Raw genomic sequence first — 113,233 nt, forward strand, 5'->3', positions numbered from 1 at the left:
GCGGGCCTCGCGCCAGCGCTCGAGCTCGGCGGGCAGCCCCCGCCGCAGGGCCATCCTGATGGCGCGCTCGATCGCGACCCAGCACATCAGCCGGGAGTAGACGAAGTTCTTGCGGCCGCCGCGGGTCTCCCAGATGCCCTCGTCCGGCCGATCCCAGTTCTCGCAGACCCAGTCGACGATCACGCACACCTGGTCCCATCGGTCGCTGGAGATGGGCCGTCCCCACTTGTCGTAGAGGTAGATGGAGTCGATGAGCGCTCCGTAGATGTCGAGTTGGAGCTGGTCGACGGCGCCGTTCCCGGTTCTGACCGGACCCGAGCCCTGGTATCCCTCGAGATGCCCGAGCTCACGTTCCGGCAGGTCCCGCCGTCCGTCGATGCCGTACATGATCTGCAGGGGGCCTACGGTGCCCGCGTCGCACAACGTGACGTTGGTGGCGAGGAAGTCGATGAAGGCCTCCGCTTCACTGACGAATCCCAGCCTGAGCAGCGAGTACACGCAGAACGCGGCATCGCGGATCCACACGTAGCGGTAGTCCCAGTTGCGCTCCCCGCCGATCCGCTCCGGCAGGCTGGTGGTGGGGGCGGCGACGATTCCCCCGGTCGGGGCGTAGGTGAGCAGCTTCAGCGTCAGGGCGGAACGGTGGACCATCTCCCGCCACCGGCCGCGATAGCGGGACGAGGACAACCAGTTCCGCCAGAACTTCACGGTCGCCGCGAACTGGTGCTCGGCCTCGGTGAGCGGACAGCCCTTCATCTCGACGTCTTCGCAGACACGGTCGAGCGCGAAGACGGCCGACTCGCCCTCGATGAGCTTGAACTCCGACCACACGTCCGTGCCGTCACTCTCCATGGGCACGCTGGTGGTCAGCGCGAGGCTGAGCGAGGGCGCCTCGAACACCGCCCGATGGCCGTCGACGGACAACGTGTGCGGCTCGGTGCCGTAGGCGAACCGGGGGGCGACCCGCGCCCGGAAGGGCAGCGAGCCCCGCACGCACAGGACGCGCCGGATCAGGCGGTGCCTGTCCACCTCGCGCGATTCGTCCTCGACGGGCATGAAGTCCTGGATCTCCCCCACCCCGTCGGGGGCGTAGAAGCGGGTGATCAGGACATTCGTGTCGGGGAAGTAGAACTGCTTCGTCCGTGACGGCACGCAGGCGGCCAGTTCGAACGACCCCCCGCGGTCGGCGTCGAGGATCGACCCGAACACGCTCGGGGCGTCGAAGCGCGGGCAGCAGTACCAGTCGATCGTGCCGTTGGTGCCGACCAGCGCCACAGTACGAAGGTCGCCGATCAGCCCGTGATCGGCGATGGGCAGGTAGCGGGAGCCCGTAGGTGGTCCGGATTGCGTCATATCGGCCCTCTTGTCACCGAATTCCTTTCACGCTATTGCGCGTGCGCGGTCCTCCAGGTCTGCCCCGGACCAAGCAGAGGCCAGCATTTCCCCAACCCGGACGCTCAGGCGCCGCCCGGCAGCACGGAGAGCGCACGACCGGCCGCCTCGCGGAGGGCGACGACACTGCGATGGAGGCCGGCTCGCTCGTCGGGCGTCATGGAGGGCTCGTACATCTGCTGCACCCCGCCGGCCCCCAGAACGCTGACCAGCGAGAGCGTGGTCTCGTACGGCGGGTAGTAGGCCGCCACCGGCAACACGGCCCGCTCGTCGCGCAACACCGCCTCGGCCAGGAGCGCGGACACGACGCCGATGCCGTACTGGCTGGCCCCGGTCCCTTCGATGATCGTGATGTTGGCGTAGCGGATGTCGTCCTCGATCTCCTGCCGCACCTGGTCGACCGGCTCTCCGCATCGGGCCAGCAGGTCGAGGACGGGAGCGCCGCCCACCGAAGCGGACGACCACAGGAGCACCTCCGAGGTCCCGTGCTCGCCCACCACCATGGCCTGGACGTCTCTGGGCCTGACCCGCAGACGATCGGCGAGGTGGACGCGGAAGCGCAGGCTGTCGATCAGCGTCCCGGTGGAAAAGACCCGGTCGTGCCCGGCCAGGCGCCGGGTGAGGACGGCCAGTGGGTCGGGCGGATCTGTCACCACCATCAGCACCGCCTCCGGCGCCGCGGCGACGACCTGGGGCACGATGTCGGCGTAGACCTCGGCGTTCGCCCCGATCAGCCGCAACCGGCCCTCAGGGTCGGAGCGGTCGGCGGCGCCTCCGGTCTTCTCGTTCAGGCCGGCCGTGATGATCACCATCGCGGCTCCGGCCAGATCTGTGTAGCCGCCCGCGCGTACCTCCACTGTCGGGGACAGCGGCGTCGCGTAACGCATGTCGGCCGCCACACCCGCCGCCCGCCGGGAGTCGAGGTCGATCAGAACGATCTCCCGGCACATCCCGCCCCGCTCGATCAGGGAGAGCGTCGTCGCGGCTCCGACCGCGCCCACCCCCACCACGCCGACCTTCACATCCCACCCCCGGATCCCCGACACCATCGGACGTGCCCGGCGAAGGGGAGGCCGGCCGCGGCGGGTCGGCAGATTTTGACCACCTCTGACATGCGGAAACCAGAAAATGGGACACTCGGATGAGAAAGGCGACAATACGGGAGGCAGGGGGCGCTGCCATGGCCAGACGCACGGTCGCCGACCAGTTCGTGGAGATCCTGCTCGCAGCCGGCGTCCGGCGAATGTACGGGGTCGTGGGGGACAGCCTCAACCCCGTCGTGGACGCGGTCCGCCGCCACGACGACATCCAATGGGTACACGTCCGCCACGAGGAGGCCGGCGCGTTCGCCGCGGGCGCGGAGGCCCAGCTCACCGGACGGCCTGCCGCGTGCGCCGGAAGCTGCGGCCCCGGCAACGTCCATCTGATCAACGGCCTCTACGACGCGCACCGCAGCATGGCCCCGGTGATCGCGCTCGCCGCCCAGGTGCCGAGCACCGAGATCGGCACCTCCTACTTCCAGGAGACCACCCCCTGCCTCTACTTCCGTGAGTGCAGCTACTACTGCGCGACGGTCTCACGCCCCGAGCAGATGCCACGGGTGGCCCAGACCGCGATCCAGGAGGCGATCGGCCGGGACGGCGTCGCCGTCGTCGTGCTGCCCGGCGACGTGGCCGACCAGCAGGCCACCGCAACCTACCTGGAGCATCCGTACCGTCTCGAACAGCAGCCGACCGCCCGGCCGTCGGACGCCGTGCTGGAGGAGTTGGCCGAGATGGTCGACCGGGCCAGGCGGATCACCCTGTTCTGCGGCCGCGGCGTCGCCGAGGCCCACGACGACGTGGTGGCCCTCGCCGCACGGCTCAAGGCCCCCATCGGATTCGCGCTCCGGGGTAAGGACTGGATCGCGTACGACAATCCGTACGAGGTGGGCATGTCGGGGCTGCTGGGCTACGGCGCCTGCTACGACGCGATGCACGAGTGCGACCTGCTGATCCTGCTGGGCACGGACTTCCCCTACGTGCAGTTCATGCCGTCCGAGCCGAAGGTCGTGCAGGTCGACGTCCGCAGGGAGCGTCTCGGCCGCCGGTCCAAGCTGGATCTCGGCGTGTGGGGCGACGCGGGGGAGACGGTCCGCGCGCTGCTTCCGCGGGTCGCGGAGAAGTCCGACTCCTCCTTCCTCGACCGGATGCTCCGCCGCCACGGGGAACTCGTCGGCCGGCTGCGGACGTACGCCGAGGAGGTGAGCGACCACCGTCCGATCCATCCGGAGCACGTGGCGTCCACACTCGACCGGTTCGCCACCGACGACGCCGTCTTCACCGTCGACACCGGCATGTCCACCGTCTGGGCCGCCCGCCTGATCAACGCGACCGGACGGCGGCGCCTGCTCGGCTCCTTCGTCCACGGCTCGATGGCGAACGCGCTGCCCCAGGCGATCGGCGCGCAGGTCGCGTATCCGGATCGGCAGGTCGTCGCCCTGTGCGGGGACGGCGGCTTCGCCATGACGATGGGCGACTTCCTCACCCTGCTGCAGTACGACCTGCCGGTGAAGGTGGTCATCTTCAACAACGGCTCCCTCGGCATGGTCGCCCTGGAGATGCTCGTCGCCGGCTATCCGCCGTACCAGACCGGGCTCAAGAACCCGGACTTCGCCGCCATGGCCCGCGCGGCGGGGGTGCAGGGCATCCGCATCGAGGACCCCGCCGACGTACGGCCGGGCCTGCGTGAGGCGTTGACGACCGAAGGGCCGGTCCTCGTCGACGTGCTCACCGATCCCAACGCCCTGTCGATGCCGCCCAAGATCAAGGGGGAGCAGGTCAGGGGGTTCGCGCTCGCGATGACGAGGCTGGTGCTGGCCGGGGAGGCCGACGAGGTCGTGAACATGGCGCGCAGCAACCTGCGCAACCTTCCCCGGCCCTGACCACGGGGCCGTCTCGACCGGCTGTTCCCGCTGCCGGGGCGCACCCCGGAAGCGGTGTCAGCCGAGGCGCGGGGCGATCTCGTCGAGCTCGGCGAGCGCCCGCTCGTCCGGGACCCACGAGCCGGCGGCGGCGTTCGCCTTGATCTGCTCGGGCTTCGTCGCACCCGCGATCACCGACGCCACCGCGGGCTGGGCGAGGAGGCCGCCGATCGCGACGTCGAGCAGACTGACGCCCTGTCGCTCGGCGAACGTCTCCAGCGCCTCGACGACGTCGAACCGGGCGTCGGTGAGGTACTCGGGGCGATCGGCCAGGCGGGTGCCCTCCGGCCTGTTCTGGTCGCGGCGGTACTTGCCGGTGAGCATGCCGTTGGCCAGGGGGAAGTACGGGAGCAGGCCGATGCCGTGATGGACCAGCGCGGGACTGAGCTCACGCTCCACGCCGCGGTTCAGGAGGCTGTACTCGTTCTGCGCGCTGATGAAGCGCTCGTGCCCTTCGGTGCGGGCGATCCACTCGGCCTCGGTCACCTGCCAGCCGGCGAAGTTCGAGGAGCCCACGTATCGCACCTTGCCCTCACGGACCAGGTCGGACAACGTCGAGAGCGTCTCCTCCAGCGGCGTCGACAGGTCCGGCCGGTGCAGCTGGTAGAGGTCGATCCAGTCGGTCTGCAGGCGGCGGAGCGACCGCTCGACGGCCTTCCTGATGTACCGCCGGGAGCCCCTGGCCCCCCAGTCCGGACCGTTGGCGCCGCCGGTGTCCCAACCGAACTTCGTGGCCAGCACCACCTCGTCGCGGCGCCCCTTCAGCACCTCGCCCAGGAGCGTTTCGGACTCGCCGTAGCTGTCGGCCGTGTCGATGAGGGTGACTCCGACCTCGAACGCGGCGTCTACGACCGCCCTCGTCGCGTCGAGGTCGATCCTGCGGCCGAAATTGTTGGCGCCGAGCCCGACGGCCGAGACTACGAGCCCCGAGTCCCCAAGCCGCCGGTAGGTCATGTCCGCCATGTCACTCTCTTTTCTTGAGTAATCCACACCACATGAGTCAGCGTCGTTCACGCCGGACCAATTCCACTACGGCGGCGATGTCGGCCTCGGCCCACCCCAGCTCCGCCGCCTCCTCGTAGATCCGTTCGACGAGATGGGCGAGCGGCAGCATGACTCCGTGCTGTTCTGAGACCTCACGGGCGAGCCGTACGTCCTTGGCTCCGAGCCGCGTGGTGAACCACCCCTCATGACCGCCGCCGACGATGTCGTCGAGCCGGTTGCGCAGGACGGGCGGCACGGTCGCCCAGGTGAAGAGCTGGTCGCGGATGGCCGCCATGTCGAAACCCGCGGCCTCCGCGGTGGCGACCACCTCGGACACCAGGACGACGTTCGCCATGAGCAGGTAGTTGTTGAGCAGTTTCAGGGTCACCGCGCATCCGGGATCTTCGCCGCAGTAGGACGAGGAGGCGAACACGTACCGCCAGATCGGCTCCAGCCGCTCGGCGGTGGCCTGGTCGCCGCCGAGCAGGACCCGGGCGTTTCCCAGTACGACGTCCAGCGGCCCGCCGAGAATGGGGGCGGCCACGAAGCGGCGCCGCGGCACGAGCTCGCGCAGCGCCCGCGAGGTGCCGGGGGAGACCGTGCTGGTGTCGGCTACCAGCAGGTCGTCCTCGTCCTGGGCGGTGTCGACGAGCCGCGCCGCGACGTCGCGGACGGCCCTGTCGTCGGAGAGGGACAACAGGACCGCGTCCGCCCCCTGCGCGGCCTCGGCCGGGGAGAACGCCTCAGTGGCCCCGTCCTGCACCACCTGCCCGGCCTGGCCCGGCGTACGGTTCCACACGGTGACGGAGAAGTGCTGAGAGAGCAGGCGCTGTGCGAGCGCCCGGCCCATCCGGCCCATACCCAGCACTGCTATCCGCATATGTGACCCCCTTTCCCAATTGTCGCTTTCCCTGCATCCAGGCGGACGGCAGGGTTGGACGTGCAGGAGGATGAGGCCCATGCGACCTCTGCGGCACAGCGTCCGAGCGATCCTCTTCGACGGCGACGAGATCGTCCTCTTCAAGCGGATCCGCCCGGGGCGAGCGCCGTACTGGATCACGCCCGGCGGTGGAGTCGAGCCGTCCGACGCCACTTTGGAGGCGACCCTCCGTCGCGAGCTCGACGAGGAGCTCGGCGCGACGGCCGGGCCTGCGCTGCGCGTGTTCACGATCGTCGAGCAGGACAGGCTGACGACGGTGTACGCCTGCCGGCTCGTGCACATGGACCTCAGCCGGCGCAGCGGACCCGAGTTCCTCGATCCCGAGAAGGGCGTCCACGAGATCGTCCGGGTCCGTCCGGAGAAGATGCGGGGGCTCGATCTGATCCCGCCTGAGCTGGCGGACTTCATCGCCGACGGCGCCGCGACGCTGCCCGCGCTCCTGGCCGCCGCCGAGGCCCCCGGCAGGTACCGGCCGATCGTGGACGTCCACCTTCTGCTCTTCGACGAGGAGGGACGGGTGCTGCTCGGCCGCCGGCAGGGCACGGGATACGCCGACGGCGAATGGCAGGTGATGCCGTCGGGACACCTCGAGGAGGATGAGTCGATCATCGGCGCGGCCGCCCGGGAGGCGGCGGAGGAGCTCGGGATCGAGGTGTCGGGCCTGACCGTCGCCCATGTGGTGCATCACCGCAATCCCGGCGGGACGGCCCGGGTCGGAATGTTCCTGACGGCCCGTACGGTGCACGGCACCCCGACGAACGCCGAGCCGCACAAGTGCGCGGAGCTCGCCTGGTTCCCGGTCGGCGACCTGCCGGAACGGACGGTCCCCTATGCGCGGGCCGGCATCGAGGCCGTCCGCGACTCGATCGGCTTCTCCCTGCACGGCTGGGAGCTCCCGACCATTCCGCAGCTCGAGGCCGAGGCCGTCCGAGCCGGCTTCGAGGAGCTGACCGTTTCCGTCATCGCGCATCGCGACGGTGACGTGCTCGTGGTGTCCGACGAGGAGACCGACCGGCTTCCGTCCATGGTCGCTCGGCACGGCCTGTGGGCGGCCGTTCACCGCCTGACGGGGTCCGATCAGGTGCGGTTCGTCGGCGCTGACGACTACGTCTCGGTCGACGGCAGGCCCGGACGGCGGTTCGTCTTCGCCGCCGCGCTGCCCGCCGGCACCTCTGCACTCGACTTCGCCACGGTTTCACGTGAATCAACGGCATCTCCAGTCACAGAGGCACCATCCGCGAGCGCGGGTTCCGAACCTCCGGCTCGGCAGCGTCTGCTGCCCGCGCGAGCCGTCGACGCGAGCCGGCTGCCGCACGCCGAGCGCGCGTTGATCGCTCGATGGCTTGGCGAGGAGTGACGAAGGTGGAACTGATCGCCCAGGGAAGGACCGCGGACGTCTACGCCCTCGACGACTCGCGCGTCTGACCCGCACATCACCGGGACGGAAGCGCAGAGGCTGCGGGCCATGGGGCCGCCGGTCCCGCCCGGCGGCCCTCCGGCCGCGGCCTGACCGGATCAGTGTGGAAAGCCGAGCACGACCGCATGCCGCCAGATCAGAGCGCGAAACGGCACGCGATCGCTTCAGGGCGCGAGGACGCGCGCGACCGCTTCCCGCAGTGACATCGCGGGACGGCCGAGCACCCGCGAAAGATCCTCCGTCCGGGTCTCCAGCGCACCGGCCCGGACCTGCGCGTGGAGCCAGGCGAGCGGGCCCGCGACGGCGTCCGGGGCCTCCCGGTAGGCGACGGCGGTGCCGGACACCTCGGTCAGGGTCGCGGCGAGTTGCGGGTGAGTCCACAACGGCCCGGTGAGGTCATAGGCGCGCCCCACGTGGCCGTCCTCCGTGAGCACGTTCGCGGCCGCCTCCGCCAGATCGGCGCGGAACGCGGTGTTGATTCCGCGGCCTCCGGTGGCGCCCGTCAGCTCTCCCGCCGCCACGGCGGCCCGCAGTCCCTCGTTGATGAACGCCTCGCCGTAGAACGGGTTCCGCAACAGCGTGTACGGCAGGCCGCTGTCCACGATCGCTCTCTCGGTGGCGTGGTGCGCCTCGGCGACGCCGGAATCGCTTGTGTCCGCGCCGAGGACGCTGGTGTAGGCGATCGCGCCCACGCCGGCGTCGCCGGCCGCCTTCACGGCGGCGAGATGCTGGGGGACACGGCGGGCCGGGTCCAGCTCAGGTGAGGAGATCAGCAACAGCCGATCGGCCCCCTCGAAGGCGTCCCGCAGGCTCGCCAGGTCGTCGTAGTCGCCGCGTCGCACCAGGATGCCGCGATCTGCCAGATCCGACGCACGACCGGGATCACGGACCGCCGCGACGATCCGGCCGGGGGAGACGCGAGCGAGAAGATGGCCGACGACCAGCCGGCCGAGTGCGCCCGAGGCCGCGGACACAACGATCATGGAGTCGTTCACGCGGCTCACCGTCGTACCGGCGAGGGGCCCGCGTCAACCGGATTTACGCCGCCCACGTGCGCCTGGAATTCTCGTGCACCGATCCCTGCGTTTCCGCCAGAGGGGTTCTGAATATTTCCCCGAACGGTTGATCCGCGGACGAGCGCCATGGACAAAGAACGGGTAATCATCTGCGCCGCAGACCATTCGGCGGGGGACCGGCGCCCGATCGGAGGGTATGCAGGAGCACGTTACCCATGTCCACGCCGACAAGGCGACCACCAGCGAATGACGTGAGAGGCAGGTGCGCGACAATGCGTCGTCATCGTGCGGGAAGTTCATCCGCCGGCGTGGTCGTCGCCGCACGGCTGTTGGCACTGACCACGGCCGCCCTCACGCTTTCCGGATTCGTCGCCACGCCACAGGCGAGCGCGAACGGAGGAAAGGCCCGCCAGGGGTCACGGGTGTCCTTCTTCCCGAACGAACACGGCCCGGTCTGGAACCACAACCACGGACGGCACAACCAGAACGCACCGGCCATCAACAGCCCGACCACCGTCACCGGCGTGCAGCAGGTATCGAGCGTCAGCGAGAACACCAACACCCAGTCCGGCTTCTGCAAGGCGGGGACCAAGTTCTGCAAGATCTCCCAGAAGCTCTTCTTCCGCCGCCGATGAAGGCGCCCATCGGGCTGGGACCGCATTCACCGGAGTGAATTGAATTTCCTGTCATTCTGCCGGCAATAATGCGGTAATAACGCGCGCATCCATCGCTGGAAACACGAGCGATCGCACGCCGCCACGTATGCTGACGACGGCTCCGGACGGCAGGAATTCCTGCCGGGACTCGGTCGATTCAGCGGGGGGACGATGATTTGCCAGCGGTACGGAAGGGCGTTCGGAAGAAAGACCGCCGCCGCGTACGTCGTCGCGGGTGTATCCGCCTCGGCTGTATTCATCGGCGCCACGGCGCCTTTTCCCGCGATCGCGGCGGCCAAAGACCCCCGGCCGGCGCAGAAGACACAGGACCCCGGCCCCGAGGTCATGTCCGCCAAGAGTGCGAACGAACTCAACGGCCGTCAGAACACGTCGACGACCACGACCTCGGGCGCCACGAGCGTGCAGAACGCGCTGTGCCGCAACGCCAGGATCTGCAACATCACCCAGAAAGTGGTCGTGATAGCCCCGACGCCGACGCCCATGCCGACGCCGACCGTGATCCCCGAGCCCGTGGTGACGCCCGAGCCGGTCGTCGTACTCGAGCCGGAGCCCGCTCCCGTCCTCGCCCCCGAGCCGGTAGAGCCGAGCGTGCTCAGCCTGGGATTGTTCCTCTACCTGTACGGCGGGACATGGTGACCTGACCCCGGCTTCTCCGGAAGACGGGACGGTCCCGGCAGCCCGTCCGATCAGGACGTGCCACCGGGACCTCAGAAAGGTTGCGGCGGGAGACGCGCGACGGTCAGACGCTCACGGCGGTCGGAACGCCGGCACGCCGGCCGAGGACACGGTCGGTCAGACCACCGAACAACAGGCCCAGCGTCCCCCACACCGTCAACTGGATGGCCAGGGAGGCCAGCCGGAAGCGCCACAACACGGTCGCCGAGAAGTCACCCGGAACCTCGTTCACCTCCGGCATCACCGCGTAGATGATCCCGATGATGACGGCGAAGACTCCCACGGCCGCCAGGGCGGCGTTCCAGCCACCGAGCCGCGGCGCCAGCCGACGGCCCGCGTACAGCGCGACCGCGGTCGTGAGCAGGCTCAGCAGGATCAGCGTGACGTACAGCGTGGTGCGGGACCCGATCGTGTCCTCGCTTCCCACCGCCGGCGGGTTGGGCGGGTACTTCAGGAACGGGACGACATAGATCACGGCGAAGCCGACCAGGGCCACCAGCGCCGCGGTCGTCCGAGGCCGGAAATCCCCGATGCGGCCGTGTGCGAAGGCGAACGCGATGGAGAACAGCCCGCCGAAGGCCACGCCGTACACGACGAGTGCGGTGATCAGGCCGAAGGTCTCCTGGACGGTCCGGCTGAACACCTCGTGCTCGTGCACCTCGCCGGTCGCGGCCGCCTTGGCCTCCTCGAACGAGATGGCCAGAGCGACCTGGGGTTCGCCGAGGAACCACGCGACGACGTAGGCGAGCGCGGCCGCGGCGAGCCCGACGAGCATGCCGCGGATCAGCAGAGTTCGCATCATGAGAGCGAGCCCGGCCTGTCAGTGGCAGGGGAAGCCGAGAAGGTGACGTCCGTCGTGGACGAATTCGTGCACGGTGCTGCCACTGATGATCGACGTGGCCCCCTGCTCGGCGCCGACGAAGTACAGCAGAGCCAGCCCGAGAACCGCGGCGAACACGGCCCAGGGAACGATCTCGCGAACCGGGATGCGGAGCGGAACGGTCTTGCCAGAAGGAACGGCGACGTTGGCCACGGTCTTCTCCTCTCGGGGTCACGCGCCCCGACGACGGAGGACAACGGGTCAGTCTTCTGACTCCCGAGCGCCGCTCCTCCTTGACCGTTTCCGCCTGTCACAACGGTGGCCACACGGGGGAGGGACTCTCTCGGTCACAGTGGCGGGACCGTCCTGGGATCGCACCAGGTTCCTGCGCACCGTTGCCTCAATGTTGATTTGTCCCCCAGAGACTCCCTCCCTCCTGCTTGTGACGTCAAGGCCAGTTTGAACATTGTTTTCCGGATCACACGGTCATCCATCCCCGGAGCCACCCTTCCGGCACGGTGACGGCGATGTAGTCTGATCGTCATGCATCGTCTGTCGTGTCCGAGTTGGTGGCGCTCCGCTTAGGAGCGGCCATCTCTCACGCACGACCCCGGGCCGTTCGGATGGACGGCCCTTCGTGTTTTCTGCCTGGACGAGCGGTCGCCGTCAGAACCGGCCGTGACCCGTCTCGCCTTCAGGAGAACCACATGACCATCGACCTCGATGTCGACCATTCGTCCCCATCTGACGGACTCTCCACAGTCCAGCGCCGCAGTGCCGTTCTGGAGGAGCTCGTCCACCGGGATCCCGGGCGGTTTCGCGTGCTCACCGGCGACCGCCCCACGGGCCGGCTGCACCTGGGGCACTACTTCGGCACCCTCCACAACCGGGTCCGCCTGCAGAACCTGGGCGTGGAGATGCTGGTGATCATCGCGGACTACCAGGTTCTGACCGATCGTGACGTCGCCGACCGCCTCACCGAACACGTCGAGGACCTGGTGCTCGATTACCTGGCGGTCGGCGTGGACCCGCAGCGGGCCACGATCTTCACCCACAGCGCGATTCCGGCGCTCAACCAGTTGCTCCTGCCGTTCCTCAGCCTGATCACGGTCGCCGAACTCGGCCGCAACCCCACCGTCAAGGAGGAGATCGCCCAGTCGCAGCAGTCGTCCGTCAGCGGACTCATGTTCACCTATCCGGCACACCAGGCCGCCGACATCCTGTTCTGCAAGGCCAACCTGGTGCCGGTGGGGCAGGACCAGTTGCCGCACCTCGAGGTCACGCGCACCATCGCCCGCCGTTTCAACAGCCGCTACGGCGGCGGCCTCGAGATCTTCCCTGAGCCCGACGCCCTGTTGTCGGCGGCTCCGCTGCTGCTGGGAACCGACGGCACCAAGATGAGCAAGAGCCGCGGCAACGCCATCGTCCTCGCATCGAGCGCCGACGAGACCGCCAGGTCGATACGCAGCGCGAAGACCGACTCCCACCGGCACATCAGCTACGAGCCCGCCACGCGGCCCGAGGTGTCCAGCCTGGTCCTTCTGGCCGCGCTGTGCCTCGGCCGCGATCCCCGCCAGGTCGCCGAGGACCTCGGCGGCAGGGGAGCGGCGGCGTTGAAGGAGACGGTGACCGAGGCGGTCAACGCCTACCTGGCTCCCATCCGGGAGCGCCGCGCCCTGTACGCCCAGGACCGCGGCCACATCCGGAAGGTGCTGCGTGACGGCAACGAACGGGCCGCGGCCATCGCGAACACGACCCTCACCGAAGTGAGGAGCACCATGAACGCCCTCTATTGAAGGAGACACCGGATGAGCCGTCCTCTCCTGCTCCTTGACGTGGACGGCCTTCTCCGCGGCCCAGCGCCCCTGCTCTCCCGAAATCCCGTACGACTTCGCGTGAGAGACGAAAAGGGGCCTGGGCTGCCATCCGGCGGTCACCCGAAGCCCCCTTCGGGAAACGGCTATCGCACCCTGTAAAGCATCGTGTCCGCGTCCTCGAACCGCTCGACGACGGTGAATCCTTCGTCGGCGTACAGCCTGGCCGCGTGGTTCGCCCGCTCGACGCTGAGCGAGATTCGCTCGATCCCCGATTCGCCCGCGACACGGACGAGTTCGCGCAGCAGCGCCCGCCCGACCCCGCGTCCGCGCCATTGCGCACGCACACCGATCGTCAGCTCGGGCACGTCGTCCGCCACATATCCGTAGCCGGGATCGTCGGCCGGCAGTCGTCGCAACCATGCCGCTCCGCATGGCCGCCCGTCCCCGCTGACCGCGACGACGCCGAGGTCGCCGGGTCGCGGCCAGCCCGCGACATAGTGCGCGAAGGCGGGATTGGACAGAACCTGTTCGCGCGATGAATCGCCCGTCGGCGACCAGTTCACCGCCTCCACCAACATGTCGATGAGAAAGTTCAGGTCAGCGGATTCAGCGGCACGAATGGCGTAGGGGGCCGGCACAAGGCCACCGTACCGACGTTCCACCCCCGCGGATCGACATCGGCAGACGCGTCGGGCCGCCCGACTGGTCGCCCGTTTCTCCACAGGTTGTGGACAAGAATGGAAGAGATATTCTCGACGATTCTCATCACGACTGGACTGGTCCAGTTCTGCGCCACCTTCCTGGGAGTGCCCGCAGCTCTGAAGGTTCGGGATCATCGACGCCGGAAGCGCGGCGAATCGTGCGCTCATGCGTTCAGCCGTCCTGGCCCGACGCGACGTCATGCGAAGCGAGGGCGGTCGGTGGACGCCGAAAGACAGATCGGCCACACTTGGTCCTCCCCAGAAAAGATGGAGGACCAAGTGGCGGGTCTCGGGTTGGCTGAGATCGTGATCGTCCTGGTGGTATGGGTCGTTCCCGCGGTGGCGTTCTTCTTCCTCATCTATTGGGCGATCCGGCTCGCGATCAGGCACGAGGGCAGGCGGGCGATGAGCGTACGCGAACCGCGGATCACGGACGTGCGAGACCTCTGAGTCCGCTGTTCCATGCCGGGCGCCCATTTGCTCGAGCAGGGCGGAGTCGTGCCGGCAACGGCATCCGACATGAGAAAAGCCGCTCTCCGATGATCGGAGAACGGCCGGTGAAGTGTGGTGGGGCTACCAGGACTTGAACCTGGGACCTCTTCCTTATCAGGGAAGCGCTCTAACCGTCTGAGCTATAGCCCCGCGTTTGCGGAAGGAACGTTACCGCATCCCGTATCAGGAGGCGAATCACGCCTGAACGAGGAAAAGCTTACCGTGTCCACACCGCTGCCGCGCCGTCCGGCGTCGCCTTCAGGCCGGCCCGGTGCGATTCGTACGGCTACCGCCCGCACAGAGGGCGGTAGCCGTACGGGTGGCTACTCGGCCTCGCTGAAGGTGACCTCGATGCCGCCGACGAACTCGGCGCACACGTTGTAGATCACCGCGCCGAGGGTGGACAGAGCGGTGATGAGCACGACGTTGATCGCGCCCAGCAGGCCCGCGTAGCCCAGGATGCGACCGGGGGCGAACCAGCTGCTGATGTCCAGGGTGCTCGCGGTCTTGGTGTCACCGGTGGTGAGCTGCGTGACGGCGTCCGTGATCGAGCTGAACACGCCGATCCCCGACAACACGCCGTACAGGATCGCCACCGCCACGAACAGGATGACGAAGCAGACGATCGAGATCACGAAGCTGAACTTCATGGCCGACCACGGCTCGATCCGCCGCAACACGAGGTGGGCCTTGCGGGGGCCCTTGGCGTCGGACTTCTTCCCCTTGCCCTTGGGCGTGACGATCGAGGCGTCCTTCGGCCGCTCGGCCATGCCGAAGGCGGACCCGCGAAGGGAGGCGTCCTGCGCCGGTCCGGCCGCCGCGGGAGCGACCGGCGAAGCGGCGGAGACAGGAGGCGGCGGAGACGGGGCTCCTGCCGCAGGGGTGACGCCGGGGCGGGAGCCGTCCCCAGGCGAAGGGGTCGGCCTCGGGAACGACGCCGTGGGGCCGGAGGACGCACTGGTCGCGGGCGGCATCGACGCCCCGGACCCGGGAGCGCCGCCCTTCGGCGCGGCTCCGGAGTCCGGCTTCCCACCGAACGGCTTGTCACCGCCGGGCCTGGACTTGCCGATCCCGGATCCCGGACCCGACGACGCGCCGGGCGTGGCCGACTCGTTCTTCACGGGCTTGGCCCCGGTGGACCCACCTGCCGGGCCGCCGCGCTCGGCAGGAGAGGCGGCGGACGGTGTCGCGAGGGAGGGCTTGGCGAAGGGCGCGGTCTGGTCGGGAGCGGGCTGACGGTCGGCCGCCGGCTTCTCGCCGTCCTTGGACGACTGCTTCTTCCACGGTTGGTCGGCCGCGGAGGTGCGGATGCGCACAGTCGCGTTGTCGGAGTCGGACTCGGACTTCCCAGCCGGAGTCACATCTTCTTTCTCGGACGCCACCTCGACGACGTTAGCGTCTTTGTCCACCCGCTCGGTAACGCCGTCCCTCATCGAGGACGACGCCGGGCGGGCTCCCGGCGATTTTTTTCTGGCCGCACCGGTCGCCCGCGCTCCGCCGCTATCACTCATGCGTCGTCTCCTGCCCCGTTTTCCTCGGTCTCCACTGACTCGAGCCCTGTCGGCTCGGTCTCGGCCGATTCGACGAACACCGACTCGGAATCCTCCGTGTTGGCGTCCAACGCCTCGGCGTTGCGGGCGAGGGCGACGACGCTGTCCCCATCAGCGAGGTTCATCAGGCGCACCCCCATGGTCTGGCGGCCCGATTGCTTGATCTCGCCCGCACTGGTCCGGATCACTCCACCGGCCGAAGTGATGGCGAAGACCTCGTCCTCGGGCCTCACCATGACGGCTCCAACCAGCTTGCCACGGGCGCTGACGATCTTCGCCGTCAACACCCCCTTGCCACCCCGCCCCTGCACGGGGTACTGGTCCGCGGGAGTGCGCTTCGCATATCCGCCCTCCGTCGCGATGAGCACGTCATCACCGTGGCTCACGACGTTCATCGCGAGGAGTTCGTCCCCGTCGAGGAACCGCATGCCGATGACACCGCTGGTAGCGCGGCCCATCGGTCGGAGAGCCTCGTCGCTGGCGGTGAATCGGATCGACTGCGCGTTCTTGGAAACGAGCAGCAGATCGTCCTCCTCCGACACGAGTCGTGCGGCGATCACCTCGTCATCTTCGCGCAAATTGATTGCGATAAGACCACCAGATCGGGGCGAATCATATTCGGAAAGTCTTGTCTTCTTGACGAGACCACTCCGGGTCGCCAACACCAGATACGGCGCGACCTCATAATCACGAAGATCGAGGATCTCCGCGACATGCTCGTCGGGCTGCATGGCGAGCAGGTTGGCCAGGTGCTGTCCCCGCGCGTCGCGGCCGGAATCCGGCAGTTCGTACGCCTTGACCCGGTAGACCCGGCCCTTGTTCGTGAAGGCCAGCACCCAGTGGTGGGTCGTGGTGACGAAGAAGTGCTCGACGATGTCGTCCTGGCGGAGCTGGGCGCCTCGGACTCCCTTGCCGCCGCGCTTCTGCGCCCGGTAGAGGTCGGTGTTGGTGCGCTTCGCGTAACCGCCACGGGTGATCGTGACGACCATGTCCTCTTCGGCGATCAGGTCCTCGATGGACATGTCGCCCTCGTAGGCGATGATCTCCGTCTTACGGTCGTCGCCGAATCGGGTGATGATCTCGCTGAGCTCGTCGGAGACGATCTGCCGCTGCCTGGGCTCGGAGGCCAGGATGTCGAGGTAGTCGGCGATCTGCGCCATCAGGCCGTCGTACTCGTCCTGGATCTGCTGCCGCTCGAGTGCGGCCAGCTTGCGCAGCTGCATGTCCAGGATGGCCTGCGCCTGGATCTGGTCGATCTCCAGCAGTTCCATCAGGCCGCCCTGCGCCTCGGCCGCCGACGGCGACCGCCGGATGAGGGCGATGACGTCGTCCATCCGGTCGAGGGCCTTGAGCAGTCCACGCAGGATGTGGGCCCGCTCCTCGGCCTTGCGGAGCAGGAACCGGGTCCGCCGGACGACGACCTCGATCTGGTGCTCGATGTAGTGCCTGACGAACTGGTCGAGACGCAGCGTCCGCGGCACGCCGTCCACCAGGGCGATCATGTTGGCGCCGAAGGTGGTCTGCAGCTGGGTGTGCTTGTAGAGGTTGTTGAGCACGACCTTGGCGACGGCGTCGCGCTTCAGCACGATCACCAGTCGCTGGCCGGTCCGGGAGGAGGTCTCGTCGCGGACGTCGGCGATGCCGGTGACCTTGCCGTCCTTGACCAGCTCGGCGATGGTGAGCGCGAGGTTGTCCGGGTTCACCTGGTACGGCAGGGCCGTGACGACCAGGCACTGCCGGCCCTTGGCGTCCTCCTCGACCTCGACGATCGCCCGCATCGTGATCGAGCCGCGCCCGGTGCGGTAGGCGTCGTCGATGCCGCGGCGGCCGACGATCAGGGCGCCGGTCGGGAAGTCGGGCCCCTTGACCCGCGCGATGAGCCCTTCGAGCAGTTCCTCGTCGGTCGCCGTGTGGTTCTCCAGCGCCCACTTGACGCCCTCGCCGACCTCGCGGAGGTTGTGCGGCGGGATGTTGGTCGCCATGCCGACCGCGATGCCGGCGGCACCGTTGACCAGGAGGTTCGGGAACCGCGACGGCAGGACGATCGGCTCCTGCGACCGCCCGTCGTAGTTGGGCTGGAAATCGACGGTGTCCTTGTCGATGTCCCGGAGCATCTCCATGGCGATCGGCGCCAGGCGGCACTCGGTGTACCGCATCGCGGCGGGCGGGTCGTTGCCCGGAGAGCCGAAGTTGCCCTGTCCGTCGACCAGGGGATAGCGCAGCGACCAGGGCTGCGCGAGCCGCACGACCGTGTCGTAGATCGAGGCGTCACCATGCGGGTGGTAGGACCCCATGACGTCACCGACGACACGCGAGCACTTGAAGTACCCGCGGTCGGGGCGGTAACCGCCGTCGAACATCGCGTACAGCACGCGCCGGTGCACAGGCTTGAGACCGTCCCGCACGTCCGGCAGCGCGCGGGACACGATGACCGACATCGCGTAGTCCATGTAGCTGCGCTGCATCTCGGACTGGATGTCGACCGGTTCGATCCGATCGGTGGGCGGTCCAGGCGGCGTGTTCACTTCCGTCACGGAAAAGTCCTTTTACTAGACGTCGAGGAAACGGACGTCACGGGCGTTGCGGATGATGAAGTTCCTGCGGGCTTCGACGTCCTCGCCCATCAGGACGCTGAACAACTCGTCCGCCTGTGCGGCGTCGTCCAGCGTGACCTGCAGGAGCACGCGGGTGTCCGGGTTCATCGTGGTGTCCCACAGCTGGGCGGGGTTCATCTCGCCCAGACCCTTGAAGCGCTGCACGCCGTCGTGGAGGCGCGGGTCGCGCCTGCCGCGCCCGATGCCGTCCTCGATGATCGCGTCGCGCTCCCGGTCGGAGTACGCGTAGGACGCGTCCTCTCCCTTGCGGTCCCACTTGATCTTGTAGAGCGGTGGCTGGGACAGGTAGACGTGGCCGGCCTCGATCAGCGGCCGCATGAACCGGAACAGCAGCGTCAGCAGCAGCGTGGTGATGTGCTGCCCGTCGACGTCGGCGTCCGCCATGAGGATCAGCTTGTGATAGCGCAGCTTCTGGATGTCGAACTCGTCGTGCACACCGGTGCCGAGGGCCGTGATCAGCGCCTGGACCTCGTTGTTCTTGAGGACCTTGTCGATCCGGGCCTTCTCGACGTTCAGGATCTTGCCGCGGATGGGCAGGATGGCCTGGAACTTGGGATCCCGGCCGCCCTTGGCCGAGCCGCCGGCGGAGTCACCCTCGACGATGTAGAGCTCGCACTTCTCGGGGTCCGACCACTGGCAGTCGGCCAGCTTGCCCGGAAGGCCGCTGCCGCTTTCCAGCAACGACTTGCGGCGGGTGAGGTCGCGGGCCTGGCGGGCCGCGATGCGGGCGCGGGACGCCTGCAGGGACTTGCTGATGATGTCCTTGGCCTCGCCGGGGTTGCGCTCGAACCAGTCGCGCAGGTGGTCGTTGCACGCCTTCTGCACGAACGACTTCGCCTCGGTGTTGCCGAGCTTGGTCTTGGTCTGCCCCTCGAACTGGGGGTCCGCCAGCTTCACCGAGATGATCGCGGCCAGGCCCTCGCGGACGTCGTCGCCGGTGAGGTTGTCGTCCTTGCCGTCCTTGAGGAACTTCTGCTCACGCGCGTAGCGGTTGACGATGGTCGTCAGCGCCGCGCGGAAGCCCTCCTCATGGGTGCCGCCCTCGGCGGTGTTGATCGTGTTGGCGAACGTGTAGATGGACTCGCTGTAGGAGGCGTTCCACTGCATCGCGATCTCGACCGAGATGCCGTCGCCGTGCTCCTCGAAGTCGACCACGGAGCTGTGGATCGGCTCCTTCTTGGAGTTGAGGTGAGAGACGAAGTCGGCCAGGCCGCCCTCGTAGTGGTACTTGACCTCGACGGGCTCGCCGTTGATGTGATCCGGCCGCTCGTCGCGGATGATCATCGCCAGGCCCTTGTTGAGGAAGGCCATCTCCTGGAACCGGCGCGTCAGCGTCTCGAAGTTCCAGACCGTCGTCTCGAAGATGGAGTCGTCCGCCCAGAACGTGGTGGTGGTGCCGGTCTCGTCGGTCGGCTCGCCCCTGGTCAGCGGGCCGGTCGGCTTGGAGTGGTCGTAGGACTGCCGCCAGTGGTAGCCGTCCCGCTTGATCTCCACATCCAGCTTGGTGGACAGCGCGTTGACGACCGCCGCGCCGACGCCGTGAAGGCCGCCGGAGACGGCGTACGACTTGCCGTCGAACTTGCCGCCGGCGTGCAGCGTCGTCATGACCAGCTCGACCGCCGGTCGCTTTTCCACAGGATGTTCACCGACGGGGATGCCGCGGCCGTTGTCCACGACCCGGACGCCGTTGTCGGCGAGCAGCGTGATCTCGATCGTGTCGCAGTATCCGGCCAGAGCCTCGTCGACCGAGTTGTCCACGATCTCGTAGACCAGGTGGTGAAGTCCGCGCTCGCCCGTGGAACCGATGTACATTCCCGGGCGCTTGCGGACCGCCTCGAGTCCTTCTAGAACGGTGATTGAGCTTGCGTCGTAGGACAAGTGCGAAATCCTCCTGCCAATGGACACGCGGCGGAGGTCGTCTCGCTCGGCCGCCCCTGCCGTGCCCGTCACCGTCGTGAATGCCCCGATGCGCCCACCCTGGGGGAAAACGACCCTCTGGGCCGGGGGGTGACGCAAACCGGACGTGTCCTTAAGTCCACATTCATTCTACCGGTCCTGGGGACCGCAGGGGGCATTGACGGGCGCTGTGATGCCCTGTCGCGTGTTGATCATGGTTTTGAACTACCCACACCCGAGACGGGGGTCGAAGCCTCTCACGCGATTTTGGGCCGGTTCGGGCTTTCTCCGGTGTCCTACGGCTCAGCTCCCGGGATCACCCGTAACTGTCCCCCGGGCCCTGACTCCCGTGGACCCGCAGGCCTCCCGTCGGCCGCGGTCCCACATTGGGCCCGTGCACTTTCACCCGCTTCACCGTGCCGTCGCCCAGCTCCTCGTTCAGCCTTCTGACCAGCGTAGACGCCAGAAGGCGGACCTGTGTGGCCCAGGCGGTCGAGTCCGCGGCCACCACGACCTCCCCGTCGGCGAAGGTCTCCGGAGTGGTGTGCCCGGCCAGTTCGGGCCCGACGATCTCCCGCCAGCGGCCGAAGACGCCGCCGACGGCGGCCGACTGCTCCCAGCCCCGGTCGGCCAGCAGGTCGCGGATGGCACGGCCGAAGAGCTGGGGGTCGCCCGCGTCCCGCTGAGGCGCACCCTTGCGGCGACGGGGTTCCGACCGGGGGAGTTGCCCGCGCTTCACGGCGTCGGCCTTGGCCTGGGCGAGTTTCTCCCTGGCCATCGCGGCGCCCCTGGCCGCGGCGCCTTCGGGAGACTGGTCCCCACCTGTGGACTCAGCGGACACGCGAGACGCTCCCTTCGGTCACGTCGAACCGGGACCCAGCGAGCTGGGGCGGGACGTCCGCCGGCACCGCGGCCGTGATCAGGACCTGCTCGGCCGGGGCGACGATGTCGGTCAGCCGCCTGCGCCGCTGGTCGTCGAGCTCGGCGAAGACGTCGTCCAGGATCAGCACCGGGTCGCCGCCGTCCGAGCGCAGCAGGTCGTAGGCCGCCAGCCGCAGGGCCAGGGCGAACGACCACGATTCGCCGTGGCTCGCGTAGCCGCGCGCGGGCAGGTCGCCGAGGGTCAGCAGCAGATCGTCGCGGTGCGGCCCGACCAGGGTGACGCCTCGGTCCAGCTCCGCCTGCCGTACCTCGGCCAGGCCGGCCCGGAGCCGTGCGGCCAGATCCTCACGGTTTGTCCCCAGAGTGGCGACATCTGTGGACAACGTCTCGCCGGTGCGGTCCTCGTCGGCCGACCCCCGGTACTCGACGCCGGCCGGCGCGGAGTTCGGCGCGAGAGTGGCGTACGCCTTGGCCACGAGGGGACGCAGGGCTTCGACCAGGTCGAGCCGTCCGGCCAGGAGTTCGGCTCCGTGCCGTACGAGATGGGAGTCCCACACCTCGAGCGTGCTCATGACATCGCCGGCCCCGGCCGCCGCGAAGGCGGAGTCGTCGTCCTGCCTGCGGGATCCCCGCCGCCGGCCGGTACGGGTGGTCGCGGCCGTCCGCAGCAGGGCGTTGCGCTGCTTCAGCACCCGATCGTAGTCGGCGCGGACCCCGGCGAAGCGCGGGGCCCGGGCGACCAGCAGGTCGTCGAGGAACTTGCGGCGCTCGGACGGGTCCCCCTTGGAGAGGGCGAGATCCTCCGGCGCGAAGAGCACCGTCCGGAGCAGGCCGAGGGCCTCGCGCGGCCGCGGAACGGGGGAGCGGTTGACCCGCGCCCGGTTGGCCCGGCCGGGGTTGATCTCCAGCTCGATCAGCGCCCGGCGGTCGTCCTTGACGACCACCGACCGGATGATCGCCCGCCCCGCGCCCTGCCGTACGAGCGGAGCGTCCGTCGCGACACGGTGGCTGGAGTGCGTCGCGAGGTAGCCGACGGCTTCGATCAGATTGGTCTTCCCCTGCCCGTTGGGCCCGACGAAGGCCGTCGCCCCCGGTTCGAGATCGAGCTCGACCGCGGGATACGACCGGAAGTCGGTGAGGGAGAGGCTGGCCACATGCACGCCGCAAGGCTACTAACGCCCAGGCGCCCGCGTCGTACGGCCGACGCGTTCGGTCCGGCCCGTCGACCGGACCCCGATGTCAGTGCTGGGCCTCACGCGGCGGGGCGACGTCGGCGCCGGGGGCGTCCGCGCCCTTGCCCTCCTGGCCTTCCGCCGAGGCGACCGCGTGCCCGCCGAACTGGTTGCGCAGCGCGGCGATCATCTTCATCGCGGGGGAGTCCGTCTGACGCGAGGTGAAACGCGCGTAGAGGGCGGCCGTGATCGCGGGAAGCGGAACCGCGTGGTCCACAGCCGCCTGCACCGTCCACCGGCCTTCGCCGGAGTCCTCCGCGTATCCCTTGAGCTCGGACAGGTCCGGGTCCTCCTCCAGGGCCCGCACCATGAGGTCGAGCAGCCAGGAGCGGATGACCGTGCCGTGGCGCCAGCTCGCGAACGCTCCGGGGACGTCGGTGACGACGTCGCTGGCCTCCAGCAACTCCCAGCCCTCGGCGAAGGCCTGCATCATGCCGTACTCGATGCCGTTGTGGACCATCTTCGCGAAGTGGCCGGCGCCGACCGGGCCGGCGTGGACGAACCCGTCGGGACCCTCCGGCTGGAGCGTGCCGAAGATCGGGTCGAGCCGCCGCACGTACTCGGCGTCGCCGCCGACCATCAGGGCATAGCCGTTCTGCAGTCCCCAGATGCCGCCGCTGACCCCGACGTCGACGAAGCCGATGCCCTTCTCCGTGAGGTCGGCGGCGTGCTGCTGGTCGTCCTTGTAGTGCGAGTTGCCGCCGTCGATGACGACGTCACCGGGGGCGAGCAGGTCGCGCAGCTGGTCGATCGTGGCCCGGGTGGGCTCGCCCGCGGGCACCATCACCCACACGGCACGGGGTGCCTCGAGCCTGTCCACGAGGTCGGCGAGACTGCCGACGTCGCTGACAGCGGGATCGCGGTCGTACCCGACCACGTCGTGACCGCCGCGGCGAAGCCGCTCGGCCATGTTCCCGCCCATCTTGCCAAGACCGATCATGCCGATCTGCATGTGAGCCACCCCTTAGCCCTCGCGGATCCAACGCGAGGTCGTCTACCTGTAAAGAGCCCCTCGTATCGGCCCCGGTAGATGGTACGCCCCGGGTCAGCTGGACAGTCGGATGGGCATGATGAGGTAGCGATAGTCCTGGATTTCCCCATCTTCCACAGGTTTTCCCCCAGTGAGGATGGCGGGCTTGGTCGACGTCGTGAACTGCAGGCGCGCGACGTCGGAGTCGATCGCGCCGAGCCCCTCCAGCAGGAACTGGTGGTTGAAGGCGATGTTGATCTCGTCGCCCTCGAACTCGACCGGCAGCGCCTCCACCGCCTGGGCCTCGTCACCGCTGCCCGCCTCCAGGATGACCTCCTCGCCGCGGAAGGCCAGCCGTACGGGGGTGTTGCGCTCGGCCACCAGCGCGACGCGCTTGACGGCCTCCACGAAGGCGGCTGTGGACAAGTCCGCGCGTGCGGAGAACTGGGTCGGCAGCAGCGAGCGGTACTTGGGGAACTCGGGATCGAGCAGACGCGTCGTGGTCCGCCGGCCGGAACTGGAGAAGCCGATCATGCCCTCGCCGGTGCCGCCCGAGGAGCTGAGCGCGATCTCGACCTGAGCGCCGGTGGCGCCGAGCGCCTTGGCCGTGTCGGCCAGGGTCCGTCCGGGCACCATGGCGATCGCCTGGAAGTCGGGCTGCTCGGGTTGCCACTTCAGTTCGCGTACGGCCAGGCGGTAGCGGTCGGTGGCGGCGAGGGTGACCGTGTCGCCCTCGATCTCCATCCGGACGCCGGTGAGCATCGGCAGGGTGTCGTCCTTGCCCGCGGCGACGGCGACCTGGCCGACGGCCGAGGCGAAGACGTCGCTGCCGATCCGCCCGGCGGCGGGGGGCATCGCCGGGAGGGACGGATAGTCCTCCACCGGCATGGTCAGCAGGGTGAAGCGTGCGCTTCCACAGGTGACGACCGCCTTGGCACCGTCGACGACGAAGTCGACCGGCTGAGCGGGCAGCGCCCTGGTGATCTCGGCGAGGAGCTTGCCCGACACGAGCACCACACCGGGCTCGCCGACCTGTGGGTCGAGGGTCACCTCCGCAGAGACCTCGTAGTCGAAGCCGGAGAGCTTGAGTTGCTGCTCCTCCGTGACCTCGAGCCTCATGCCCGCCAGCACCGGCACCGAGGGCCGGGCCGGAAGGCTGCGTGCGGTCCACGCCACGGCCTCGGCGAGCACGTCGCGATCGATCCGGAACATCACGGGGATCAGCCTCCTGGGTTTCGCTGCATCGTCAAGTGTGCACTCTCTGAGCTCCTGGCTCCTCCAGAAACCCCTTCTATGGTTCTTGAGTTCTTAGGAGAGAGATATATAGGTCTTCTCATTAGGGGCCGTGGATATGTGGATGTCGAGCATGTTCGCAGGTCAGCACCAAGGTTTAATCCACTGCGGGTGTGGGCGAGAGGTGCATGCGAACCCCGTCGCTGTGGGGGACGACGGCTTCCCCACAGGGGTTCCCCAGTCGAGGACCGGTTCGTCCACGAGTTACCCACGGGGTTTCCACCGGTTGTCCACGGGGTGGAAGGGGCCGTCGAGAGGGCCGGAAGCGTCCGCGCACAGGGCGTCCCCAAGTCGTCCACGAGTGGTCCCCAGCCCGTCCCCAGGATTTCCCCACATCTGTCCCCACCTCTTAATGGCCTGTTTCGGCTATCCGACGGGCCGGTGACGGCCGGAAGGCGTCGCGGGCACGTGCAGGGTTTGATCCACAGCGATATCCACAGGCTGTGCATCACGCGTTGCGTGCGCGCTGCTTCACCCGGGTCGTGAGCTCGTTGACCTGGTTGTACATCGAGCGCCGTTCCGCCATGAGCGAGCGGATCTTACGCTCCGCGTGCATCACCGTGGTGTGGTCGCGGCCGCCGAACTGCTGCCCGATCTTCGGGAGGGACAGGTCGGTGAGCTCGCGGGCCAGGTACATGGCGATCTGCCGGGCGGTGACTAACGCACGCGACCGCGAACTGCCGCACAGGTCGTCGAGCGACACCCCGAAGTACTCGGCGGTCGTCGACATGATGAGGGAGATCGTGATCTCGGGGCTGGCGTCCTCGGTGATGAGGTCCTTGAGGACGACCTCGGCCAGCTGGATGTCCACAGACTGCCGGTTGAGGCTCGCGAACGCGGTGACCCGGATGAGGGCGCCCTCGAGCTCGCGGATGTTGGTGGCGATGCGGCTGGCGATGTACTCGAGCACGTCGGGAGGAGCGGCCAGCCCCTCCTGGATGGCCTTCTTCCTGAGGATCGCGATGCGCGTCTCCAGCTCGGGCGGCTGGACGTCGGTGATCAGGCCCCACTCGAAGCGGTTGCGAAGGCGGTCCTCCAGCGTGACGAGCTGCTTGGGCGCCCGGTCGCTGGAGATCACGATCTGCTTGCTGGCGTTGTGGAGGGTGTTGAAGGTGTGGAAGAACTCCTCCTGCGTCTGTTCCTTGCCCTCCAGGAACTGGATGTCGTCCACCAGCAGGATGTCCACGGCCCGATAACGCGAGCGGAACCCGTCGGCCTTGTGGTCGCGGATCGAGTTGATGAAGTCGTTGGTGAACTCCTCGGAGCTCACGTATCTCACCCGGGCGCCGTCATAGAGGCTCTGGGCGTAGTGGCCGATCGCGTGCAGCAGGTGGGTCTTGCCCAGCCCGGAGTCCCCGTAGATGAACAGAGGGTTGTACGCCTTGGCCGGCGTCTCCGCGACGGCGACCGCCGCGGCGTGGGCGAAGCGGTTGCTCGCGCCGATGACGAAGGTCTCGAAGGTGTACTTCGCGTTGAGCCGCGCCGGTTCGCTGCTGGTCCTGGAGCCCCGGCTGTCCCACCGGTTCTGCACAGGCTCGGGCTTGGGCGCCGGGGGCGGCTCGGGGGAGTAGGCGGGAGCCGGCTGTGGATACTGCTGCGACCCGTACGGCTCCTCCACGGGCGTGGGGCCGTCCTGGCCGTAGGAGGAGAAACCCTGCTGCTGTGGACGAGGCTGTGGATAGTCGGTGGACGGGCCGAGCGGCTCGGGCCGATGCTGCCTGCCGTACCCGGGCTGCGGCTGTCCACCGTGGGGATAACCCTGATCTTGCGGCTGGGGATAGACGTCGTGCTGGGCCACCGTGCTGGAGGCCGCGCCGGCGTCGACCATGACCGCGATCCGCACCGGACGGCCGAGCTCCTGGGAGAGCGCGTGGGCGATCAGCGGCCGCAGCCGAACCTCGAGGACTTCCTTCGCGAAGTCGTTCGGGGCGGCTAGCAGGATCGTGTCGTTGATGAGGCCGGACGGCTGGGTCATCTGGAGGAACGCACGCTGTTGTCCCGAAACGCCCTCATCGAGAAGGGTTCCGAGCGCCCGAGACCATACAGCGTTGAGGTCGACGCCTTCCATGGCTCCGCCCCTCCCTCCTTTTCGCGGCCCCCGCTCGCACCGCGATCGATTCCACTCCAGCCCGGCCCGGGATGGCCCGGCGGTGATTCAGCCCCCGTTAGCTGATCCACATGAGATCCACATGTTGTGCACAGTCTGTGCGATGTTTCCCGGGCGCATTCACGGTGACAGAGGGAAAGGCCGGAGGGTTGACAGTAGTGGCGGAGCAACATGCGTTCAAGACGTTGTCCACAAGCGTAGTGGGCTGTGGACGCCTGACGTACGCGCTTGTTGGTTCCGGTGTGGCGGAGCATCTCCGGCCTTGTTGAGCGAAGTCGAGCAAGGTCGTTTCTCGGCCTCGGTGGCCTGCGCGCCCACATGATCGGATTCGTGGGGACGTGTCCGAAGATGGCGAACGACGGTGCGCGAGTGATTTCGAGCGGGATAGAGTGGCCGGTCGGGTTTGACCTGGCGTGGGGTCGCCACGTAACGTGTGGCGGTCGGCTAATCACGTGACGGCTATTTCGCATGCCCACGCTATGACGAGCCGTACCCTTGGAATGTCCCGCGCCCGCAAACCTTGCGTGCGTATCTGAGCTTGGGAGCCCACTCGTGAGCAAGCGTACGTATCAGCCGAACAACCGTCGCCGCGCGAAGACCCACGGCTTCCGGCTGCGCATGCGCACCCGCGCCGGCCGCGCGATCCTGGCCAGCCGGCGCCGTAAGGGCCGCGCCGAGCTGACCGTCTGACGACCAGACGCCCGCCGTCGCCCGCCGTTCGTTCCGTCGGCGGGCGACAGCCGTAGTTGAAGGAACATGCGGTGCTGCCGTCCGCGTCTCGGATGCGACGAGGTGACCAGTTCGCCGACGCGATACGCCGCGGGCGACGCGCCGGCCGTCCGACGCTGGTCGCGCATTTCTCTCTGCGCGAAACCGACGAACCACCCGTGGTGGGCTTCGTCGTGAGCAAGGCGGTCGGGGGCGCGGTGATCAGGAACCAGGTCAAGCGCAGGCTCAGACACCTGATGCGGGACCGTGTAGCGCGGCTCCCGCGAGGTAGCCTGCTTGTGGTACGCGCCAATCCACCGGCCGCGTCCGCGCGAAGCGAGAATCTGGCCGCCGAACTCGACGTCGCGCTGGATCGTTTACTCCGGCGGCGGGGGTCCGAGTCCCGGACCCTGACGGATGGACGGTCATGACAGTGGAGCAGCCGATTCCGGAATCCGGAATCGCGGTGACGGGCACGGAGCCGGAAGGCGCGCCGGGCCCGGTCGCTCGAGTTCTGCTTGTCCCGATCCGGTTCTACCGGGCCTTCATCAGCCCGATGCTCGGCCCGCGCTGCCGGTTCGAGCCGTCCTGCAGCGCCTACGGCCTCGAGGCGATCACCGTTCACGGGGCGCTTCGCGGGATATGGCTGACCGTCAGGCGTATCGGGCGCTGCCACCCGTTCCATCCTGGAGGATTCGACCCGGTGCCCCCACCCCGAGTCCGGTCTCACGACGAAACGCAAGGGAGCTAGCTCGGTGGAGCTGCCATTCCTGAATCCGCTATACACGGCGGTGGCCTGGGTGATCACCCAGATCCATGCCGGGTACAGCCTTTTCATCCCCTCTGACAACGGGTTCAACTGGGCGCTCACCATCATCACGCTCACCGTGCTGATGCGCCTGCTCATCTTCCCCCTCTTCATGAAGCAGATGCGCTCGTCGAGGAAGATGCAGGAGCTCGCCCCCAAGGTCCAAGAGCTGCGCAAGAAGTACAAGAACGACAAGCAGCGCATGAACCAGGAGGTCATGGCCCTCTACCAGGGCGCCGGGGCCAATCCCCTGGGCGGCTGTCTTCCGGTCGTCGCGCAGTTCCCGATCTTCATCTCGATGTTCACCGTGCTCCGGGCCATCGCGGAGGATCGTCCGTCCTTCGGCATGACGCGCGAGCTGGTGGACAGCGCCCGTGCGGCGCACATCCTGGGCGCTCCGCTGCCGGCGACCTTCTTCACCGGCGCCAGTGAGATCACGAAGTTCGGCGCCGACCCGGTGATCACCAAGATCGTGCTCGCCGTCTTCGTCGCGATCAGCTCGGGCACGACGTTCCTCACCGTCCGGCAGAGCGTGACGCGCTCGATGGCGCAGATGCCGGACAACCCGATGGCTCAGCAGCAGAAGATCCTGATGTACATCTCGCCGCTGTTCGCCATCTTCAGCCTGAACTTCCCGCTCGGCTTGATTCTTTACTGGGTGACGACCAACCTGTGGACACTCAGCCAGCAGCACTGGTTCTACAGTCGCCATCCCATGCCGGTCGTCGATGAGAAGGGCAACATGGTGACGCCCCCGCCGACCAACGGCATCTTCACGAAGTTGGTGGGCAAGCCGAAGGCCGCGTCTGAGCCGCCACCGGCGGCGCCAGAGCCTAAGATCGTCCGTCAGCAGCCCACGCGCCAGCCCAGGAGCAAGCGCACCGGCAGCAAGAAGCCGTAGCAGAAAGAGAGTCCCGGACGTGACCGAAGCTGAGGACAGCCCGAAGCCTGCTCCCGACGTCGAGGCGTTGGAGCAGGAGGGTGAGATCGCGGCCGACTATCTCGAGGGCCTGCTCGACATCGCCGACATCGACGGCGACATCGACATGGACGTCGAAGGCGATCGTGCGGTGGTGTCGATCGTCGACATCAAAGGCATCGACCTGACGGGTCCCTCCGGTGAGGTGCTCGAGGCGCTCCAGGAGCTCACCCGCCTCGCGGTGCACCGGCAGACCGGTGAGCGCTCGCGGCTCATGCTCGACGTCGGCCGCTACCGGGAGCGCCGCAGGGTCGAACTCACCAAAATCGGCTCTGCTGCGGCCAGCGACGTGAAGCGCAGCGGCGAGCCCAAGGCGCTGCAGCCGATGACGCCGTTCGAGCGGAAGATCGTGCACGATGCGGTCGCCGCGGCCGGGCTCAGGAGCGAGTCGGAGGGCGAGGAGCCGCGTCGTTTCGTGGTCGTCCTCCCCGTCTGATCTCTCCTTGTACGGAAGCCGCCGGACTCCTTGGAGCCGGCGGCTTTTTCGTGTCCACGGGTTCTTCCGTTGACAGGCGGGATCGCGGGGGGCAACGCGCCTACTGGGCCCCTCGTGGCAGGGCATGATTTGTCAGACACGACCTTCAGGTTCGTGCGGGGATGGGCCACTACCCTGGCCCGAGAGTGTTCGCGAATGAGTGAGTGATGACGGAGAGCAACGAGCTGCCCGAGGCGCCGGCCATGGCGGCGGAGGTTTTCACCGGTGACGCGCTGGACCGGGCACGGCTCTTCGCAGAGCTGCTCGCGGGGCCGGGCGTCGTTCGGGGCCTGCTCGGGCCCCGTGAGATTCCGCGCATATGGGAGCGTCACCTGCTCAACTGCGCCGTCGTCGCCGAAGCGATTCCGCAGGACGCTCGGGTCGTCGACATCGGCTCGGGGGCGGGTCTGCCGGGCCTGGTCCTGTCCATCGTTCGGCCGGACATCCAGATGACGTTGCTTGATCCGCTTTTGCGGCGAACCGTCTTTCTGTCCGAGGCGGTCGAGGCGCTGGATCTCGGCAACGCGGAGGTGGTGCGTGGCCGCGCGGAGGAGCTTGTCGGCAAACGCACCTTCGACGTGGCGACGGCTCGTGCCGTCGCCCCCCTCGACCGGTTGCTCGAGTGGTCGCTGCCGCTTCTCCGTGAGGACGGGCAGCTGCTGGCGATGAAGGGGGAGCGGGCGGTCGAGGAACTCGAAGCGGCCAGATCCCAATTGAAGTCTTCCGGAGCGCGTTCCGCCGAGCTTGTTACGGTGGGGCGCGGTAGGGTCGAGCCGCCCACCACTCTCGTTCGCGTTGTCGCGGGAGCATCCCCCGAGCCGAGTGGACGTGGTGCACGGCGGAGACGGAAGAGGTGATCGTCTTGCTGGATGCGGCAGCGGGCCTGGGTTGGCCGACGACTCCGGTCGCCCTACCCTGGGAGGTCGCGACAGCAAGCCGGCCGTCGGGGCTTGGCTGGCCTCGATTTTCCGTTTCGCAGGTCGAAAGGACGGCGACCGTGTCCCAGACCCCCCTTCAACCTGGCGATTCACCGTTGGTACGAGAGGCATTGAGCTCCGTGGTTTCACGTGAAACAGCCGCACCCCCTCTGGTGGCTGAATCTACTGTCGGTTACTCGGCCCGCCGTGACGGGGACTGGCCTCGGCCTCCCCGTTGCCGGGTACTGACCGTGGCGAACCAGAAGGGCGGAGTTGGCAAGACCACCACGTCCGTCAACCTCGCCGCGGCGCTGTCCATGCACGGGCAGCGGGTCCTCGTCGTCGACCTGGACCCACAGGGAAACGCCTCGACCGCTCTCGCGACGGACCATAGGGCCGGAACGCCTTCGGTGTACCAGGTGCTGGTGGACGACCTGTCGCTCGCGTCGATCGTGAAGCCGGTGCCGGACATGCCCGGGCTCTTCTGCGCGCCCGCCACGCTGGACCTGGCGGGCGCCGAGATCGAACTCGTCCCCATGGTGGGCAGGGAGACGCGTCTCAAGCGTGCTCTCAGCAGCTTCGACTCGATGGAGTTCGACTACATCTTCATCGACTGCCCGCCATCCCTCGGCCTGCTCACGGTGAACGCGATGGCGGCGGCGCAGGAAGTGCTCATTCCGATCCAGTGTGAGTACTACGCGCTGGAAGGGCTCAGCCAGCTCCTGCAGAACGTCGAGCTCGTGCGCGTTCACCTGAACCAGACGCTCGCGCTGTCGACGATCCTCCTCACGATGTACGACGGCCGCACGCGACTCGCCTCGCAGGTCGCGGATGAGGTGCGTTCCCACTTCGGCGACACGGTTCTCAGCTCGGTGATCCCGCGCAGCGTCCGCGTGTCGGAGGCGCCGAGCTACGGACAGTCGGTCATGACCTACGACCCGGGTTCGAGTGGCGCGATGGCGTACATGGAGGCCGCTCGGGAGATCGCCTATCGGGCGGCCACGGTCGCCGGCGCCTCGTAGGTCGACGCTCCCGGGTCCGCCTGATTGAGTCATGCGAAGGCTCGGCTGCCAGACCTTCATCACCCCGCTGTCTTCGTCGGCCGGAGGCCTCCTTTCCAGGAGGATCCTCCGGCCCTTCTTTTTGCGTGGCGGGCTCCGTGTGGCGGGCTCCGTGGGCCTGGGCCGGGTGTCCGGGCCGGGTGTGGGCCGTGCGCCTGGGCCCTGTGGCGGAACTGCGCCAGCCGGAACGCGTTGGGGGAGAGTGCGATCTCTCGCCGACGGACGATGGGCGGCGGCGTGAGCGGGTTTCTGGGGCAGGCGTCGCGACGGGCCGGGGAGAGTTTTCCCAGGGGGTGACCGACACCGGCGGCGATCCAGGAACCCTCGTCGATCGTCCGGGCCGACGTCGGACGCGGAGCTGTCTTGCCGCCAAGCCAGTGTCTGTGCGCCGATGCTCATGCGGGGGTCCATGCGGCGGTAACCTCTCGTGGTGTATGCGTAAGTGCCCAGTGGTCTCGGCCGCTGGGCACAGCCTTCTGTGCGGTGCGTAAGGAGCAGCGGTGACTCAGCAGCGTCGGGGACTGGGCAAGGGGCTCGGGGCTCTGATCCCCACGGGTCCGATCGTCGATCCAGCGGTCGCGGTGAGTGCTCCCGCTGAGGAATCGATGGACTCGGGGTTGAAGCCCGTCGAGGGGGCCTACTTCCAGGAGATCCCGGTCGCGTCGATCTCTCCCAACCCCCGCCAGCCGCGTGACGTCTTCGATGACGAGCGTCTCGAGGAGCTGTCCGCCTCCATCAAGGAGGTCGGCCTCCTGCAGCCCGTCGTCGTGCGTGCGATGGGTGGCGGCGAGTTCGAGCTCATCATGGGGGAGCGGCGCTGGCGAGCCTCGAAGCTCGCCGGCTTCGAGACCATCCCTGCCATCGTCCGCAGCACGCAGGACGACGAGATGTTGCGCGAGGCGCTCATCGAGAACCTCCAGCGCGAGCAGCTCAACTCGCTGGAAGAGGCGGCGGCCTATCAGCAACTGCTTGACGACTTCGGCGCCACCCACGAGGTGCTGGCGCGGAAGGTCGGCCGCTCGCGTTCGCACATCACCAACACCTTGCGCCTGCTGAACCTGCCGCCGAACGTTCAGGTGCGCCTGGCGGCCGGCGTGATCAGCGCGGGGCACGCCCGCGCGTTGTTGTCGCTGAACGACCCGGCCGCCCAGGAGCGACTTGCCGGGCGGATCGTTGCGGAAGGGCTGTCCGTCCGGACGGTCGAGGAGATCGTGGCGTTGGGAGATGCCACCTCGGGACCGGCTCCCCGCCAGCCGAAGCGGAAGCAGCCGACCGCCCCGGCGCTCCGCCATCTGGCCGACCGGCTCTCGGACCATTTCGACACCAAGGTGCGAGTCGACCTCGGCCAGCGAAAGGGAAAGATCGTGGTGGAGTTCTCCACGATCGACGACCTCGAGCGCATCATCGGCACGATGGCCCCTGACGCGAGCAACGCGATGCGAGGGCTCGCCCCCGAGTAGACGGCCCCCTGTTTCACGTGAAACAGAGGTTCGCCGACCATTCCCTGCTCCGCCGTCGATGTTTCACGTGAAACGGCGGGCAGGCGAACCAGATGTCGCCTGCCATGCCGTACGGACTGGGGGGCCGCGGGGGAGTCGGTCACCACGAGGCGGTAGACGCGTGTTTCACGTGAAACGCTGAGGGGGTCAGCCGCGGCGAGCGGCGACTTCGAGCAGACCCTTGCAGAGTGCGCCGAGATCCCGGCCTGCCGCCTCGGCGGCCATCGGCAGCAACGAGGTCTCGGTCATGCCGGGTGCGACGTTGACTTCAAGGAAGTACGGCCGACCGGCGGCGTCGACGATGAGGTCGGTGCGGGAGACGTCGCGGAGGCCGAGGGCGGTGTGGGCGGCAACGGCCATCGCCGTGCACGCCTGGGTCGCCTCCTCGGACAGTCGTGCGGGGGCGAAGAACTCCGTGTGGCCGGCCGTGTAGCGGGCCGCGTAGTCGTAAACCCCTTCGTCGGGCACGATTTCCACCGGAGGCAGTGCGATCGGGCCGTCGCCGAGGTCGACCACGGACACCGCGACCTCAACGCCCGTGATGTATTTCTCAATCAGGGCCGTGTCACCGTACGCGAAGCACCCGACCATGGCGGCGGGCAACTCGTCGGCGCTGCGCACGATGGAGGCGCCGAGGGCCGAGCCGCCGCGTGACGGCTTGACGAACAACGGGAGCCCGAGGTTTTCCACGATCCGCGCGAGTACGGCCGTCGCGCCCAGGTCGTGGAACGTCTCCTTGGGCAGTGAGATCGAGTCGGGGGTGTTCAGTCCCCAGGACCGCACGACCGCCTTGGCCGTCGGCTTGTCGAAGGCGACCCGGCACGCGTCCGGAGTCGCCCCGACGTACGGAACGCCGAGCAGTTCGAGGACGGACCGGATGGCGCCGTCCTCGCCCGCACCCCCGTGGAGTGTCACGAACGCCGCGTTCGGCGGATCGGCCAACACGGCAGGCACGAGCGAGGCGTCGGTGTCGCGGGTCTCGACGTCGACACCCGCCGCGCGCAACACGTCGGCGACCCGGCGCCCGGAACGGATGGACACCTCACGCTCGTAGGAAAGGCCGCCCGCCAGAACGAGCACGTGGCCGAGATCGCTCATGCCGGCCTCCCAGGGCGCGACCCGGCGTTCGCGGGCCGCGGTTCGAACCGCGGAAGGGGCAGGGAGCATTCAGGCATCGTTGGCTTGCGCACGGAGAGGGCCTTTCTCTCGCGTAGAGGTCCTGTAGGGTCGGCCCGATCAGGCTAGCCCCACCGGACCTCAGGCGAGATCGGGGCCGGGCGTGTCGATCCCGGCGTGCCACCGGGCGGTTCCCGTGCCGAACGTGTCGCGCAGCTGCAGTTCCTGCTCGATCACACCGGCCAGCCGGCGCACGCCTTCGCGGATGCGGTCGGGCTGGGGGTAGCAGTACGACAGACGCATGTGCTGGGCGCCGCCGCCGTCGGAGTAGAAGCCGGTTCCCGGGACGAACGCAACCCGCTCGGCGACCGCGCGCGGCAACAACGCCTTGGAATCGAGTCCCTCGGGCAGGGTCATCCAGACGAAGAAGCCCCCGGACGGACGCGTCCACGAGCAACCGGCCGGCATGAAGACCTCGAGTGAGTTGAGCATCGCGTCCCGCCGCTCGCGGTACAGCTCCCGGAAGGTCTTGATCTGCTCGCGCCAGGGCTGGGTCGCGAGATATTGCCCGACGGCGAGCTGCGTGAAAGTCGAGTGCGACAACACCGCCGATTCCATAGCTAGGACGAGCTTGTCGCGGATCGCGTGCGGTGCCAGGGCCCAGCCGACGCGGAAACCCGGCGCCAGGGTCTTGGAGAAGGAGCCGAGATAGACGACGCCGTCGGGATCGTCGGCCCGCAACGCGCGCAGCGGCTCCCCGTCGAAACCGAGCAGTCCGTACGGGTTGTCCTCGACCACCAGGACGCCCGCCCGCTGACAGATCTCGAGCACCTGGCGGCGGCGGACCTCGTTGAGCGTGACGCCGGCCGGGTTCTGGAAGGTGGGGATCGTGTAGAGGAACTTGACGCGGTTTCCCGCAGTCTGCAGGGCGTAGATGGTCTGCGCGAGCGACTCGGGGATGAGTCCCTCGTCGTCCATCGCGACGTGCACGACCTTGGCCTGGTACGCGCTGAACGTCCCGAGCGCGCCCACGTAGGAGGGGCCTTCGGCCAGAACGACGTCACCCGGGTCGATGAAGATCCGGGTGATCAGGTCGAGGGCCTGTTGGGAGCCCACCGTGACGACGACGTCGTCCGCGCCGGCCTCGATGCCCTCCATCCGCATGACCTCGCAGATCTGCTCGCGCAGATCGGGGTCTCCCTGGCCCGAGCCGTACTGCAGGGCGACCGGGCCGCGTTTGGCGACGAGGTCGGCGACGAGCTCGCCGACGACGTCGAGGGGGAGTGCCGTGACGTACGGCATGCCGCCGGCGAGCGAGACCACCTCGGGCCTCGACGCGACGGCGAAGAGAGCTCGGACCTCGGAGGCGACCATCCCGGTTGCGCGCGCGGCGTACCGGTCGACGTAGGCGTCAATTCGCGACCCTTGGGCCGCGCTCATTCGACCGTGATCGAGTTCATGGGTCACGGTCCACCTCCGATCACGTAGCCGAGAAATCCAGAGTACGGTAGCGCGCCACGCCGATCACAGCAGGCCCTTGACCATCAAGGGCTCTCGACCTTGCCTCGTCCATGCCGCCCGCGGACGCCTTCCGCCGTCGTGGTCACGGCCCCGGAACCCCGTGAAAACAGGGGCCGGGGGAACGTTGTGGCGTCCGGCCTGCACCCCGTGTCCCTGGGTTACGATGCCAGCTGGAGACGCCGTATTCGCGCGCTTTTCCTGGCAACACTCCTGGGCGGGGATTGGGGCAACACGTGTCGCGTCGGCTGGCCAACGTCACCCTCGACAATCTTGACGACCTGCCACGCCGGTGCCGGCAGTGCGTTTTCTGGGAGCTTGACCCCGTCGGCGGGGAGCGTGCCGTACAGGCCGGAGACCCGGGCCTGGAGAAGGAGGCGTGGATCTCCGGAACGCTCCTGGACTGGGGGAGCTGCGGGAAGATCGTGTACGTCGACGGCGTGGCCGCGGGATTCGTGCTCTACGCGCCGCCGCTCTATGTGCCCCGTTCGATCGCCTTCCCGACGTCGCCCGTCAGCTCCGACGCCGTGTTGCTCATGACGGCGCACATCATCCCCGAGTTCTCCGGGGGAGGGCTCGGGCGGATGCTCGTCCAGGGAGTGGCCAAGGATCTGACGCGCCGGGGAGTGCGGGCGATCGAGGCGTTCGGAGACCTGAAGTGGGAGCAGCCGAGCTGCCTCATGCCAGCCGAATACCTGCTTTCGGTTGGTTTTAAAACAGTTCGCCCGCATTTGCGTTTCCCGCGGCTCCGGCTGGAGCTCAAGACGGCCGTCTCCTGGCGTGAGGACGTCGAGGTGGCCCTGGAACGCCTTCTTGGATCAATGAGCCCGGAACGGGCCCTCCGGCCCGTCTGAGGCGATCTCAGGCCGTCGGCACTCTCCCGAACCGTCCCGCGAGGCCCCGTCGCGCCGCGAACCCGCGTGCCGCGGATCTCCCGCGCTGAGAATCAGGCGCTGAGAATCGGGTGCGCCCGCGAAGGCACGGCGCCCGCGAAGGCACGGCGCCCGCGAAGCCACGGCGCGCCCCTGGACTCATGACGCGGCCAAACGCGAAAACCCCCCGCGCCGACGGCAGCGGGGGGCTTTCTGTGGGTGTGTTCCGCCGGAAGGCGGTGGTACGGCTCACGCCGCAGGGGGCAGATCGTCAGATGATGCCCTCGAGCTCGCGGAGCAGCATCGCCTTCGGCTTGGCGCCGATGATCTGCTTCACGACCTCTCCACCCTTGTAGACGTTCAGCGTCGGGATCTGGAGCACGCCGTAGTCGCGCGGAGTCGCCGGGTTCTCGTCGATGTTGAGCTTGACCACGGTCAGCTTCTCGGCGTTCTCGCTTGCGATCTCCTCGAGGATCGGGGCGACCTGGCGGCAGGGACCGCACCACTCGGCCCAGAAGTCCACGATGACCGGCTTGTCACTCTTGAGGACCTCGGCATCGAAGGTGCCGTCGGTCACGCTCTTGATGGCGCCCAAGGTATCTCTCCCCTTGATCTGTGTGGTCGGTGTAACCGCGGAGCCTGCCCGCGCATTCCCGGCGTCAGCTGTGGTCGGCGAGCCAGCGCTCGGCGTCGAGGGATGCGGCGCACCCCGTGCCCGCCGCGGTGACGGCCTGCCGATAGGTGTGGTCGACGACGTCGCCCGCCGCGAACACCCCGTCGAGGTTGGTCCTCGTCGTTGGGGCGTCGACCAGGATGTAACCCTCGTCGTCCAGATCGATCTGCCCCCGGACCAGATCCGTCCGCGGATCATGCCCGATGGCGATGAAAAGGCCCGACGCGGGAAGCTCGGTCTCCTCGCCGGTCTTCCGGTTCCGGACGCGAACGCCCGAGACGCGTGTTTCGCCGAGGATGTCCACGACCTCGCTGTCCCAGACGAAGCGGATCTTCTCGTTGGCGAACGCCCGGTCCTGCATGATCCTGCTGGCGCGCAGCTCGCCACGCCGGTGGACGATGGTCACCGACTTGGCGAAGCGGGTCAGGAAGGTCGCCTCCTCCATCGCGGTGTCGCCTCCGCCGACGACCACGATGTCCTGGTCGCGGAAGAAGAACCCGTCACAGGTGGCACACCAGGACACGCCGCGGCCGGACAGGCGCTTCTCGTTCGGCAGCCCCAGCTCGCGGTAGCCCGACCCGGTCGCGAGGATGACCGACTTCGCGTAGAAGGTGTCGGTGTGCGTCTTGACGACCTTGGGATTGGCCGCCAGGTCCACCTCGACGACGTCGTCGGCCACGAGTTCGGCGCCGAACCTCTCCGCCTGCTTGCGCAGGTTGTCCATCAGGTCGGGCCCCATGATCCCGTCGGGGAAGCCGGGGAAGTTCTCCACATCGGTGGTGTTCATGAGGGCGCCGCCGGCGGTGACCGACCCCTCAAACACGAGCGGCTTGAGATCGGCTCGCGCCGAGTAGACGGCCGCCGTGTAGCCGGCAGGGCCCGACCCTATGATGATCACGTTACGGACGTCGCTCAACGGATTCGCCTTCCCGGTGCTGTTCATGCAGTGGCGTCAACAGATCCTAGGTCTTCCGGATTCCCGCCACCGTCACCACGGGCTCGACGCTCCATCGACGGTGCCGATGCCACTGATTCTGCCCTGTGGGGCGGCACCGGCATATGGGCGTGGCCCGACTCGGCCTCAGCAGGCCCTCGCGACCTTCGGCCCTCTGCCCAGCCCCGGCCGGCCTCGCAGATGAGAGAGCATCGGGACGAGCTTGGCCCGTCCCCGGGAGCAGCGGCTCTTGACCGTCCCCGCCGGTACGTCGAGCACGGTGGCCGCGTCCTCCACCGAGTACCCCATCATGTCGACCAGCACCAGAGCCGCCCGCTGGTCGGTGGGTAGGCGTTTGAGCGCCGCCTCGATCTCCATCGCGATCTCGTGCTCGTCCGTCTGGTCGGCCAGCGAGACCTCCCGGTCGGCGGCCTCGATGAGCTCGGCCTCGGCGAGGGGCCGTACGGGCTTGCGGCGCATCCGGTCGAGACAGGCGTTGACCACGATGCGGCGTAGCCACGTGGTGACCGCGGCCTCGCCGCGGAAGCTCTCCGCCTTGCGGTAGGCGGAGACGAAGGCGTCCTGTACGGCGTCGGCCGCCTCGTCGGGGTCGCCCAGCGTCCGCAGGGCGACCACCCAGAGGCGTTCACGATGGCGTTCGACGATCTCGCGGAACGCGTCGGGGTCGCCGTTCAGGTGACTACTCAGAAGTTCGGCATCCGTCGCCGCCGGGCGCGTGGTGGGCTCAGCGAGTGGGGGATCTTCTGAGTAGGTCACATACCCTGCTATGCGGATGCGGAGGAATGGACCAGTATGTCATAAATTGTCCCGCGATACTTGCCTTGGTAGGCAGGTAGTCGCGTGAACCAGACCAGGACGTACTGGCCGGTCACGGCCTTGCTCGGGGCAAGCGTGACATCTCCGGAGGCGTTGGCGTTCTTGGCCACCGTCTTTAGCGAGGACAGATCGGCGGAGTCGCCGACCTTTAACTCCACGCCGGTTCCGCCGGCGTCCGGCAGCGAGATGTCGACGTTGGCGATCGGCATCGGCTTGCCCATGTCGAGGATCAGGCCGACGCCCGACTTGAGCCGGCCCAGTTCGGCGCTGTTGTAGGTGTCGGTGTGCCAGTCTGTCGACGACTTGCCGTCGATCGCCGCGTCCGCGTACTCGGGGTTCTCCTGCTTGTCGTCACCCAGAGGGTCGAAGCCCGTGGCGCTGACCGGCTTGACGGTGACCGGCTTGGCCGACGGCGAGGAGGACGTGGGGCTGCTGCTGTTGTTGTGCGTCACCGGTGGGGTGTTGCCCAGATTCTTGCCCACGGTCCAGGCCCCCAGGCCGACCGCGGCCATGACGAGCACCACGATGATCGTCAGAAGGACCTTGCTCGCGGCCCCGGTCTGCGGACGCTGGCTGTGTTGCGGACCCTGTACGGGCGGCTGCGCCGAAGGCGTGGGCCACGGGTCCATCGTCTCCGGGGCCTCGGAGCGCAGGTTCAGCGAGGGCGGCGCGGAGGAGATCGGCGCGGGTGTCGGCCGCGGCACCTCGGACAGCGCCTCCGCGACCTCCGCGGGGGTGGTGAGCGGCGGCTGACCCCGGCGGGGTTCGTGGAGGAGTATCCGGCAGGTGATGGCGTCGAGATAGCCCGGCACGCCGGCGGTCACCTGGCGCGGCGTGCACAGCCTCCCGTAGTCGAGGGGGGCAGGCGGGAGCCCTCCGTCCATGTCGCCCGGCCAGTGGCCGGTCAGGGCGGCGTACAGCAGCCGTCCGAGCCCCTCGGTGTCCTCCCGGACCGGATCCTCGCTCGACAGGCCGAGGATCGCGGCGTCGACCGCGACACCCAGCAGTTTGACGGTGCCGCCACTCGTCCAGACGAGGCGGCTGGGCGTCAGGTGGAGATGCGTGAGCCCGGCGGCGTGGGAGTGGGCGAGCGCCTCGGCGGCCTCGGCGACCAGCGACGCGCCGCGCTCCGGCTCGATCGGCCGGCTGGTCAGCAGGTCGAGGAGAGACTCGCCGCTGACCCACTCGCTGACCACGTAGGCCGTGCCGTCCTGGTCGGCGGCGTCGAACACCTGGGTGAGGCGCGGGTCGGTCAGACGGCTGGCCGCGCGGGCGGCCAGCACCACCTCTTCGACCCGGGGGAATTCGGGACTGAACGTGTGGACGGCGACCGGCCGGGCGAGGATCTCGTCAATGGCCTTCCAGAGCGTCGCACCGCCGAATTCGGTGACCCTGTCCTCCAGCCGGAATCGATTCGCCAGCCGGGTCCCTGGTTCGACTGCGGACATACTCATAGGGCCGCCTCAATCCGCGGCTCATCGGCCTGCATCAGCCGATGCCGGGTGGTTTCGCCCACGCCTTCCCGCTTCCGCTCGCCGGTCGAACTCTAGGCGCACCATGCTAGTGCCGTGCCGGTCCTGCCCGCCTTCCCGATCGAAGAGGTCTGAATCGGACTTTTGGTCAAGCCTCTACCGTTCGGTCACTCTTGAGGACTCTTACCGTCCTACCCGGCTAGTAACGAGTCCAATGATGGAGCTCACTTCGGTGACCCGCATCCGATGGGCGGCCAGCAGGTAGAGCAGCAGGCCGAAGCCGCCGCCGGCCGCCAGAATGATCGCGGAGCTGAGTGCGGTGATCGGGGTGATCTCCCTGGTCAGCCAGAGGACGGCGAGGGCCACGACGGCCGCGGGGATCGCCGCGACGTACATCCGGGAAAGTCCCGAGGCGACCGCCCGGCCGCCGAGACCGCGGATCCTCCTGCTTGCCATCAGCCAGGCGATGCCGCTGCCGATCACGTACGTCAATGTGAACGCGAAGGCCAGACCGATCACGATGTACCGAGCAGGAAGGGTGAAATACGCAATCAGGCTCAAAGTCGCATTTATTGCGACATTTACCGCAGCGATAAGCGCAGGGGTCTTGGTGTCACCGAAGCTGTAGAAGACCCGGAGCAGAAGCTGGAAGATCGAGAACGGCACGAGCGCCAGCCCGAAGACCTGCAGCACGTTGCCGATGTAGAGCGCGTTCTCCGGGGTCATGTTGCCCCAGGAGAAGATCAGCGTGGTGACGGCGGGGCCCAGGACCATCAGCAGCAGCCCGGACGGCACGATCACCGACGACACCAGGCGCACTCCGGAGCCGAACTCCGTCCGGGCCGCGTCGAACTCCCCGTCCGCGACGTACCGGCTCATCCGGGGGAGCATCGCGGTGATCACCGACACCGCGATGATCCCGTACGGCAGCTGGAACAGCTGGAACGCGTAGGAGTAGGCGCTGTTGCCGGCGCCGGGGGCGCGGTCGCCCGCGCCGGTGGCGAGCTTGGTGGTGACCCAGAAGCCGAACTGGGTGATGCCGACGTACGCGAAGGTCCACACGGCCGTGCGCGCGGTCTCACCCAGTCCCGTGTCGCGCAACCCGAGGCGGGGCCGGAACCGGAAGCCGGCCCGGTGCAGTGCCACGACCAGCACGAACGACTGGACCACGATGCCCGCCGTCGTGCCGACGCCGAGCAGGGTGAGGTCATCGCCGCTGACCGTGTCGATGTCGGACGTTCCGACGGCCAGGTAGCCGATCCCCACTCCGATCACCACGAGGTTGTTGAGCACCGGCGCCCACATGGGGGCCGCGAACCTGTCCCGGGTGTTCAGGATGGCGCCGGCCATGGCTCCGATCCCGAAGAAGGCGATCTGCGGAAGGATGTACCTGGCGAGCGTGCTCGCCACCTCGATCTTGTGCGCCGACCAGTTGGACGCCGTGTAGAGCTCCATGATCGGCTGGGCGAGCAACACGCCGATGGCCGCGATCAGCGTGAGCACCACGATCGCGAGCGTCATCAGCCGCTGCTCGAACGCCCGCCCGCCGTCCGCGTCCCGCTTCTTCGCCCGGACGATCATCGGGACGATCACGCTGCTCAGCACGCCGCCGATCAGCAGGTCGAACAGGATGAAGGGGATCTGGTACGCGGCGTTGTACGCGTCACCGAGCGCGAAGGTCCCGATGGCCGCCGCGAGCACCGCCGTACGCAGGAAGCCGGTCAGCCGGGAGACCATCGTGCCCGCCGCCATGATCGCGCTGGCTCGGAGCATCCTGCTCATAGTTTTCCTTCGACTCGGCGGCTCGTTCGGCCGCGTACGTGCGCGGGGCGGTCCTGACGCCCTCTTCCTGGGAGTCTCGCAGAGCTACGTCGGCGGCGACTCTCGCTGGTCGCCCGGGACGACCTGGGCCGCTCCGGGCGTGGGCACGGGCTCCGGCTCGGGGGGCGTCTCCGGACTGAACGGGAAGGACTTGCGCGACCGGCGGCGGAGGATCCGCATCACCACGGCGGCCAGCATGATCGTGAGCGCTGCTCCGACGATGACCAGTGCGATGCCGGTGTAGCCGGTGGCGCGGACGGTGACGTGAACGGCGTCGCCGTAGCGTTTGCCCTCGCTTGTCAGGAGCTGGATGGCGATGGTCGCCTCGCCGCCGCCCTCCGGCACGATCACCGGCACGTTCTCGAGGCGGGTGCGCGCCTTGAGTATCTGGATCTGCTCGGACAGGTAGACCCCGCCGGGGACGTCGATCCCCAGCCTCTTCGGATCGTCCGAGGTGACCTGAATCCTTATGGTGATGGCCTGGTCGAGGCCGTTGGAGACGCTCACCGGGACCTGGCCGTTCGACCCCGCCACCGCGCGCGGTGTGTCGGTCACCTGCACGTCGTTCATGCGGTCGTCGATGGCCTTCTCCACCTGCGCGGCGAAGGCCGCGGCCCGCTTGGAGTCCCCGCGCCAGGACGACGAGGTCAGCCTGAGGATCGCGTCGTGGAAGAGCTGGGTGTGCGTCTCGGTCACCGTGGCGGCCGCGTCGGTCTTCTGGCTGAGCCTGCGGATGGTGGCCAGGTAGGACTTCCCCAGTTCTGCCTGTCGGTCGCGGTCGGTGTAGACGATGTCGGACCTGTGTACCTGGGCCTTGGTCAGCTTGATCGAGCCGAGCGTGGTCATCTGCAACCACGGAGCCGCCGCGGCGCTCTTGAGAAGCGCGGTCACGAACTTGGGGTCGGGGTTCCACAGTTCCGCGGGGGGCGCCGCGACGATCGTCCTCGCGGACTGAGCCCCCTTGGCCCCCTGAGCGCCTCCCTGCGTGCCCACGAGGGTCCCCTGGGACTGAGCGCCGGGCTGCTCGAACGCGATCATCGCGGTCTCGGCGATGAAGCGCTGCCGGGCGAGCAGCGCGCTCCCCGGAGCCGAGACGTCGCCGCCGAGGATCTGGCTCAGCGTCGGATCGGACACGATCGCCTTGAGGGGTCCGGACACGGTGTCCAGGCGTGACGCGGCGTCCGGGGTGGTCGTGACGGGCGGGTCGGGCGGCAGGGTGTCGCCGGAGAGCAGCAGCGACTTCACCCCGGCCGTGGCGAGCTCGTCGACCGCGTCGCGGTCCGTGGCACCGCCTGAAGGCCACACGACCGAGGCGGGCACCTCACGGCCGAGTTGCGCCGTTGCCGCCGCCGCGCCCCTCTGGATCGCGGCCACGGCCGGCGCGTCCAGCCCGTTGTGGACGAGAGCGGTGACGTCCGGATCCCCGTACGGCGTGGCGATCACGGGCTTGTCCGCGAGAGCCGTGCGAACGGCCTCGAACCACTGGGCCGCGGCCGCGTCCGGAGCCTTGTGGTCGTCCTTGTCGCCCTTCTCCACGGTGTACGGCCCGGCCGACGACTTGCGGGCGTCGTCGAGCACCGCGGGGTCGAGGAACCACGTCACGGTCTTGCTCGTGCTTTGGGCCAGCTGGAGCAGTTTCGCCAGGCGGCCCGAGGAGATCGACGTGTGGAGGTCGTCGTCCATGAACGTCGTGTCGTCGGCGCGGTGGGGCCGGTCGACGAGGGGCAGGGCGACCGCCAGCTTGATCTTCGGGGTCTGCTGACCCTGCGGAACATAGGTCAGGAACGTGCGATCGATGGCGATCTGCTGGCCCGTGTTGCCGTCGAGCACCTCGATGCCGAACGGGTAGACCCCTGCCGCGTTCATGCCGAGTTCCAGCGGAGTCACGCTGAACTGGAACGCCAGCTTGCCCGACTGGTCGAGCTGCGCGTACTGCACCTTGGTGTTGTACGACGTGGTGGCCGTCTGGCCGGCGGCGAACCGCGCCATGTCGGCACGGGCACGGAACGGCTGCCCGGGCGAGTAGTGGACGCGGATGCGTACAGGGGCCATCGGGGAGCCGGTCACCGTGCCCGAGATCAGGATGGGGGTGGTCGGCTCGCGCGGCACGTCAGGAGTGATCCCCCCCACCAGGAGCGGGGCGGCGGGAGCAGCAGTCTTGCCCAGACCTCGGGGAGCCGCGTCAGCCGTACCGGCCATGCTCGGGGGGACGAGCAGGGCAGTGGTCAGCAGGGTGAGTAGGGCGGCCTTACGGATCATGTGCGGGCCTGCATTGGGGTTCGGCGCACGCCCAGAATGCTATGGCCTAAGCCGTACTCATTGGGCTGGCCAGGCTTGCCAGACCGCGTCGTCTCGCCGTCGTGAGGTCGACGGGCTTGCCGGACATCAGGTCCAAAAGGTGAAAAGCACGTAGTCGTAGGGCTGTGGATCGTTCCCCGGTGGCCGTGATCACAGGCTCATCGGGATCCAGGTTGTCGATGAGGCGCTGGTCGATCAGAACGGCCAGATGGTCGGGAAGCAGGAGCGGGCAGACCAGGCCGTCGGCGTAGTCGGTCGCGGAATTCACCACGAAGGCGGAGGCGGGAACCACGCGCCTGGCGCGGAAGAGGGCTCCGACGGCCTTGGCCTTGGGCGGGGTGTCGACGGCGCCGACCACGGCCACCGGATCCCTGCCGTCCTGGTAGGAGACCTCGAAGACCCGGACGCTCACGCAGGTCGCGGCCTCGACCCCGAGGACCTCGGGAAGCTCCTGCGAGGACGTCAATGCACGAGGAAGCCGTACGATCTCATGGTGGATCTGATGGGCGAGGAGCCAGCGGTGAATCGCGAGAGCGTCTTTCATCTCTGAGCTCCTTGCTTCGTCCAACGCCCCCGAACTGACCGTAGCCTGGTGATTGCTAGGTGTGTATCTCCCCTAGGTGACACCAGGATGCGGCGGGGGAGAATCGTTCCGTGACCGAAGGACCTACCCAGCCTTGTCCGTTTCAAATCTGAGCGACCGTCAGCAGAGAGCCGTGGACGACCTGTTCAGGCGCATCGCCCCCGTCGCCGACGAGCTCGGTGAGCTGTTCGCGGCCCGTGGGCACGAGCTGGCCCTCGTCGGCGGCTCCGTTCGCGACGTCCTGCTCGGCCGAGTCGGCCACGATCTCGATCTGACCACGGACGCCAGGCCCGAACGCGTGCTCGAGATCGTCAGGGACTGGGCGGACGCCGTCTGGACGATCGGGATCGACTTCGGCACGGTCGGCGTCCGCAAGGCCGGCTGGCAGCTGGAGATCACGACCTATCGCAGCGAGTCGTACGACCCGGCGTCCCGCAAGCCCGAGGTTTCGTACGGCGACACGCTGGACGGCGACCTCCGCCGCCGGGACTTCGCGGTCAACGCGATGGCGGTCCGGGTGCCGAGCCACGAGTTCGTCGACCCGTTCGGCGGGCTGCCCGACCTGGCGGCGAAGGTGCTCCGCACGCCGGGGGCGCCGGAGGAGTCGTTCGACGACGATCCGCTGCGGATGCTCCGCGCGGCCCGGTTCGCCTCCCAACTCGGTTTCTCTGTGGATCCGAAGGCCGTCGAGGCGATGACGGCCATGGCCGGCCGGATCGAGATCGTGTCGGCCGAGCGCATCCGCGAAGAGCTGGACAAGCTGATCTGCGGGGCCGGGCCGAGAGAAGGCCTGGCCATGCTGGTGGACACGGGCCTCGCGGCCCACGTCCTGCCCGAACTGCCCAAGCTCCGGCTGGAGATCGACGAGCACCACCGGCACAAGGACGTCTACGAGCACACGCTGATCGTGCTGGAGCAGGCGGTGGAGCTGGAGACCTCGGGTCCCGATCGGGTGCTGCGGTGGGCGGCGCTCCTCCACGACGTCGGCAAGCCCAAGACCAGGCGCAACGAGCCCGGAGGCCGCGTCTCCTTCCACCACCACGAGGTGGTCGGCGCCCAGATGGCCAAAAAGCGGCTGAGCGAGCTCAAGTTCCCCAAGGACGTCGTGGCCGACGTGTCACGGCTCGTCGAGCTCCACCTGCGCTTCCACGGGTACGGCTCGGGGGAGTGGACGGACAGCGCGGTGCGCCGGTACGTCCGCGACGCCGGACATCTGCTGGAACGCCTGCACAAGCTCACCCGGGCCGACTGCACGACCCGCAACAAGCGGAAGGCGGCCGCCCTCTCCCAGACGTACGACCAGCTGGAGGAGCGGATCTCCCGGCTGGCCGAGGAGGAGGAGCTGGCCAAGATCCGGCCGGAGCTCGACGGCAACGAGATCCAGGAGATTCTCGGGCTGGCTCCCGGTCCGCTGATCGGCCAGGCCTACAAGCACATGCTGGACATCCGCATGGACGAAGGCATGATCGGCAAGGAGGCCGCCAAGGAGGCCCTCCTGAAATGGGCCCACTCCCAAGGCTTCCCCCCACCCTCGGCGTGATCATGCACAGGCTCGGGGAGAGGGCCGCTGACCAGCCCCAACCCTGGGCGTGATCATGCACGGGTTCGGTCAAGTGACCGTTGAGCAGGTACGACGCGAGTCGTGATCATGCACAAACTCGTGATGAAGGCGTCCGACCTGGGTGGTCGCCATTCGTGATCATGCAGACGCCGGGCGGTGCATGATCACGAAATGTGTAACCGCAGGTAAACGATGCGATTGCCGAATCTGCGCATGATCACAAACATGGTTGGCGCAGGTCAGTGGACATGCTCAAGAGGCTGTGCATGATCACGGTCCAGGGGGGGCTCTAGGGTGGGGGGATGAACGAGGGGGAGATCCTCCGGCTGGATGAGGACCATGTGTGGCACCCGTACGCGGCCGTGCCGTCCGCGGTGCCCGTCCATGCCGTCCGCCGCGCGGAGGGCGTGCGACTGACCCTGGCCGATGGTCGGGAGCTCGTCGACGGCATGTCGTCCTGGTGGGCGGCGATCCACGGGTACAACCACCCCCGGCTCAACGCGGCGGTACGCGATCAGCTCGACGACATGGCCCACGTCATGTTCGGCGGCCTCACCCACGAGCCCGCCGTCCGGCTGGCCGCGACGCTGGCCGGGATGACGGGCCTCGACCGGGTGTTCCTCGCCGATTCCGGCTCGGTGGCCGTCGAGGTGGCCGTCAAGATGGCCTTCCAGTACGCGTCGGCCACCGGCCGCACCGGCCGTTCGAAGCTGCTCACCGTCCGCGGCGGCTACCACGGCGACACGTTCGGGGCGATGTCGGTCTGCGACCCGGTCAACGGCATGCACCATCTCTTCTCCGGCCTGCTGCCGCAGCACGTGTTCGCGCCGATCCCTCCCGGCGAGTACGGCCTCCGCCCGGGACAGGACACGCACGCCCGGCCCGATCCGGGGTATCTCGGCGAACTGGCGGCCCTTGTCGCGACGCACGCGCACGAACTGGCCGCGATCATCGTCGAGCCGGTCGTCCAGGGCGCCGGCGGCATGCGTTTCTACGACCCCGCCTATCTCCGCCGGCTTCGTGAGCTCGCCGACGAGCACGACATCCTGCTCATCGCCGACGAGATCGCCACCGGCTTCGGCCGGACGGGCGAGATGTTCGGTTGCGACCACGCGGGGATCCGGCCGGACATCATGTGCGTCGGCAAGGCTCTGACCGGCGGTTACATGACGCTGGCAGCGACCCTGTGCACCGAGGAGGTCGCCGAGGGCATCGGCGTCCTGATGCACGGGCCCACCTACATGGGCAACCCGCTCGCGACCGCCGTGGCGGGCGCCTCACTCGAACTGCTCGCCGAGCGGCCGTGGCGGGAGGAGACCAAGCGCATCGAGGCCGGTCTCCTCGACGGCCTGGCGGAAGCCGTACGCATGCCCGGTGTGCGGGACGTTCGCGTTCTGGGCGCGATCGGGGTCATCGAGACGGTCGATCCCGTTGATGTCGCGAAAATTCAGGACATCGTGATGAGCCAGGGTATCTGGCTCAGGCCGTTCGGGCGCCTGATCTACACCATGCCCCCGTACGCCTGCGGGCCCGAGGAGATCGAGATGATCGCCGAGGCCATGGTGGCCGCCGCCGCGAGCCTGTGACGCCGTGAGGCCGCGCGCCTGTGACACCCCGACCCACTGACGGCCTGACTCTGTGACCGCGGCCCCCGTGACGCCGCGAGCGATGCCGCGAACGCACGGGAGCCGGCGAGTCAGTCTGTGGCGACGGCGGGCTCGCGGCCGGCGCCCGTGCCGGAGACGGTGATCCGGTAGATCAGGGCGCCCACCAGATACCCGAGACCGATGACGATCAGCACGACGAACGACTTGCCGTTCGCCGGGAGGAGCAGCGCGGCGATCCCGGCGCCGAGCACGGTCATGCCGTTGAAGAGCATGTCGTAGATCGAGAAGACCCGGCCCAGGTAGACCTCGCCGATCTCGCGCTGGACCACGGTGTCGGCGCAGATCTTCACACTCTGCCCGGCCACGCCGAGCACGAACGCGGCGATGTTGAGGCCCACCTCGCTGAAGGTGGAGCACAGCAGGAATCCCAGTACGCCGCAGGTGACGAGCATCAAGGGAATCCACGTCTCGATGCGGTACCGCTGGGTGGCCCAGGGCGTGATCGGCACGGCGAAGAAGAAGCCGGCGCCCGACGAGGCCAGCACGATCGTGATGCCGCGCAGCGCCACGTCGGGATCGGTGGTGAAGTAATAGCGGTACAGCATGACCACCATCGCGGTCAGCATGCCGTACAGCAGGCGGTGGGTGGCCATGCCGCCGAGAGCGGCGGCCGCTCCCTTCCGGTGCGCGATGTGCCGCGCGCCGTCGACGAGCCCGCTGACGACGTTCCGTACGGCCTCGCGCACCTGGGGGAGTGAGGGGTCGTAGGTGGGACCGAGCAGGGACCTGCTCATCGTCCGCGCGATCAGCGCGCTCAGGCCGAAGATGACCCCCGAGGTCACCAGCAGGAGAGCCGTGCCGCCGGTGCCGGCGCCGAACAGCACTCGCAGCACGAATCCGGCACCCGCGCCGACGAAGGTCACGACGGTGCCGGACGTGGGGGTGACCGCGTTGGCCGTCACGAGCCGTTCCTTGGAGACCACGTGGGGGAGGGCGGCGCTGAGGGCCGAGAGGAAGAAGCGGTTCACGCCGAGCACACCGAGAGCCGCGGCGTAGAAGACCACGTCGGACGCCCCGCCGGCCACGAGGGCGGCCGCCACGATGAGCAGGCTCCCGCGCACGATCGGCGCGATGACCAGGATCTGCCGCCTCGACCAGCGGTCGATGAGCACCCCGACGAAGGGCCCGAGAACGCTGTACGGCAACAGCAGCACGGCGAATCCCGCGGCGATCTCGGCTGCGGTGGCCTGCCGCTCGGGACTGAAGAAGGCGTAGCCCCCGACCGTGAACTGGAAGATCCCGTCTGAGAACTGGGAGACCAGGCGGGTGCCGAAAAGACGGCGGAAGTTCTGGCCCTGCAAAACCACGCGCAGGTCGGAGACAAATGACACGGCGACAGCCTACGCGGGTAGATCAGTCACGCCATCAGGGTCATCCCTGACCGGCTCCCGATCGCGCGTCGGCCTGCCGGAACGCACATGATCACGTACTCTCTGTTTCGTGACCTATGACGAACACGTCGTGCTGGTCGATGGCGAGGGAAACCAGATCGGCACAGCTCCCAAGTCCACGGTTCACGGCGTCGCGACACCTCTGCATCTCGCGTTCTCGAGTTATGTCTTCGACAGACAGGCCCGTGTGCTGCTGTCCAGGCGGGCGGATCACAAGATCACCTGGCCTGGCGAGTGGACCAACAGTTGCTGCGGCCACCCGTTGCCCGGTGAGGCGTTGGAGTCCGCGGTGATCCGCAGGCTCGACTTCGAGCTCGGGCTGCACGTCGACTCGATCGATCTGCTGCTGCCCCGCTTCTCCTACCAGGCCGTCATGGGCAACGGGATCATGGAACACGAGCTCTGCCCGGTCTACCGGGTGATCGTGTCCGCCGACGCCGTGCCGAACGCCGAGGAGGTCGGGGCGATCCGGTGGGTTCCGTGGAAGGAGTTCGCCGACGAGGTGCTCAGCGGGGAGACGCCGATCTCTCCCTGGGCGCGGGAACAGGTGCCGCTCCTCGTCGCACTCGGCCCGGATCCGCTCAACTGGCCCACAGCCGACCCGGAGAACCTGCCGCCCGCGGCCCGCTGACGCCCGCACGCTGAGAAACATGCCCGCTGAAAAGGCGTTCGTCCGCTGAGAAGGCGCCCGACCACTTCGCCTGTACGGCAAGATGCCCCGGCTCGCCGTTGAGCCGGGGCATCTTGTGATCAGGAGAGCCGCGTGTCTCTACCGCTCCACCTGGCCGCGGATGAACTGCTCGACGGCCTCACGGGCAGCGTCGTCGGAGTACTGCTCCGGCGGCGACTTCATGAAGTAGGAGGACGGCGACAGCAGCGGGCCGCCGATCCCGCGGTCCAGGGCGATCTTCGCCGCGCGCACCGCGTCGATGATGATGCCGGCGGAGTTGGGCGAGTCCCAGACCTCGAGCTTGTACTCCAGGTTGAGCGGGGTGTCGCCGAAGGACCGGCCCTCCAGGCGGACGTAGGCCCACTTGCGGTCGTCGAGCCACGGCACGTGGTCGGACGGGCCGATGTGGACGTCGGCCTTGGCCATCTCGTGCGGGATCTGCGAGGTGACGGACTGCGTCTTGGAGATCTTCTTGGACTGGAGGCGCTTGCGCTCCAGCATGTTCATGAAGTCCATGTTGCCGCCGAAGTTGAGCTGGTAGGTGCGCAGCAGCTCGACGCCGCGGTCCTCGAACAACTTGGCCAGCACGCGGTGGGTGATGGTGGCGCCCACCTGGGACTTGATGTCGTCGCCCACGATCGGGACGCCGGCCTCGGTGAACTTCGCGGCCCACTCGGGGTCGGATGCGATGAACACGGGGAGTGCGTTGACGAAGGCCACGCGGGCGTCGATGGCGCACTGCGCGTAGAAGCGGTCGGCCTCCTCGGAACCCACGGGCAGGTAGGAGACGAGCACGTCGACCTGGGCGTCCTTGAGGGCCTGGACGACGTCGACCGGCTTCTCGTCGGACTCCTCGATGATCTCGCGGTAGTACTCGCCGAGACCGTCGAACGTGGGCCCGCGCTGCACGGTCACACCGAGCGGCGGCACATCGGTGATCTTGATCGTGTTGTTCTCGGAGGCGACGATGGCCTCGGAGAGGTCGCGACCGACCTTCTTCGCGTCCACGTCGAAGGCCGCCACGAACTCGACGTCTCCCACGTGGTAGTCGCCGAACCGCACGTGCATCAGGCCCGGCACACGGGTGCTCGGATCTGCGTCCCTGTAGTAGTGAACACCTTGGACGAGCGACGCGGCGCAGTTACCCACACCAACGATGGCTACGCGCACCGAACCCATCGCACCTGCTCCTTTACCTTTTGTCTTACTTATCTGATTCGGGCCTTTCGGCCCTCTCTGAGGCTTCCTGTAGCGCCTGTTGCTGATCGGAATCGGCGGCGCCCTCCTCTTCGGCACGCGGGGTCGCGGTGCTTCGCCGTTCTGAATCGATCAGCTCGTTCAGCCAGCGGACCTCGCGCTCGACCGACTCCAGCCCATGGCGCTGAAGTTCGAGGGTGTAACTGTCCAGCCGTTCCCTGGTCCGGGCGAGAGCCGTACGGACACCCTCAAGGCGCTCCTCCAGGCGGCTGCGGCGGCCCTCGAGGATGCGAAGTCGCACCTCCGCCTCTGTGTGGCGGAAGAACGCGAAGTGGATGCCGAAGCTCTCGTCCTCCCAGGCGGAGGGGCCCGCCTGGGTCAACAGCTCCTGAAGTCGTTCCTTGCCTTCGGCGGTCAGCTTGTAGACGATCTTCGATCTGCGGCCGAGAACCGTCTCCGCCGGCGGCTCCTCCTCGACGATGAGCCCGTCGTTGAGCAGTCCGCGCAGGCAGGGGTACAGCGATCCGTACGAGAAGGCGCGGAACATCCCGAGCAGGGTGTTGAGCCGTTTGCGCAGCTCGTACCCGTGCAGGGGAGTTTCGTGCAGTGATCCCAGGACGGCGAGCTCCAGCACACCTCCACGAGAGCCCGTCACTGGATCCACCCCCTGTGTCCGACCGATGTATCGAACCGATACATCCGCAGGATACGTCGGCGCGTCATATCACGCAACGGATGAATGGTTGGGCAAGCTTCAGCAAACAGTCGTAATCTGGGTCACATGTGGTCACAGCGGGCGGTCGTGGACTACGGCCTCGCACGGCGGGCGACGATTCAGTCGATCCGCTCCGGCCACATGGAGGCACGGGACGTCTGCGACGCCCATCCCTATCTGCTGCGCGCCGCGCGGTTCCACGGAGAGCCGACGGAACGTGTCTGCCCCATCTGCGAGCACCGGAAAGTGACCAACGTCACTTACGTTTACGGGGACGAATTAGGACGCCTGGCCGGACGCGTCAAGGCGACGGCAGATCTTGCCGATATGGCCCAGGAATACGGGGAATTCCGGGTCTACGTGGTCGAGGTCTGTCAAGGTTGTTCTTGGAACCATCTGGCGGTCTCGTTCGTGCTCGGTACAGGCGATCCCCCGGGCCCATGCCTATAAGGGCGACTTTCAGCTCCAAGAGGTACGCTCACCGGCCTGTCGACCCGATGTCGGCGATTCCCCCAAACTTAACGAGGACGCGTGACTTACAGCAGCTACGGCCAAGAGGAACCTTCGGGCTCCGGCGGATCGCCCCGCCCTGGGCGTCGCCGCCGTTCGCCCGGCCAGTACGGGGACAACCGTGACACGGCCCGCGGTGCGCAGCCCCAGCCAGGGCCAGGCCGACCCAATGCCCCACAGCAGCCGCCTCCCGCGGCTCCACGGCCGGCGCGGCCCAGTGCCCCGGCCGATCCTCGCCGCAGCCAGGCCGCGTTCGAGGACACGGCCTCGATGGGAGCGATGCAGCCGCCGTCCGGCGGCCGCCGCCCCGACCAGCGCCAGCCCGGCCCCGGCCGTGACCCGCGACAGGCCGCGGGCCCTGGTGGCCCTCGCGGCGGCGCGCCCGGCGCTCCCGCAGGCCCTGGCGTTCCCGCCGGTCCCGGTGGCGCGATGGTCCCCGCAGGGCCCGGAAGGCCCGGACGCCCCGGTGGTCCGGGAGTCCCCGGCGGCGAACGCACCCAGGCCATGGCGGCGGACGCCCCCGGCATGCGCAGAGGGCCGGACGGCGAAGGAACTCAGGCGATGTCGGCAGGAGGCCGCCGCAGAGCGGGCGGGCCTGGCAGGCGTCGCATCGGTCCCGGAGGCCCTGGTGGCCCCGACGGTCCTGGCGGCCCCGGTGGCCGCGGCCCCCGCGACCCGTTCGACGACGATGACGACGACAAGCCGCGCAACTGGAAGCGGTTCATCCCCAACTGGAAGATCGTCGTAGCCGGCTTCACGATCCTGGCCGCCGGCGTCTTCGGCATGATCGCGGTCGCCTACGCGAACACCCCGCTGCCCACGGGCACGCAGGAGCAGGCGATCGCGCAGGGCAGCAGCATCTACTATTCCGACAACAAGACGCTGATCGCCCGCGTGGGCACCGCCCGCGAGGTCATAACACTCAAAGACGTGCCGCAGCACGTCCAGGACGCGGTCGTCTCGATCGAGAACAAGACGTTCTGGCAGGACTCCGGAATCTCCGTCCCCGGAATGGCGCGGTCGGTCTGGATGACGGCGACGGGCCAGCAGTTGCAGGGCGCGTCCACGATCACCCAGCAGATGGCCCGTAACTACTACGACGGCCTCAGCCAGGACGTGTCGATCAAGCGCAAGCTCAAGGAAATCTTCGTCGCGGTCAAGCTCAACAAGTCGATGGACAAGGACAAGATCCTTGAGCAGTACCTCAACACGGTGCCCTTCGGCCGCGCCTACGGCATCCAGGCGGCCGCCAAGGCCTACTTCAAGAAGACCGCCAAGCAACTGACCCCGGCGGAGGGCGCCTATCTGGCCGCCCGCATCCAGACGCCCGCCCTCGACGCCGACTCACCCCAACTCCAGAGTCGGTTCAAGGACGTCATCAACGCCATGGCGGCCTACGCGCCCGACAAGTACGGCAACCTTCCGGCGACTGCGAAGTTCCCCAAGGCGATCAAGGCGGAGACCAGCGAGGACTACAGCGGCTCCAAGGGCTACATGATCATCCAGGTGCTCCAGGAACTGAAGCAGCGGGGGATCACGCCAGACCAGGTGCGGAGCCAGGGCTACAGGATCGTCTCGACGTTCGACAGGAAGCTCATGTCGGCGGCGAGGAAGGCGGTCGTGAACCAGACCAAGCACATGGACAATGACTTCCATGCCGGGCTGGCGGCGGTCGACCCCAAGACCGGGCGCGTCGTCGCCTTCTACGGCGGCGACGACTACGAGAACGACCCGTGGAACGAGCCGTTCGACTCCCGGAAGCAGGCGGCCTCGGCCTTCAAGCCCTACGTCCTGGCGGCGTGGCTCGACGCCGGATACAGCCTCAACAGCTGGGTGCCCGGCAAGGAGACGGTGCCGAAGGAGCTTCCCGGCACCACGAAGATCTCGAACGCCGAGACCATGCCGAGTTCGATCTCCGTCACGGACGCCACCTCTCACTCGATCAACACGGCCTTCGCCTCGATGGCCTTCAAGTTGCCCGGTCAGCTCGGCGACCTCAGGTCGCTGGCCGAGCAGGCGGGCATCAGCAAGGAGGCCATCGACGAGGACGCGGAGGGCGTCAACGGCGAGCACGGTCACGGCTACCAGCTCGCCATCGGCAGCGTCGGCGTCACGCCGGTGGAGCAGGCCGCGGGTTACTCGATCTTCGCCAACGCGGGCAAGCACGCCGACTACCACGTCGTGAAGTCCATCACCCTGGGCAAGCTGACCGTGCTGCCCGAGTTGAAGACGACACGGCAGGTCATCTCCCCCGAGGCCGCGGCCGACGCCACGTCTGCGATGGAGGAGGTCCTCAAGAACGGTACGGCCGCGGGCAAGGGCATCGGCCGTCCGGCCGCCGGCAAGACGGGTACGAACAACGACGAGAAGGAAGCCTGGTTCGTCGGCTACACCCCGCAGATCGTCACGGCGGTCGGGATGTACCGCGAGGAGTGCCGGACGAAGAAGGGCAAGGTCATTCAGCCGAAGTACTCGAACTGCCCTGAGGACGACGGCAAGAAGAACAGCAAGTACGGTCCGGACAACAAGTACAGCAGGCCGTACGAGGTGTCGCTGGGCTTCGAGGGTGCCGGTCCGCCCACCGACATCTGGCGCGCCTTCATGACGGCGGCGCTGCAGAACAAGCCGGTCGAGCAGTTCCCGCAGAAGGCCGGCATCGGCTCGCCTGAGGACATCGTGCCCAGCCCGCCGCCCCCGCCGCCGCCGGACGACCACCAGGGCCAGGACTGCAAGCCGTGGGACAACAAGCCCCAGTGCCAGGGTCAGGGTGGCAACCAGGGCCAGCAGTGCCAGCCGAACGACAACAGGCCGGAGTGCCAGGGTCAGGGTGGCAACCAGCAGCAGTGCCAGCCGAACGACAACCGCCCGCAGTGCCAGGGGCAGGTGCCGACCGACCCGAACCAGCCGACTGACCCGAACCAGCCGACTGACCCGAACCAGCCGAACAATCCTGTGACGACCCAGTCAGAGGCCGTCCGGCGGTTCACAGGTCGATGACCTCAGGCGCCGGGACCGGATGAAGTCGGTCCCGGCGCCGCGGCGTCTGTCAGAGCGGCTCCGAGTGCGCCGCCCTATGGCGCCGACGCGGAAATCTTGTGCCGGTGGTGTCGCGGACCTCGTGCGTTGAGTGATGCAATACCCACCATGACTACCCCGACCGCGAACGCTTCCAGCCCCGTGCCGGGGGTCGCCCAGCGGGCAGTGCCGTACCTGCCGCTGGGGCTCATCGCGGGCCTCGGCGCCGTGCTCGCCTTCCTGTGGAAGTCCCCCTGCCGGTTCGGGGGCGCCTGGAACACCGGGGTCGGCCAGTACACCAACTTCTGCTACACGGACATCTATCCGCTCTGGTGGGCCGAGCACCTCAACGAGGGGAAGATCCCCTACGTCGACTATCCGGTCGAGTACCCGGTCGGCATCGGCGGGATCATGGAGCTGGCCCGGCGCCTCGCGCACGGCGACGGCCTGGCGTTCTACGACATCACCGTCGTCCTCATGGGCATCTCACTGGTCGTCGGCGTCCTGATCATGGCCGCGCTGGCCGGGCCGGCCCGCCGGTGGGACGCGCTGTGGTACGCCATCGGCCCCGCGGTCATCCTCTGCGCCTACATCAACTGGGACCTGGCCGCCGGCGCGCTCGCTCTCGGAGGTCTTCTGGCCTGGGCCCGGGAGAGGCAGTACCTCGCGGGAGTGCTGCTCGCCCTGGCAGTCGCCACCAAGTTCTACCCGTTGATGTTCTTCGGAGCGCTGTTCCTGCTCACGGTCAGGACGGCCAAGTGGATCCCGTTCCTGAAGACGGCCGGGGCCGCGGCGGGCACGTGGCTGCTCGTCAACGTGCCCATCATGCTGATCAGCTTCGACGGCTGGAAGCGGTTCTACTCGTTCAGCAGCGAACGCGGCGCCGACTGGGGCGGCCTGTGGTTCTTCTTCCAGCACAAGGACTGGGGCGTCCTCGCGGATCCGGATCTGCTGAACAGGATGGCGGTGGGCGCGCTGGCCCTGCTCCTGCTCGGGGTGGCCGCGCTCGCGCTCTTCGCGCCGCGCAGGCCCCGGCTGATGCAGCTGTGCTTCCTCGCGCTCGCCGCTTTCATGATCACCAACAAGGTCTGGTCGCCGCAGTACGTGTTGTGGCTGGTGCCGTTCGCGGTGCTGGCCAGGCCCAAGTGGGGTGCGCTGGCTGCCTGGCAGATCGCCGAGTGCTGGTACTTCTTCTCGATCTGGCTCTATCTCGTCTCCCAGGACCCCGAGCATGCGAACCTCGGCATCGGGGACACTCCGTACTTCCTGTCGATGTGGGCGAGGGCGCTCACGATCGCCGTGCTGATGGCCCTGGTGGTCAGGGACGTTCTGCGGCCGGAGTCGGACGTCGTCCGCAGGGACGGGGCGGACGACCCGTCCGGTGGGGTCTACGACGGCACTCCCGATCGTTTCGTCCTGCCTGCGCGGCTCGTGACCTCGTCCGTACGGCCGGCCGCGTCGGCATGGGCGCCGCGTGTGGATCGGAGCGCGGCCCCGGGAGAGAGCGGGGCTGCGCACCCTCTGTAGCCTTTCGATTACCGAATGGCTCTTGATCGGATGCCGGAGGTAGGGCGTCAGGTGCGAAGCGGTCTCCCGTGGCGGGTGCTGACCGTCTGGGTGGTGACCCGGGCGGTCCTCCTGCTCGCCGTCACCCAGGTCATCCCCATCGGCCATGCCGGGCATTTCGAGAACGACGTCGCGCTCTATCGGGACTGGTCGCAGACCCTGCTCGCCGGGCACTTCCCGGCCGGTGACGACAAATGGCAGTACCCACCGCTCGCGGCCCTGCCATTGGTGGTCCCCCACCTGCTGCCGTGGGCCTACCATCTCGACTTCTATCTCGTCGCGCTGCTGTGCGACCTGGGGATCCTGCTCCTCCTGTGGAGGTTCGCCCAGCGGGTGGGCGGCGGCCGTACCGGGCTGTGGGCCTGGACCGTGGGTGCGGCGCTCCTCGGACCGCTGCTGCTCTCGCGGTACGACCTGTCGGTGACGCTCGTGGCGGTCATGGCGCTGACCGCGTCGGCGGACCCCGTCGTCCGGGGGTCGCTGATCGGAGTCGGCCTCGTCGTCAAGGTGTGGCCGATCGCGCTGCTCGCGGGGCTTCGGCGCGGGCGTGAGGTCCTCGCCGGCGCCGGATCCGCGCTCGCCGTCGCCGCCGTGGGCTGCGGGGTGGCCGTCCTGCTGATGCCGCACGCCCTCGACTTCCTCGCGGCCCAGGAGGGCAGGGGCCTGCAGATCGAGTCTCCGGCTGCGACCCCGTTCGCGCTCGCGCGGGCGCTCGGCTGGTGGGACGGCTACACCAACTATCAGCACGGCGCGATGGAGGCGGTCGGGCCCGGTGTCGCCACGGCCGAGCTGCTGGCCCTGTTCGCGACGCCTGCGGCTTTCGCGTTGCTGGCCGTGTGGTGGGTGCGGGCGCGGCCGGACGCCGGGACCTACTACGACGCGGCGCTCACCGCGGTGCTGTTCCTCGTGGTCACCAGCAGGGTGCTCTCACCGCAGTACATGACCTGGGTGGCCGGTGTCGCGGCGGTCGTCCTGACCGTACGGCCCGGCGGCCGCGGCGCGGGGCAGCGGCCGGTCGCATGGCTGGTCCTGTTCGCCACCCTGCTGACGGGGATCATGTATCCGTGGTTGGAACAGGACTACAGCTGGACGGGTGACCTGCCGGGAACGCTCGTGCTCGCCGCCCGCAACCTCGTCCTGGTCGTCGCCGCGATCGTGTCCTTCGTCCGGCTGTGGCGGAGCACCATGCGTCCCAGGTGGGAGTCGGGGAGCCCCCGCCGTTTCGCCGTTCCGACCGTGTGAGCACTGTGACGGGCCGGCTGCGTGGGAGACCCGGATACCCGGGTCCCGCCGGCCGTCAATCCAGAGATTGGTCCACAGGCTGTGGATATCCCTAGAGGTGCTTGCGGAGGAAGGCGATGTCGTCGGCCTGGCCCTCAGCCGGCGTCTCCACCACGATCGGCGCCCCTGCGGCGCGGCACACGGCGAGGATCGCCTCCGGTTCGATCTGGCCGCTGCCGAGGTTGGCGTGCCGGTCGGCCCCCGAGTCGAACGCGTCGCGCGAGTCGTTGCAGTGCACGAGGTCGATGCGGCCGGTGATGGCCATCACCCGGTCCACGATGCCGAGCAGTTCCTCGCCGCCGGCGTGGAAGTGGCAGGTGTCGAGGCAGAAGCCGACGACCGAAGGGTCGGGCGCCCCCGACGTGACCGCGTCCCAGAGGCGGGCGATCCGGTCGAGCTTGCGGGCCATCGCGTTGCCGCCGCCCGCCGTGTTCTCGATGAGCACGGGGATGGGGCACTCCATGCGCTCGAACACCTTGCGCCAGTTGTCGAAACCGGTCTGCGGGTCGTCCGTCGCGTTCACGTGCCCGCCGTGCACGATCAGGCCCTTTGCCCCGATCGACGCCGCGGCCTTGAGCTGGCCGTCCAGGAGCTTCCTGCTGGGAATCCGGATCCGGTTGTTGGCCGTCGCGACGTTGATCACGTAAGGCGCGTGGACGTAGACGTCCACGTCGGAGTCGCGGATGGCGTCGGCCGAGTCGGGGATGACCGGGCCCTTCCATCCCTGGGGGTCGCCGAGGAAGAACTGGACCACGTCAGCTGATCGGGAGGCCGCGTGCGCCAGGGGATCGTCCTGGTCGACGTGGGCCCCGATTCGCAGGGGCAGATCGCCGTGATGCGTTTCCATCCGGTTCCTCCATCAACTCGCGTGCCGCTCGCCGGGTAATCCGCAAGCAACAGGACTCAAAAAGGAAAGTGCCGAACCCTAGACGTCTTCCAAGAGCGTTTCAAGGGGGCACACCCGGGCAGTCGCACTGTCGCACGCGCCCTGCGACCCGCGCGCCGATGATACAAGGAGACGAGCATGCGATATCGGCTGGGAAGCTTCCTCTTACTCATCTACATCCTGGTCGGCCTCTACGTGGCGTGGGTGCACGACTACCTCACCCCCACCCTGCTGAGGCAGATCGCCCAGGCCCTGCTCGCGATCTTCCTGTGGTTCCTCATCCTCCTCGGTGTCGACCTGCACATCGGCGGAGGGTGACGGCGGACGTCGTCGAACGCCGGGCCCCGGACCTGCACCGGGGCCCGGTGCGTACCTCGACCCGATCAGGGGCCGGGTACGAAGCCTCCGTGGTAGATGCCCAGGGCGACCCCGACGAAGGACGCCACGACACCCACGATGATGAGGCTGCGCTGGGCGGTCGTCGCCGAGATGTACTGGGTGTAAAGGCCGCCGAGGAATCCGAGCGCGCCCGCCCACGAGGCGATCATGTGCGCCCGCACGATGAAACCCGTGACGAACGCCAGGATGCCGATCAGCAGGGTCGCCACCGTCAGGACGTTCTCCGCCGGGTGCCTGGCCCCATCGGTGTTGAGTGTGAACCTGCCGGGTGCGCGTCCGGCGGCGTGACCGGCGGGGCCAAGAACGTTTCGCATCGAGGCCACCCCCTCTCCTCCCTCCAGTTTGCCGCGCGTGGCGGGGTACGGCCAGGTGCCTGGTAGCCTTGTTCGGCTGCGTCTGATATGGGGCCGGGATCACTCCGGGCCTCGCGCAGCGTCCTCCTGTCACGGCAAGGCGTCGTGACCGCAAGAGTCCAGAGGAGGTTGGATTCCACATGCGTCGTTACGAGATGATGGTCATTCTCGACCCGTCCCTCGATGAGCGCACCGTGCAGCCCTCGATCGACCAGTTCCTCACCGTCGTGCGCAACGACGGCGGAAGCGTCGAGAAGGTCGACGTCTGGGGACGTCGCCGGCTGTCCTACGACATCGCCAAGAAGTCCGAGGGCATCTACGCCGTCGTCGACCTCACCGCGGAGCCCGCCACGGTCAAGGAGCTGGACCGTCAGCTCAACCTGAACGAGGGCATCCTCCGCACCAAGGTCATCCGCCCCGAGCTTCACTGACCAGTGACGCGAAGCCCGGCGGTTTGTCGGGCGAGAGCCGTACTCTGAGGCCCTGAAGGCTCGGCCGGCGGGATAGGAAGGCGAAAGCGACCGATGGCAGCAGGCGACACCACGATCACCATTGTCGGCAATCTTGTCGACGATCCGGAGCTGCGCTTCACCCCGACGGGGCAAGCCGTGGCCCGATTCCGCATCGCATCCACTCCGAGGTTCCTCGACAGGCAGACCAACGAGTGGAAGGACGGCGAAGGCCTGTTCCTGACCTGCAACGTGTGGCGGCAGGCGGCGGAGAACGTCGCCGAGAGCCTGCAGCGCGGCATGCGGGTCATCGTGCAGGGACGGCTGCGCCAACGGTCGTATGAGACCAAGGAAGGCGAGAAGCGCACGGTCTACGAGGTCGAGGTCGACGAGGTCGGCCCCTCGCTGCGCAACGCCACCGCCAAGGTGAACAAGACCACCCGCCAGGGCGGTCAGGGTGGTGGTGGCGGCGGCTTCGGCGGCGGCCCCGGGGGCGACCCGTGGGCGTCCGCCTCCCCGTCGCCTCAGGGCGGCGGCGGCTTCAACCAGGGCGGCCAAGGCGGCCAGGGTGGCGGCTTCGGTGGAGGCGGCGGCGGAGGCTTCGGCGGCGACTTCAGCGACGAACCGCCCTTCTGACCCTCACCTGATCTCGCGTTTCCCGTCACAACACCACAAGTAATCCGACCGACCATTCCCGCATCATGCGGGGCTCTGAAAGGAGCACCACGATGGCGAAGCCGGCACTGCGCAAGCCGAAGAAGAAGGTTTGCCTGTTCTGCCACGACAAGATCTCCTACGTCGACTACAAGGACACGGCGCTGCTGCGGAAGTTCATCTCCGACCGCGGCAAGATCCGTGCTCGCCGGGTGACGGGCAACTGCACCCAGCACCAGCGCGACGTGGCCACCGCTATCAAGAACGCTCGTGAGATGGCACTGCTGCCGTACACGAGCACCGCGCGCTAAGAAAGGAGTCTCAGGACATGAAGCTCATTCTCACCACTGAGGTCTCCGGTCTCGGCACCCCTGGCGACATCGTCGAGGTCAAGGACGGCTACGGCCGCAACTACCTCATCCCGCGTGGTTTCGCGATCCGCTGGACGCGTGGCGCCGAGTCCCAGATCGCCTCGATCAAGAAGGCGCGCGACGCGCGCGAGATCCGCGACCTGGGCACCGCCAAGGAGGTCGCCGGCCAGCTCGGCGCGCTCAAGGTGAAGCTCAAGACCCGTGCGGGCGAGTCCGGCCGGCTCTTCGGCTCGGTGACGACGGGCGACATCGCCGATGCGGTCAAGGCCGCGGGCGGCCCGCTGCTCGACCGTCGCCGCATCGAGATCGGCAACGCGATCAAGAGCCTGGGCACCCACCGGGTCAGCGTCAAGCTGCACCCCGAGGTGGCCGCCACGGTCGAGGTCGAGATCATCGCCGGCTAGACCGGCAGCGGTTACACGAAGACCCCTTCCCGGTCGCGGGAGGGGGTCTTTTCGTGTCCCGGGGGTTGTCGTCAGGTGGTGACAATTCCCCCTAGGTAAAGCAGGGCACTACGGAACGCTAGTATCTTCCCAGTCAATTTCGCGGATTTCGTGGAAGATCATGCTGGTGGAGGCTGGAATGCGCCGTACTTCGAAGTTGCTGGCTTTCGGTGTGCTGGCGCTGGCGGCGGCCGCGTGCGCACCGGCGAACGACACCTCCACGGCGAGCCCGGGTTCCGCCAGCCCGGCGGCCTCCGCCACCTGCGCGAAGGACCAGCTGCCGCTGACCACGGCGGGCAAGCTCACGATCGGCACCGACAAGCCCGCCTTCGAGCCCTGGTTCAAGAACGACGATCCGTCCAACGGGCAGGGCTTCGAGAGCGCCGTGGCCTACGCGGTGGCCCAGAAGCTCGGCTTCACGAAGGACGAGGTCACCTGGGCGGTCGTGCCGTTCGACTCCTCGTTCGCGCCGGGGCCGAAGAAGTTCGACTTCGACGTCAACCAGATCTCCATCTCGCCCGAGCGACAGAAGGCCGTCGACTTCAGCCAGGGCTACTACACGGTCAAGCAGGCCGTCGTCGCCCTCGACGGCTCCAAGTTCGCCGGCGCCACGACCCTGGCCGAGCTCAAGGACGCCAAGATCGGCGTGCAGGCCGGGACCACCTCGCTGCAGGCAGTCCAGCAGGTCGTCCAGCCGGCCACCGACCCGAGCGTCTACAACCAGCAGATCGACGCGATCAGCGCGCTGAAGAACAAGCAGATCGACGCCATCGTGGTGGATCTGCCGACCGGGTTCTACGTGACCGCGGCCCAGGTGGAGAACTCCAAGATCGTCGGCCAGTTCGCGGCGACGGGCGAGACGCCGGAGGAGTTCGGCCTGCTGCTGCAGAAGGGCAGCGGCCTGACCTCCTGCGTGGACAAGGCCGTCGGTGACCTCAAGGCGTCCGGCGAACTGGCCGCCATCGAGAGCCAGTGGCTGACCGGCAGCGCCGGCGCGCCGGAGCTGAAGTGACCGGAGGAGAGGCGTCCCCGGGCGCTCCCACCCCCTCCGACGATTCGGCCGCGTCCGCCGCTCCTGACGCCTCCGGGCATCCGGCGGCTCCCGCTGCGGCTTCCGCCGTACATGCGGCTCCGGCCGAATGGACGAAGAGCGATCGGCAGATTCGCCGGGAGGCCGATCTTCGACGGCAGGCCAGGCGATCGACGTCGGTCGCCACCGCGTCCACCATCGTGGTCGCCGTCTTGGTCGTCGCGCTGGTCACCGCTTCCCCCGGGTGGCCGCGCGTGCGGGAGACGTTCTTCAACCCATCGCAGTTCGTCGACGCGTTTCCCGACGTGTGGCGAGGGTTCCTGCTCAACGTCAAGATCTTCTTGATCGCGGAGCCGCTGATCCTGATCGTCGGTCTGGTCGTCGCGCTCGTGCGGACCCTGCGGTCGCCGGTGTTCTTCCCGCTCAGGGCGGCCGCCGTCTTCTACACCGATGTCTTTCGCGGCATTCCGACCATTCTGCTGATCTACCTGGTCGGCTTCGGCATCCCCGCGCTGGCGTTGCAGGGTGCGCCGAGCGACCCGGTCACGCTCGGCATCATCGCGCTCGTGCTGTCCTACGGCGCCTATGTCGCCGAGGTGTTCCGTTCGGGAATCGAGTCCGTCCATCCCAGCCAGCGGGCCGCCGCGCGTTCGCTGGCGCTCAGTCACGGGCAGACGATGCGGTACGTCGTCGTTCCCCAGGCCGTCCGCCGGGTGATTCCGCCGCTGCTCAACGACTTCGTCTCGCTGCAGAAGGACACCGCACTCGTGGCCGTCCTCGGCCCGCTCGAGGCGCTGCGCCAGGCATCGATCCATGCCTCCTCGACGTTCAACTACACGCCTTACCTGTGCGCGGCGCTGTTGTTCATCGCGCTCACCGTGCCCATGGCCCGGCTCACCGACCATCTCGCCGCGCGTACGACCCGACGCCAGATGGCGGGAGGACACCTGTGAGCCTGCTGACCGTCGAAGACGTGTGGAAGAACTACCACCACCACAGTGTGCTGCGCGGGATCGATCTCGAGGTGGCTCCGCACGAGGTGGTCTGCCTGATCGGGGCCTCCGGTTCGGGGAAGTCGACGCTCCTGCGCTGCGTCAACCTGCTGGAGTCGATCGACGACGGGGCGATCCACCTCGACGGCACGGAGATCACGGACGTGCGGACCGACCCGGACGACGTCCGCAAGCGGATCGGCATGGTCTTCCAGTCCTACAACCTGTTCCCGCACATGACCGTGCTGGACAACGTCACGCTGGCACCGCGCAAGGTGCACCGAGTCCGTCCGGATCAGGCTGAGGCAGAGGCGAGAGAGTTGCTCGCCCGCTTCGGCCTCGCGGACAAGGCCGGCGAGTATCCCGACCGGCTCTCCGGGGGACAGCAGCAGCGGGTCGCCATCGTCCGGTCGCTGGCCACCCAGCCGCGGTTGCTCCTGCTCGACGAGGTCACCTCAGCGCTCGACCCGACGCTGGTGACGGAGGTGCTGTCCGTCATCCGCGAACTCAAGGACGCGGGCATGACGATGATCATCGCGACCCATGAGATGGGTTTCGCCCGGGACATCGCCGACGCGGTCTGCTTCCTCGAAGGCGGGGTGTTGCTGGAGCACGGATCGCCCGAGCAGATCTTCACCGCTCCGGAGCACCCTCGCACGCGAGAGTTCCTGCAGCGGGTGCTCGAGGCCGGCCGGCTGTGACCACTCGCTGATCAGGCTCCGGTCACCATCCAGGCCGTGCCGTACGCGCGGACGCTCAGGGTGATCATGCGCGCGACCATCCATGCCCCGAGCGCGAGCCACAGCGCGAGAAGGCTTCCGGCGAAGGCGGCGAACGGCAGGTAGGCGAGTGTGGACAACAGCGACGCCCAGGCGAGATAGCGCCGGTCGCCGGCTCCGATCAGCACGCCGTCCAGGACGAAGACGATGCCCGCGACGGGCTGGAACAGCGCCACGGGCCACAATGCCGTCATCAGCTGTGCGGCCACCGCGGCGTCCGCGTCGAACAGCCCCGGGATGACAGGCCGTGCCAGGAGCACCACGATGCCGAACACGACGCCGGAGGCGACGCCCCACATGACCATGCGTTTCGTGGCCGACCTGGTGGCCGCGACGTCTCCCGCCCCGAGGGATCGGCCGGTGATGGCCTGGCCCGCGATGGCGATGGCGTCGAGGGAGAACGCCAGGAACGTCCACAGCCGCGCGGCGATGGTGTGGGCCTCGATCTGGGCCTCGCCCATCCTCGTTGCGAGCGATGTCGCGACGAGCAACACGAGTTGGAGGCATGCCGTACGGATGACGAGGGCGACGCCCGCGGCGCCCGCGGCTCGCATGCCGGGCAGGTCGGGCCGCAGTGAGGCGCCGTGCCGACGCGCCGCCCGCACGACGAGCGTGAGATAGATCGCGGCGGACAGGGTCTGCGCGACCACCGTCCCCCACGCGGATCCCGCGATCCCCCAGCCCAGGCCCAGGACGAACCAGAAGTTCAGCAGGCCGTTGAGCACGAACGAACCGACGGACACCATGAGCGGCGTCCTGGTGTCCTGCATGCCGCGCAACACGCCAGTGCCCGCGAGGACGATCAGCATGCCGGGGACGCCCAGCAGGCTGACCCGCATGAACGTGACGGCCAGCGCGGCGAGATCCCCCGTCGCTCCGAACAGGTGTACGATAAATGGTGCAAGAGGCCAGCAGGCCACGCTGATCGCCACACCGATGGCGGCCGCCAGCCATATGCCGTCGACGCCCTGGCGCATCGCCCGCCGCAGGTCGCCCGCCCCGAGTTGCCGGGCCACGGCGGCGGTGGTGGCGTACGCGAGGAAAACGCACAGGCCCACGAGGGCGGTGAGGGCCGCGCTGGCGACACCGAGGGCGCCGAGAGCCGGATCGGGAAGGTGGCCGACGATGATCGAATCGGTGAGCAGGAACAGCGGTTCGGCCACGAGTGCCCCGAACGCCGGGACGGCCAGCCGCAGGATCTCCCTGTCGTGGACTCGGCCCTGCCGGATGTTCCGGCCCATTCCGGTCGTAAGTGGCATGAGCCTATTTTGCAACTTACTGGCGTATGCCCAATCGGTATCGGCCTCTGGGGCGGACTTTCTTTTCTCCACAGCCGGTGGACATCAAGGTCCCTGGTCAGCGGGGGTCCACACCGGAGAGATCGTGCTCGTCCACAGGCTTGTCCCCAGGGTTCCCACATCTGACCAGCAGAGATCGCACAGGTTGTCCACAACCTTGTCGACAGGTCGAGTTGCCGTCGGACGGCCGGGGCCGGGAAACTGTCGGACTCGGCCACTACAACTTGGGGATGGTGGGGCCGCTGGGTAGGGGGTGTGAGAGTGAGCGTGATCGACTTCCCGGGCGGTCCCGGGGATTCGGACTCGACGTTCGAGCGGACCCCGCCGAACAACATCGAGGCCGAGCAGTCCGTGCTCGGCGGCATGTTGTTGTCGAAGGACGCCATCGCCGACGTCGTCGAGGTGCTGCGTTCCGACGACTTCTACCGGCCGGCCCATCAGATCATCTTCGACGTCATCATCGACCTCTACGGCCGTGGAGAGCCCGCGGACTCCGTCACGGTCCTCGACGACCTGCTCAAGCGGGGTGAGGTCGCCCGGGTCGGCGGCGGCGCCTACCTGCACACGCTGACCGCGATCGTCCCCACGGCGGCCAACGCCGGCTACTACGCCAAGATCGTGCGCGAGCAGGCCGTGCTCCGGCGCCTGATCGAGGCCGGCACCAGGATCGCCTCCTACGGGTACGGCGGGCAGGGCGAGGAGGTCGACGACCTCGTCGATCGCGCCCAGGCCGAGATCTACAAGGTCACCGAGCGCCGCACGTCGGAGGATTACCTCCCGCTTTCGGAGATCATGCCCGCCGCGCTCGACGAGATCGAGGCGATCGGCAGCCGCGGTGGCCAGATGGTCGGCGTCCCCACCGGCTTTCAGGACCTCGACGCCCTGACGAACGGCCTGCACCCCGGCCAGATGATCGTCGTGGCGGCTCGACCCGCCATCGGCAAGTCGACGCTGGGGTTGGACTTCGCGCGGTCCGCGGCGATCAAGAACGGCTTGACCACCGTCATCTTCTCGCTGGAAATGTCGCGCAACGAGATCACGATGCGACTACTCTCCGCCGAGGCCCGGGTCGCGCTGCACACCATGCGCTCCGGAATGATGAGCGACGACGACTGGACCCGGATGGCCAGGCGGATGGGCGAGGTCGCCGAGGCGCCCCTGTTCATCGACGACTCCCCGAACATGTCGATGATGGAGATCCGGGCCAAGTGCCGTCGGCTCAAGCAGCGCAACGATCTCCGCTTCGTGATCGTCGACTATCTCCAGCTGATGAGCTCGCCCAAGAGGACCGAAAGCCGCCAGCAGGAGGTCTCGGAGTTGTCGCGTGCCCTCAAGCTGCTCGCCAAGGAGCTCGAGGTCCCGGTCATCGCGATCTCACAGCTCAACCGTGGTCCCGAGCAACGCACCGACAAGCGGCCCCAGGTGTCCGACCTGCGTGAGTCCGGGTCCATCGAGCAGGACGCGGACATGGTCATCCTGCTGCACAGGGAAGACGCCTACGAGCGCGAGTCCCCTCGGGCCGGAGAAGCCGACCTGATCGTGGCCAAGCACCGTAACGGCCCCACGGCCACGGTCACGGTCGCCTTCCAGGGTCACTACAGCCGTTTCGTCGACATGGCCACCCACTGACCGAAGCGTCGGCGACCGGCCCATGCGCCGCATCTGATCGGCTCGCGCGAGCCGGCGGACGGCCTTCGCGGGCCGGACACTCCGGTTGTCGGTGCCGGTGAAGATGACCATGAAGCAAACTCCGGCGCATCCGTAAGACATATATCCGACATTACGGCGTGGCACCATCGTCCCCGTGAGCATCACAGGGCACACCTACAGCATCGGCGATCGCCTCATCCGCGTCTCCATGACGGTCGTGGTCCTGGGAGTGGCCGCGGTGGCCGGGTGGGTCAGCTACTGGCACGCCGTCGCCGTCATCGAGCGCTACGGCGCCGAGGACGAGCTGTCGGCACACCTGGTCCCGGTCACCGTCGACGGCATGATCTACGCCAGTTCGATGGTGTTGTTGTGGTGCGCCCGCTATCAGCTGAAGGTGCCCGCGCTCGCCCGGTGGGCGCTCGCCCTCGGGATCGCCGCCACGCTCGCGGCGAACGTCCTGCATGGAATCGAGCGCGGTGCGCTCGCGGCGGCGCTGGCGGCCTGGCCGGCGATCGCCCTCGTGATCGCCTATGAGCTCACGATGTGGGTGATCCGATCGGGCCGGGAGGTGGCAGAGCGCGCGGCCGTCACGACGGAGGAGCCGGTCGCGATGCCGGACGCCCTGGCCGATGTCCCGGGTCCGGAGGACGTGGGCGAGCGGCCGGTCGTGGGCGATCGGGAGCTCGTCGGCAGGGGCGGGCTCGCGGGTCAGGCCAGGCGGGCATTCGCCGCGAGCCTCACGGACACCTCGGCGGTGCAGGATCGGGTGTCCGATCGTGCCGATCGGATTGAGCGGGCGGATCGCGTTGAGCCGACCGATCGGGTTGAGCCGGCCGATCGGGTTGAGCGGGCCGATCGCACCTCGGTTCGTGAGCACATGCCTTCCGCGATCGGGCCCTGGGATGAGCGACCCCTTCGGCAGGGCCAGGCCGTACCGGAAGAAGAGCAGACGAGCGGCGATCGCCGTGCACAGGTGGCCGCCCTGCTCGCGCAGGATCCACAGATGACCGGTGCGGCGATCGGCCGTGCGCTCGGCATGTCCGAGCCGCACGGGCGCAGGTTGCGCAGAGAGGTCCTCAACGAGGGCAAGGACGGCTGAATCAGGGCACCGGGCGGTAGTGCGTCGTGACCCGGCCGTCATCGAGCAGGTGGATGGCGATGGCCGGCGGGAGGGTGAGGTCGACGGGCGGGAGCGCTTCGGTCTCGAAGGGCAGCAGTCCCGTGTTGACCACGCCCGGTGCGACGAGGAGCGGCAGTCCGGCGAACGTGGTGGCGGCGGCCGTGTGCGCGTGCCCGGCGAGCACCGCCACGACGTGATCGTGCCGCCCCAGCACCCTGGCGAGCCGCTCCGGCTCATGGAGCCTGATGTCGTCGACGTAGGGGATGCCGAGTTCCGCGGCCGGGTGGTGCATGCCGACGAATGCGGGCACACCGGGAGTGGCGCTCAGCACGCCGTCGAGCCAGTCGAGCGTCTCGTCGTCGAGCCGGCCGTCCGGACGGCCCGGGATGCTGGAGTCGCACAGCGCAATCGTGGCTTCGTCGAGGTTGAGCGCCTGGTTCGCCGGCTGGTCTCCGTCGAGGCCGAGCAGGACCTTGCGCAGGTTGCCGCGCGAGTCGTGGTTGCCGGGACACAGGACGAGGGGGACGTCACTCTTGATCAGCTCTCGCACGATCTCGTACTCCTCGACCGCGCCGTTGTCCGCGATGTCCCCCGTGAGCAGGATCGCGTCGGGGCGCAACGCCTTGGCATAGTCGAGCGCGCGGGCCGCCCGCGTGGTGCTCCGTTCGGATCCGTCGACGTGGATGTCACTCACATGGGCGAGCACGAGCATGAGGGGTACCTCCGCGGATCGGTCCCCTCAGCGTCTCACGAGTTCGGCCGGGCGCCGGAGGCCGCCGTACCCGACAACCGCTCGGCCAGGATCCGTGCGCGGGCAAGTTGCACCTTGCGCGCCTGTCCGGCGGCGAACCCGGCGAGGATCCACGGGGCCGTCAGGTCCAGCCGGTCGTGCACCCGCGTGCCCGTGCCGTCCGCCTCGAGGTCGAAGCGGTAGGCCATCCGGATGCCCCCGGGGCTGCGCACCTCACCGTGGACCGACAGGCCGTCGGTGTGGAGGGTGACCCTGATGTGGTTGTCGTAGGTGATCACTCCCAGGAACCGGAACCGTTCGACGTCCGTGTATCTGATGACCCCCGGTTCAGAGCGATCCACGTCGCTGACGGCGACCACGAGAGGGGACAGGCCGATGTAGTTCTCGGGAGTGGTCAGGTGCTCGAACACCTTCTCCGGCGCGGCCTCCACGTGAAATTCGTGGGTCAGCACCCTGTGCGACACTCGGCCTCCTGGCTAAGCGTGATATGTCATGAAAATTGTGACAGACCGCTTCTTCCGGGGAAGCGCGAGATGATCACAAAGGGGTGTCGCGCAGGAAGGCCGCCGTGTCCGGATCGGCGGGGAAGAACGACTCGATCGCGAGCTCGGCGACCGTGACGTCGAGCGGGGTGCCGAACGTCGCGACGACGCTGAAGAACGACAACTCCCGGTCCCCGGCCCTGACGCGCAGCGGGACGAGGATGTCGCCCGGGCCGGGAAGTTCGACCACGGGCTCGGGCTGATCGCAGGGATAGCCGAGCAACTCCGCGTACAGCTCGCCCAGTTCGGGATCGGCCGTCTGGGTGATCTGCCGCCTGAGCCGTCCGAGCAGGTGCGCCCGCCATTCGCCCAGGTTGACGATGTTCGGGGCGAGCCCGTCGGGATGCAGGCTCGCCCGCAGGACGTTCCCGAGCAGGTCGGGGTCGATGCCTTCGGTGAGCCGTCCGATGCCGTCGTTGGCGTCGACGAGGTTCCAGCCCCGGTCCACCACGACGGCGGGGTATGGCTCGTGCGCTGTGAGCAGTTGGCGGATCGCCGCGCAGACGGCGGCCATGTGCGGAGAGTCGAGGGGCGATTCCGTGTACACCGGTGCGTAGCCGGCGGCCAGCAACAGGTGGTTGCGCTCACGCAGGGGGAGGGACAGGTGCTCGCCGAGGTGCAGCACCATGTCGCGGCTGGGCTTGGCGCGGCCGGTCTCCAGGAAGCTGACGTGCCGGGTGGAGATCTCCGCCTGGAGTGAGAGCTCGAGCTGGCTCAGCCGCCGGTGTTCCCGCCATTGGCGGAGGAGTTCGCCGAACGGCCGCTGGTGAAGCTGCGTCGCGGTCACGCCCCAGACGCTATCCGCACTCCCGTCCCCCCATCGATTACCTCCCAGGTAACCCCAAGCAACCCCTCGCGTGATCATGCACAGGTTCGGGGTTGTCGCCTCTCACCTGCTCGTCCCTCCGGCGTGATCATGTAAAGACTCGGTGCTGCCGCCTTTCACCTGCAGCGATCCTCACCGTGATCATGCACACATTCGGGTCTCTGGCCTCTCACGTGCGACGACCTCGCCCGTGATCATGCATAGGGCGCACCGTGCATGATCACGGACGAGGTTGTCGCAGGTCGTCGGCCATTCTCCAGAGCCTGTGCATGATCACGAAATGGATCGACGCAGCTCAGCCGGGCAATCGCCGAATCTCTGCATGATCACACCAAGGGGATGGGCAGGTCGGGCACCCTGCTCCCGAACTTGTGCATGATCACGCCGGGCGCAAGGGGGGGGGGGCTCATTGCCAGCGGAACGTACGGGTGGCAGCGATTACCGCGACCACGGCCCATCCGGCCATCACGGCCAGGTGCAGGGCCGACGGCGTGTGCCCGCCCAGCGTGCCGACGAGTCCCTGACCGAACGCGCCTGTCGGCGTGAAGTCGCTCACCCGCCGCAGCGCCTCGGGCATGAGGTCCCGCGGCAGCCACATGCCGGCGAAGAACAACAACGGGAAGAGCGTGCCCGCGCCCACCCCCTGAACGATGCGCGAATTCGGCGCGACCGCCGCGAGGAACAGGCCGAGGGCGAACATGGCCACGGCGCCGAGCACCACGACCACAGTGAAGCCGAGCAGTGCCCGCGGGAACGGCATGTCCAGGACGAGGTGGCCCGACACCAGCGTCAGAGTCGTCGCGACGACCGCCACCACGGCGTTGATCGCAAGCTGTACGGCGAGCAGGACGACGGGCTGCACAGGGGTGGTGGACATGCGCCGCAACACGCCGCGCTCACGGTAGACGACGAGGGCGGTGGGGAGCGTGCTGAGCGCGAGCGTCGCCACCGACAGCAGGACCATCATCCCGGGGAGTTGCGCGTCGACCGGCCGGAGGCCCCCCAGTTCGGGGCTGGCGTCGCGGAAGCCTGGGATCGCGCTGCCCAGGATCAGCAGGAGCGCGGCGGGAAGACCGATCGCGAAGAACACCGCGAGAGGTTCGCGGAGGAACAGGCGGCTCTCGACGGCGGCCAGGCGGCCGAGTCCGGGGGTGCGGATGATCGCGGTCATGGTGGTGTCTCCTAAGCGGCCGGTCGGCCGGTGAGTGCGAGGAAGGCGTCGTCGAGGGTGGTCCGGTCCATGCGGAGGCCGGACATCTGGGAGGCGGGCAGCACGTTCACCACGGCGGTCAGGACGTCGGCGGTTCCGGTGACGACGACCTCGTCCCCGTCCACGGCGACCCCCGTCACCTCGGGAAGGGACCTGAGCGGCTCGACGGAGGCCGACGTCCGGAAGACGAGCCGCTGTCCGCCGCTCACCTGGGAGACCAGCCCGGCGGGAGTGTCGAGCGCGAGCACCCGGCCGTCGGAGATCACCGCGACGCGGTCGCAGAGGCGCTCGACCTCTTCCATGAAGTGCGAGACGAGCAGGACGGTCACGCCGCGGTCCCTCATCCGCGCGATCAGCTCCCAGGTGTCCCGCCGCGCCTGCGGGTCGAGACCGGTGGTCAGCTCGTCGAGGATCGCGATGCGCGGGTTGCCCACCAGTGCGAGCGCGATGGACAGCCGTTGCCGCTGGCCGCCGGAGAGTTTGGCGAAGGCCGTACGGGGATCGAGGCCGACCTCGGAGAGCAGCCCGCGCCAGTCGGCCGGCCGGGAGTAGAAGGAGGCGTAGAGCGCCAGCGCCTCGCCGACCCGGATCTTGTCGGGCATCGAGCAGTCCTGGAGCTGGACGCCGACCTGTTCTTTGAGATCCGCGTCCACGTGGACGGTTCCGGAGGTGGGAGCGCGCAGGCCGGCGACGCACTCGACCGTGGTCGTCTTTCCCGCTCCGTTGCGGCCCACGATCCCGAAGATCTCGCCCTCGTCGACGGAGAACGAGACGTCGTCGACCGCCACCCGCGTGCCGTACGTCTTGTGGAGGTTGTCCACCGTGATGATTGCCATGCCGACGACGGTAGGAATCGCGAACGACGCCGGGAATGCGGCTGAAGTCCCACTCGGGGTGTACCTACCTCCACCCCGGTCGGGCACCTCGCGCCACTGTCCAACGACGTTCGCCTGTCCCAGACTGACGAGCATGAACGTGAGCAGGACAGGCTGGATGGCGGTACGGGCACTGGTGACGGGCGCAGTGCTCTACTGCGTGGCGGTGCTCGGCCAACTGGTCGCCGTGGTCGCGCTGGTCGGCACGGTGCTGAGCTCGGTGCTCGGTCTCGTCTTCCTCTTCCCGTCGGTCGTCCGGCTGACACGGCGAATGACCAGGCTGAACCGGCGGCTGGCGCACGAGTGGTCCGGTGTCGAGATCGACGAGCCCTACCTCCCCGAGCCCCCTCCGCCGGTTCCGCTCCCGGACGGCTGGTACCGCGACGGCCGCTCCCTCTACCGGACGCCCAGGATCCCCGCGTTCAACCGCCGGCTGAGCTGGCTGCTGAAGGATCCGGCGACGTGGCGCGACTTCGGCTTCCTCTGGGCGGACATGTGGGCGGGCGGACTGGTCGCCGGCGCTCCGGCGATCCTCGTCGTGATCGGTGTCGTCCAGCTGGCCGGCGGCGGTCTCATCGGCCTGCTCTGGCTGGCGCTCGCGCTCGGCGCCGCCCGTTGGTACGCCCCCTGGGCGGTGCGCACGTACGGGGTCATCGCCAGGGTGATGCTGGGCTCGACCGAGAAGGCCAGACTCGCGCAGCAGGTCAACCGCCTGGCCAAGGCCCGTACGGACGTCGTCGACTCCCAGGCGGCCGAGCTCCGCAGAATCGAGCGTGATCTCCACGACGGAGCGCAGGCCCGCCTCGTCGCGGTCGGCATGACGATCGGCGCGGCCGAGGAGCTGATGGAGTCCGACCCCGTCGCCGCGAAGGCGCTGCTCGCCAAGGCCAGGGACGCCTCCTCGACGGCGTTGCAGGAGCTGCGTCAGCTGGTGCGCGGCATCCATCCTCCGGTGCTCGCCGAGCGCGGCCTGGGGGACGCTCTTCGCGCCCTCGCCCTGGACACCCCTCTCAGGACGCACGTGACCGTGGAACTGCCCGGCAGGCTCGATGCTCCGCTGGAGTCGGCCGCGTACTTCGCGGTGAGCGAGCTGCTCACCAACGTCGTACGGCACAGCGGTGCGACGCAGGCCTGGATCGACGTCAGCAGCGCGGCCGACAAGCTGCGTATCACGGTGACCGACGACGGCCACGGCGGCGCGGACGCCTCGCGCGGCACCGGCCTGGCCGGCATCGAGCGGAGGCTCGGCGCGTTCGACGGCGTCCTCGCGCTGAACAGCCCGGTGGGCGGCCCGACGACGGCCGTGATCGAACTGCCGCGTGCGCTGCAGATCGAACGTCCCCCGCTCACCTGGAAGACGGTGACGATGGGCATATGCTGGTCGCTCTGTTGGATTCCCCTCTTTCCGCAGGGTTTCGTCGCGATGATCCTCAAGCTGGTGGGCCTGAAGGAGAAGTCCTGGTTCCTCGCCCTCCACATGCCGCCGTCGCTCCAGTGGCCGACCATCATCGGCATGATCCTGCTGGGCACCGGGATGCTCGCCACCGCGGCGACCCTGTCGGCGCAACTCCGGAAGGCGAACGAGGTCGCGTGCGCGTAGTCATCGCAGAAGACCTGCATCTGCTCAGGGAAGGGCTCGTCCACCTGCTGCGCGCGCACGGGCTCGACGTCGTGGCCGCGGTCGATTCCGGGCCCGAGTTGCTCGAAGCCCTGGTCACCGAACGTCCCGACGTCGCGGTCGTCGACGTACGGCTCCCGCCGACGTTCACCGACGAGGGTCTCCAGGCGGCGCTCGCGGCACGTAAGCGCGTTCCCGGGTTGCCCGTGCTCGTCCTGTCGCAGCACGTCGAGCAGTTGTACGCCAGGGAGTTGCTGGCCGACGGCTCGGGCGGCATCGGCTACCTGCTGAAGGACCGCGTGTTCAACGGCGAGCAGTTCATCGACGCCGTGAGGCGCGTGGCGGCGGGGGGCACGGCGATGGACCCCGAGGTCATCGCCAAGCTGCTGGCCAGCAACGCGCGCAACGAACCCGTCGGACGGCTCACGCCGCGTGAGCGTGAGGTACTTGAGCTCATGGCGGAGGGCAGGTCGAACGCCGCGATCGGCCAGCGGCTGTTCCTCAGCGAGAGCGCGGTCGGGAAGCACACCGCGAACATCTTCGCCAAGCTCGACCTCGCCCCGTCGGACGACGACAACCGCCGCGTGCTCGCGGTGCTCGCGTTCCTCAACGACAAATAGCGCCGCCTCCGGCGCGCCGCCGGTGGCACACTGGGGCGACGACTGTTTCTGTCGGTCGCGCGCGTTACCTTCGGCGAGGTACGGCCCGGTGTGGACAGTCGCAGGAGGTCTTGTGAAGTTCCAGGTGAACCGCGATGTTCTCGCTGACGCGGTGGCGTGGACGGCTCGTGTGCTGCCGGGCCGCCCGGCCGTGCCCGCGCTGTCGGGCCTGTTGCTCGAGGCCGGCGACGACCTGCGCATCTCCGCGTTCGACTACGACGTCTCCGCCCGGGCCGTCGTCGAGGCCGAGGTGGCGGATCCGGGGCGGGTGCTGATTCCCGGCAAGGTTCTCGCCGAGATCACCCGTAGCCTGCCGAACCGGCCGGTGGAGATCGTCAGGAGCGCATCGGAGGCGGTGCTGACCTGTGGCAGCGCCGAGTTCGGCCTGCTCACGCTGCCGGATGAGGACTTCCCGACGATGCCGCCCATGCCGTCCAGGGTCGGCGTGGTCGGCGGCGGGGTCTTCGCCACCGCCGTCGCACAGGTGGCGGCCGCGGCGAGCCGCGACGACACGCTGCCCATGTTGACCGGGATCCGCATCGACATCGACGGCGTTCAGATGTCGATGGCCTCGACCGACCGCTACCGGATCGCGGCGAGGGACTTCCTCTGGCATCCGGAGCATGAGGGCGAGAGCCGGGCGGCGATGGTGCCCGCCCGGGTGCTTGTCGAGGTGGCCCGCTCCCTGCGCGGCGGTGAGGTTGTGATCGGACTCGACGGCAACGTGGCCGGCTTCGAGAGTCAGGGGCGCACCACCACGGTGCGGCTTCTGGACGACCAGTTCATCGACTACCGCTCGCGACTGTCCGAGCAGTGGTCGATCCACGCCGACGTGGAGGCGGCCCCGTTCGTCGAGGCCGTCAAGCGGGTGGTGCTGGTGGCGGAGCGCAACACGGCCGTGCGCCTGTCGTTCTCCCAGGGGCAGGTGCTGATCCAGGCCGGTGGCGGCGAGATCGGCCGCGGCGCCGAGGTCCTGGAGGCCGAGCTTGACGGGGCCGACATCCAGATCGCGTTCCAGCCCCACTTCCTGCTGGACGGGCTGGCCGGAGTGGAGACCGAACGGGTCCGGCTCAACATGGACTCTCCGACTCGCCCGGCGTTGATCGCCAACGAGGGGGACGATCCCGACTTCCGCTACCTGGTGATGTCGCTGCGCCTCGGCTGACCCGGCTGTTCCGGCCGGGCCTGCCTGCGGCGGGTGGATCAGGCGGTCAGGTCCTGCGACTCGGTCAGCGCGATGAGGATGTGCTCCATGCACGCGTGGCCCGCGCGCTCGGCCGCCGCCGCGTCACCCGCGACAATCGCCCTGAAGATCGCGTCGTGGGGGATGTAGTTCTGCTCCAGCGAGCCGCCGGCGGCCGCGATGCTCGCACGCAGCGCCTCGGAGAAGTCGACGTAGAGGTCGGTCAGCACGCTGTTGTGCGTCGCCTCCACGACCGCGACGTGGAATGCCAGGTCCGACTCGACGAAGGCCTCGGGTTCGCCGCTCGTCCAGGCCTTCTCACGTTCGGCCAGCGCAGCCTCGATGGCGAGGATGTCCTTGTCGGTGCGCCTGGTCGCGGCGAGCCTGGCGGCCTCGACTTCGAGAGCGCGTCGCACCTCGAGGATCTCGAGTTGCTCGGCGGCACGCAGCCGTCTCGCCATGGCGCCCGACAACTCGCTGGTGGCCCGTACGTACGTGCCGTCGCCCTGGCGGCACTCCAGCAGACCGGCATGGGTCAGCGCCCGGACGGCCTCACGGACCGTGTTGCGGCCGACACCCAGGTGCTCAGCCAGTACCGTCTCTGTGGGGATCTTGCCGTTCATCGGCCAGGAGCCCGAAGTGATCTGCTCCTTCAGTTGGTCGATCACCTGGTCGACGAGAGACGCTCGCTGCGCCGTCCGCAGACTCACAGTCCGCCTCCTCTTGGGAAACACCAGTCATCCCATGATTGAATGACTGGCCAACCCCAATTATTCCAGAGCCACCGGAACGCCGGAGCTCCAGGGAGGCTAACGGGTGAGTACCGCCGCGGCGGTGGAGCCCGGAATGTTCACGTGGATGCCGACGGCCTCCAGCGCCTTACGATATGCCTTCGCCTGTCGATCAATGGATCCGGCCTGTCCCCACAGGTCACCGAGCTTGCGCCAGGCCTGTGCGGTCTCCCGGTCGAGTCCCCCGGAGCAGGCGCTCAGCAGATCCTCAGCGCGTTCCAGCGAGGCGGACGCGTCGTCGGAGCGTGCCAACGTGATCTCCGCCAGCAGCAGATGCGCGTCGGCCGCCGCGGCCCCACGGGAATCGGCGAGCACGTCCAGCGCCTGAACTGCCGAGACCAGCGCCGCCTCCGCCTCACCTGCACGAAGTCGTACGTGTGAAAGCGCCACGAGGCTGCGCCCGTACTCCAGCTTCTCCGCGGGGAAGGCCGCGAGGACGCGGCCCGCCGACTCGGCGAGCTCGTTGGCTCGATCCAAATCGGCGCTCTCGGAACCCGCCGTGAGCCGAGCCCACTGGGTGGCGGTCTTGGCGTAGCGGACGGCCATGCGCGCGGCGCGCCCGGCTGCGAGCGCGTCGTCCGCGAGCTGCACGGCCAGCGCGGAGTCCTCCCCGTCGGCCGCGGTCACGCTGGCCCGCCACAGATCGAGGGTCTCCTCGCTGCGGTCGGTCGCCGCCGGTACCCCGGATGACGCAAGGACTCGCTCGATGAACGGCAGGCCGGTCTGGGTCTCCACCAGCGCGAGGGCCAACTCGACCGCGATCTCGCCGTGGACGAAGCCGAGCCGTTCGACCTGGGACAGCGCGTGGGCGCCGAGGTCGCGGGCGCGGAGCGTGTCACCGGCCTTCTGGTAGCACCGGCAGAGCGCCACGGTGAGGGGAAGGTCGGCCAGACGTTCGGGGTGCGCGGCGGCCTCACGGCGGAGCCGCTCGTACGCCTCGACGGCACGACCGGTCTTGCCCTGTGCGTCGAGCGCGCGAGCTCTGCCGAGCCGTGCGTGCGCGGCGAGCATGGCGTTGTCGTCGCCCGCCGCCTTGACGATGTCTCCGAACCGGTCGGCGGCCACCGCGGGATCGCCGTGATACAGCTCGAGCTCGGCGTGACGCAGGCCGAGCTCGGTGTCGATGCGCTGCCGAGGTTCTATCCCGTGGAGCAGGAACTCGGTGGTGCATCCGAGGCGCTCGGCGAGCAGCCGTGCGACGACCGGCGTGGGCGTCCGCTTTCCGGACTCGATGAGTGAGACATAACTGTCGGACAGGTCAGGCCCGGCCAACTGGGCCTGCGACATGCGCCTGCTCAACCGCAATCCGCGGACGCGGTCACCGATGGTTCCCTGACTCGGCATTGGTTCTCTCAGGGCGGGGGAATGGTCAATGGTCTCGCCATAATGGCACGAAGCGACCGAATCGTGTAACCCTCCGTCAAGAATCACGACGATGAAGGTTCGATCACGAGACGCTGTGTGTAGGGGGTTCGGCTCGTCAGTCGTCGTCGTCCTTGCTGGGGAAGATCATCTGACAGACCTCCAGGTACAAGGTCTCCGGGTAGGGGATGTAGGGGACGGACCGAAGTGCCTGGTCCTGGCCGGCGGACTCCAGGACGAACTCTCCGTAGCCGAGCAGCCGGCCGAGCAGCGATCGCTGGAAGCTCATGTCGGTGACCTTGCCCAGCGGCATCATCGCGACCTTGCGGGTGATGAGGCCGGTGGTGAGGAGCATGCGCTGCGACGTGACGACGAAGTAGTCGACGGACCACTCGGCCACTTTCCAGACGAACCGGATGAGCAGCAGCAGCCACGCCCACCAGATGATGACGAGGGCCTCGCTGCCTCCCGTGCCGCTCAGCCACTTGCTGAGCAGCCCCGCGAGGATCAGCCCGCCGAAGATCTCGGCCACGGGCCGGAGAAGCACGGCGGGATGACGACGGACCATGATGACTTGTTGTTCATGGGGGAGGAGGTAACGGTTGACCGACGACGGGGCCGAGTCCCCGTGGGTCACAAGTCTCATGTCAGCTGGGCGAAGAATTGTGCCATCGAGTTGCCCGCGCTCACCAGGCCGTTGTAGGCCCCGTGGACCGTCTGCGCCGCGTCAGCGGGCTTGGACAAGAGGTAGAAGGCCGCCATCCCGATGGCTCCCCACTTGATTACTTTCTTGGCCTGCACTGCCGTCACCACTCCCATGAGCTATACATTACCCAGGCCGCTAGTTCGGTAAAGCGGCAAAATATGAATGTCGAGCCATGTCGATATAGAGCGTCATCACCCCCGCTCCGCCGCCGCGGTCGCGAGTACCTGGAGGTGCTTGCGCGCGATGCGCTCCACCAGGCTCGGAGGGGCGTGGCCCGTCACTTCCACCGCACCGTGGTGCGCGGCCTGGACACAGCGAGTGACGGTGGCCGCCGGGTGAATGCCGGCGAACTCGTCCCTGAGCAGGGCCTCGACCTGCTCGTACTGCTCACTGTCCGGAAGCTGACTCATGACTCTCCCCGCTGGCGCGTCCGCTCGCGCGAGGCGAGGCGACGTCGTCTATTACTCTGCGTACCCGAAAGAGCGCGCAGTGTAACTATGGCGCGAGGAGGCGCGAGGAGAGATCAGACCACGCCGTAAAGGCGGTCTCCGGCGTCACCGAGTCCCGGCATGATGTAGCCCTGCTCGTTCAGACGCTCGTCGAGCCCGGCGGTGACGAGGCGGACGGGCCTGCCGGATCCCTTGAAGACCTCGTCCATGTGCGCGATGCCCTCGGGAGCGGCGAGCAGGCAGATCGCGGTCACATCGTCGGCGCCGCGGTCGAACAGGAACTGGACCGCCGCGGCCAGCGTGCCGCCGGTGGCGAGCATGGGGTCGAGCACGTAGCACTGACGCCCGGACAGGTCCTCGGGCAGCCGGGTGGCGTACGTCTGGGCCTTGAGCGTGGACTCGTCGCGGATCATGCCCAGGAAGCCGACCTCCGCGGTGGGCAGGAGGCGGGTCATTCCGTCGAGCATCCCCAGCCCGGCGCGCAGGATCGGCACGACGAGCGGCGCCGGCCGGGCCAGCCGTACGCCGTGGGCCCGGGCGAGAGGAGTGTCCACCGTCTGGTCGATGACGCGGACGTCGCGCGTGGCCTCGTAGGCGAGCAGCGTGACGAGCTCGTCGGCCAGGCGCCGGAACGTCGGCGAGTCGGTCCGGACGTCGCGAAGCGCGGTCAGCTTGTGGGCGACGAGCGGATGATCGACTACCAGGGTCTCCATGGCTAAAGAAGTTACCGTCCCCTGGGGGAGTCTTCGACGCCGCCTGACTCTTTTGATCACAATTTGGGGAGAGCGCCGGACGGTGGGACTCGGAGTCTGGGACCATTGCATGACGTGAGGACCATGCCCGTAGGGATGACGATGACAGACGTGGACGCGCTTGACTTCGCCATCGTGGTCTACCGCGAAGACGATCAATGGGAGGCCGAGATGCTTCCCGTGGCGCTCACCTCCGACCTGCGTGGCCTTGTTCACGCCTTGCGGCAGACCCCGAGTATGGGGACCACGATTGGCCTGGTCGCCGTGGGGGATGACTTCTTCGTGGCATTACGGCTCTTTGGCGAAGAGACAGCCATCTTCCTCTCCGACATCACCGCCTCCTGGGACTGGCCGCTCGCACAGCAGGTGCTCGAGTACCTCGACGTGCCGGTCCCCGAGGAGGAGGAACTCGACAGCGTCCTTCCCGCCGGAGATCTGTCGATCTTCGCCGACCTGGGGCTGGACGAGATGGAGCTCGGAGCCCTTTCCGGAGATCTCGATCTGCTGCCGGACGAGGTGCTGTCGAGCATCGCCGCTCGGCTGGGGTTCTCCCAGCCGTTCGAACGCGCCGTCGACGCCGCCATCGGCTGAGTTCGGGAGACGGGCATGCCCTCCAGACCGAATCTCTTCTCCGCCGCCTTCGCGAAGATCGACGGTGGGTGGAGAGGCACCGAGGTGGATCTGAGCGATGTCGAGATCGCCGACGATCTGACGGACTCAGTTCAGGAGGCGCTGGGCCTCAACGGCGACGAACTGGCGCTGCTCTGCGTGGAGATCGAGGATGAATGGTTCGCGATCGTCCGCTATGACGGAGACGCGGACCCCAGGCTCTTCCTCTCCGACGCGCACGCCGCGCTGGCCGACTCCCTCGGGGAGATCTTCGCCGATCTCGCCGGCGTGGCCGTGGACAAGGAGACCCCCGACCTCGGTGTACGGCCGGCGGGCGACTTCGAGCTGCTGGCCGACTTCTCGCTGAGCGCCGACGAGCTGCTGGAGCTCAGCATGGAGGAGGGTGCGCTTCCCGCGGACGTCCTCGCCGTGATCGCCGAACGTCTCTCCTTCGCCGACGAGTTCGACCGGCTGCGGTGAACGGCTCTTCTCCGGAGGACTTCGAGCCCGCCATGCGGCTCGCCCTGGCGGAGGCCGTACGGGCCGGGCAGCGTGGTGAGGTGCCGGTCGGCGCGGTCGTGGTTGACCGGAACGGCACGGTGGTGTCGGCGGCGGGGAACGACCGGGAGGCGAGCGGCGACCCGACGGCCCACGCCGAGGTGCTGGCCCTCCGCGCCGCCGCCGAGGCGGCCGGCCAGTGGCGGCTGGCAGGATGCACGCTCCTGGTCACGCTGGAGCCCTGCACCATGTGCGCCGGCGCCGCCGTACTGGCACGGGTCGACCGGGTCGTGTACGGCGCGGCCGACGAGAAGGCAGGCGCCGCCGGTTCCCTCTGGGACGTGATCAGGGACCGCCGGCTCAATCACCGTCCCGAGGTCGTCATGGGCGTGCTGGCGGACGAGTCCGCCGCCGTCCTCAGGGACTTCTTCGCCGACCGCCGTCCCTGACCCTCCTGATCGCCGGGCGGGCCGTTCGCGGGCCCTGCGCCGGTTTCAACGAGGGCGCGGGCAGGTCTGTTCGTCCGGTAAGCTGCTGCGCGGTGGAGTCGCCTAGTGGCCGAGGGCGCACGCCTCGAAAGCGTGTGATGGGGCAACCTATCCGTGGGTTCAAATCCCACCTCCACCGCCACCGAAATTGAGCCGCTGACCTGCGTGTACAGGTCGGCGGCTCTTTGCTTCCAGCGTTGGCGCGGGGCGGCGCCGCAGGGGATCGAGAGACATGTACGGCGACGAAGCCACAGGGGGCTCAGACGCGCCGGCGAGTACTCGTGGCCCTCATATGATCATGTATCCGTGGAACGCGGAATACCCGCAGCTCCCAAAGAGAAGATGCGGCCGATAAGAGATCAAACCGATACAGGAACGATCCAAATGGATCAATAGCCCCAACTAGGCTGCGGCTCGCACTTGATGTCCCAGACCAGGAGTCCCTGTGCTGAAAGAGGACGGCATGTTCCGTGTGCGACAGGGGCCGGAGACTCCTGCGTCTCCCGATGCTCCCCCCGTCGCCGGCGGGCCGGCCAAAGGGCCCCGGCTCCTCGAACTGGACGCGTTACGGTTCGTCGCCGCGTTCGCCGTCGTCTCGTTCCACTTCATGGCGGCCAGCCGCTCCCTCTGGGGCGTCTGGCCGGCGCACGACGTCTTCCCGGCCGTCGGCCGTGTCACGACGCTGGGCATCCTCGGGGTGGAGCTGTTCTTCCTCATCAGCGGCTTCGTGATCCTGATGAGCGCCTGGGGTCGCACCATCGGCGAGTTCGCGATCTCTCGGGTGTCGCGGCTCTATCCGACCTACTGGTACGCGATCATCGTGATCTTCGTTTTGTACCGGTTCAGTGGCGTCGACGTCTTCGATCCGCACCTGACGGCTGGGAAGTACCTCGTCAACCTGACCCTGCTGCAGGAGGCGTTCGGGGTCGGCCACGCCAGCGGCGTCCTCTGGTCGCTGTGGGCAGAGCTGCGGTTCTACGCCCTGGTCGCGGTGTTCTCCCTGTTCGGGATCACCGCGCGGCGGTGCCTGGTCTTCATGTCGGTGTGGATCGTCTTCGCGGTCGTCGCCGAGATCACCAAATCCGATGTTCTCACCTTCGTGTTCATGCCGCGGCAGGCGCCGTACTTCATCGCCGGCATGGCCTTCTATCTGATCTACCGGTTCCGGTCGGTGGCAGCCTGGGCCTTCGTGGCCGTGACGTACGGCATGTCCATCTACGCCGCCCTGCTGCGAATCCAGGATCGTGTGGACGCGCTCAGCCTCAAGTACTTCCCTGCTCCGCCGGCGGCCGTGGTCGTCGCGGTGACGCTGATCTTCACGTTGCTGGCCGCGGTCGCCCTCGGCTGGCTCCGGTGGCTGCGCTGGCGGCCCCTGGTCACCATCGGCGCCCTCACCTACCCGCTCTACCTGCTCCACCAGTCGGTGTCAGCCGTCCTCATTCCCACGTATCGGCGTGAGATGAACCATTGGTTGCTCGTCGCAATCACCATGGCGGTCTCGATCGCGATCGCCTACCTCGTGTATCGGCTCGTCGACAAGCCTGGGCAGAAGTGGCTCCGCGCTCGCCTGAGTGGGATTTTTCTGAGCCGGGCACGGAAGAACGCCCCGCAACCCTCGTAGGAGACGTGGGACGTCGGCGGGGAGTCCGCAATTCACCTCGCGGCCCCGCCGACGGCGCCGGCGGAGGTCAGATCCAGCCGGAGGCCATCAGGGACAGCGCCCTCTCCGACGGCGTTCCGATCTCGGGCTCCAGCGTGAAGATGAACATGTCGGCGTCGGCGACGAGCAACGTCTCGCGCTCCAGCGTCAGGTCTCCCAACCCGCGATAGCGCAGGCGAAGGGGGGCGGGCTTGAACAGTCGAACGTCGTGACGCCTCCACAGTTCATGGAAGCGCCTGCTCTCGCTCGACAGCTCCTCGACCAGTTCGGCGGCGAAGGAGTGGCCGGAGACGCCGGTCGTGGCACGGAGGTGGGCCACGTGGAGGGCCGCCTCCTGATCCCATTCCAGGATTCCCTCATGTGCCACGGGGTTGAGGAAGAGCATGCGCATGAGGTTGTCGCCGTGCTGGAGACCTCCGTGGAGGAGGGTGGCCAGGTGGTTCCTGGCCAGCACGTCCATGCGGCGGTTCAGCGCGATCGCCGGCCAGTGCAGCCTGTCCACGAGTCGTGAGGCCCTCGCCTCCGGAGGGTCAACGGCCGGTGGCTCGTCGGTGCAGGGGTTGGCGAGGCGGTGCAGATACCGGGTGGCCTCCGAGTCGAGCCGAAGGACCTGCGCCAGGGCGTCGAGCACCCGGGAGGAGGGGTGCGGCACCCGGCCCTGCTCGATCCGGACGTAGTAGTCGTGGCTGATGCCGGCCAGCCGGGCGACCTCCTCGCGGCTCAATCCCGACGTCTGCCGACGGCCGCTCGTCTGGAGCCCGGCATGCTCGCGGAGCGTCACCTTCCGCCGCGCGGTGAGGAACGCGCCCAGCTGTCGCCCTTCACGCATTTCGCCAGGTTACAGGCGCAAAGTGGACGGCTCGGCCCGCAGATCGGTACGGGACCGCAGCACAGGGGGTGGCGCATCCCTATGACAAAAAAGTCCACTTATATCCCGTATATGCACGCTGTTAGCGTCCGACCGGAATTTGCAGTCGGGCCGGTGCCCCCTCTTCGCGACGCCGGACGAAATCCATGAGGAGAAGATGATGACGACGGCTCAGACGCCCGATCCGGCTCCCGTGACGGCGGACTACGGGCGGATGATGTCCATGGTCACCGGCTTCTGGGTGAGCCAGGTGGTGCGTGCCGCGGCGGTGTTCAACCTCGCCGAGCACGTGGCCGGTGGTCGGGCCACCGCGACCGAGATCGCTCAGGCGGAGTTCGCGGACCCGGACGCCATCCGGCGGCTTCTGCGCACCTGGGCGTCCCTCGGCCTGCTCACCTCCGTCGACGGTGTGCACTTCGCGGGCACGAGCCTGCTGGCCACTCTGCACCCGGACACCCCGCACTCCCTTCACCACCTCGCGCTCTCCCAGGCGGCTCCGGGTCACTGGCTCCCCTGGGGCCGGTTCCCCGACGCCGTGCGCTCGGGAGCGACGCAGGGTCCCGCCGCCTACGGAAGCGAGGTCTGGGACTACCTGGCGGGGAACCCGGAGGAGGCCCACTACTTCACCCGGTCGCTGGCGAACATCACGGCGATGACCAACGCCGAGGTGGCCCGCCGGATCGGCGGTGCCGCCCTGACCGTGGACGTGGGCGGCGCGGACGGATCCCTGATCCGCGAGCTCATGCGCAACCACCCCGGCATGCGGGGCGTGGTGCTCGACCGGCCGGACGTGGTCCCGGCCGCGCTGGAGGCGGCCAAGGCGGACGGCCTCGAGGACCGTTTCGAGGTCGTGGGCGGCGACTTCTTCCAGGAGGTTCCGGCCGCGGACCTCTACCTGCTGCGGTACATCGTCCACGACTGGGACGACGAGCAGGCCGTCCGCATCCTGACGAACTGCAGAAGGGCGCTCAACGAGGGCGGCCGGGTGGCCGTCGTGGAGCTCCTGGTGGGACCTGTCGGGACCCCTGGTCTCGCACCGGTGATGGACGCCAACATGCTGGTCATGACGGGAGGGCGCGAGCGCGACCTCGCCGAGTACGACGCGCTCTTCGCTCAGGCCGGGCTCCGCCGGGCCCAGGTGGCGGAGGCGGGGAACATGGTGGTCATTGAGGCCGTGGCGGTCTGACACGGCGACTCGCCGGCGCGGATACCGAGCCGCTGACCTGGATGTGAGGTCGGCGGCTCATTTGCTCGCGCAACGCCGGCCGATGCAGGCCGGCCGTACAAGTCGTGGGCGCGCGGGAATTCACCCGGCTTTCTACTCATACCGGACAGGGCAGAAATCGAGCGTAAAATATTCACAAATTGGACCAACCGGGCGTCACTCTGCGTCCGGTCCCTGAAAGGCGAGGCCGCTCAGGACGGCAGGTCGAGGATCCTGGCGTGCAGGACCGACCGCTGGTGCAACGCCGCCCGTAGCGCGCGGTGCAGGCCGTCCTCGAGGTAGAGCTCGCCGTTCCACTGGACGACGTGCGGAAAAAGGTCGCCGTAGAACGTGGAGTCCTTGGCGAGCAACGAGTGGAGGTCCAGCACCGCCTTCGTGGTGATCAGGGTGTCCAGCCTGACCTGCCGCGGCGGGATCTGCGCCCACTCGCGATGGGACAGACCGTGTTCCGGGTAAGGCCGTCCGTCGCCGACCAACTTAAAGATCACGGTACGTAGTTTAAGAGAGGAATGCCGTCGATTTCCTCCCGGCCGGTTCTTCGGCCCACCTGTCAGATGCCTCCGGAGAAGGTGTCGCAGCGGGCGGGGTCACCGGATTGGTAGCCGTTCTTGAACCACTTGGTCCGCTGGGCCGACGTCCCGTGCGTGAAGGCGTCGCGGTCGATGCGCCCGGTCGCCTGCTCCTGGATGCGGTCGTCGCCGACCGCCGACGCCGCGTCGAGCGCCTCACGGATGTCGGCGTCGGTGAACGGCTTGGCGTAGAACCCCGTGCTCACGGCGTTGCGGGCCCAGATGCCCGCGTAGCAGTCCGCCTGCAGCTCGAGCCGTACGGATGCGCCCTCGGCGCCGGCGCCCTGGCCGAACCTCTCCATGGTGCCGAGCAGGTCCTGCACGTGATGTCCGTACTCGTGGGCGATGACGTAGGCCTGGGCGAACGGCCCGCCCTCGGCGCCGAACCGCGTCCGAAGGTCGTTGAAGAAGCCGAGGTCCAGGTAGACCTTCTGGTCGGCCGGGCAGTAGAACGGGCCGACCGAGGAGTCGGCGGCGCCGCATGCCGTCCGGACGGCGCCCGAGAACAGGACGGTGTTGGCGGGGGTGTAGTCCGGGACCTTTCCCTCCCAGTAGTTCTGGATGCTGTTGACCACCCCGACGACCCGGCACTTCTCGGACTGGTCGGCGTCCGCGCCGGTACGGCACTGCTGCGCCAGGTCGGAACCCGGCTGAAGCGCGGGCTGGTCGGCTCCGCCGGTGATGTCACCGGGATTGAGGCCGAAGATGAGTGCCAGGATGAGCGCGATGATCCCGGCGGCTCCGCCGCCGATCGCGATCCCCCCGCGGGGCATGCCGCCGCGCCGCCCGCCGACGTCTTCCACCTGCGACGCGTCGAGTCGCGCATCGTCATCGAAGTCCATCTTTGACGCTCCCATGGTGGGCGCGCTGATCGCGCGGTAGCGGTAGATGTTGTCGCTTCGCGCGTTCTGCCCGAGAAAGGGAAGACCATTCACCCCGGTGAATCCCGGTGGGCGTGGGGACGTGGGCGCGACACGCGCCTGCGGGGCCGTTTCCCGAATACCAGGCCATAGGCGAATGTCATCGCCTGCGGTGGATCGTTCCTATTATTGGCCATTTTTATAAGGGTTTGTGACACGATGCCGGTGTGGCGCAGACCTTCGAACGGGCGGTTGGAGAACCCGGCGGGAGTGCGCCGTCGGTTCGCGACCGGCTCGTGCCGCCGATGCCGGGGAGCCGTCTGTGGGGATGGCTAGGGCCGCTGATCGTCGCGGTCTTCGGAGGGATCCTCCGGTTCGACCGGCTCGGCACCCCGAACGCCGTCGTGTTCGACGAGACCTACTACGCCAAGGACGCCTTCTCCACGATCACCCATGGCGTCGAGCGGCAGTTCGTCGACGGGGCCGACGCCCTGATGCTCGGCGGGAACACGCAGATCTTCAAGACGTGCGCCCCGGCCGAACAGTGCGGGGCCTTCGTCGCGCATCCCCCTCTCGGCAAGTGGATGATCGGCATCGGTGAGTGGCTGTTCGGACTCACGCCGTTCGGCTGGCGGTTCATGGCCGCTCTGGTGGGCACCGCCTCGCTGTTCATCCTGGCCCGGGTGGCCCGGCGCCTCACGCGCTCCACCCTGCTCGGCTGTCTCGCCGGGTTCCTGCTCGCGCTGGACGCCCTGCACTTCGTCCTGTCGCGTACGGCGCTGCTCGACGTCTTCCTGATGTTCTGGGTGCTCGCCGGGTTCGCCTGTCTGGTGGTCGACCGCGACCGCGGCAGGGAACGGCTCGTCGACTGGTACCAGAGCTCCGCGGTGACGGCGCCGTGGCCCCGGCTCGGCCTGCGGCCGTGGCGCCTCGCCGCCGGGCTCTGCCTGGGAGCCGCGCTGGCCACCAAGTGGACGGGCGCGTTCTTCATCCTGGCATTCACGATCATGGCGTTGCTGTGGGACGCCGGCGCCCGCCGGGCGATCGGCCTGCCGCGGCCCTACCGGACGGCATGGCGTCTGGACTGGCCGCTCGGCGTGGCCTGGACGGTCGCCGTGCCCGTGGTCACGTGGGTCGCCTCGTACGCCGGGTGGTTCGCCACGGACAAGGGCTGGGGCCGCAACTGGGAACAGGCGACCTCGAACGGATGGGCCTTCTTCGTCTTCGACTCACTCCGGTCGTGGATGGGCTACCAGGACCAGGTGCTCGGCTTCCACGAGGGGCTGACCGTGCACCACGACTACCAGTCGTGGCCCTGGCAGTGGCCGTTGCTGCTCAGGCCGGTGTCGTTCCACTACCAGACGCCGACCGGCGGTTGCGGCGCGGACATGTGCTCGTCGGCCGTGCTGGCCACCGGTACTCCCGTGATCTGGCTGGGGGCCCTCGGGGCGCTGCTCGCCCTGATCGTGTGGTACTTCAGCACGCGCGACTGGCGGGCGGGAGCCGTCCTCGGCGCCTATCTGGCCGGGTGGCTGCCGTGGTTCTACTTCGCCATGGCCGACCACCGGACCATGTTCCTGTTCTACGCGCTCCCGATGGTGCCGTTCATGATCCTGGCGATCGTCCTGGCGGCCGGACTGATCATCGGGCCCGTGGGCGCGTCCGCGAGACGCCGGGTCACGGGCACCTCGGTGGTGGGCGCGTTCGCGCTCCTGGCCCTGGTGAACTTCTGGTGGTTGTCGCCCGTCCTCACCGCGACGACCATCTCCTATCAGGACTGGCTGTGGCGCATGATTCCGCGTAGCTGGATCTGACCGACTACGTTCGTCGGCATGCTCGAATCTGGCGAAACCGGACCCTCCATGCCACCTGTCACCGCTGACGACCTCGAGCGGGCCGTCCGGCTCGCCGTCGACGTCCTCAAGGACGTTCCGGACGACTCGTGGGACCGCAGGGCCGGCTCGCTGGAGTGGACGTGCTGGGAGACCGTCGAGCATCTCGCCGACGACCTGTTCGCCTATGCCGCCCAACTGGGACCCAGGAGGCCGCCCCAGGACACGCACGTGCCGTTCACCTGGGAGAGGCGAAGGCCGGAAGGTCCCGTGAACACCATCTTCGCCGAGCGCGAAGCCGGACGTGACGGCCTGCTGCAGGTGCTCGAGGCGTGCGGGGCGATGTTGTCCGGCGTGGTGCGCATGACGCCGCCGGGAGTCCTCGCGCACCACATCTTCGGCGCCTCGGACGCCGAGGGCTTCGCCGCGATGGGGATCGTGGAGACCCTGGTGCACACCCACGACCTGGCCGAAGGGCTCGGGCTGGTCTGGGACCCGCCCGCCGATCTCTGCTCGCTCGTGCTCCACCGGCTGTTCCCCGACGCCCCGGCGGACACCGACCCCTGGCCGGCCCTGTTGTGGGCCACGGGACGCGCCGAGCTTCCCGGCCGCCCGCGCCCGACCACCTGGCGCTGGTACGGCGCGCCCCGTTGAGGTGACGCCGACGCGCCTCGCCGCCCGCGCCCCCGTGGTGCGGACGGACGAGGCGCAGGGTATCTCGCCCTCTGCCTGGAGCCCGTTCGAAGGGATCAGCTGAACGGCAGTTCGGCCGGGGGCTTCGGCCTGGCGTCGGTCCACCCCGCCGAACGGTAGGCGATGTAGTTGATGACGAACCCGGGCTTCATTTCCGAGTACGGGCCCCCGGGCTTGGTCAGCTCGTCCTGTACGGACAGCGCCGCTCCGGTGCGCTCATCGAAGATGATCACCGTGCGAGAGCGGTAGGTCCCCCGCTCGGCCTTCGGCCCGCCGTACTCGCCGGTGACCGTTGTGGCGCGGTCGTCGGAGGCCAGGGCGACGCCCTCGCGCTCCAGCGGGTCGGTGTCGCGGCCGATCGCGTGGATGCCCGGCTGGTCGGCCAGTGCCCGCATCAGGCCCGCCCGCACCTTCGGCGGGACCGGGTTCACCGCCAGGGCTCCCACCAACGAGATCTTGACGCTGGGCGGGAGCCGCATCCCCTCGCGGCTCCCCCCGGCGATCCCCTTCGGGTTCATCCTCTTCGCGACCGCCTTGTCGCTCAGGAACCTCTCGGCGAGCTTGGCGGGATCGGCCGGCAGGTTCTGCAGGTCCTCGACCGACATCCCGGGGGCACCCACGAATCCTCCGCCGCCGCCGCGGGGGTCCGTGCCCCTCTCCGGGCCGTCCATCTGCCACTTCTGCACCTTGGCGGTGTAGGTGTAGTAGTGGTCGCCGGACCAGACGCGAAAGCTCGACGGTGACCCGTCCTTGCTCCACAGTGCCGCGTCCTGCGCGGTCAAGGGGTGGGCCGGGAGGTCGCGGCCGTAGTGCCCCTCGCCCATGCCCGACTTGGCGCCCCACCAGCTGAACATCTCGCTGTGCGCACCGGTGATCGCGTAGGTCCCGGTCTTCGGGCGCATGATGTAGGACTGGCCGTCGATCTGATCGACGTACCAGTAGTTGCCCGTCGGCTGCCGTTCCGCCTTCTCCGCCGCCGCGAGGATCGCCCCCTTGGCGTCCAGGTTCACCGTTTCGGGCTGCGCGACCGCGTTCCCCCCGCCGTTTCCTCCGCCGGGTGCGTTTCCGCCGACCACCGTGTTCCCGCCGGCGAGCGTGATCGCCACGGTCGCCGCCGCGGCCGCGGCGAGCGCACCGGTCAGTCCCCACCGGAGCCGGGCCGGTGAACGGCGGGGCGGCTCGTCCAGCAGCGCCTTCGCCCTGGCGACCGCCCGGGCGGTGGGTGGGGCGGGTTCGGGGTAGCCCTCTCGGACCATCCGCACCTCATCCATGCTGTTCCTCCAAAGTGAGCATCGGATTGGTCCCGCCAAGCGCCTTGCGCAGCGTGGTTCTGGCACGGTTCAGCCGGGAGCCGACCGTGCCGTAGGAGATCCCCAGTGCCGCCGCGACCTCGTCGTGGCTGAGGTCGGCCAGGGCCACGAGCAGCAACACGTCACGTTGCCCTCGCGGCAGCGCCGCGATCGCCCCGGCCAGTTCGCCCCGCAGGCCCTGGGCGCTGACTCGCGCGTCGACCCGTTCGGCGTGCTCCTCGGCGAGGCGGCCCGGGCCGAGGCGCGCGCCCGCCCGCAGCGCGCGAACCTCGGCTCGCTGGTGCCGGCCGATCACCTTCGTCGCGATGCCGTACAGCCAGGTGCGCACGCCCGCGCGTTCCGGGTCGTAGCGCCGGCGTTGCCGGAACGCCTCCAGGAACGTCTGCGCGGCGACGTCGTCGGCGGCGTCCGCGCCGAGCCGCTTGGCCGCGTACCGGTGAATCTCGGCGAAGTAGACGTCGAAGACCTCGTCGAAACGCTCGGCCGGGCGAGGCGGGGGGTCCCCTGTCATGTGGTGCCTTTCCATAGCGCGAATGGCGGTCACATGGGTATCAACCGCAGGCCCCTTCTGCTTTCCCGGCCCCGCCTCGCCGCGGGCGTTCGCACTAGTGCCTCTGCAACTGCTGGAACCAGCGAAGGACCAGGGGCAGGGAGCGGAAGGCCGAGGTGTTGTGGTCGACGTCGCCCACGTTGGTCAGTGACACGTCGGCGCCGTGGGAGCGCAGATCTCGCAGGCAGTGCTCGGCGTTGGCGAACGCGACGTCCCTGTCACCCGTCGCCCCGTAGAGGCGTACCGGCACCCGGGGACGCCAGTCGGTGCAGGTGGTGTCGTTGGCCCGCATCGCCCGCAGCAGGGCGCCGCCGGGGTGCTCGAGCCGTCGGAGGAAGTCGTCGGTGAGCAACTCCCGGGGGTTCGGCGGCAGCCCGGCCGCGATGTCCTCGAAAGCGTGGTCACCGCCGTACAACTCCTCCATCGTCGTGTCGTACGGCGCGCGGAACACCTGGCCGGGGGAGTCGTAGAAGTGGTAGAGGCGGTTCATCGAGACGATCCAGTAAGCGAGGTAGAACGTCGCGCTGAGCGGGTCGAGGTCGCCGGAGAGCGCGGCGGGCAGTTCGGCCCTCTCCACGTCGTAGGGACCGCTGATCGGCGCGAGCGCGGTCAGGCGCAGGTGGGCGTCGGCCCCCCGCTGCAGCGCCCGGCCGAGGGCCATCGCGGCCTGGCCTCCCTGGGAGAACCCGGTGACCATGACCTCGCCGTTCAGCGTCCGCCCGTGGCGCGCGGCCGTCGTGCGAGCCGCACGCAGGAGGTCGACGGACGCCGTCGCCTCCGACTCGGCGTGCATGTAGGGGTGGAACCCCGGGCCGGTTCCCAGACCGAGGTAGTCGGGGGCGACGCCGACGAAACCCGCTGCGGCGAAGGCGATCGGTATCGCGCGGCCGTCGCTCTCGACGGCCAAGGACGGCGCGTCTTTCCGGGTGGCCGAGGTGCCGTGTTCGTAGATCACTGTCTGGAGGCCTCGCCGCCGGTTCTGCGGCAGAGCCACCACGCCGCTGGCCGTCGTCGGTTTCCCGTCGGCCGTGACGGTGCCGTACACGAGGGTGTAGAGGTCGACGCCGCCGATGGACTCGGGGGCGGGAAAGCCGGTCTCGCGCAGGTAGGTCGCGACCTGACTGCTCGAAAGACGTCCCACGCTGGTGGCCGACAGCACTTCGCCCCGATGGGGGGCGGCCACGACCGCCTGCGGCCGTGATGCGGACGGGGCGGTGGCCGCCATGGCGACCGTCGCGGCGGGGACCGTGAGGAGGGTGGTGGCGCAGGCCAGGGCCAGAAGACGGCGGGTGAAGGAAAGGCGCGATCTCATGATCCCGACATTAGGGACGATGGTGATCAAGACCCCAGCCTGCGCACACCCGGATCCGCGGTAGTGCCTGCCTCACCCTTCTTGCCTGACCTGAGCACCGCCCTACCCGAAAGTCATCGCATGGTGCCAAAATCTCCACCAAACGGGGATGATCACAACGGCTCGGGGCTGAAATGTTCGGAATCATACGGCCGTGCGCGCATCACTCCGGTGACGCGGTCATCGAGGCCTGGCGGGCCCACCTCTGTGGGCTCTGCCTGACCCTCCGCGACCGGCACGGGCAGACCGCCAGGATGGCGACCAACTACGACGGGCTCATCCTGTCCATCCTGACCGAGGCGCAGAGCTCCGGGCCTGCGGTGCGCCGCACGGCCGGGCCCTGCCCGCTGCGCGGCTTCAGGACCGCAGAGGTGGTCTCCTCGAAGGTCGAGGGGGCCCGGCTGGCGGCCGTCTCCTCGCTGGCGCTGGCCGCGGGCAAGATCCGCGACCACGCAGCCGACGGCGACGGAATGGCGGGGCGCCCGCTCTCCGGGGCGCCGCTGCGGCGTGTCGCCCACTCTTGGTCGACGGCGGCCGAACGGCACGCCGCGTCGATCGGGTTCGACACGACCGTGCTGACCGAGGCCGTCGACAGGCAAGTGGCGCTCGAGGCCTCCCCCGGCCGCCCGCTGCTCCAACTCACCGAGCCCACGGAGGCGGCCGTGGCCGCCGCGTTCGCCCACACCGCGGTTCTGGCCGAGGTGCCAGGCAACTCCGAGACCCTTCGTGAGGCGGGGCGGCTGTTCGGGAGGATCGCGCACATCGTCGACGCCGTCGAGGATCTCGAGGAGGACCTGGCCCGTGGACGTCACAACCCGTTGGCGGCCACCGGCACGTCGGTCGCCGAGGCCAGGCGCCTGTGCGAGGAGGCCGCTGCCGGGCTCGGCCTTGCCGTACGGGACCTGGAGTTGCGGGAGCGCCACCTCGTCGAGGCGCTGCTGGTGGACGAGACCCGCAGGGCCGTCCGGCGTGCGTTCACCGACCGTGTGCGTCCCCCGGGGCCGGGGAGGAAGGCCGTCGCAGGGCTCTTCACTCTCGTGACCTGCGGGCTCTACCGACCTGAGTGGAGCAGCGAACGCGAGAGTCCCGCCTCCGACCGCTGCCTTCTCACCGAATGCGACTGTTCCAGCTGCTCCGACTGCTGCAACTGCTGCGACTGCTCCACGTGTTCCGACTGCGACTGTTGCGGTTGCGACTGCAGCCCATGAGTCGGAGTCCCGCCAGCCGGCCCGAGGGATCCAGAGCGGGAACTGAGGCCGTGAAACACCAAGAGGGGCCCGACGTGGATGGGGTCGGCCCCTCTGGTTACCGCACCGGGCGCGGAGGATAGGAGATTCGAACTCCTGAGGGGTTGCCCCTAACGGACGGGGTCGCGGTTGTAGAGCTTCCTGGCCCACAGGTAGCCGACCAGGGCGATGCCGGCGCCCCAGGCGACGGCGACGGTCGCGTTGTCGCCCATCGGCGTGCCGAGCAGCAGGGATCGCAGGGTCTCGATGAGCGGGGTGAACGGCTGGTGCTCGGCGAACCAGCGCAGCGCGCCGGGCATGGAGTCGGTGGGCACGAAGCCGCTGCCGAACAGGGGCAGGAACATGAGCGGCATGGGGATGTTGCTGGCGATCTCGACGGTGGGGGAGACCAGGCCGAGCGCGGCCGACAGCCAGGTGAGGCCGAGGACGAACAGGGCCAGGATGCCGAGCGCGGCGAGCCACTGGAGGGGACCGGTGGTCGAGCGGAATCCCAGGAGTACGGCGATGCCGGTGACGACGGCGACGCCGAGCAGGGTCTGGAGCATGCTGCCGAGCACGTGGCCGGTCGGGACGGAGGCGCGGGCGATGGCCATGGTCCGGAAGCGGGCGACGATGCCCTCGGTCATGTCGGTGGCGACGGTCACCGCGGTGGCGGTGGCGGCCGAGGCGACCGTCATCAGGATGATGCCGGGGGTGACGTAGGCGAGGTAGTCGGCGCGGCCACCGGCCTGGCCGAGCCCCGCGCCGAGGGTGCCGCCGAAGACGTAGACGAACAGCAGCAGGAAGATGATCGGCATGCCGATGATCATGAGGGTGAGGGTGGGGTAGCGGAGCATGTGCCTCAGGTTGCGGCGGAGCATCGTGGCCGAGTCGTGGAGCGCGTTCATCGGGCGGACTCCCTTTCCTGGGTAAGTGCGAGGAAGACGTCGTCGAGGTCGGGGGTGTGGACGGCCAGTTCGTCGACGGTGACGGAGGCGCCGTCGAGCCAATCGAGCAGGGCTCGCAGAGATCTGACGCCGCCGTCGCTGGGGACGTGCAGGGTGAGCGTCTCCTCCTCGCGGGAGATGGGGCGCAGCCCCTGGGACGCGGTCTCGAAGCCGTGCGAGTCGGCGAAGCGCAGGCTGATGTGCCCTCCGGGGACCAGGCGCTTGAGTTGTTCCGCGGTGCCCTGGGCCACCAGGTTGCCGTGGTCGAGCACGGCGATCTGGTCGGCGAGCTGGTCGGCTTCCTCCAGGTACTGGGTGGTGAGGAAGATGGTGACGCCGTGGTCGGCGACCAGGCCGCGGATGGACTCCCACATCGTGCGGCGGCTGCGCGGGTCCAGGCCGGTGGTGGGCTCGTCGAGGAAGATGACGCGGGGGGCGCCGACGAGGGTCATGGCAAGGTCGAGGCGTCGTCGCATGCCGCCGGAGTAGGTCGCGGCAGGTTTGCCGGCGGCTTCGGTCAGGTCGAACTGTTCGAGCAGTTCCCGTGCTCGTCTGCGGCCGTCGGAGCGGCTCAGATGGTGCAGGTCGGCCATCAGGCGGAGGTTCTCCTCGCCGGTGAGCAGGCCGTCCACCGCGGAGTACTGGCCGGTGACGCCGATCGCGGCGCGCACCGCCTGGGCGTCCTTGGTCAGGTGGTGGCCGGCTATCCAGACGTCGCCGGCGTCGGCGGAGATGAGGGTGGAGAGGATCTTCACCATGGTGGTCTTGCCGGCGCCGTTGGGGCCGAGCAGGGAGAAGATGGTGCCGGCCGGGATGTCCAGGTCGACGCCGTCGAGGACGAGGTGCTTGCCGTAGGCCTTGCGCAGGCCGCTGGCGGAGATCGCCGGGTTGGTCATGATCGGGTCCTTGGGGTCAGGCGTGGAGGCTGGGGAGTTTCGAAGGCGTCTACGAGGATCAAAGTGAGATCAGCCGGCGGGGCTCTGTGCCCGCGGCCTGCCGTACGGCTCGCCTGGCCGCGAGGATGGTCCCGGCGGTGGCGAGCGCGGTGACCAGTGCCACCGCGGCGAAGGCGGCGAGGGTGGCCGCGTCGGGGTGGATCAGGGACTGGCCGCGGGCGGCCTGCCAGGTCACGACGGCGACGAGGCCGCTGTAGCCGAGGGCGGCGGCACCCACCAGGCGGGCACGCACCCGCTCGTCCCGCAACCAGGCGTACCGGGTGGCCAGGGCGGCCAGGACCGCGGTGAGGACGAGCAGCACCTGGATGCCGTGCAGGCCGAAGAAGTGCGGGACGCGGAAGTCCCCGCCGGTGACGCTCCAGTTGGTGAGGGGCATGCCGTGGCCGTCGGGGTCGCCGATGCCGTGGCCCTGGAACATGGGGATCTGGGCACCGTTGGCGTCGGTGACCGTACGGGGGTGAATGTCGGTGACCATCCAGTAGAGCGGGACGAGCATGCCGACGGTGGCCAGTCCCAGCCCGGCGCGGATCGCGCGGGTGAGCGCGGGACCGGCGGTGCGCTGGATCAGCACCATGATCCCGATGATCAGCTGCGCGATCAGGATGATCATCACGCCGTAGGTGAGAAACGGGACCAGCGCCAAGGTGATGGGATCGCTCTGGTCGGCGTTGAAGTGGCTGATGGTGCCGCGGGCGGCCTGCAGGGTGATGACGCCGACCTCAACGGTCGCGGCGGCGGCGAACACGGTGCCGACCCACCAGCCGAGCCGCCTGCCCTTGACCAGCTTGGACAGCAGCCAGGCGAGTGTCCCGGCGTAGAGGCCGAAGGCGAAGCCGAACTTCAACGGTTTGACCCACACCGACTCGCCCAGCAGCGTCCGGTCGTCGATCAGCAGCCCGGCGACGCAGACGAGCATCAGGGTGAACATGAGGCCCGCGCAGATCAGCAGCGGACGATGCCAGGACTTCACAGGGACTCCGATCGCAGATCGTTTCGACATGCGAAAAGCTAACTTGCGTTCAGTGTTTCGTCAACAACGTATCTGCCGTTTAACAGGCATGAGGAGTGTGCATTGCAATGGAATGAAGGTGAATGCAAGTGATCGACTTGCAATGAGCTTCGAGTGGATGCGAGACTGCGATGTCCGCGCCGCCGCGATCAGGAAGGTGCACCATGCCCGGAGGCAGGTTGACCCACCAGGACCGTCGGCAGATCGCCGACGGCCTGGCTGAAGGGCTCACCTACACCGAGATCGCCGCCAGCCTGGATCGGCCGCTGTCCACCGTCACCCGCGAAGTGGCTCGCAACGGCGGCCCCGATGGCTACCAGGCAGACCAGGCGCACGAGGCCACCCGGGAACGCGCCAGGAGGAGCCAGCCGGCCTCCGGGGAACCCGAGGTCAAGGCGGTCGATGACCTGGAAGAGCAGTTCACCGAAATCATGATCGCCACCGGCCTGTCGCGGATGACCGCCCGCGTGCTCGCCAGCCTCTACCTCACCGACAGCGGCAGCCTCACCGCCGCCGAGCTCACCCGGCACCTGCAGGTCAGCCCCGCCTCCATCTCCAAGGCCGTCGGCGAGCTCGAACACCAGGCACTGGTCCGCCGCGAACGTGACCCACGCCGGCGCCGCGACCACTACGTCATCGACGCCGACGCTCTCTTCCGTGGCTGGATGGCCAGCGCCCGCCAGAACACGCAGGTGGCCGACTTCGCCCGCCGGGCGGCCGGCACCCTCGGAGCCGCCTCACCCGCCGGGATCCGGCTGCTGGACATCGGCGACTTCTTCGACCACGTCGGCAGCGCGATGCTGCAGGCGGCCGAGCAGTGGCGCCAGGCCCACGCCTCCAAGCGAACAGCCGGCCGCACATGACCGGCAGGGTCCCGCCTCACCCGGCGCAGGGGGATACCGGAGACAGGGGTCCCATGCGGTGAAGGATGCCGTCTTGCATGCTCAGGGCGGTGGTGAGCGCCAAGGGGGCGCATCGGCCGATCGCTGGGACGGGAACTGAGACCCCGGACAGCAAGAAGGGGCCGACTGGATAGGGTCGACCCCTTCTTGCTTCTGCCTCAACCAGGCGCGGAGGATAGGAGATTCGAACTCCTGAGGGGTTGCCCCCAACACGCTTTCCAAGCGTGCGCCCTAGGCCAACTAGGCGAATCCTCCGCCGAACAGCTTAGCGGACGTTCAGCCATACGGTGACCGCGGTTTTTCGCGGGTTTTCACGGCCTGCGCACACGCCTGGAGTGGTTAGACTGTGCCTCGGACCCCTCGCGCGGCGTCATCCTGTGAACCTCCCCAGGGCCGGAAGGCAGCAAGGATAAGCGGGCTCTGGCGGGTGCGCGAGGGGTTCTTTTCAGTTAGCGGGACCGCCCGCCGGGTTGAACCCCCGAGGAGACGGCATGAGCCTTGCGCTGTACCGCAAGTACAGGCCCGGGACGTTCGCCGAGGTCAAGGGGCAAGAGCACGTCACGGAGCCGCTGCGGCAGGCCCTGCGCAGCGGCCGGATCAACCACGCCTACCTGTTCAGCGGTCCCCGCGGTTGCGGCAAGACGTCCAGCGCCCGCATCCTCGCCAGGTCCCTCAACTGCGAGAAGGGCCCCACGCCCGATCCGTGCGGCGAGTGTGACTCCTGTGTCGCCCTGGCCCCCACCGGGCCGGGTCACCTCGACGTCATCGAGATCGACGCCGCCTCCCACGGTGGTGTGGACGACGCCCGCGACCTTCGTGAGCGGGCGTTCTTCGCCCCCGTCTCGGCCCGTTTCAAGATCTACATCATCGACGAGGCCCACATGGTCACGCGTGAGGGCTTCAACGCGCTGCTCAAGCTCGTCGAAGAGCCTCCGCCGCACCTGAAGTTCGTCTTCGCGACCACCGAGCCGGAGAAGGTCATCGGGACGATCAAGTCCCGCACCCACCACTATCCGTTCCGGCTCATGCCGCCGAGCACGCTCCGGCAGCTCATGGAGGAGATCCTCGACTCGGAGGCGGTGCCGTACGAACCGGCCGCGCTGCCGTTGGTGGTCCGCGCGGGCGCCGGCTCGGCCAGAGACTCCCTGTCGATCCTCGACCAGCTCCTGGCGGGAGCGGACGAGGGCGGCATCACCTACCAGCGCGCGGTCTCCCTGCTCGGCTACACCGACGGAGGCCTGCTCGACGAGGTGATCGACGCCTTCGCCAAGCACGACGGCGCGCAGGTTTTCCAGACGCTGAACCGCGTCATCGAGGGTGGTCACGACCCCCGCCGGTTCGCCATGGACCTGCTGGAGCGCTTCCGCGACCTGGTGATCCTCGCGAACGTCCCCGAGGCCGCGAGCAACGGGCTTCTCGACCGCCCCGCCGACGAGCTGACCGGCCTGCAGGCGCAGGCCGCCTCGATGGGACCGGCCGAGCTCACCCGGGCCGCCGAGGTCTTCAACACCGGGCTGACCGAGATGCGCGGGGCGACGTCCCCCCGGCTGCTCCTCGAGTTGATGTGCGCCCGCGTCCTGCTGCCCGCCGTGGACCAGGGCGAGACCGCGATGCTCGCGCGCCTCGAACGTCTCGAGCGCGGCGGCGTGTCCGCGGCACCCTACGCGGCGCCCGTCGCCTCGTCGGCCGTCCCGCCGCAGCCGGCGCCTCAGGTGCCCGTCCAGGCTCATCCCCAGAGCGCCCCGTCCGCCTCGGCTCCGCGGCCCGAGCCCTCCGCTCCTGCCGTCTCGGTCTCGGCGGCGGCCACCGGGGCGGAGCCGTCCGCCGTCCAGGGCGACGACGACTGGCCGACGCCCGCGAGGCCCGCGACCCCGGCGGCGGCGCCCGAGGCCGCCCAGACCGGGCCCGATCCCGTCGGCGGTGCGGGAGGGCCGGTGCAGCAGGCCTGGCCGCGGGTCCTGGAGGCGGTCAAGAACAGGCAGCGGGTCGCCTGGATGATCCTCAACGCCCAGGGCCGGTTGCTGGGCGTGGAGGGCAACCTCGTCACCGTGGGCTTCGAGAAGCCGGGCGACGTCCAGGGATTCCTCAAGGGCAAGCGCGACGAAGTGGTGGTCGCGGCGCTCGGCGACGTCCTCGGCGGCAACTGGCGAGTGGACGTGGTCGTCGGCGGCTCCGGTCCCGGCGGCGGCATGGGCGCGCGCGGTCCCGCCGCACCGTCCGGCGGCAACGGCCCGGTGGGCGGCCCCGCGGCGCCCAACGGCCACGGCTCAGGGCCGGGCGCGGGATCTCCCCCGGCCGGACCGGTGGACGCCGGCACGACGGGGGGCCGGGGTCCTGAGGTTCGCGGGTCCGATCAGCCGTCGGCGGGGTCGCCGGGCACCGCGGTAAGCGAGGACGCCGCTCTGGCAGGCGCCTCAGGAAACAGCCAGACGCAGAACGGCTCACGGCAGAACGGCGCGGCTCAAAACGGTTCTGCTCAGAACGGCTCGGGACACAACGGTTCGGGACACAACGGTTCCGGGCAGAGCGGCTTGAGCACGGCAGGGAACGCGGCTGGCCCGGTCGCCTCGGGACCGTCCGCGATGACCGACGAGTCCTGGCCGGACGAGCCGTCCGACGACGACGACGGCCCGGCGATGGCCACGGCCGGCGCGAGAGCCGGCCGGGCGGCCGGTTCCGGCCTGGCCGCCGCGAAGTCGGCCGCGAGAGCCGCCGCTCAGGCGGGACCCCGCCAGGCGTGGCCCGAGTCGGTGCCGAGCCGTAAAGCCGCGCCCGCGTCCGAGGCCGACGACGTCGACTCGTTGAACGACGCCGAGGCGAGCGAGCTCAGCGGCATGGCTCTCATCCAGCGTGAGCTCGGCGGCCGGATCATCGAGGAGATCGACCACTCGTGACCCGGGTCACCCGCCGTCGAGGCTGAGCCGTACCGAAGCCGCGGCGTGGCGCTCGTCCCCCTCGGGGAGCGCCGAAACGAGGCGTTCGAGCACTTCGACGTCGTCGTGCCCGGCGGTGGTCTGGGCGTAGGTCCACAGATCGTCGATCGTGCCCCTCGTCAGTAGACCCGTGCGGACCCTGGCCTCCAGTTCGTTCCGCGCCTGCCGGATGGCCGGGGCCTCCGAACGGGGAAGCAGCGGCCCCTGGTAGTGGCGGGCCACGGTCGCGAGGTCACCGGCCGCGAGCGCCTGCCGTACGGTGAGGAAGTCCGCGGAGACCTCGCAGGTCAGCCTGTACGGCTTGGCGGCGATGGCCCTGGTCAGCTGGGATCGGAGGCGGTGGATCTCGGCCCGGATGGTCACCGGGTTTCCGTCGTCGCCGTACAGGAGGTAGGAGAGCCTCTCGGCGGTCAGGCCGCGCGGGTGGGCGGCCAGCAGCGTGAGTATCTCCGCGTGCCTGAGCGAGAGCGGGACCCGGATGCCGTCGAGGTACGCGAAGGGATGGTCGGCGCCCAGCAGGTTCAGCGTGAGCCGGGGGACGGGGGACGAGTCCAGCGTATGGATCCGATAGGCGTCCCCGAGAGGCTCGAGGACGGCGACGCGGCCGTCCGGCAGCACCATGCGGTCACCGTGGTCCGGAAGCGGGACCCGCGCCCCGAGCCGCCGGTCGCCGGCGATGATCCGGCCGGTCAGGGTGACGAGAGTGCCGGAACGGCCGGGGCGGTGGTAGCGCGCCCGCAGCCGCTCGTCGTGCTCGCGCATCCACAACATGAGATGGCTCTCCGCCAGGCGGGCCGCCGCTGCGACGAGGGCGACGGACGCGGGATGCAGGGCGCGGGAGGTCCCGGTGATGTCGAGGCAGCCGAGCACACCGCCCGAGTCGGGGTCGACGACGGGCGCGCCGGCGCAGGACCAGTCGTGCAGAGCGAGGGCCAGATGCTCGGCCGCGTAGACGTGCGCCGGCTTCTTCATGGCCAGCGCCGTGCCGATGCCGTTGGTGCCCACCGCCTGCTCCGACCAGTGGAAGCCGTCGGCCAGGCCGATCGTGTCGGCCTTCCTGCGGACCTGGTGGTGTCCTTCGCGCCACAGGACCATGCCGTCGGCGTCGGTGATCACCATGATGTGCGCGGCCTCGTCGGCGATCTGCAGCAGTGTGTGGCGGAGCATCGGGAGCAGCCGGCTCATCGGGTGGCTCGCCCGCGCGTCACCGATCTCGTCGGTGTCGTAGATCAACGGGGCAGCGTGCCGGTCGGGATCGATTCCGGCGTCGAGGGACCGGCGCCAGGACTCCAGGATGGCCTTGCGCGGCCCGCCTTCGCCGGTGCGGTCACCCCTCATCAGCGCCTCGTGGAACCGGCGGACTGACAGGTCCGGCATCAGGCACCCCCGGGGCGGTCGGGTGAAGCGTATGGAGGACGTCTCGACAACTGCCTAACATCCGAGACGGCATTTGCCAATCTCCATGAGTAACCATTTGATCGCAACCTGTATGCAACGTAGGGCCGGTTACGTTTGCCTCGTCACGTCGGACGGCGACGACCAGGCGTGATGGGAAGGGCGACTCCCTGCCGCTGGAGGGGGGACGGGAATCGGCCGGACCAGGATTCCGCATGGATGGGAACTGTGGGGGTAGCGCGGTTCCCATCCGTGCGGTTCCTTCTGTCATTTCCGGTTAATGCCTCTTTTCCCGTTCATCGAACCTGTGGGGCGAGGCTGCCGAGAGGCCCGGTTGGCGCGTGTGTTGCGTCCCCCTGCCTGGGCCTATGGCTCTTGACCTTCGTTTGTGATTGCGCTGCCGATTGCGGGGAACACGCAGGCGCGCCAGTGCCAGAACGGCCGCGAACCCCGTAGGCTCGTCGCGACGAACACGTCGCAGGACGCTGAGGAGCGCAGGATTGTGAACCCAGGGGATGTCAACCTCCAGCAGTTGCTGGAGCAGGCTCAGCTGATGCAGCAGCAGCTCGTCTCCGCGCAGCAGGAGCTCAGCGATGCGGAGGTCGAGGGCAGCGCGGGAGGCGGTCTCGTGGTCGCCACCGTGAACGGCAGCGGCGAACTGCTCGAGCTCGAGATCAGCCCGAACGCCATCGACGGCGACGACGCGCAGGAGACCGCCGACACGGTCGCCGACCTCGTGCTCGCCGCCGTGCGTGACGCCGTTCGCGCCGCCGCGGAGCTGCAGCAGGAGAAACTCGGCCCGCTCGCACAGGGGCTCGGCGGCGGCCTCGGCCAGCTGCCGGGGTTCTAGAAGCCATGTACGAAGGGGTCGTCCAGAACCTGATCGACGAGCTCGGGCTGCTGCCCGGCGTCGGTCCGAAGAGCGCGCAGCGCATCGCCTTCCATCTGCTCGCCGCCGAGCCTGCGGATGTGAAGCGGTTGGCGCACGCGCTGCTCGAGGTCAAGGAGAAGGTCCGCTTCTGCCGGATCTGCGGCAACGTCGCCGCGGAGGTGGAGTGCCGGATCTGCCGGGACCAGCGGCGCGACCCGCATGTGATCTGTGTCGTCGAGGAGTCGAAAGACGTCGTGGCGATCGAGAGGACCCGCGAGTTCCGTGGTCGCTACCACGTCCTCGGCGGGGCGATCAGCCCGATCGACGGCGTGGGTCCCGACGATCTGAAGATCCGCGAGCTGATGGCGCGCCTGGCCGACGGCCAGGTGACCGAACTGATCCTCGCGACCGACCCGAACCTCGAGGGCGAGGCGACGGCCACCTATCTGGCCAGGCTCGTCAAGCCCCTGGGGCTGAAAGTGACACGACTGGCCAGCGGTCTGCCTGTAGGCGGTGACCTCGAGTACGCCGACGAGGTCACCTTGGGCCGCGCTTTCGAAGGACGGAGGCTGCTGGATGTCTGAAGAGCTGAACAACCTGGCCGAACGGGTTGCCGGACACGCCCAGAACTACATCGACGGGCTGACCCGCCTGGCGGGCGGCGAGGGCGGCGACGCCATCCTGCCCCTGCTCCTGGTGGAGGTGGCGCAGGTCAGCCTCGCGGGCACCCAGCTCGGAGCCATGGAGGACGTGATCCTCAGGGGCAACGTCGAGCCCGCGCTGAGCGACGACCCCGACATCGACCCGCTCCGTACGGCTCTCGCCACGCGCCTCGGGCCGGTGGACGACTACGCCGAGGTGTTCGACCCGTACAAGGACACGGGCGTGACGCCGTACCGGCTGTCCGACGACCTGTCCGCGGTCGCGGCCGACTTGATCCACGGGCTGCGGCACTACTGGGCCGGCCGGCCGCTCGAGGCGCTGTGGTGGTGGCAGTACTCCTACTTCAACACGTGGGGGAACCACGCGGGCGCCGCGCTGCGTGCGCTGCACGCGCTCGTCGCGCACACCCGTCTCGACGTGGTGGAAGAGAGCACGGTCGTCTGATCGTCCACATGCTGATCTAGTCAGATCGGGCTTTGGGACCCCCAAGTACACTGTGAGCTCCACGTCCTGATTCGTTCGGAGAGTCCTGTGGCGCTCGTTGTCCAGAAATACGGTGGTTCCTCCGTCGCCGACGCCGCCTGCATCAAGCGGGTCGCCCAGCGAATCGTGGCGACGAAAAAAGCCGGCAACGACGTCGTCGTGATCGTCTCCGCGATGGGCGACACGACCGACGAACTGCTCGATCTGGCCAAGCAGGTGTCCCCGCTGCCTCCGGGCCGCGAACTCGACATGCTGCTCACCTCCGGGGAGCGGATCTCGATGGCGCTGCTGGCGATGGCGATCGCCAACCTGGGTCAGGAGGCGCGTAGCTTCACCGGCTCCCAGGCGGGCGTCATCACCGACTCCTCCCACGGCAAGGCGCGCATCATCGACGTGACGCCCGGCCGGATCAGGGGGGCGCTCGACGCCGGCCAGATCGCGATCGTGGCCGGTTTCCAGGGCGTGTCCCAGGACACCAAGGACATCACGACGCTGGGACGAGGCGGCTCGGACACCACCGCCGTCGCCCTGGCGGCCGCGCTCGGCGCGGACGTGTGCGAGATCTACACCGACGTCGACGGCATCTTCACCGCCGACCCGCGCATCGTCCGGACGGCCCGCCAGATTCCGCGGATCTCCTACGAGGAGACGCTGGAGATGGCCGCCTGCGGCGCCAAGATCCTCCACCTGCGATGCGTGGAGTACGCGCGGCGGTTCGGCCTGCCGATTCACGTCAGAAGCTCGTTCAGCGCCCGGGAAGGCACGTGGGTCGTCTCCGACCCCAGGATCGAAGGAACCGAGATGGAGCAGCCCATCATCTCCGGCGTCGCACACGACCGGAGTGAGGCCAAGATCACCGTGGTCGGTGTTCCGGACAAGGTCGGCGAGGCTGCGGCCATCTTCCGTACGCTGGCCGACGCCGAGATCAACATCGACATGATCGTCCAGAACGTCTCCGCCGCCGCCACCGGGCGGACGGACATCTCGTTCACGCTGCCGACCAACGACAGCCAGACGGCGCTCACCGCGCTGAACAAGATGCAGAGCCAGGTCGGCTTCGAGAAGCTGCTCTACGACGACCAGATCGGCAAGGTCTCGCTGATCGGCGCGGGGATGCGGTCGCACCCGGGTGTCACCGCCAAGTTCTTCGGCGCGCTGGCCGACGCCGGGGTGAACATCGAGATGATCTCGACCTCCGAGATCCGCATCTCCGTCGTCGTCGGGCAGAACGACGTGGACTCGGCCGTCAACGCCGCCCACCGGGCCTTCGACCTCGACTCCGACCAGGTCGAGGCCGTGGTCTACGGAGGTACCGGACGATGAGCCGCAAGCCCACGCTGGCCGTGGTCGGTGCGACCGGAGCCGTCGGCACCGTCATGCTCGACATCCTGACCAACCGGGCCGACCTCTCCGAGGCGTACGGAGAGATCCGGCTGATCGCCTCGCCGCGCTCGGCGGGGAAGGTGCTCCAGGTCCGCGGTGAGGACGTCGTCGTCCAGGCGCTGGCCCCCGAGGCGTTCGACGGGGTCGACATCGCGATGTTCGACGTGCCCGACGAGGTGTCCGCCGAATGGGCGCCGATCGCCGCCTCGCGCGGCGCGGTCGCGGTCGACAACTCCGGCGCCTTCCGGATGGACCCCGAGGTGCCGCTCGTGGTGCCCGAGTGCAACCCGGAGCAGGCGCTCGAGCGGCCCAAGGGCATCATCGCCAACCCCAACTGCACGACCTTGTCGATGATGGCCGCCATGGGCGCCCTGCACCGGCAGTACGGCCTGCGCGAACTGGTGGTCGCGTCGTACCAGGCGGTCTCCGGCGCCGGGATGATCGGCCCCGAGCGGCTCTACCAGGAGATCGAGGCCGTCGCGGGCGACCGGACGATGGGCACCGTCGCGGGTGACGTGCGCAAGGCCGTGCCCGACCTCGCGGGCTCGCCGTTCCCCGCTCCGCTGATCCTCAACGTGGTGCCGTGGGCCGGCTCGCTCAAGGACGACGGCTGGTCGTCGGAGGAGCTCAAGGTCCGCAACGAGTCGCGCAAGATCCTCGGCATCCCCGACCTCCGGGTGTCGGCGACCTGCGTACGCGTCCCGGTCGTGACCACCCATTCGCTCGCGGTCCACGCGACGTTCGAGCGGGAGATCACGGTGGAGGGCGCCCGGCAGGTGCTGGACGCCGCGCCGACCGTGGTGGTGCTGGACGACCCGGCGAACGGGGTCTTCCCGACCCCCGCCGACGTCGTGGGAACCGACCCGACGTACGTGGGCCGGATCCGCCAGGCGCTCGATTTCCCGAACACCCTGGATCTGTTCGTGTGCGGTGACAATCTCCGCAAGGGCGCCGCCCTGAACACCGCCGAAATCGCCGCCCTGGTCGCCGCCGAATTCTCGGCGTGATCATGCACAGATTCGCGTGCGGGGGGTGTGACCAGCTCACCCCTCGCGCGTGATCATGCACAGGCTCGGCGATGGGGTGGTTGACCAGCCCAACGTAACGCGTGATCATGCACAGGCTCGCGAATCTATGGGCTGACCTGGTTAAACATCATTCGTGATCATGCACGCCTTCGCGGAAGCCGTCTTGGGCCAGGGCCTATTCGGTGTGTGATCATGCATCGCGGCCCGTGCCGCTCGTGCGAGGCCTGATCGTGAGTAGTCGGATCCCCGGCGCAAGGCCGACATGGAGTCGCCGAAGTGCATGATCACAACAGGCATTCACCCAGCTCGCCGAGGCATGCCGAGAACGTGTGCATGATCACGGACGGCATCGTGCCTGGTCAATCCAGCGATTCGCGAACCCGTGCATGATCACGCGTGGGGTTTGTGCAGCGTGTGGGGGGTTAGCGGAAGAGGATGTCCCAGTGGGTGGGTTCGTCGGCGTAGACGTCGAGGTCGGGGGGGAGCCCCGGCATCGGGGGCGGGCGGTAGAGATCGGCTCCGTCGCCTCTGACCTTCCAGAACCGGTACGTCCTGGTGATGAAGGAATCGACACACGCGTTGTGCGCGATGTCGACCTTGAAGCCTTTCCTGTGGCTGAAGCGGCCTCCCGCGTGGCCCTTCTCCGTCCCTCCGGTGACGATGATCGGGCATCCGCTCACGCGTTTCAGGTCGATCGCCTGCATGAGCGTGCCGTACCTGATGTCTTCCAGCGATGTGCAGGTGCGCCGATCGGCGTTCACGCAGTGCCCGCTCGACTTCCAGCGGAGCCCGGCGGACAGGAGGTCGTGCATGGCCTGGTCCTGGTCCATCCGTACGGCCGTGGCCGTGGCATCCCACGTGCGGATCGTCGCGGTGAAGGTGCCCACCAGGGACCTGCGCGGCGGGTCGGCCCCGAGAGGCAAAGACGGAGGCTGCGGCGCCTCGCCCGGCACCTCGCCCGGCACCTCGCCCGGCACCTCGCCCGGCACCTCGCCCGGCACCGAAAGCTGCGCCTCGGCCAGAGCCTCGGCCGGCGCCTCGAGTTGTGCCTCGGCCGGCGCCGCAACGAGGAGGGCGGGATCGGGCGGCGGAGTGCCCGCGAAGCTCGGCTGCGCGACCAGGAGCAGGGTGGCCAGGAGTAGTGCGAGGACGCAAGAAGCGCCCGCCAGGACCGACCATGACGGATGTATGCCCATGTGCTCCCCGGTGACGATCTGCTCATCGTGGCGGGGGAGCTCGCCATGATGATCGATGCCACAGTCCGAACGTGGTCATTCCTGCCGGGGCCGGGAATTTGCCCCCAGTCGTCGATCATGTGGAGGGTCCATGACCGGACCCGGGTGAAAGCCGTACAGTGACGAAGTGGCCGAGAAGACCCGCCAGCTGATCGTCGATACGGCCCTCAGGCTGTTCAAGGAGCGTGGTTTCGAGGCGACCACCATGCGTGCGATCGCCACAGAAGCCGGTGTCTCCGTCGGAAACGCCTACTACTACTTCGCGTCCAAGGAGCAGCTCGTCCAGGCCTACTACGACCGGGCCCAGTCCGAGCACGAGGCGGCCTGCTGCGAGGTGCTCGCGGTGGAGAGGTCGTTCGCCGGACGGCTGGGCGGCGTGCTCAGGGAGTGGGTGCGGATCTCGGAGCCCTACCACGAGTTCGCCGTGAAGTTCTTCAAGCACGCGGCGGAGCCCAGCAATCCGCTGAGCCCCTTCAGCCCGGAGTCCGCGCCGGCTCGGGAGTCGGCGATCGGCATCTACCGTCAGGTCGTCGACGGGTCGGACAGCCGCATCGACCCGGCTCTGCGCGAGGAGTTGCCCGAACTGCTCTGGTTGTTGTCGATGGGCGTCGTTCTCTTCTGGGTCCACGACACCTCGCCCGGGTGCGAGCGCACCTTCCGGCTGATCGACCGTACGGTCTCCCTGGTCGACAGGCTCGTCGCCCTGTCGTACCTGCCCGGCATCAGGGGTGTGACCAGGGATTTCATCGACGTGGTCCGTGAGCTGCGCGCATGATCCGCCCGGCATACCGGCCGGTTGGTAAGGTCGGGTGAAAACGACTCGCTAATGAGGTGGCCGGTGGACCGCTGGGGCATCACGATTCCTTTCTTCGACCAGACGCTGATCGAGTCCAGGTCCCTCATCGCGCAGCTGCCCGAGCTCGGTTACACCGACGCCTGGTCGGCCGAGGTGAACGGCGCCGACGGATTCGTCCCGCTCGCGCTGGCCGCTGAGTGGGCGCCCGCTCTCCGCCTGGGCAGCGCCATCGTGCCGGTGTCGACGCGAGGGCCGGGCCTGCTCGCCATGTCCGCGGCGACGATCGCCGACCTGGCGCCCGGGCGGTTCGTCCTCGGAATCGGTGCGTCGTCTCCCGCGATCGTGGAGCACTGGAACGCCGGCGAGTTCGTCAAGCCGTACGCCAGGACCCGTGACACGTTGCGCTTCCTGCGCGCCGCGCTGGCGGGGGAGAAGGTCACAGAAACCTATGAAACCTTCGCGGTGAAGGGGTTCAGGCTGGAGCGGGCTCCGGCGTCGCCGCCGAAGATCGTGCTGGCCGCGTTGCGCCCTGGCATGCTGCGCCTGGCCGCCCGGGAGGCGGACGGCGCGATCACCAACTGGCTCTCGCCCCAGGACGTAAGGAAGGTCAGGGCCGAGCTCGGGGAGGGGACCGAGCTGATCGCGCGCCTGTTCGTGATGGTCACCCAGGACGCCGCCAGGGCGCGGGAGACCGCACGGCGCATGCTGGCGGGTTATCTCACTGTCCCGGTGTACGCCGCCTTCCACGACTGGCTCGGCAGAGGCGAGGTGCTGCGGCCGATGCACGAGGCGTGGGCGGCGGGCGACCGTCGGGCCGCGGTCAAGGCGATCCCCGACGAGGTCGTCGACGACCTGATCGTGCACGGTGACGCGGCCACCTGCCGGGCCCGCATCAGGGAGTATGTGGCGGGCGGCCTGGACACCCCCGTCCTCGCTCCGCTGTCCGGCGGGGACGTCCCGCTCGACCAGGCCGTACGGGAGTTGGCGCCCACACTGGACTGACGGGCCTCGCAGGGATCCCGGGGACGAGACAGGGAGGCAGCGGATGCGGAGGATCTCGGCCGTCCTCGTGGCGATCGGCGTCGCGACGGCCGCGTGCTCGTCCCCCGCACCCGAACGGCCCGAGCCCTCACAGCCGCAGCCGACGCGATCCGTCGCGGGCCGGCCGTCCACAGGCTGTGGACAGCCGGTGCCGACCGGCGGCAGAACCCAGGTGACGGTCGACGGGAGGCGGCTGGACTACCTGCTGAGCATGCCGGCGGGCTTCACCAACACGACGCCCGCGCCCGTCGTCCTCGACTTCCACGGGCTGGGCTCCAACGCCGCGCAGGAGAATGCGTACACCCGCCTGTCGATCGCCGGGCCGAACCTGGGCTACGTCGTCGTGACCCCAGAGACGGCGTCCGGCCTGGCCGGCTGGATCATCCCGGGCTTCGGCGGGGTGCGGCCGGGCGACCAGGACGTCGAGGTGAAGGCGGCCGCGGCGCTGCTCGACCACCTCGAGGCGACGCTGTGCGTCGACCGGACCCGCGAGTTCGCCGCAGGCATGTCGAACGGCGCGGGGATGGCCGCCGCGCTCGTCTGCGGCCTCAACGGGCGACTCGCGGCGGTCGCGCCCGTCAGCGGCATCACGATCGCGAAGCCCTGTGCCCGGCCCACGCCCACGACGATCATCACGTTCCACGGGACGGCCGACCGGGTCGTGCCGTTCGAAGGCGGGCAGGTGGGCCTGCCCGGCCGGATCGGCGGCGTCGAGGTGCCCGCGTGGTTGCGCGAGGCCCGCCTGCCCTCGTTCGAGACGACCGTCGACCGCTGGGCCGAGTCGATGGACTGCGGCCCGGGAACGCGGAGCGAGCCCGCAGGCGACGTCGTCCTGCGGACGTTCCGGTGCGCCGGCGGCTCGACCGTCGAGGCGTACGTCGTCGAGGGCGGCGGCCACACCTGGCCGGGAGGCATCCCGCTGGCCCGTCTCGGGAAGACCGCACGGCTGGACGCGACCGGGCTCATCCTGCAGGCGTTCACCCGGTACCCCGCGAGGCGCTGATCGAGGAACCGCGCGGAGAGTACGGAACGTTAAAGAGATGGCAAAGGGGGCAGTTCATCTCGTGGAGGTGGCGGCATGGCGAAGGCGGGACGTGCGGCGGCGACGTGGCGGGCCTACCAGGAGGTGTCCCGGCCAGGTTCGCCCGGTCTGCTGACGCGGGTCAGAGCCCTGCCGCGGATGATCCGCAGCTCGATGCGGGGTGACTTCCCCGGCGTCTCCCGGGGCAAGCTGGGCATGTTCGGCCTGGCCGTGGCCTACATCGTCTCCCCGTTCGACGCGATCCCCGAATTCCTCATCGGCTTCGGCGTCGTCGACGACTTCGGCGTCTTCCTCTGGCTGATGACCTCGCTGCTCGGGGCGAGCGGCCAGTACGTCCAGTGGGAGAGGGCCGGCATGCCTCGCGGCGGTGCGGCACCCACCGCCATGCCTCGCAGCGGTGCCGCGCCCAGGAGGAAGTCGCGCTAGAACGGCCCGCCAGCAGGGCGTTCACTGAGGGGTCGAATAAAACCCCCTTTACTGATCGGGTATAGTCGTAAACCTCGCTATCGGTACATTCCAGGCGCCGATGGCGAAACCCACCCGCCCCGATCGAAGTGAGCCGTCCCCGCCATGTCCGCACACGCCTCGGCATCCACCATCGACTCCGCGCGTGCCGGCTGGGACGCCTGGCGGACCTCCCGGCTCGCCGCGGTGACCTCGCCCACGGGCAACCTGGCCCTGGTCGAGACCCGCTGGCTGCCGCCGGGCACGGACGTATCCCTCGAGGAGGCGCTCGACGGGCGTCCGGACGGCGTGACGGCCACGCGCCTGGAGCGCAGGCACATCGGCACCGGCGAACCCGAGCGGGGCATCCGCCTCTGGGACGCGGACTCCCCGGCGATCCGTCACTTCGACACGATCGAGGCCTTCCCGTTCGCGCCGGAGTGGGTGATCGAGGCCTCCTTCACGCCGGTCTCCGAGGCGCGCGCGGTGCCCTTCGAGCACATCCGCGACAACGGCGGCACGCGTGACCTGGTCGTCCCGGGCGACATCACCTTCACGCTGAACGGCGTCGCCCACAACCTGAGCGCCTTCGACGACGACGGGACGTTGCTGCTGGTCTTCGGCGACCCGACCAACGGGTCCGTCACCTACGGGGGCGGCCGCTTCCTCCAGGTGCCCAGGGAGCCCGGATCCCGCACGGTGGTCCTGGACTTCAACCGGGCCTACGTGCCGCCCTGCGGCTTCTCGGTCCACTACAACTGTCCGCTCCCCCCGGCGCAGAACCGCTTCGACGTCCCCGTCGAGGCCGGCGAGAAGGTCCCGGTCTTCACGGGCGGCTTCCTCCCGCACTGAGCCGGACGCCCAGCGATCCCCGCACGACCCATACGGCAGGCGGCCGCACGAACCGCCCCAGGAGAGAAACAGTGAACAGGAAGACGACGTCGCTCTTCGGCGCCGCCGCGGCGCTCGCCCTCGCCCTCACCGCCTGCGGCGGCACGGACGAGACGGCATCCGGCGGCGCCACGCCCGCCGGCGCGTACGACAAGGACGCGACGATCCAGATCGGATCCCTCTACGAGCCGCAGAACCTCGACAACACCGCGGGCGGAGGGCAGGGCGTCACCGAGGCGTTCAACGGCAACGTCTACGAGGGCCTGTTCCGGCTCACCGACGACGGCGAGGTCGACGACCTCCTCGCGAAGGACTACAAGGTCAGCCCCGACGGCCTGACCTACACCTTCACCCTGCGCGACGGCGTGACGTTCCACTCCGGCAAGCCGCTGACGTCGGCCGACGTGAAGTACAGCATCGAGAAGGTCGTCGCACCCGACTCGCAGTCGGCACGCAAGAGCAGCTTCTCCGGGATCAAGAAGATCGAGACCCCGGACGACCACACGGTCGCCGTCACGCTGGCGAGCAAGTCGATCTCGTTCGTCTACAACCTCAGCTACGTCTGGATCGTCAACGACCAGGCCAAGAGCCTCACGACCGCGGAGGACGGCACCGGGCCGTACAAGCTGGGCACGTGGAAGCGCGGCTCCACGCTGAGCCTGGACCGGTTCGCCGGCTACTGGGGCACGGCGCCGACGAACAAGCAGGTCGTCTTCCACTACTTCACCGATGCGACCGCGCTGAA

The 113,233-nt window shown here is 68.6% G+C and carries 109 protein-coding genes, 3 tRNA genes, 1 other RNA gene and 1 riboswitch (2 of these 114 running past the window's edge); of the genes, 58 read left to right on the forward strand and 55 right to left on the reverse strand.

From position 1 onward, the window contains the following. Positions 1-1,353, reverse strand: partial view of a glycoside hydrolase family 15 protein gene (locus tag Pka01_RS20680; RefSeq protein WP_203884469.1) — the 5' portion only. The gene continues 471 nt to the left of window position 1, outside the view; 1,353 of the gene's 1,824 nt are visible here — the first part of the coding sequence; it begins with the start codon at positions 1,351-1,353; the stop codon falls past the left edge of the window. 104 nt (positions 1,354-1,457) lie between these two features. Then, positions 1,458-2,414 carry a lactate/malate family dehydrogenase gene (locus Pka01_RS20685; RefSeq protein ID WP_203884470.1) on the reverse strand — a complete coding sequence of 319 codons (957 nt, stop codon included), beginning with the start codon at positions 2,412-2,414 and terminating at the stop codon, positions 1,458-1,460. A 158-nt stretch (positions 2,415-2,572) separates the two neighbouring features. On the opposite strand from Pka01_RS20685, the gene Pka01_RS20690 reads away from it, so the two are divergent. Next, positions 2,573-4,315: a pyruvate dehydrogenase gene (locus Pka01_RS20690; RefSeq protein ID WP_203884471.1), complete on the forward strand. Its 1,743-nt coding sequence runs from the start codon at positions 2,573-2,575 to the stop codon at positions 4,313-4,315. A gap of 57 nt (positions 4,316-4,372) precedes the next feature. Here the strand turns inward: Pka01_RS20690 and Pka01_RS20695 are convergent, their stop codons facing one another. Then, complete coding sequence (locus Pka01_RS20695; RefSeq protein ID WP_203884472.1) at positions 4,373-5,317, reverse strand: aldo/keto reductase; 945 nt, start codon at positions 5,315-5,317, stop codon at positions 4,373-4,375. 37 nt (positions 5,318-5,354) lie between these two features. Continuing rightward, positions 5,355-6,218, reverse strand: a complete 864-nt coding sequence (locus Pka01_RS20700; protein ID WP_203884473.1) for an NAD(P)-dependent oxidoreductase — start codon at positions 6,216-6,218, stop codon at positions 5,355-5,357. 79 nt (positions 6,219-6,297) lie between these two features. Here Pka01_RS20700 and Pka01_RS20705 point away from each other — a divergent pair, with 79 nt between their 5' ends. Next, positions 6,298-7,635: an NUDIX domain-containing protein gene (locus Pka01_RS20705; protein WP_239115159.1), complete on the forward strand. Its 1,338-nt coding sequence runs from the start codon at positions 6,298-6,300 to the stop codon at positions 7,633-7,635. Between the two features lie 224 nt (positions 7,636-7,859). Here the strand turns inward: Pka01_RS20705 and Pka01_RS20710 are convergent, their stop codons facing one another. Beyond that, entirely contained in the window at positions 7,860-8,690 is an 831-nt protein-coding gene (locus Pka01_RS20710) for an NAD(P)H-binding protein (RefSeq protein WP_239115160.1), read from the reverse strand. Between the two features lie 293 nt (positions 8,691-8,983). Here Pka01_RS20710 and Pka01_RS20715 point away from each other — a divergent pair, with 293 nt between their 5' ends. Both Pka01_RS20715 and Pka01_RS20720 read left to right on the forward strand, forming a co-directional pair. Beyond that, on the forward strand, positions 8,984-9,346 hold the full coding sequence (locus Pka01_RS20715; protein WP_203884474.1) for a hypothetical protein: 363 nt from the start codon (positions 8,984-8,986) through the stop codon (positions 9,344-9,346). Positions 9,347-9,538: 192 nt separating this feature from the next. Further along, the gene (locus tag Pka01_RS20720; RefSeq protein ID WP_203884475.1) at positions 9,539-10,024 is read left to right on the forward strand and encodes a hypothetical protein; all 486 of its coding nucleotides are present in this window, start codon (positions 9,539-9,541) and stop codon (positions 10,022-10,024) included. A 103-nt stretch (positions 10,025-10,127) separates the two neighbouring features. Here Pka01_RS20720 and Pka01_RS20725 read toward each other — a convergent pair whose 3' ends face one another. Continuing rightward, entirely contained in the window at positions 10,128-10,865 is a 738-nt protein-coding gene (locus Pka01_RS20725) for a CbtA family protein (protein WP_203884476.1), read from the reverse strand. An 18-nt stretch (positions 10,866-10,883) separates the two neighbouring features. Next, positions 10,884-11,096 (reverse strand): CbtB domain-containing protein, encoded by a 213-nt coding sequence (locus Pka01_RS20730; protein WP_203884477.1) that lies wholly within the window; start codon positions 11,094-11,096, stop codon positions 10,884-10,886. A 29-nt stretch (positions 11,097-11,125) separates the two neighbouring features. Beyond that, positions 11,126-11,293, reverse strand: a riboswitch (cobalamin riboswitch). A 297-nt stretch (positions 11,294-11,590) separates the two neighbouring features. Here Pka01_RS20730 and trpS point away from each other — a divergent pair. Next, positions 11,591-12,679 (forward strand): tryptophan--tRNA ligase, encoded by a 1,089-nt coding sequence (trpS, locus tag Pka01_RS20735; RefSeq protein WP_203884478.1) that lies wholly within the window; start codon positions 11,591-11,593, stop codon positions 12,677-12,679. 164 nt (positions 12,680-12,843) lie between these two features. On the opposite strand, the gene Pka01_RS20740 is transcribed toward trpS, so the two are convergent. Beyond that, on the reverse strand, positions 12,844-13,338 hold the full coding sequence (locus tag Pka01_RS20740; RefSeq protein WP_203884479.1) for a GNAT family N-acetyltransferase: 495 nt from the start codon (positions 13,336-13,338) through the stop codon (positions 12,844-12,846). 342 nt (positions 13,339-13,680) lie between these two features. Between Pka01_RS20740 and Pka01_RS20745 the strand changes: the two genes are divergently transcribed. Next, positions 13,681-13,851 carry a hypothetical protein gene (locus tag Pka01_RS20745; protein WP_203884480.1) on the forward strand — a complete coding sequence of 57 codons (171 nt, stop codon included), beginning with the start codon at positions 13,681-13,683 and terminating at the stop codon, positions 13,849-13,851. A 115-nt stretch (positions 13,852-13,966) separates the two neighbouring features. Here Pka01_RS20745 and Pka01_RS20750 read toward each other — a convergent pair. The 9 genes from Pka01_RS20750 to dnaA all read right to left on the reverse strand — a co-directional run bounded on the left by Pka01_RS20750 (position 13,967) and on the right by dnaA (position 26,399). Beyond that, positions 13,967-14,043, reverse strand: a tRNA-Ile gene (locus Pka01_RS20750). A 173-nt stretch (positions 14,044-14,216) separates the two neighbouring features. Beyond that, complete coding sequence (locus Pka01_RS40840) at positions 14,217-15,404, reverse strand: DUF3566 domain-containing protein (protein WP_239115161.1); 1,188 nt, start codon at positions 15,402-15,404, stop codon at positions 14,217-14,219. Further along, entirely contained in the window at positions 15,401-17,977 is a 2,577-nt protein-coding gene (gene gyrA, locus Pka01_RS20760) for a DNA gyrase subunit A (protein WP_203884481.1), read from the reverse strand. Before gyrA ends, Pka01_RS40840 begins: the two co-directional genes overlap by 4 nt. Positions 17,978-17,992: 15 nt before the next feature. Next, positions 17,993-19,936, reverse strand: coding sequence for a DNA topoisomerase (ATP-hydrolyzing) subunit B (gyrB, locus tag Pka01_RS20765; RefSeq protein ID WP_203884482.1), 1,944 nt, complete (start codon positions 19,934-19,936; stop codon positions 17,993-17,995). 334 nt (positions 19,937-20,270) lie between these two features. Further along, positions 20,271-20,795: a DciA family protein gene (locus tag Pka01_RS20770; RefSeq protein WP_239115162.1), complete on the reverse strand. Its 525-nt coding sequence runs from the start codon at positions 20,793-20,795 to the stop codon at positions 20,271-20,273. Continuing rightward, a complete protein-coding gene (gene recF / locus Pka01_RS20775; protein WP_203884483.1) occupies positions 20,785-21,996 on the reverse strand; it encodes a DNA replication/repair protein RecF in 1,212 nt (403 codons plus the stop codon). Before recF ends, Pka01_RS20770 begins: the two co-directional genes overlap by 11 nt. A 79-nt stretch (positions 21,997-22,075) precedes the next feature. Next, complete coding sequence (gene gnd / locus Pka01_RS20780) at positions 22,076-23,020, reverse strand: phosphogluconate dehydrogenase (NAD(+)-dependent, decarboxylating) (protein ID WP_203884484.1); 945 nt, start codon at positions 23,018-23,020, stop codon at positions 22,076-22,078. A gap of 93 nt (positions 23,021-23,113) precedes the next feature. Next, entirely contained in the window at positions 23,114-24,253 is a 1,140-nt protein-coding gene (dnaN, locus tag Pka01_RS20785; RefSeq protein WP_203884485.1) for a DNA polymerase III subunit beta, read from the reverse strand. 526 nt (positions 24,254-24,779) lie between these two features. Next, a complete protein-coding gene (dnaA, locus tag Pka01_RS20790) occupies positions 24,780-26,399 on the reverse strand; it encodes a chromosomal replication initiator protein DnaA (protein WP_203884486.1) in 1,620 nt (539 codons plus the stop codon). Between the two features lie 591 nt (positions 26,400-26,990). Between dnaA and rpmH the strand changes: the two genes are divergently transcribed. The 8 genes from rpmH to Pka01_RS20830 all read left to right on the forward strand — a co-directional run bounded on the left by rpmH (position 26,991) and on the right by Pka01_RS20830 (position 32,846). Then, positions 26,991-27,128 carry a 50S ribosomal protein L34 gene (rpmH, locus tag Pka01_RS20795; RefSeq protein WP_203884487.1) on the forward strand — a complete coding sequence of 46 codons (138 nt, stop codon included), beginning with the start codon at positions 26,991-26,993 and terminating at the stop codon, positions 27,126-27,128. A 71-nt stretch (positions 27,129-27,199) separates the two neighbouring features. Beyond that, positions 27,200-27,577 carry a ribonuclease P protein component gene (gene rnpA, locus Pka01_RS20800; RefSeq protein WP_203884488.1) on the forward strand — a complete coding sequence of 126 codons (378 nt, stop codon included), beginning with the start codon at positions 27,200-27,202 and terminating at the stop codon, positions 27,575-27,577. Then, positions 27,574-27,897 (forward strand): membrane protein insertion efficiency factor YidD, encoded by a 324-nt coding sequence (gene yidD / locus Pka01_RS20805; RefSeq protein ID WP_203884489.1) that lies wholly within the window; start codon positions 27,574-27,576, stop codon positions 27,895-27,897. Before rnpA ends, yidD begins: the two co-directional genes overlap by 4 nt. Before the next feature lie 4 nt (positions 27,898-27,901). Further along, the gene (gene yidC / locus Pka01_RS20810) at positions 27,902-28,855 is read left to right on the forward strand and encodes a membrane protein insertase YidC (protein WP_203884490.1); all 954 of its coding nucleotides are present in this window, start codon (positions 27,902-27,904) and stop codon (positions 28,853-28,855) included. 19 nt (positions 28,856-28,874) lie between these two features. Then, a complete protein-coding gene (locus Pka01_RS20815) occupies positions 28,875-29,369 on the forward strand; it encodes a Jag family protein (protein ID WP_203884491.1) in 495 nt (164 codons plus the stop codon). Positions 29,370-29,575: 206 nt separating this feature from the next. Further along, positions 29,576-30,265, forward strand: a complete 690-nt coding sequence (gene rsmG, locus Pka01_RS20820; protein ID WP_203884492.1) for a 16S rRNA (guanine(527)-N(7))-methyltransferase RsmG — start codon at positions 29,576-29,578, stop codon at positions 30,263-30,265. Between the two features lie 230 nt (positions 30,266-30,495). Then, positions 30,496-31,347, forward strand: coding sequence for a ParA family protein (locus tag Pka01_RS20825; RefSeq protein WP_239115177.1), 852 nt, complete (start codon positions 30,496-30,498; stop codon positions 31,345-31,347). Positions 31,348-31,886: 539 nt separating this feature from the next. Beyond that, the gene (locus Pka01_RS20830) at positions 31,887-32,846 is read left to right on the forward strand and encodes a ParB/RepB/Spo0J family partition protein (RefSeq protein ID WP_203884493.1); all 960 of its coding nucleotides are present in this window, start codon (positions 31,887-31,889) and stop codon (positions 32,844-32,846) included. 186 nt (positions 32,847-33,032) lie between these two features. On the opposite strand, the gene Pka01_RS20835 is transcribed toward Pka01_RS20830, so the two are convergent. Continuing rightward, positions 33,033-33,983: a D-alanine--D-alanine ligase family protein gene (locus tag Pka01_RS20835; protein ID WP_203884494.1), complete on the reverse strand. Its 951-nt coding sequence runs from the start codon at positions 33,981-33,983 to the stop codon at positions 33,033-33,035. 159 nt (positions 33,984-34,142) lie between these two features. Further along, positions 34,143-35,441 (reverse strand): aminotransferase-like domain-containing protein, encoded by a 1,299-nt coding sequence (locus Pka01_RS20840; RefSeq protein ID WP_203884495.1) that lies wholly within the window; start codon positions 35,439-35,441, stop codon positions 34,143-34,145. 314 nt (positions 35,442-35,755) lie between these two features. Here Pka01_RS20840 and Pka01_RS20845 point away from each other — a divergent pair, with 314 nt between their 5' ends. Continuing rightward, on the forward strand, positions 35,756-36,373 hold the full coding sequence (locus tag Pka01_RS20845; RefSeq protein WP_203884496.1) for a GNAT family N-acetyltransferase: 618 nt from the start codon (positions 35,756-35,758) through the stop codon (positions 36,371-36,373). Between the two features lie 289 nt (positions 36,374-36,662). On the opposite strand, the gene trxA is transcribed toward Pka01_RS20845, so the two are convergent. From trxA to Pka01_RS20880, 7 genes are all read right to left on the reverse strand, one after another. Next, complete coding sequence (trxA, locus tag Pka01_RS20850) at positions 36,663-36,986, reverse strand: thioredoxin (protein WP_275409560.1); 324 nt, start codon at positions 36,984-36,986, stop codon at positions 36,663-36,665. A gap of 64 nt (positions 36,987-37,050) precedes the next feature. Beyond that, positions 37,051-37,980 carry a thioredoxin-disulfide reductase gene (gene trxB / locus Pka01_RS20855; RefSeq protein ID WP_203884497.1) on the reverse strand — a complete coding sequence of 310 codons (930 nt, stop codon included), beginning with the start codon at positions 37,978-37,980 and terminating at the stop codon, positions 37,051-37,053. Positions 37,981-38,145: 165 nt separating this feature from the next. Next, positions 38,146-38,775: an RNA polymerase sigma factor SigM gene (gene sigM, locus Pka01_RS20860; protein ID WP_203884498.1), complete on the reverse strand. Its 630-nt coding sequence runs from the start codon at positions 38,773-38,775 to the stop codon at positions 38,146-38,148. A gap of 8 nt (positions 38,776-38,783) precedes the next feature. Then, positions 38,784-40,289, reverse strand: a complete 1,506-nt coding sequence (locus tag Pka01_RS20865; RefSeq protein ID WP_203884499.1) for a protein kinase family protein — start codon at positions 40,287-40,289, stop codon at positions 38,784-38,786. A 201-nt stretch (positions 40,290-40,490) separates the two neighbouring features. Beyond that, complete coding sequence (gene murJ, locus Pka01_RS20870; protein ID WP_203884500.1) at positions 40,491-42,089, reverse strand: murein biosynthesis integral membrane protein MurJ; 1,599 nt, start codon at positions 42,087-42,089, stop codon at positions 40,491-40,493. A gap of 84 nt (positions 42,090-42,173) precedes the next feature. Beyond that, entirely contained in the window at positions 42,174-44,387 is a 2,214-nt protein-coding gene (locus Pka01_RS20875) for a DUF6049 family protein (RefSeq protein ID WP_203884501.1), read from the reverse strand. 46 nt (positions 44,388-44,433) lie between these two features. Then, complete coding sequence (locus Pka01_RS20880) at positions 44,434-44,970, reverse strand: aminoacyl-tRNA deacylase (protein WP_203884502.1); 537 nt, start codon at positions 44,968-44,970, stop codon at positions 44,434-44,436. A 133-nt stretch (positions 44,971-45,103) separates the two neighbouring features. Between Pka01_RS20880 and Pka01_RS20885 the strand changes: the two genes are divergently transcribed. Next, entirely contained in the window at positions 45,104-46,549 is a 1,446-nt protein-coding gene (locus Pka01_RS20885) for a CCA tRNA nucleotidyltransferase (RefSeq protein WP_203884503.1), read from the forward strand. A gap of 323 nt (positions 46,550-46,872) precedes the next feature. Next, complete coding sequence (locus Pka01_RS20890) at positions 46,873-48,156, forward strand: adenosylmethionine--8-amino-7-oxononanoate transaminase (RefSeq protein ID WP_203884504.1); 1,284 nt, start codon at positions 46,873-46,875, stop codon at positions 48,154-48,156. A 110-nt stretch (positions 48,157-48,266) separates the two neighbouring features. On the opposite strand, the gene Pka01_RS20895 is transcribed toward Pka01_RS20890, so the two are convergent. Then, positions 48,267-49,568, reverse strand: a complete 1,302-nt coding sequence (locus Pka01_RS20895; RefSeq protein ID WP_203884505.1) for an MFS transporter — start codon at positions 49,566-49,568, stop codon at positions 48,267-48,269. A gap of 109 nt (positions 49,569-49,677) precedes the next feature. Here Pka01_RS20895 and idi point away from each other — a divergent pair, with 109 nt between their 5' ends. Beyond that, positions 49,678-50,259, forward strand: coding sequence for an isopentenyl-diphosphate Delta-isomerase (gene idi, locus Pka01_RS20900; protein ID WP_203884506.1), 582 nt, complete (start codon positions 49,678-49,680; stop codon positions 50,257-50,259). A gap of 138 nt (positions 50,260-50,397) precedes the next feature. Here the strand turns inward: idi and Pka01_RS20905 are convergent, their stop codons facing one another. Then, positions 50,398-51,477 (reverse strand): inositol-3-phosphate synthase, encoded by a 1,080-nt coding sequence (locus tag Pka01_RS20905; RefSeq protein ID WP_203884507.1) that lies wholly within the window; start codon positions 51,475-51,477, stop codon positions 50,398-50,400. A 25-nt stretch (positions 51,478-51,502) separates the two neighbouring features. Then, positions 51,503-52,150: a PadR family transcriptional regulator gene (locus tag Pka01_RS20910; protein WP_203884508.1), complete on the reverse strand. Its 648-nt coding sequence runs from the start codon at positions 52,148-52,150 to the stop codon at positions 51,503-51,505. Between the two features lie 126 nt (positions 52,151-52,276). Here Pka01_RS20910 and Pka01_RS20915 point away from each other — a divergent pair, with 126 nt between their 5' ends. The 4 genes from Pka01_RS20915 (at position 52,277) to Pka01_RS20930 (ending at position 58,543) form a co-directional block, all read left to right on the forward strand. Then, positions 52,277-52,660, forward strand: coding sequence for a DUF5318 family protein (locus Pka01_RS20915; protein WP_203884509.1), 384 nt, complete (start codon positions 52,277-52,279; stop codon positions 52,658-52,660). A 621-nt stretch (positions 52,661-53,281) separates the two neighbouring features. After that, entirely contained in the window at positions 53,282-55,717 is a 2,436-nt protein-coding gene (locus tag Pka01_RS20920; RefSeq protein WP_203884510.1) for a transglycosylase domain-containing protein, read from the forward strand. Between the two features lie 147 nt (positions 55,718-55,864). Beyond that, positions 55,865-57,262 carry a glycosyltransferase family 87 protein gene (locus Pka01_RS20925; protein WP_203884511.1) on the forward strand — a complete coding sequence of 466 codons (1,398 nt, stop codon included), beginning with the start codon at positions 55,865-55,867 and terminating at the stop codon, positions 57,260-57,262. A gap of 51 nt (positions 57,263-57,313) precedes the next feature. Next, entirely contained in the window at positions 57,314-58,543 is a 1,230-nt protein-coding gene (locus tag Pka01_RS20930) for a glycosyltransferase 87 family protein (protein ID WP_203884512.1), read from the forward strand. 91 nt (positions 58,544-58,634) lie between these two features. On the opposite strand, the gene Pka01_RS20935 is transcribed toward Pka01_RS20930, so the two are convergent. Then, a complete protein-coding gene (locus Pka01_RS20935) occupies positions 58,635-59,429 on the reverse strand; it encodes a deoxyribonuclease IV (protein WP_239115164.1) in 795 nt (264 codons plus the stop codon). A gap of 177 nt (positions 59,430-59,606) precedes the next feature. Here Pka01_RS20935 and Pka01_RS20940 point away from each other — a divergent pair, with 177 nt between their 5' ends. Beyond that, positions 59,607-59,786 (forward strand): hypothetical protein, encoded by a 180-nt coding sequence (locus Pka01_RS20940; protein WP_203884513.1) that lies wholly within the window; start codon positions 59,607-59,609, stop codon positions 59,784-59,786. Positions 59,787-59,851: 65 nt separating this feature from the next. Here Pka01_RS20940 and Pka01_RS20945 read toward each other — a convergent pair whose 3' ends face one another. Continuing rightward, positions 59,852-60,181 carry a hypothetical protein gene (locus Pka01_RS20945; protein ID WP_203884514.1) on the reverse strand — a complete coding sequence of 110 codons (330 nt, stop codon included), beginning with the start codon at positions 60,179-60,181 and terminating at the stop codon, positions 59,852-59,854. A gap of 179 nt (positions 60,182-60,360) precedes the next feature. On the opposite strand from Pka01_RS20945, the gene rpsF reads away from it, so the two are divergent. The 7 genes from rpsF (at position 60,361) to Pka01_RS20980 (ending at position 64,860) form a co-directional block, all read left to right on the forward strand. Then, the gene (gene rpsF / locus Pka01_RS20950) at positions 60,361-60,651 is read left to right on the forward strand and encodes a 30S ribosomal protein S6 (protein ID WP_203884515.1); all 291 of its coding nucleotides are present in this window, start codon (positions 60,361-60,363) and stop codon (positions 60,649-60,651) included. Positions 60,652-60,744: 93 nt separating this feature from the next. Beyond that, a complete protein-coding gene (locus tag Pka01_RS20955; protein WP_203884516.1) occupies positions 60,745-61,305 on the forward strand; it encodes a single-stranded DNA-binding protein in 561 nt (186 codons plus the stop codon). A 92-nt stretch (positions 61,306-61,397) separates the two neighbouring features. Beyond that, positions 61,398-61,634, forward strand: coding sequence for a 30S ribosomal protein S18 (rpsR, locus tag Pka01_RS20960; RefSeq protein WP_061256131.1), 237 nt, complete (start codon positions 61,398-61,400; stop codon positions 61,632-61,634). 17 nt (positions 61,635-61,651) lie between these two features. Then, positions 61,652-62,098: a 50S ribosomal protein L9 gene (gene rplI, locus Pka01_RS20965; RefSeq protein WP_203884517.1), complete on the forward strand. Its 447-nt coding sequence runs from the start codon at positions 61,652-61,654 to the stop codon at positions 62,096-62,098. Between the two features lie 178 nt (positions 62,099-62,276). Beyond that, positions 62,277-63,149, forward strand: a complete 873-nt coding sequence (locus Pka01_RS20970) for an ABC transporter substrate-binding protein (RefSeq protein WP_203884518.1) — start codon at positions 62,277-62,279, stop codon at positions 63,147-63,149. Beyond that, positions 63,146-64,120 carry an amino acid ABC transporter permease gene (locus Pka01_RS20975; protein WP_203884519.1) on the forward strand — a complete coding sequence of 325 codons (975 nt, stop codon included), beginning with the start codon at positions 63,146-63,148 and terminating at the stop codon, positions 64,118-64,120. The genes Pka01_RS20970 and Pka01_RS20975 overlap by 4 nt, the downstream gene beginning before the upstream one ends. Continuing rightward, positions 64,117-64,860 (forward strand): amino acid ABC transporter ATP-binding protein, encoded by a 744-nt coding sequence (locus tag Pka01_RS20980; RefSeq protein ID WP_275414485.1) that lies wholly within the window; start codon positions 64,117-64,119, stop codon positions 64,858-64,860. Before Pka01_RS20975 ends, Pka01_RS20980 begins: the two co-directional genes overlap by 4 nt. Before the next feature lie 11 nt (positions 64,861-64,871). On the opposite strand, the gene Pka01_RS20985 is transcribed toward Pka01_RS20980, so the two are convergent. Then, positions 64,872-66,197, reverse strand: coding sequence for an MATE family efflux transporter (locus Pka01_RS20985; protein ID WP_239115165.1), 1,326 nt, complete (start codon positions 66,195-66,197; stop codon positions 64,872-64,874). Positions 66,198-66,497: 300 nt separating this feature from the next. Between Pka01_RS20985 and dnaB the strand changes: the two genes are divergently transcribed. Both dnaB and Pka01_RS20995 read left to right on the forward strand, forming a co-directional pair. Further along, positions 66,498-67,865: a replicative DNA helicase gene (gene dnaB / locus Pka01_RS20990; RefSeq protein ID WP_239115166.1), complete on the forward strand. Its 1,368-nt coding sequence runs from the start codon at positions 66,498-66,500 to the stop codon at positions 67,863-67,865. Between the two features lie 175 nt (positions 67,866-68,040). Further along, entirely contained in the window at positions 68,041-68,985 is a 945-nt protein-coding gene (locus Pka01_RS20995; protein ID WP_203884520.1) for a DUF2637 domain-containing protein, read from the forward strand. A gap of 1 nt (position 68,986) precedes the next feature. Here Pka01_RS20995 and Pka01_RS21000 read toward each other — a convergent pair whose 3' ends face one another. From Pka01_RS21000 to Pka01_RS21020, 5 genes are all read right to left on the reverse strand, one after another. Further along, positions 68,987-69,718 carry a metallophosphoesterase gene (locus Pka01_RS21000; RefSeq protein WP_203884521.1) on the reverse strand — a complete coding sequence of 244 codons (732 nt, stop codon included), beginning with the start codon at positions 69,716-69,718 and terminating at the stop codon, positions 68,987-68,989. Positions 69,719-69,753: 35 nt separating this feature from the next. Then, entirely contained in the window at positions 69,754-70,221 is a 468-nt protein-coding gene (locus tag Pka01_RS21005) for an SRPBCC family protein (RefSeq protein WP_203884522.1), read from the reverse strand. 73 nt (positions 70,222-70,294) lie between these two features. Then, entirely contained in the window at positions 70,295-71,086 is a 792-nt protein-coding gene (locus tag Pka01_RS21010) for a helix-turn-helix domain-containing protein (protein ID WP_239115167.1), read from the reverse strand. A gap of 445 nt (positions 71,087-71,531) precedes the next feature. Then, positions 71,532-72,296 (reverse strand): ABC transporter permease, encoded by a 765-nt coding sequence (locus tag Pka01_RS21015; RefSeq protein ID WP_203884524.1) that lies wholly within the window; start codon positions 72,294-72,296, stop codon positions 71,532-71,534. Between the two features lie 11 nt (positions 72,297-72,307). Further along, positions 72,308-73,171, reverse strand: a complete 864-nt coding sequence (locus Pka01_RS21020; protein ID WP_203884525.1) for an ABC transporter ATP-binding protein — start codon at positions 73,169-73,171, stop codon at positions 72,308-72,310. A gap of 133 nt (positions 73,172-73,304) precedes the next feature. Between Pka01_RS21020 and Pka01_RS21025 the strand changes: the two genes are divergently transcribed. The 3 genes from Pka01_RS21025 (at position 73,305) to dnaN (Pka01_RS21035) (ending at position 76,652) form a co-directional block, all read left to right on the forward strand. Beyond that, the gene (locus Pka01_RS21025; RefSeq protein WP_203884526.1) at positions 73,305-74,810 is read left to right on the forward strand and encodes a sensor histidine kinase; all 1,506 of its coding nucleotides are present in this window, start codon (positions 73,305-73,307) and stop codon (positions 74,808-74,810) included. Then, positions 74,801-75,448, forward strand: a complete 648-nt coding sequence (locus Pka01_RS21030) for a response regulator transcription factor (RefSeq protein WP_203884527.1) — start codon at positions 74,801-74,803, stop codon at positions 75,446-75,448. Before Pka01_RS21025 ends, Pka01_RS21030 begins: the two co-directional genes overlap by 10 nt. A gap of 112 nt (positions 75,449-75,560) precedes the next feature. Next, complete coding sequence (dnaN, locus tag Pka01_RS21035; protein ID WP_203884528.1) at positions 75,561-76,652, forward strand: DNA polymerase III subunit beta; 1,092 nt, start codon at positions 75,561-75,563, stop codon at positions 76,650-76,652. A 38-nt stretch (positions 76,653-76,690) separates the two neighbouring features. On the opposite strand, the gene Pka01_RS21040 is transcribed toward dnaN (Pka01_RS21035), so the two are convergent. The 6 genes from Pka01_RS21040 to upp form a co-directional block, all read right to left on the reverse strand. Continuing rightward, positions 76,691-77,380, reverse strand: coding sequence for a FadR/GntR family transcriptional regulator (locus Pka01_RS21040; protein ID WP_203884529.1), 690 nt, complete (start codon positions 77,378-77,380; stop codon positions 76,691-76,693). Between the two features lie 99 nt (positions 77,381-77,479). Further along, complete coding sequence (locus tag Pka01_RS21045) at positions 77,480-78,760, reverse strand: helix-turn-helix domain-containing protein (RefSeq protein ID WP_239115168.1); 1,281 nt, start codon at positions 78,758-78,760, stop codon at positions 77,480-77,482. 181 nt (positions 78,761-78,941) lie between these two features. Beyond that, a complete protein-coding gene (locus tag Pka01_RS21050; protein ID WP_203884531.1) occupies positions 78,942-79,469 on the reverse strand; it encodes a PH domain-containing protein in 528 nt (175 codons plus the stop codon). Continuing rightward, positions 79,466-79,633, reverse strand: coding sequence for a hypothetical protein (locus Pka01_RS21055; RefSeq protein WP_203884532.1), 168 nt, complete (start codon positions 79,631-79,633; stop codon positions 79,466-79,468). The genes Pka01_RS21050 and Pka01_RS21055 overlap by 4 nt, the downstream gene beginning before the upstream one ends. An 87-nt stretch (positions 79,634-79,720) precedes the next feature. Then, positions 79,721-79,939, reverse strand: a complete 219-nt coding sequence (locus Pka01_RS21060) for a hypothetical protein (protein WP_203884533.1) — start codon at positions 79,937-79,939, stop codon at positions 79,721-79,723. 113 nt (positions 79,940-80,052) lie between these two features. Beyond that, a complete protein-coding gene (gene upp, locus Pka01_RS21065) occupies positions 80,053-80,691 on the reverse strand; it encodes a uracil phosphoribosyltransferase (RefSeq protein WP_203884534.1) in 639 nt (212 codons plus the stop codon). A 141-nt stretch (positions 80,692-80,832) separates the two neighbouring features. Here upp and Pka01_RS21070 point away from each other — a divergent pair, with 141 nt between their 5' ends. The 5 genes from Pka01_RS21070 to Pka01_RS21090 all read left to right on the forward strand — a co-directional run bounded on the left by Pka01_RS21070 (position 80,833) and on the right by Pka01_RS21090 (position 83,946). Further along, entirely contained in the window at positions 80,833-81,321 is a 489-nt protein-coding gene (locus Pka01_RS21070; RefSeq protein WP_373318178.1) for a tRNA adenosine deaminase-associated protein, read from the forward strand. Between the two features lie 15 nt (positions 81,322-81,336). Further along, positions 81,337-81,819 (forward strand): tRNA adenosine deaminase-associated protein, encoded by a 483-nt coding sequence (locus Pka01_RS21075; protein ID WP_203884536.1) that lies wholly within the window; start codon positions 81,337-81,339, stop codon positions 81,817-81,819. A gap of 32 nt (positions 81,820-81,851) precedes the next feature. Beyond that, complete coding sequence (tadA, locus tag Pka01_RS21080; RefSeq protein WP_203884614.1) at positions 81,852-82,286, forward strand: tRNA adenosine(34) deaminase TadA; 435 nt, start codon at positions 81,852-81,854, stop codon at positions 82,284-82,286. Between the two features lie 91 nt (positions 82,287-82,377). Continuing rightward, positions 82,378-82,467, forward strand: a tRNA-Ser gene (locus tag Pka01_RS21085). 321 nt (positions 82,468-82,788) lie between these two features. Then, the gene (locus Pka01_RS21090; protein WP_203884537.1) at positions 82,789-83,946 is read left to right on the forward strand and encodes an acyltransferase family protein; all 1,158 of its coding nucleotides are present in this window, start codon (positions 82,789-82,791) and stop codon (positions 83,944-83,946) included. Between the two features lie 67 nt (positions 83,947-84,013). Here Pka01_RS21090 and Pka01_RS21095 read toward each other — a convergent pair whose 3' ends face one another. Next, on the reverse strand, positions 84,014-84,814 hold the full coding sequence (locus tag Pka01_RS21095) for a helix-turn-helix transcriptional regulator (protein ID WP_203884538.1): 801 nt from the start codon (positions 84,812-84,814) through the stop codon (positions 84,014-84,016). Positions 84,815-85,013: 199 nt separating this feature from the next. Between Pka01_RS21095 and Pka01_RS21100 the strand changes: the two genes are divergently transcribed. Then, on the forward strand, positions 85,014-86,039 hold the full coding sequence (locus Pka01_RS21100) for a methyltransferase (RefSeq protein WP_203884539.1): 1,026 nt from the start codon (positions 85,014-85,016) through the stop codon (positions 86,037-86,039). A 230-nt stretch (positions 86,040-86,269) separates the two neighbouring features. On the opposite strand, the gene Pka01_RS21105 is transcribed toward Pka01_RS21100, so the two are convergent. Both Pka01_RS21105 and ypfJ read right to left on the reverse strand, forming a co-directional pair. After that, a complete protein-coding gene (locus Pka01_RS21105) occupies positions 86,270-86,566 on the reverse strand; it encodes a type II toxin-antitoxin system VapB family antitoxin (RefSeq protein ID WP_203884540.1) in 297 nt (98 codons plus the stop codon). A gap of 62 nt (positions 86,567-86,628) precedes the next feature. Continuing rightward, positions 86,629-87,582 carry a KPN_02809 family neutral zinc metallopeptidase gene (gene ypfJ, locus Pka01_RS21110; RefSeq protein WP_239115169.1) on the reverse strand — a complete coding sequence of 318 codons (954 nt, stop codon included), beginning with the start codon at positions 87,580-87,582 and terminating at the stop codon, positions 86,629-86,631. Between the two features lie 152 nt (positions 87,583-87,734). On the opposite strand from ypfJ, the gene Pka01_RS21115 reads away from it, so the two are divergent. Next, on the forward strand, positions 87,735-89,321 hold the full coding sequence (locus tag Pka01_RS21115; protein ID WP_308442259.1) for a dolichyl-phosphate-mannose--protein mannosyltransferase: 1,587 nt from the start codon (positions 87,735-87,737) through the stop codon (positions 89,319-89,321). Positions 89,322-89,339: 18 nt separating this feature from the next. Then, a complete protein-coding gene (locus Pka01_RS21120; protein ID WP_203884541.1) occupies positions 89,340-89,993 on the forward strand; it encodes a DinB family protein in 654 nt (217 codons plus the stop codon). A gap of 95 nt (positions 89,994-90,088) precedes the next feature. Here the strand turns inward: Pka01_RS21120 and Pka01_RS21125 are convergent, their stop codons facing one another. The 3 genes from Pka01_RS21125 to Pka01_RS21135 all read right to left on the reverse strand — a co-directional run bounded on the left by Pka01_RS21125 (position 90,089) and on the right by Pka01_RS21135 (position 93,204). Beyond that, on the reverse strand, positions 90,089-91,303 hold the full coding sequence (locus tag Pka01_RS21125) for a CU044_5270 family protein (RefSeq protein WP_203884542.1): 1,215 nt from the start codon (positions 91,301-91,303) through the stop codon (positions 90,089-90,091). After that, positions 91,296-91,853: an RNA polymerase sigma factor gene (locus Pka01_RS21130; RefSeq protein WP_203884543.1), complete on the reverse strand. Its 558-nt coding sequence runs from the start codon at positions 91,851-91,853 to the stop codon at positions 91,296-91,298. Before Pka01_RS21130 ends, Pka01_RS21125 begins: the two co-directional genes overlap by 8 nt. A gap of 94 nt (positions 91,854-91,947) precedes the next feature. Continuing rightward, positions 91,948-93,204 (reverse strand): dienelactone hydrolase family protein, encoded by a 1,257-nt coding sequence (locus tag Pka01_RS21135; protein ID WP_203884544.1) that lies wholly within the window; start codon positions 93,202-93,204, stop codon positions 91,948-91,950. Positions 93,205-93,377: 173 nt separating this feature from the next. Here Pka01_RS21135 and Pka01_RS21140 point away from each other — a divergent pair, with 173 nt between their 5' ends. Continuing rightward, the gene (locus Pka01_RS21140; RefSeq protein ID WP_203884545.1) at positions 93,378-94,451 is read left to right on the forward strand and encodes a DUF5685 family protein; all 1,074 of its coding nucleotides are present in this window, start codon (positions 93,378-93,380) and stop codon (positions 94,449-94,451) included. Positions 94,452-94,600: 149 nt separating this feature from the next. Here Pka01_RS21140 and Pka01_RS21145 read toward each other — a convergent pair whose 3' ends face one another. From Pka01_RS21145 to Pka01_RS21155, 3 genes are read right to left on the reverse strand one after another with little or no spacing between them, the layout of a single operon-like run. After that, positions 94,601-95,377, reverse strand: a complete 777-nt coding sequence (locus Pka01_RS21145) for an ABC transporter permease (RefSeq protein ID WP_203884546.1) — start codon at positions 95,375-95,377, stop codon at positions 94,601-94,603. Next, the gene (locus tag Pka01_RS21150; RefSeq protein WP_203884547.1) at positions 95,374-96,312 is read right to left on the reverse strand and encodes an ATP-binding cassette domain-containing protein; all 939 of its coding nucleotides are present in this window, start codon (positions 96,310-96,312) and stop codon (positions 95,374-95,376) included. The genes Pka01_RS21145 and Pka01_RS21150 overlap by 4 nt, the downstream gene beginning before the upstream one ends. 58 nt (positions 96,313-96,370) lie before the next feature. Beyond that, positions 96,371-97,342 carry a hypothetical protein gene (locus Pka01_RS21155; RefSeq protein ID WP_203884548.1) on the reverse strand — a complete coding sequence of 324 codons (972 nt, stop codon included), beginning with the start codon at positions 97,340-97,342 and terminating at the stop codon, positions 96,371-96,373. Between the two features lie 203 nt (positions 97,343-97,545). On the opposite strand from Pka01_RS21155, the gene Pka01_RS21160 reads away from it, so the two are divergent. Further along, positions 97,546-98,244, forward strand: a complete 699-nt coding sequence (locus tag Pka01_RS21160) for a MarR family transcriptional regulator (RefSeq protein ID WP_203884549.1) — start codon at positions 97,546-97,548, stop codon at positions 98,242-98,244. Between the two features lie 208 nt (positions 98,245-98,452). On the opposite strand, the gene Pka01_RS21165 is transcribed toward Pka01_RS21160, so the two are convergent. Continuing rightward, a tRNA-Ser gene (locus Pka01_RS21165) sits at positions 98,453-98,538 on the reverse strand. A 96-nt stretch (positions 98,539-98,634) separates the two neighbouring features. Between Pka01_RS21165 and ffs the strand changes: the two genes are divergently transcribed. Both ffs and Pka01_RS21175 read left to right on the forward strand, forming a co-directional pair. Beyond that, an RNA gene (gene ffs, locus Pka01_RS21170) (signal recognition particle sRNA small type) lies at positions 98,635-98,730 on the forward strand. Between the two features lie 44 nt (positions 98,731-98,774). Next, positions 98,775-101,177, forward strand: coding sequence for a DNA polymerase III subunit gamma and tau (locus Pka01_RS21175; protein WP_203884550.1), 2,403 nt, complete (start codon positions 98,775-98,777; stop codon positions 101,175-101,177). Between the two features lie 6 nt (positions 101,178-101,183). Here Pka01_RS21175 and Pka01_RS21180 read toward each other — a convergent pair whose 3' ends face one another. Then, positions 101,184-102,593, reverse strand: coding sequence for a helix-turn-helix domain-containing protein (locus Pka01_RS21180; protein ID WP_203884551.1), 1,410 nt, complete (start codon positions 102,591-102,593; stop codon positions 101,184-101,186). Between the two features lie 520 nt (positions 102,594-103,113). Here Pka01_RS21180 and Pka01_RS21185 point away from each other — a divergent pair. The 5 genes from Pka01_RS21185 to Pka01_RS21205 all read left to right on the forward strand — a co-directional run bounded on the left by Pka01_RS21185 (position 103,114) and on the right by Pka01_RS21205 (position 107,018). After that, positions 103,114-103,461, forward strand: a complete 348-nt coding sequence (locus Pka01_RS21185) for a YbaB/EbfC family nucleoid-associated protein (protein ID WP_203884552.1) — start codon at positions 103,114-103,116, stop codon at positions 103,459-103,461. Between the two features lie 5 nt (positions 103,462-103,466). Beyond that, entirely contained in the window at positions 103,467-104,066 is a 600-nt protein-coding gene (gene recR, locus Pka01_RS21190) for a recombination mediator RecR (RefSeq protein WP_203884553.1), read from the forward strand. After that, complete coding sequence (locus Pka01_RS21195) at positions 104,059-104,589, forward strand: DUF5063 domain-containing protein (RefSeq protein WP_203884554.1); 531 nt, start codon at positions 104,059-104,061, stop codon at positions 104,587-104,589. Before recR ends, Pka01_RS21195 begins: the two co-directional genes overlap by 8 nt. A gap of 87 nt (positions 104,590-104,676) precedes the next feature. Continuing rightward, entirely contained in the window at positions 104,677-105,951 is a 1,275-nt protein-coding gene (locus Pka01_RS21200; protein WP_203884555.1) for an aspartate kinase, read from the forward strand. Beyond that, positions 105,948-107,018, forward strand: a complete 1,071-nt coding sequence (locus tag Pka01_RS21205) for an aspartate-semialdehyde dehydrogenase (protein WP_203884556.1) — start codon at positions 105,948-105,950, stop codon at positions 107,016-107,018. Before Pka01_RS21200 ends, Pka01_RS21205 begins: the two co-directional genes overlap by 4 nt. 443 nt (positions 107,019-107,461) lie before the next feature. Here the strand turns inward: Pka01_RS21205 and Pka01_RS21210 are convergent, their stop codons facing one another. After that, positions 107,462-108,235, reverse strand: coding sequence for a hypothetical protein (locus Pka01_RS21210; RefSeq protein ID WP_203884557.1), 774 nt, complete (start codon positions 108,233-108,235; stop codon positions 107,462-107,464). Between the two features lie 166 nt (positions 108,236-108,401). Between Pka01_RS21210 and Pka01_RS21215 the strand changes: the two genes are divergently transcribed. The 6 genes from Pka01_RS21215 to Pka01_RS21240 all read left to right on the forward strand — a co-directional run. Then, the gene (locus Pka01_RS21215; protein WP_239115170.1) at positions 108,402-109,049 is read left to right on the forward strand and encodes a TetR/AcrR family transcriptional regulator; all 648 of its coding nucleotides are present in this window, start codon (positions 108,402-108,404) and stop codon (positions 109,047-109,049) included. Positions 109,050-109,112: 63 nt separating this feature from the next. Beyond that, entirely contained in the window at positions 109,113-110,072 is a 960-nt protein-coding gene (locus Pka01_RS21220) for an LLM class F420-dependent oxidoreductase (RefSeq protein ID WP_239115171.1), read from the forward strand. A 43-nt stretch (positions 110,073-110,115) separates the two neighbouring features. Then, positions 110,116-111,114: a CE1 family esterase gene (locus tag Pka01_RS21225; RefSeq protein WP_203884559.1), complete on the forward strand. Its 999-nt coding sequence runs from the start codon at positions 110,116-110,118 to the stop codon at positions 111,112-111,114. A gap of 75 nt (positions 111,115-111,189) precedes the next feature. Then, complete coding sequence (locus Pka01_RS21230; protein WP_203884560.1) at positions 111,190-111,579, forward strand: YkvA family protein; 390 nt, start codon at positions 111,190-111,192, stop codon at positions 111,577-111,579. Positions 111,580-111,723: 144 nt separating this feature from the next. Then, positions 111,724-112,449 (forward strand): DUF1684 domain-containing protein, encoded by a 726-nt coding sequence (locus Pka01_RS21235; protein ID WP_203884561.1) that lies wholly within the window; start codon positions 111,724-111,726, stop codon positions 112,447-112,449. A gap of 71 nt (positions 112,450-112,520) precedes the next feature. Then, positions 112,521-113,233, forward strand: the beginning of a protein-coding gene (locus Pka01_RS21240; protein WP_203884562.1) for an ABC transporter substrate-binding protein. 811 nt of this gene lie beyond the right edge of the window; only the first 713 of its 1,524 coding nucleotides appear in the window; it begins with the start codon at positions 112,521-112,523; its stop codon lies beyond the right edge, outside the window.

This window comes from Planotetraspora kaengkrachanensis (assembly GCF_016862895.1).
Classification (GTDB): Bacteria; Actinomycetota; Actinomycetes; order Streptosporangiales; family Streptosporangiaceae; genus Planotetraspora; species Planotetraspora kaengkrachanensis.

Bases quoted from the DNA above. Each gene is read 5' to 3' on its own strand.
- Pka01_RS21050 (WP_203884531.1), bottom strand. From the start codon at position 79,469: ATGAGACTTGTGACCCACGGGGACTCGGCCCCGTCGTCGGTCAACCGT.
- Pka01_RS21125 (WP_203884542.1), bottom strand. From the start codon at position 91,303: ATGGATGAGGTGCGGATGGTCCGAGAGGGCTACCCCGAACCCGCCCCA.
- Pka01_RS21225 (WP_203884559.1), top strand. From the start codon at position 110,116: ATGCGGAGGATCTCGGCCGTCCTCGTGGCGATCGGCGTCGCGACGGCC.
- Pka01_RS20695 (WP_203884472.1), bottom strand. From the start codon at position 5,317: ATGGCGGACATGACCTACCGGCGGCTTGGGGACTCGGGGCTCGTAGTC.
- Pka01_RS40840 (WP_239115161.1), bottom strand. From the start codon at position 15,404: ATGAGTGATAGCGGCGGAGCGCGGGCGACCGGTGCGGCCAGAAAAAAA.
- Pka01_RS20970 (WP_203884518.1), top strand. From the start codon at position 62,277: ATGCGCCGTACTTCGAAGTTGCTGGCTTTCGGTGTGCTGGCGCTGGCG.
- Pka01_RS20915 (WP_203884509.1), top strand. From the start codon at position 52,277: ATGTGGTCACAGCGGGCGGTCGTGGACTACGGCCTCGCACGGCGGGCG.
- upp (WP_203884534.1), bottom strand. From the start codon at position 80,691: ATGGAGACCCTGGTAGTCGATCATCCGCTCGTCGCCCACAAGCTGACC.
- trpS (WP_203884478.1), top strand. From the start codon at position 11,591: ATGACCATCGACCTCGATGTCGACCATTCGTCCCCATCTGACGGACTC.
- Pka01_RS21210 (WP_203884557.1), bottom strand. From the start codon at position 108,235: ATGGGCATACATCCGTCATGGTCGGTCCTGGCGGGCGCTTCTTGCGTC.
- Pka01_RS21060 (WP_203884533.1), bottom strand. From the start codon at position 79,939: ATGAGTCAGCTTCCGGACAGTGAGCAGTACGAGCAGGTCGAGGCCCTG.
- rpsF (WP_203884515.1), top strand. From the start codon at position 60,361: ATGCGTCGTTACGAGATGATGGTCATTCTCGACCCGTCCCTCGATGAG.
- Pka01_RS21160 (WP_203884549.1), top strand. From the start codon at position 97,546: ATGCCCGGAGGCAGGTTGACCCACCAGGACCGTCGGCAGATCGCCGAC.
- Pka01_RS21145 (WP_203884546.1), bottom strand. From the start codon at position 95,377: ATGAACGCGCTCCACGACTCGGCCACGATGCTCCGCCGCAACCTGAGG.
- Pka01_RS21000 (WP_203884521.1), bottom strand. From the start codon at position 69,718: ATGCTCGTGCTCGCCCATGTGAGTGACATCCACGTCGACGGATCCGAA.
- Pka01_RS21230 (WP_203884560.1), top strand. From the start codon at position 111,190: ATGGCGAAGGCGGGACGTGCGGCGGCGACGTGGCGGGCCTACCAGGAG.
- Pka01_RS20705 (WP_239115159.1), top strand. From the start codon at position 6,298: ATGCGACCTCTGCGGCACAGCGTCCGAGCGATCCTCTTCGACGGCGAC.
- Pka01_RS20955 (WP_203884516.1), top strand. From the start codon at position 60,745: ATGGCAGCAGGCGACACCACGATCACCATTGTCGGCAATCTTGTCGAC.
- Pka01_RS21025 (WP_203884526.1), top strand. From the start codon at position 73,305: ATGAACGTGAGCAGGACAGGCTGGATGGCGGTACGGGCACTGGTGACG.
- tadA (WP_203884614.1), top strand. From the start codon at position 81,852: ATGCGGCTCGCCCTGGCGGAGGCCGTACGGGCCGGGCAGCGTGGTGAG.
- murJ (WP_203884500.1), bottom strand. From the start codon at position 42,089: ATGAGCAGGATGCTCCGAGCCAGCGCGATCATGGCGGCGGGCACGATG.
- Pka01_RS20925 (WP_203884511.1), top strand. From the start codon at position 55,865: ATGACTACCCCGACCGCGAACGCTTCCAGCCCCGTGCCGGGGGTCGCC.
- Pka01_RS21120 (WP_203884541.1), top strand. From the start codon at position 89,340: ATGCTCGAATCTGGCGAAACCGGACCCTCCATGCCACCTGTCACCGCT.
- Pka01_RS21070 (WP_373318178.1), top strand. From the start codon at position 80,833: ATGACAGACGTGGACGCGCTTGACTTCGCCATCGTGGTCTACCGCGAA.
- Pka01_RS20890 (WP_203884504.1), top strand. From the start codon at position 46,873: ATGAACGAGGGGGAGATCCTCCGGCTGGATGAGGACCATGTGTGGCAC.
- Pka01_RS20935 (WP_239115164.1), bottom strand. From the start codon at position 59,429: ATGGAAACGCATCACGGCGATCTGCCCCTGCGAATCGGGGCCCACGTC.
- Pka01_RS21075 (WP_203884536.1), top strand. From the start codon at position 81,337: ATGCCCTCCAGACCGAATCTCTTCTCCGCCGCCTTCGCGAAGATCGAC.
- Pka01_RS21130 (WP_203884543.1), bottom strand. From the start codon at position 91,853: ATGACAGGGGACCCCCCGCCTCGCCCGGCCGAGCGTTTCGACGAGGTC.
- Pka01_RS20720 (WP_203884475.1), top strand. From the start codon at position 9,539: ATGATTTGCCAGCGGTACGGAAGGGCGTTCGGAAGAAAGACCGCCGCC.
- Pka01_RS20700 (WP_203884473.1), bottom strand. From the start codon at position 6,218: ATGCGGATAGCAGTGCTGGGTATGGGCCGGATGGGCCGGGCGCTCGCA.
- Pka01_RS20725 (WP_203884476.1), bottom strand. From the start codon at position 10,865: ATGATGCGAACTCTGCTGATCCGCGGCATGCTCGTCGGGCTCGCCGCG.
- Pka01_RS21140 (WP_203884545.1), top strand. From the start codon at position 93,378: ATGTTCGGAATCATACGGCCGTGCGCGCATCACTCCGGTGACGCGGTC.
- Pka01_RS20880 (WP_203884502.1), bottom strand. From the start codon at position 44,970: ATGAAAGACGCTCTCGCGATTCACCGCTGGCTCCTCGCCCATCAGATC.
- yidD (WP_203884489.1), top strand. From the start codon at position 27,574: ATGACAGTGGAGCAGCCGATTCCGGAATCCGGAATCGCGGTGACGGGC.
- Pka01_RS21175 (WP_203884550.1), top strand. From the start codon at position 98,775: ATGAGCCTTGCGCTGTACCGCAAGTACAGGCCCGGGACGTTCGCCGAG.
- Pka01_RS21205 (WP_203884556.1), top strand. From the start codon at position 105,948: ATGAGCCGCAAGCCCACGCTGGCCGTGGTCGGTGCGACCGGAGCCGTC.
- Pka01_RS21100 (WP_203884539.1), top strand. From the start codon at position 85,014: ATGACGACGGCTCAGACGCCCGATCCGGCTCCCGTGACGGCGGACTAC.
- Pka01_RS21015 (WP_203884524.1), bottom strand. From the start codon at position 72,296: ATGACCGCGATCATCCGCACCCCCGGACTCGGCCGCCTGGCCGCCGTC.
- rplI (WP_203884517.1), top strand. From the start codon at position 61,652: ATGAAGCTCATTCTCACCACTGAGGTCTCCGGTCTCGGCACCCCTGGC.
- recR (WP_203884553.1), top strand. From the start codon at position 103,467: ATGTACGAAGGGGTCGTCCAGAACCTGATCGACGAGCTCGGGCTGCTG.
- Pka01_RS21020 (WP_203884525.1), bottom strand. From the start codon at position 73,171: ATGGCAATCATCACGGTGGACAACCTCCACAAGACGTACGGCACGCGG.
- Pka01_RS21090 (WP_203884537.1), top strand. From the start codon at position 82,789: ATGTTCCGTGTGCGACAGGGGCCGGAGACTCCTGCGTCTCCCGATGCT.
- Pka01_RS20875 (WP_203884501.1), bottom strand. From the start codon at position 44,387: ATGATCCGTAAGGCCGCCCTACTCACCCTGCTGACCACTGCCCTGCTC.
- Pka01_RS20840 (WP_203884495.1), bottom strand. From the start codon at position 35,441: ATGAGCGCGGCCCAAGGGTCGCGAATTGACGCCTACGTCGACCGGTAC.
- Pka01_RS21150 (WP_203884547.1), bottom strand. From the start codon at position 96,312: ATGACCAACCCGGCGATCTCCGCCAGCGGCCTGCGCAAGGCCTACGGC.
- Pka01_RS21195 (WP_203884554.1), top strand. From the start codon at position 104,059: ATGTCTGAAGAGCTGAACAACCTGGCCGAACGGGTTGCCGGACACGCC.
- Pka01_RS21135 (WP_203884544.1), bottom strand. From the start codon at position 93,204: ATGAGATCGCGCCTTTCCTTCACCCGCCGTCTTCTGGCCCTGGCCTGC.
- gnd (WP_203884484.1), bottom strand. From the start codon at position 23,020: ATGCAGATCGGCATGATCGGTCTTGGCAAGATGGGCGGGAACATGGCC.
- Pka01_RS21235 (WP_203884561.1), top strand. From the start codon at position 111,724: ATGTCCGCACACGCCTCGGCATCCACCATCGACTCCGCGCGTGCCGGC.
- Pka01_RS21095 (WP_203884538.1), bottom strand. From the start codon at position 84,814: ATGCGTGAAGGGCGACAGCTGGGCGCGTTCCTCACCGCGCGGCGGAAG.
- Pka01_RS20905 (WP_203884507.1), bottom strand. From the start codon at position 51,477: ATGGGTTCGGTGCGCGTAGCCATCGTTGGTGTGGGTAACTGCGCCGCG.
- Pka01_RS20835 (WP_203884494.1), bottom strand. From the start codon at position 33,983: ATGAGCGATCTCGGCCACGTGCTCGTTCTGGCGGGCGGCCTTTCCTAC.
- Pka01_RS20945 (WP_203884514.1), bottom strand. From the start codon at position 60,181: ATGCGAAACGTTCTTGGCCCCGCCGGTCACGCCGCCGGACGCGCACCC.
- rpsR (WP_061256131.1), top strand. From the start codon at position 61,398: ATGGCGAAGCCGGCACTGCGCAAGCCGAAGAAGAAGGTTTGCCTGTTC.
- Pka01_RS20920 (WP_203884510.1), top strand. From the start codon at position 53,282: ATGTCGGCAGGAGGCCGCCGCAGAGCGGGCGGGCCTGGCAGGCGTCGC.
- Pka01_RS20985 (WP_239115165.1), bottom strand. From the start codon at position 66,197: ATGCCACTTACGACCGGAATGGGCCGGAACATCCGGCAGGGCCGAGTC.
- Pka01_RS20715 (WP_203884474.1), top strand. From the start codon at position 8,984: ATGCGTCGTCATCGTGCGGGAAGTTCATCCGCCGGCGTGGTCGTCGCC.
- dnaA (WP_203884486.1), bottom strand. From the start codon at position 26,399: ATGGAAGGCGTCGACCTCAACGCTGTATGGTCTCGGGCGCTCGGAACC.
- Pka01_RS20940 (WP_203884513.1), top strand. From the start codon at position 59,607: ATGCGATATCGGCTGGGAAGCTTCCTCTTACTCATCTACATCCTGGTC.
- Pka01_RS21180 (WP_203884551.1), bottom strand. From the start codon at position 102,593: ATGCCGGACCTGTCAGTCCGCCGGTTCCACGAGGCGCTGATGAGGGGT.
- Pka01_RS20690 (WP_203884471.1), top strand. From the start codon at position 2,573: ATGGCCAGACGCACGGTCGCCGACCAGTTCGTGGAGATCCTGCTCGCA.
- Pka01_RS20865 (WP_203884499.1), bottom strand. From the start codon at position 40,289: ATGAGTATGTCCGCAGTCGAACCAGGGACCCGGCTGGCGAATCGATTC.
- rsmG (WP_203884492.1), top strand. From the start codon at position 29,576: ATGACGGAGAGCAACGAGCTGCCCGAGGCGCCGGCCATGGCGGCGGAG.